General features: G+C 72.2%; 97 protein-coding genes, 2 pseudogenes and 1 riboswitch (1 of these 100 running past the window's edge). Of the genes and pseudogenes, 64 read left to right on the top strand and 35 right to left on the bottom strand.

Translation table 11 applies throughout. The features are described 5' to 3' along the window. Positions 1 to 445, top strand: a pseudogene (locus Sco07f_RS40530) (IS630 family transposase); the annotation flags it as partial. Between the two features lie 29 nt (positions 446 to 474). Here Sco07f_RS40530 and Sco07f_RS08605 read toward each other — a convergent pair. Further along, positions 475 to 828: a hypothetical protein gene (locus Sco07f_RS08605; protein WP_159106932.1), complete on the bottom strand. Its 354-nt coding sequence runs from the start codon at positions 826 to 828 to the stop codon at positions 475 to 477. Positions 829 to 1,493: 665 nt separating this feature from the next. Here Sco07f_RS08605 and Sco07f_RS08610 point away from each other — a divergent pair. Beyond that, positions 1,494 to 2,727: pseudogene (locus Sco07f_RS08610) on the top strand (IS110 family RNA-guided transposase). A gap of 41 nt (positions 2,728 to 2,768) precedes the next feature. On the opposite strand, the gene Sco07f_RS08615 reads toward Sco07f_RS08610, so the two are convergent. The 5 genes from Sco07f_RS08615 to Sco07f_RS08635 form a co-directional block, all read right to left on the bottom strand. Then, on the bottom strand, positions 2,769 to 4,397 hold the full coding sequence (locus tag Sco07f_RS08615) for an FAD-dependent monooxygenase (RefSeq protein ID WP_244942010.1): 1,629 nt from the start codon (positions 4,395 to 4,397) through the stop codon (positions 2,769 to 2,771). Positions 4,398 to 4,582: 185 nt separating this feature from the next. Next, positions 4,583 to 5,470: an amino acid ABC transporter permease gene (locus tag Sco07f_RS08620; protein ID WP_108987446.1), complete on the bottom strand. Its 888-nt coding sequence runs from the start codon at positions 5,468 to 5,470 to the stop codon at positions 4,583 to 4,585. After that, the gene (locus Sco07f_RS08625; RefSeq protein WP_108987447.1) at positions 5,467 to 6,135 is read right to left on the bottom strand and encodes an amino acid ABC transporter permease; all 669 of its coding nucleotides are present in this window, start codon (positions 6,133 to 6,135) and stop codon (positions 5,467 to 5,469) included. The genes Sco07f_RS08620 and Sco07f_RS08625 overlap by 4 nt, the downstream gene beginning before the upstream one ends. A gap of 84 nt (positions 6,136 to 6,219) precedes the next feature. Further along, complete coding sequence (locus Sco07f_RS08630) at positions 6,220 to 7,056, bottom strand: glutamate ABC transporter substrate-binding protein (protein WP_108987448.1); 837 nt, start codon at positions 7,054 to 7,056, stop codon at positions 6,220 to 6,222. A 125-nt stretch (positions 7,057 to 7,181) separates the two neighbouring features. Continuing rightward, positions 7,182 to 7,958, bottom strand: a complete 777-nt coding sequence (locus Sco07f_RS08635; RefSeq protein ID WP_108987449.1) for an amino acid ABC transporter ATP-binding protein — start codon at positions 7,956 to 7,958, stop codon at positions 7,182 to 7,184. A 302-nt stretch (positions 7,959 to 8,260) separates the two neighbouring features. On the opposite strand from Sco07f_RS08635, the gene Sco07f_RS08640 reads away from it, so the two are divergent. Together Sco07f_RS08640 and Sco07f_RS08645 are read left to right on the top strand one after the other, a co-directional pair. Continuing rightward, entirely contained in the window at positions 8,261 to 8,947 is a 687-nt protein-coding gene (locus Sco07f_RS08640) for a response regulator transcription factor (RefSeq protein ID WP_108987450.1), read from the top strand. Positions 8,948 to 8,956: 9 nt separating this feature from the next. Continuing rightward, on the top strand, positions 8,957 to 10,384 hold the full coding sequence (locus Sco07f_RS08645) for a HAMP domain-containing sensor histidine kinase (protein WP_108987451.1): 1,428 nt from the start codon (positions 8,957 to 8,959) through the stop codon (positions 10,382 to 10,384). Here Sco07f_RS08645 and Sco07f_RS08650 read toward each other — a convergent pair. The 3 genes from Sco07f_RS08650 to Sco07f_RS08660 all read right to left on the bottom strand — a co-directional run bounded on the left by Sco07f_RS08650 (position 10,381) and on the right by Sco07f_RS08660 (position 13,285). Continuing rightward, on the bottom strand, positions 10,381 to 11,376 hold the full coding sequence (locus Sco07f_RS08650) for a TAXI family TRAP transporter solute-binding subunit (RefSeq protein WP_108987452.1): 996 nt from the start codon (positions 11,374 to 11,376) through the stop codon (positions 10,381 to 10,383). The two genes, Sco07f_RS08645 and Sco07f_RS08650, sit on opposite strands and share 4 nt — an antisense overlap. A 165-nt stretch (positions 11,377 to 11,541) precedes the next feature. After that, complete coding sequence (locus tag Sco07f_RS08655) at positions 11,542 to 12,795, bottom strand: cation:proton antiporter (protein WP_108987453.1); 1,254 nt, start codon at positions 12,793 to 12,795, stop codon at positions 11,542 to 11,544. Between the two features lie 4 nt (positions 12,796 to 12,799). Next, complete coding sequence (locus tag Sco07f_RS08660) at positions 12,800 to 13,285, bottom strand: cation:proton antiporter regulatory subunit (protein WP_087789342.1); 486 nt, start codon at positions 13,283 to 13,285, stop codon at positions 12,800 to 12,802. Positions 13,286 to 13,398: 113 nt separating this feature from the next. Between Sco07f_RS08660 and Sco07f_RS08665 the strand changes: the two genes are divergently transcribed. Beyond that, positions 13,399 to 14,481 (top strand): HAMP domain-containing sensor histidine kinase, encoded by a 1,083-nt coding sequence (locus Sco07f_RS08665; protein ID WP_108987454.1) that lies wholly within the window; start codon positions 13,399 to 13,401, stop codon positions 14,479 to 14,481. Next, positions 14,481 to 15,140 (top strand): response regulator, encoded by a 660-nt coding sequence (locus tag Sco07f_RS08670; RefSeq protein ID WP_007445024.1) that lies wholly within the window; start codon positions 14,481 to 14,483, stop codon positions 15,138 to 15,140. The genes Sco07f_RS08665 and Sco07f_RS08670 overlap by 1 nt, the downstream gene beginning before the upstream one ends. Before the next feature lie 28 nt (positions 15,141 to 15,168). Here Sco07f_RS08670 and Sco07f_RS08675 read toward each other — a convergent pair whose 3' ends face one another. After that, entirely contained in the window at positions 15,169 to 16,344 is a 1,176-nt protein-coding gene (locus Sco07f_RS08675; RefSeq protein ID WP_108987455.1) for a cellulose-binding domain-containing protein, read from the bottom strand. A 158-nt stretch (positions 16,345 to 16,502) separates the two neighbouring features. Here Sco07f_RS08675 and miaB point away from each other — a divergent pair, with 158 nt between their 5' ends. Both miaB and Sco07f_RS08685 read left to right on the top strand, forming a co-directional pair. After that, complete coding sequence (miaB, locus tag Sco07f_RS08680) at positions 16,503 to 18,020, top strand: tRNA (N6-isopentenyl adenosine(37)-C2)-methylthiotransferase MiaB (protein WP_108987456.1); 1,518 nt, start codon at positions 16,503 to 16,505, stop codon at positions 18,018 to 18,020. Positions 18,021 to 18,069: 49 nt separating this feature from the next. After that, entirely contained in the window at positions 18,070 to 18,783 is a 714-nt protein-coding gene (locus Sco07f_RS08685) for a class III extradiol dioxygenase subunit B-like domain-containing protein (RefSeq protein WP_108987457.1), read from the top strand. A 150-nt stretch (positions 18,784 to 18,933) separates the two neighbouring features. Here the strand turns inward: Sco07f_RS08685 and Sco07f_RS08690 are convergent, their stop codons facing one another. Both Sco07f_RS08690 and Sco07f_RS08695 read right to left on the bottom strand, forming a co-directional pair. Continuing rightward, positions 18,934 to 19,206, bottom strand: a complete 273-nt coding sequence (locus Sco07f_RS08690; protein WP_108987458.1) for an antitoxin — start codon at positions 19,204 to 19,206, stop codon at positions 18,934 to 18,936. A gap of 24 nt (positions 19,207 to 19,230) precedes the next feature. After that, a complete protein-coding gene (locus tag Sco07f_RS08695) occupies positions 19,231 to 19,509 on the bottom strand; it encodes a hypothetical protein (RefSeq protein ID WP_087789336.1) in 279 nt (92 codons plus the stop codon). A 182-nt stretch (positions 19,510 to 19,691) separates the two neighbouring features. On the opposite strand from Sco07f_RS08695, the gene miaA reads away from it, so the two are divergent. From miaA to hflX, 6 genes are all read left to right on the top strand, one after another. Next, on the top strand, positions 19,692 to 20,630 hold the full coding sequence (miaA, locus tag Sco07f_RS08700) for a tRNA (adenosine(37)-N6)-dimethylallyltransferase MiaA (protein ID WP_007445037.1): 939 nt from the start codon (positions 19,692 to 19,694) through the stop codon (positions 20,628 to 20,630). A 107-nt stretch (positions 20,631 to 20,737) separates the two neighbouring features. Next, positions 20,738 to 21,238 (top strand): hypothetical protein, encoded by a 501-nt coding sequence (locus tag Sco07f_RS08705; protein ID WP_007445038.1) that lies wholly within the window; start codon positions 20,738 to 20,740, stop codon positions 21,236 to 21,238. A gap of 68 nt (positions 21,239 to 21,306) precedes the next feature. Continuing rightward, complete coding sequence (dapF, locus tag Sco07f_RS08710) at positions 21,307 to 22,200, top strand: diaminopimelate epimerase (protein WP_087789334.1); 894 nt, start codon at positions 21,307 to 21,309, stop codon at positions 22,198 to 22,200. Positions 22,201 to 22,446: 246 nt separating this feature from the next. Beyond that, a complete protein-coding gene (locus tag Sco07f_RS08715; protein ID WP_087792821.1) occupies positions 22,447 to 24,615 on the top strand; it encodes a RelA/SpoT family protein in 2,169 nt (722 codons plus the stop codon). Positions 24,616 to 24,724: 109 nt separating this feature from the next. After that, a complete protein-coding gene (locus Sco07f_RS08720; protein WP_108987459.1) occupies positions 24,725 to 26,263 on the top strand; it encodes a M1 family metallopeptidase in 1,539 nt (512 codons plus the stop codon). A gap of 146 nt (positions 26,264 to 26,409) precedes the next feature. Further along, on the top strand, positions 26,410 to 27,903 hold the full coding sequence (hflX, locus tag Sco07f_RS08725; protein ID WP_007445030.1) for a GTPase HflX: 1,494 nt from the start codon (positions 26,410 to 26,412) through the stop codon (positions 27,901 to 27,903). Positions 27,904 to 27,994: 91 nt separating this feature from the next. On the opposite strand, the gene Sco07f_RS08730 is transcribed toward hflX, so the two are convergent. Continuing rightward, a complete protein-coding gene (locus tag Sco07f_RS08730) occupies positions 27,995 to 29,218 on the bottom strand; it encodes a trypsin-like serine peptidase (RefSeq protein WP_007445028.1) in 1,224 nt (407 codons plus the stop codon). 360 nt (positions 29,219 to 29,578) lie between these two features. Between Sco07f_RS08730 and Sco07f_RS08735 the strand changes: the two genes are divergently transcribed. The 4 genes from Sco07f_RS08735 (at position 29,579) to Sco07f_RS08750 (ending at position 36,000) form a co-directional block, all read left to right on the top strand. Then, on the top strand, positions 29,579 to 30,979 hold the full coding sequence (locus tag Sco07f_RS08735) for an aminotransferase class III-fold pyridoxal phosphate-dependent enzyme (protein WP_108987460.1): 1,401 nt from the start codon (positions 29,579 to 29,581) through the stop codon (positions 30,977 to 30,979). Positions 30,980 to 31,018: 39 nt separating this feature from the next. Next, positions 31,019 to 33,040, top strand: a complete 2,022-nt coding sequence (locus Sco07f_RS08740; RefSeq protein ID WP_108987461.1) for an IucA/IucC family protein — start codon at positions 31,019 to 31,021, stop codon at positions 33,038 to 33,040. A gap of 28 nt (positions 33,041 to 33,068) precedes the next feature. After that, a complete protein-coding gene (locus Sco07f_RS08745) occupies positions 33,069 to 33,761 on the top strand; it encodes a GNAT family N-acetyltransferase (RefSeq protein ID WP_108987462.1) in 693 nt (230 codons plus the stop codon). 196 nt (positions 33,762 to 33,957) lie between these two features. Next, positions 33,958 to 36,000 (top strand): ATP-dependent DNA helicase, encoded by a 2,043-nt coding sequence (locus Sco07f_RS08750; RefSeq protein WP_108987463.1) that lies wholly within the window; start codon positions 33,958 to 33,960, stop codon positions 35,998 to 36,000. A 108-nt stretch (positions 36,001 to 36,108) separates the two neighbouring features. Here Sco07f_RS08750 and lexA read toward each other — a convergent pair whose 3' ends face one another. Then, the gene (gene lexA, locus Sco07f_RS08755) at positions 36,109 to 36,888 is read right to left on the bottom strand and encodes a transcriptional repressor LexA (protein WP_003973219.1); all 780 of its coding nucleotides are present in this window, start codon (positions 36,886 to 36,888) and stop codon (positions 36,109 to 36,111) included. A gap of 528 nt (positions 36,889 to 37,416) precedes the next feature. Here lexA and nrdR point away from each other — a divergent pair. Further along, on the top strand, positions 37,417 to 37,965 hold the full coding sequence (gene nrdR, locus Sco07f_RS08760; protein ID WP_087789328.1) for a transcriptional regulator NrdR: 549 nt from the start codon (positions 37,417 to 37,419) through the stop codon (positions 37,963 to 37,965). A 166-nt stretch (positions 37,966 to 38,131) separates the two neighbouring features. After that, positions 38,132 to 41,035: a vitamin B12-dependent ribonucleotide reductase gene (locus Sco07f_RS08765; RefSeq protein WP_007445050.1), complete on the top strand. Its 2,904-nt coding sequence runs from the start codon at positions 38,132 to 38,134 to the stop codon at positions 41,033 to 41,035. Positions 41,036 to 41,316: 281 nt separating this feature from the next. Here Sco07f_RS08765 and Sco07f_RS08770 read toward each other — a convergent pair whose 3' ends face one another. Further along, a complete protein-coding gene (locus Sco07f_RS08770; protein ID WP_042825329.1) occupies positions 41,317 to 41,850 on the bottom strand; it encodes a TerD family protein in 534 nt (177 codons plus the stop codon). Between the two features lie 158 nt (positions 41,851 to 42,008). On the opposite strand from Sco07f_RS08770, the gene Sco07f_RS08775 reads away from it, so the two are divergent. The 3 genes from Sco07f_RS08775 to Sco07f_RS08785 all read left to right on the top strand — a co-directional run bounded on the left by Sco07f_RS08775 (position 42,009) and on the right by Sco07f_RS08785 (position 44,317). Further along, positions 42,009 to 42,623: a YdbC family protein gene (locus Sco07f_RS08775; protein WP_108987464.1), complete on the top strand. Its 615-nt coding sequence runs from the start codon at positions 42,009 to 42,011 to the stop codon at positions 42,621 to 42,623. A gap of 116 nt (positions 42,624 to 42,739) precedes the next feature. Next, entirely contained in the window at positions 42,740 to 43,399 is a 660-nt protein-coding gene (locus tag Sco07f_RS08780) for a histidine phosphatase family protein (RefSeq protein ID WP_007445052.1), read from the top strand. A gap of 12 nt (positions 43,400 to 43,411) precedes the next feature. Beyond that, a complete protein-coding gene (locus Sco07f_RS08785) occupies positions 43,412 to 44,317 on the top strand; it encodes an ADP-ribosylglycohydrolase family protein (protein ID WP_108987465.1) in 906 nt (301 codons plus the stop codon). A 248-nt stretch (positions 44,318 to 44,565) separates the two neighbouring features. On the opposite strand, the gene Sco07f_RS08790 is transcribed toward Sco07f_RS08785, so the two are convergent. Further along, a complete protein-coding gene (locus tag Sco07f_RS08790) occupies positions 44,566 to 46,113 on the bottom strand; it encodes an MFS transporter (protein ID WP_054099823.1) in 1,548 nt (515 codons plus the stop codon). Between the two features lie 187 nt (positions 46,114 to 46,300). On the opposite strand from Sco07f_RS08790, the gene Sco07f_RS08795 reads away from it, so the two are divergent. From Sco07f_RS08795 to Sco07f_RS08805, 3 genes are all read left to right on the top strand, one after another. Beyond that, complete coding sequence (locus Sco07f_RS08795; RefSeq protein WP_007445054.1) at positions 46,301 to 46,921, top strand: TetR/AcrR family transcriptional regulator; 621 nt, start codon at positions 46,301 to 46,303, stop codon at positions 46,919 to 46,921. An 81-nt stretch (positions 46,922 to 47,002) separates the two neighbouring features. After that, positions 47,003 to 47,704: a ribonuclease HII gene (rnhB, locus tag Sco07f_RS08800; protein WP_007445055.1), complete on the top strand. Its 702-nt coding sequence runs from the start codon at positions 47,003 to 47,005 to the stop codon at positions 47,702 to 47,704. 68 nt (positions 47,705 to 47,772) lie between these two features. Further along, positions 47,773 to 48,417, top strand: a complete 645-nt coding sequence (locus Sco07f_RS08805) for a hypothetical protein (protein WP_108987466.1) — start codon at positions 47,773 to 47,775, stop codon at positions 48,415 to 48,417. 209 nt (positions 48,418 to 48,626) lie between these two features. Here the strand turns inward: Sco07f_RS08805 and Sco07f_RS08810 are convergent, their stop codons facing one another. Continuing rightward, positions 48,627 to 49,241, bottom strand: a complete 615-nt coding sequence (locus Sco07f_RS08810; RefSeq protein ID WP_108987467.1) for a hypothetical protein — start codon at positions 49,239 to 49,241, stop codon at positions 48,627 to 48,629. Between the two features lie 286 nt (positions 49,242 to 49,527). Between Sco07f_RS08810 and Sco07f_RS08815 the strand changes: the two genes are divergently transcribed. The 7 genes from Sco07f_RS08815 (at position 49,528) to Sco07f_RS08845 (ending at position 60,466) form a co-directional block, all read left to right on the top strand. Next, positions 49,528 to 51,687 carry a RecQ family ATP-dependent DNA helicase gene (locus Sco07f_RS08815; protein WP_108987468.1) on the top strand — a complete coding sequence of 720 codons (2,160 nt, stop codon included), beginning with the start codon at positions 49,528 to 49,530 and terminating at the stop codon, positions 51,685 to 51,687. A 141-nt stretch (positions 51,688 to 51,828) separates the two neighbouring features. Then, positions 51,829 to 53,409 carry a DUF4192 domain-containing protein gene (locus tag Sco07f_RS08820; RefSeq protein ID WP_108987469.1) on the top strand — a complete coding sequence of 527 codons (1,581 nt, stop codon included), beginning with the start codon at positions 51,829 to 51,831 and terminating at the stop codon, positions 53,407 to 53,409. Positions 53,410 to 53,519: 110 nt separating this feature from the next. Continuing rightward, positions 53,520 to 54,278, top strand: coding sequence for an NUDIX hydrolase (locus tag Sco07f_RS08825; protein ID WP_007445061.1), 759 nt, complete (start codon positions 53,520 to 53,522; stop codon positions 54,276 to 54,278). 123 nt (positions 54,279 to 54,401) lie between these two features. Continuing rightward, complete coding sequence (locus Sco07f_RS08830; protein ID WP_087789322.1) at positions 54,402 to 56,459, top strand: ABC transporter ATP-binding protein; 2,058 nt, start codon at positions 54,402 to 54,404, stop codon at positions 56,457 to 56,459. 161 nt (positions 56,460 to 56,620) lie between these two features. Continuing rightward, entirely contained in the window at positions 56,621 to 57,508 is an 888-nt protein-coding gene (gene whiH, locus Sco07f_RS08835) for a sporulation transcriptional regulator WhiH (RefSeq protein ID WP_063739954.1), read from the top strand. Positions 57,509 to 57,935: 427 nt separating this feature from the next. Beyond that, positions 57,936 to 59,468, top strand: a complete 1,533-nt coding sequence (locus Sco07f_RS08840) for an RNA polymerase sigma factor (protein WP_042825343.1) — start codon at positions 57,936 to 57,938, stop codon at positions 59,466 to 59,468. 140 nt (positions 59,469 to 59,608) lie between these two features. Next, the gene (locus Sco07f_RS08845; RefSeq protein ID WP_108987470.1) at positions 59,609 to 60,466 is read left to right on the top strand and encodes a S1 family peptidase; all 858 of its coding nucleotides are present in this window, start codon (positions 59,609 to 59,611) and stop codon (positions 60,464 to 60,466) included. 111 nt (positions 60,467 to 60,577) lie between these two features. Here Sco07f_RS08845 and Sco07f_RS08850 read toward each other — a convergent pair whose 3' ends face one another. After that, positions 60,578 to 60,808 (bottom strand): DUF7455 domain-containing protein, encoded by a 231-nt coding sequence (locus Sco07f_RS08850; protein WP_007445070.1) that lies wholly within the window; start codon positions 60,806 to 60,808, stop codon positions 60,578 to 60,580. A gap of 440 nt (positions 60,809 to 61,248) precedes the next feature. On the opposite strand from Sco07f_RS08850, the gene Sco07f_RS08855 reads away from it, so the two are divergent. From Sco07f_RS08855 to Sco07f_RS08865, 3 genes are all read left to right on the top strand, one after another. Further along, positions 61,249 to 63,372: a DNA gyrase/topoisomerase IV subunit B gene (locus tag Sco07f_RS08855; RefSeq protein ID WP_007445078.1), complete on the top strand. Its 2,124-nt coding sequence runs from the start codon at positions 61,249 to 61,251 to the stop codon at positions 63,370 to 63,372. Between the two features lie 143 nt (positions 63,373 to 63,515). Next, positions 63,516 to 64,094: a DUF485 domain-containing protein gene (locus Sco07f_RS08860; protein ID WP_108987471.1), complete on the top strand. Its 579-nt coding sequence runs from the start codon at positions 63,516 to 63,518 to the stop codon at positions 64,092 to 64,094. Beyond that, complete coding sequence (locus tag Sco07f_RS08865) at positions 64,091 to 65,683, top strand: monocarboxylic acid transporter (RefSeq protein WP_108987472.1); 1,593 nt, start codon at positions 64,091 to 64,093, stop codon at positions 65,681 to 65,683. Before Sco07f_RS08860 ends, Sco07f_RS08865 begins: the two co-directional genes overlap by 4 nt. A 48-nt stretch (positions 65,684 to 65,731) precedes the next feature. Here Sco07f_RS08865 and Sco07f_RS08870 read toward each other — a convergent pair whose 3' ends face one another. The 4 genes from Sco07f_RS08870 to Sco07f_RS08885 all read right to left on the bottom strand — a co-directional run bounded on the left by Sco07f_RS08870 (position 65,732) and on the right by Sco07f_RS08885 (position 70,519). Continuing rightward, positions 65,732 to 66,412: a response regulator gene (locus Sco07f_RS08870; protein ID WP_108987473.1), complete on the bottom strand. Its 681-nt coding sequence runs from the start codon at positions 66,410 to 66,412 to the stop codon at positions 65,732 to 65,734. Beyond that, a complete protein-coding gene (locus tag Sco07f_RS08875; protein ID WP_108987788.1) occupies positions 66,409 to 68,139 on the bottom strand; it encodes an ATP-binding protein in 1,731 nt (576 codons plus the stop codon). The genes Sco07f_RS08870 and Sco07f_RS08875 overlap by 4 nt, the downstream gene beginning before the upstream one ends. A gap of 112 nt (positions 68,140 to 68,251) precedes the next feature. Next, entirely contained in the window at positions 68,252 to 69,199 is a 948-nt protein-coding gene (locus tag Sco07f_RS08880) for a ferredoxin family protein (RefSeq protein WP_087789317.1), read from the bottom strand. Positions 69,200 to 69,253: 54 nt separating this feature from the next. Then, positions 69,254 to 70,519 (bottom strand): citrate synthase, encoded by a 1,266-nt coding sequence (locus tag Sco07f_RS08885; protein WP_108987474.1) that lies wholly within the window; start codon positions 70,517 to 70,519, stop codon positions 69,254 to 69,256. 124 nt (positions 70,520 to 70,643) lie between these two features. Here Sco07f_RS08885 and Sco07f_RS08890 point away from each other — a divergent pair, with 124 nt between their 5' ends. Beyond that, complete coding sequence (locus tag Sco07f_RS08890; RefSeq protein WP_108987475.1) at positions 70,644 to 71,819, top strand: citrate synthase/methylcitrate synthase; 1,176 nt, start codon at positions 70,644 to 70,646, stop codon at positions 71,817 to 71,819. A gap of 137 nt (positions 71,820 to 71,956) precedes the next feature. On the opposite strand, the gene Sco07f_RS08895 is transcribed toward Sco07f_RS08890, so the two are convergent. Both Sco07f_RS08895 and Sco07f_RS08900 read right to left on the bottom strand, forming a co-directional pair. Then, a complete protein-coding gene (locus Sco07f_RS08895) occupies positions 71,957 to 72,193 on the bottom strand; it encodes a hypothetical protein (RefSeq protein WP_007387735.1) in 237 nt (78 codons plus the stop codon). A 153-nt stretch (positions 72,194 to 72,346) separates the two neighbouring features. Next, on the bottom strand, positions 72,347 to 72,877 hold the full coding sequence (locus tag Sco07f_RS08900) for a DUF6082 family protein (RefSeq protein ID WP_007387736.1): 531 nt from the start codon (positions 72,875 to 72,877) through the stop codon (positions 72,347 to 72,349). Between the two features lie 318 nt (positions 72,878 to 73,195). On the opposite strand from Sco07f_RS08900, the gene Sco07f_RS08905 reads away from it, so the two are divergent. Continuing rightward, a complete protein-coding gene (locus Sco07f_RS08905) occupies positions 73,196 to 74,302 on the top strand; it encodes a CobW family GTP-binding protein (protein WP_108987476.1) in 1,107 nt (368 codons plus the stop codon). Here Sco07f_RS08905 and Sco07f_RS08910 read toward each other — a convergent pair. Continuing rightward, the gene (locus tag Sco07f_RS08910; RefSeq protein WP_108987477.1) at positions 74,299 to 76,755 is read right to left on the bottom strand and encodes a DNA gyrase/topoisomerase IV subunit A; all 2,457 of its coding nucleotides are present in this window, start codon (positions 76,753 to 76,755) and stop codon (positions 74,299 to 74,301) included. The genes Sco07f_RS08905 and Sco07f_RS08910 overlap by 4 nt on opposite strands. A 336-nt stretch (positions 76,756 to 77,091) precedes the next feature. Between Sco07f_RS08910 and Sco07f_RS08915 the strand changes: the two genes are divergently transcribed. The 4 genes from Sco07f_RS08915 (at position 77,092) to Sco07f_RS08930 (ending at position 81,806) form a co-directional block, all read left to right on the top strand. Further along, on the top strand, positions 77,092 to 78,465 hold the full coding sequence (locus Sco07f_RS08915; RefSeq protein ID WP_108987478.1) for a M16 family metallopeptidase: 1,374 nt from the start codon (positions 77,092 to 77,094) through the stop codon (positions 78,463 to 78,465). Continuing rightward, positions 78,462 to 79,850, top strand: a complete 1,389-nt coding sequence (locus tag Sco07f_RS08920) for a M16 family metallopeptidase (protein WP_087789312.1) — start codon at positions 78,462 to 78,464, stop codon at positions 79,848 to 79,850. The genes Sco07f_RS08915 and Sco07f_RS08920 overlap by 4 nt, the downstream gene beginning before the upstream one ends. A gap of 191 nt (positions 79,851 to 80,041) precedes the next feature. After that, positions 80,042 to 80,206: riboswitch (cyclic di-AMP (ydaO/yuaA leader) on the top strand. A gap of 11 nt (positions 80,207 to 80,217) precedes the next feature. Then, entirely contained in the window at positions 80,218 to 80,982 is a 765-nt protein-coding gene (locus Sco07f_RS08925) for a M23 family metallopeptidase (protein ID WP_108987479.1), read from the top strand. 128 nt (positions 80,983 to 81,110) lie between these two features. Continuing rightward, positions 81,111 to 81,806 carry a GntR family transcriptional regulator gene (locus Sco07f_RS08930; RefSeq protein ID WP_108987480.1) on the top strand — a complete coding sequence of 232 codons (696 nt, stop codon included), beginning with the start codon at positions 81,111 to 81,113 and terminating at the stop codon, positions 81,804 to 81,806. Between the two features lie 221 nt (positions 81,807 to 82,027). On the opposite strand, the gene Sco07f_RS08935 is transcribed toward Sco07f_RS08930, so the two are convergent. Beyond that, positions 82,028 to 82,309, bottom strand: coding sequence for an HPr family phosphocarrier protein (locus tag Sco07f_RS08935; RefSeq protein ID WP_007445064.1), 282 nt, complete (start codon positions 82,307 to 82,309; stop codon positions 82,028 to 82,030). A gap of 201 nt (positions 82,310 to 82,510) precedes the next feature. Here Sco07f_RS08935 and Sco07f_RS08945 point away from each other — a divergent pair, with 201 nt between their 5' ends. The 4 genes from Sco07f_RS08945 to Sco07f_RS08960 all read left to right on the top strand — a co-directional run bounded on the left by Sco07f_RS08945 (position 82,511) and on the right by Sco07f_RS08960 (position 88,021). Continuing rightward, positions 82,511 to 85,411 carry a bifunctional acetate--CoA ligase family protein/GNAT family N-acetyltransferase gene (locus Sco07f_RS08945; RefSeq protein WP_108987481.1) on the top strand — a complete coding sequence of 967 codons (2,901 nt, stop codon included), beginning with the start codon at positions 82,511 to 82,513 and terminating at the stop codon, positions 85,409 to 85,411. Positions 85,412 to 85,539: 128 nt separating this feature from the next. After that, positions 85,540 to 86,136: a DUF5998 family protein gene (locus Sco07f_RS08950; protein ID WP_042825364.1), complete on the top strand. Its 597-nt coding sequence runs from the start codon at positions 85,540 to 85,542 to the stop codon at positions 86,134 to 86,136. After that, positions 86,136 to 87,329, top strand: a complete 1,194-nt coding sequence (locus tag Sco07f_RS08955; RefSeq protein ID WP_108987482.1) for an alkaline phosphatase family protein — start codon at positions 86,136 to 86,138, stop codon at positions 87,327 to 87,329. The genes Sco07f_RS08950 and Sco07f_RS08955 overlap by 1 nt, the downstream gene beginning before the upstream one ends. 41 nt (positions 87,330 to 87,370) lie before the next feature. Next, the gene (locus Sco07f_RS08960; RefSeq protein WP_007445131.1) at positions 87,371 to 88,021 is read left to right on the top strand and encodes a thymidine kinase; all 651 of its coding nucleotides are present in this window, start codon (positions 87,371 to 87,373) and stop codon (positions 88,019 to 88,021) included. Between the two features lie 51 nt (positions 88,022 to 88,072). On the opposite strand, the gene Sco07f_RS08965 is transcribed toward Sco07f_RS08960, so the two are convergent. Both Sco07f_RS08965 and Sco07f_RS08970 read right to left on the bottom strand, forming a co-directional pair. Then, on the bottom strand, positions 88,073 to 88,948 hold the full coding sequence (locus Sco07f_RS08965; RefSeq protein WP_054099842.1) for a PhzF family phenazine biosynthesis protein: 876 nt from the start codon (positions 88,946 to 88,948) through the stop codon (positions 88,073 to 88,075). A gap of 60 nt (positions 88,949 to 89,008) precedes the next feature. Beyond that, positions 89,009 to 89,812, bottom strand: coding sequence for a VOC family protein (locus Sco07f_RS08970; protein ID WP_108987483.1), 804 nt, complete (start codon positions 89,810 to 89,812; stop codon positions 89,009 to 89,011). Positions 89,813 to 90,063: 251 nt separating this feature from the next. Between Sco07f_RS08970 and Sco07f_RS08975 the strand changes: the two genes are divergently transcribed. Then, positions 90,064 to 90,915 carry a sulfurtransferase gene (locus tag Sco07f_RS08975; protein ID WP_108987484.1) on the top strand — a complete coding sequence of 284 codons (852 nt, stop codon included), beginning with the start codon at positions 90,064 to 90,066 and terminating at the stop codon, positions 90,913 to 90,915. A 107-nt stretch (positions 90,916 to 91,022) separates the two neighbouring features. On the opposite strand, the gene sepH is transcribed toward Sco07f_RS08975, so the two are convergent. Then, positions 91,023 to 92,081, bottom strand: a complete 1,059-nt coding sequence (gene sepH / locus Sco07f_RS08980) for a septation protein SepH (protein ID WP_007445126.1) — start codon at positions 92,079 to 92,081, stop codon at positions 91,023 to 91,025. A 472-nt stretch (positions 92,082 to 92,553) separates the two neighbouring features. On the opposite strand from sepH, the gene Sco07f_RS08985 reads away from it, so the two are divergent. Beyond that, positions 92,554 to 93,459 carry a hypothetical protein gene (locus tag Sco07f_RS08985; RefSeq protein WP_108987485.1) on the top strand — a complete coding sequence of 302 codons (906 nt, stop codon included), beginning with the start codon at positions 92,554 to 92,556 and terminating at the stop codon, positions 93,457 to 93,459. Here the strand turns inward: Sco07f_RS08985 and Sco07f_RS08990 are convergent. Continuing rightward, the gene (locus Sco07f_RS08990) at positions 93,383 to 94,720 is read right to left on the bottom strand and encodes a D-arabinono-1,4-lactone oxidase (protein ID WP_108987486.1); all 1,338 of its coding nucleotides are present in this window, start codon (positions 94,718 to 94,720) and stop codon (positions 93,383 to 93,385) included. The genes Sco07f_RS08985 and Sco07f_RS08990 overlap by 77 nt on opposite strands. Then, positions 94,662 to 95,918, bottom strand: coding sequence for an MFS transporter (locus tag Sco07f_RS08995; protein WP_087789302.1), 1,257 nt, complete (start codon positions 95,916 to 95,918; stop codon positions 94,662 to 94,664). The genes Sco07f_RS08990 and Sco07f_RS08995 overlap by 59 nt, the downstream gene beginning before the upstream one ends. A 184-nt stretch (positions 95,919 to 96,102) precedes the next feature. Between Sco07f_RS08995 and Sco07f_RS09000 the strand changes: the two genes are divergently transcribed. Then, positions 96,103 to 97,230 carry a ferrochelatase gene (locus tag Sco07f_RS09000; RefSeq protein WP_007445143.1) on the top strand — a complete coding sequence of 376 codons (1,128 nt, stop codon included), beginning with the start codon at positions 96,103 to 96,105 and terminating at the stop codon, positions 97,228 to 97,230. An 8-nt stretch (positions 97,231 to 97,238) separates the two neighbouring features. Continuing rightward, a complete protein-coding gene (locus Sco07f_RS09005) occupies positions 97,239 to 98,057 on the top strand; it encodes an inositol monophosphatase family protein (RefSeq protein WP_007445144.1) in 819 nt (272 codons plus the stop codon). A gap of 307 nt (positions 98,058 to 98,364) precedes the next feature. Here Sco07f_RS09005 and Sco07f_RS40090 read toward each other — a convergent pair whose 3' ends face one another. Further along, positions 98,365 to 98,538 carry a hypothetical protein gene (locus Sco07f_RS40090; RefSeq protein ID WP_007387792.1) on the bottom strand — a complete coding sequence of 58 codons (174 nt, stop codon included), beginning with the start codon at positions 98,536 to 98,538 and terminating at the stop codon, positions 98,365 to 98,367. Positions 98,539 to 98,977: 439 nt separating this feature from the next. On the opposite strand from Sco07f_RS40090, the gene Sco07f_RS09015 reads away from it, so the two are divergent. The 4 genes from Sco07f_RS09015 to Sco07f_RS09030 all read left to right on the top strand — a co-directional run bounded on the left by Sco07f_RS09015 (position 98,978) and on the right by Sco07f_RS09030 (position 102,554). After that, entirely contained in the window at positions 98,978 to 99,631 is a 654-nt protein-coding gene (locus Sco07f_RS09015; protein WP_007387794.1) for a response regulator transcription factor, read from the top strand. A gap of 6 nt (positions 99,632 to 99,637) precedes the next feature. Then, the gene (locus tag Sco07f_RS09020; protein WP_108987487.1) at positions 99,638 to 100,882 is read left to right on the top strand and encodes a sensor histidine kinase; all 1,245 of its coding nucleotides are present in this window, start codon (positions 99,638 to 99,640) and stop codon (positions 100,880 to 100,882) included. A gap of 405 nt (positions 100,883 to 101,287) precedes the next feature. Further along, the gene (locus tag Sco07f_RS09025) at positions 101,288 to 101,584 is read left to right on the top strand and encodes a DUF4193 domain-containing protein (RefSeq protein ID WP_003993510.1); all 297 of its coding nucleotides are present in this window, start codon (positions 101,288 to 101,290) and stop codon (positions 101,582 to 101,584) included. Between the two features lie 13 nt (positions 101,585 to 101,597). Continuing rightward, complete coding sequence (locus Sco07f_RS09030) at positions 101,598 to 102,554, top strand: hypothetical protein (RefSeq protein ID WP_108987488.1); 957 nt, start codon at positions 101,598 to 101,600, stop codon at positions 102,552 to 102,554. 204 nt (positions 102,555 to 102,758) lie between these two features. Here the strand turns inward: Sco07f_RS09030 and Sco07f_RS09035 are convergent, their stop codons facing one another. Beyond that, positions 102,759 to 103,223, bottom strand: a complete 465-nt coding sequence (locus Sco07f_RS09035) for a DUF3093 domain-containing protein (RefSeq protein WP_007387793.1) — start codon at positions 103,221 to 103,223, stop codon at positions 102,759 to 102,761. 57 nt (positions 103,224 to 103,280) lie between these two features. Here Sco07f_RS09035 and Sco07f_RS09040 point away from each other — a divergent pair, with 57 nt between their 5' ends. The 8 genes from Sco07f_RS09040 to Sco07f_RS09075 all read left to right on the top strand — a co-directional run bounded on the left by Sco07f_RS09040 (position 103,281) and on the right by Sco07f_RS09075 (position 110,807). Further along, complete coding sequence (locus Sco07f_RS09040) at positions 103,281 to 103,865, top strand: PaaI family thioesterase (protein WP_042821824.1); 585 nt, start codon at positions 103,281 to 103,283, stop codon at positions 103,863 to 103,865. Next, a complete protein-coding gene (gene dut / locus Sco07f_RS09045; protein WP_054099850.1) occupies positions 103,862 to 104,413 on the top strand; it encodes a dUTP diphosphatase in 552 nt (183 codons plus the stop codon). The genes Sco07f_RS09040 and dut overlap by 4 nt, the downstream gene beginning before the upstream one ends. A gap of 1 nt (position 104,414) precedes the next feature. After that, the gene (locus tag Sco07f_RS09050) at positions 104,415 to 105,167 is read left to right on the top strand and encodes a DUF3710 domain-containing protein (RefSeq protein ID WP_007387799.1); all 753 of its coding nucleotides are present in this window, start codon (positions 104,415 to 104,417) and stop codon (positions 105,165 to 105,167) included. Positions 105,168 to 105,365: 198 nt separating this feature from the next. Beyond that, positions 105,366 to 106,058, top strand: a complete 693-nt coding sequence (locus Sco07f_RS09055) for an ABC transporter ATP-binding protein (protein ID WP_108987489.1) — start codon at positions 105,366 to 105,368, stop codon at positions 106,056 to 106,058. A gap of 132 nt (positions 106,059 to 106,190) precedes the next feature. Next, positions 106,191 to 108,821: an ATP-binding protein gene (locus tag Sco07f_RS09060; RefSeq protein ID WP_108987490.1), complete on the top strand. Its 2,631-nt coding sequence runs from the start codon at positions 106,191 to 106,193 to the stop codon at positions 108,819 to 108,821. After that, the gene (locus tag Sco07f_RS09065; protein ID WP_007387802.1) at positions 108,818 to 109,501 is read left to right on the top strand and encodes a response regulator; all 684 of its coding nucleotides are present in this window, start codon (positions 108,818 to 108,820) and stop codon (positions 109,499 to 109,501) included. The genes Sco07f_RS09060 and Sco07f_RS09065 overlap by 4 nt, the downstream gene beginning before the upstream one ends. Before the next feature lie 94 nt (positions 109,502 to 109,595). Then, on the top strand, positions 109,596 to 109,994 hold the full coding sequence (locus Sco07f_RS09070) for an OB-fold nucleic acid binding domain-containing protein (protein ID WP_076976707.1): 399 nt from the start codon (positions 109,596 to 109,598) through the stop codon (positions 109,992 to 109,994). 3 nt (positions 109,995 to 109,997) lie between these two features. Next, positions 109,998 to 110,807 carry a DUF3159 domain-containing protein gene (locus tag Sco07f_RS09075; protein ID WP_108987491.1) on the top strand — a complete coding sequence of 270 codons (810 nt, stop codon included), beginning with the start codon at positions 109,998 to 110,000 and terminating at the stop codon, positions 110,805 to 110,807. Positions 110,808 to 110,888: 81 nt separating this feature from the next. Here Sco07f_RS09075 and Sco07f_RS09080 read toward each other — a convergent pair whose 3' ends face one another. Beyond that, on the bottom strand, positions 110,889 to 111,569 hold the full coding sequence (locus Sco07f_RS09080) for a potassium channel family protein (RefSeq protein ID WP_042821826.1): 681 nt from the start codon (positions 111,567 to 111,569) through the stop codon (positions 110,889 to 110,891). Then, positions 111,569 to 112,240, bottom strand: a complete 672-nt coding sequence (locus Sco07f_RS09085; protein ID WP_042821828.1) for a potassium channel family protein — start codon at positions 112,238 to 112,240, stop codon at positions 111,569 to 111,571. Before Sco07f_RS09085 ends, Sco07f_RS09080 begins: the two co-directional genes overlap by 1 nt. 527 nt (positions 112,241 to 112,767) lie before the next feature. Between Sco07f_RS09085 and Sco07f_RS09090 the strand changes: the two genes are divergently transcribed. Beyond that, the gene (locus tag Sco07f_RS09090) at positions 112,768 to 113,565 is read left to right on the top strand and encodes an AfsR/SARP family transcriptional regulator (RefSeq protein ID WP_239650154.1); all 798 of its coding nucleotides are present in this window, start codon (positions 112,768 to 112,770) and stop codon (positions 113,563 to 113,565) included. A gap of 49 nt (positions 113,566 to 113,614) precedes the next feature. Continuing rightward, positions 113,615 to 115,343: the 5' portion of a beta-ketoacyl [acyl carrier protein] synthase domain-containing protein gene (locus Sco07f_RS09095; protein WP_280524561.1), read on the top strand. It continues 1,310 nt past the right edge of the window; the window shows 1,729 of its 3,039 coding nt (coding positions 1-1,729); the start codon lies at positions 113,615 to 113,617; its stop codon lies beyond the right edge, outside the window.

Consider the following 115,343-nt stretch of genomic DNA (forward strand, 5'->3'; position numbering starts at 1 on the left):
TCTGTCGGCGACGACCGGCTGTAGGGTGTCAACCGCTGCAAGAAGGGTGCGGTGAACACCCTGGCCGCGCTGAGGTCGATCAGGGCCGCGTGCCCGGACCGCGCCACGGTCTACGTCATCCTGGACAATCTGTCCGCCCAGAGGGGCGACAAGATCCGTCGCTGGGCGAAGAAGAACCGCGTCGAGCTGTGCTTCACCCCGACCAACGTCTCCTGGGCCAGCCCCCGGTCGAAGCCCATTTCGGGCCTCTGGGGCAGTTCACGATCGCCGACTCCCACCACCGCAACCACAGCGTGCAGACCCGGGCCATGCCCGCCTATCTGCGCTGGCCCAACGCCAACGCCCGCCACCTGGGCGTCCTAGCCGCCGAACGCAAGGAACGCGCCCGCATCCGCAGAGAGCAGGGCATCGCTGGGGCGGACGCTCTCTCGCCGCTGCGGCCTGAACGACCCGGCGAAGCATGCACTCACAGCACTAGCCAGCCGAACTGACCAAGGTCTCGAAGCCTGAGTTGTCGCAGTAGGACACTGCACGACCCTCAGCCCCGATATCGCCGCCGACCGCGTTGACGGTGTCATCGACAATGTCGGTACCACCGTGTTCCGGGCTTGCCCGGTCAAGCCTTTTCGAGGCCTCGATGACCGCATGCCCTGCCGATTCGGTGGTGTCGAACTCGGGCGACTGGGCACCCGGTCCGTCACCGGCATCGGCGTCCGGCTCGCCGGCTGTCGTGGCGTGCGCCGTGTCCTGCCAGGTCCCCAGCTTGGTGCAGTAGTCCCGTTGTCGCTCCTTGGCCTGCGCTGGATCGTCCGACGAACAACTGCTCATCAGGACAGCGACAGCGACAACGACCGCTGCTCGCCCGACTGCTCGTGTCATCCCACTGCTGTGCTGCAAGGACATGCCCTCCCCGACGCTGCCGCCACAGAGTATGGATCAGGAAGGTGTCACCTTGCACCGATCTCCACGCATCATCAGCACCGGATCGGCGAGGAGTTGAGCAGTACACGGCCAACCCGGCGAACCTAATTCGTTCTCAGCGGCCCATACAGAGCAGTTGTCGCTCCAACGGGCTGTTCGAGTATGGGACTGCGACGCCTCCGGCGAACCGGGTTCATTGAGACCTCCGCATAGAGCGGCGTGCAGTCCCCGTGCTCGTGGTGGTGGTCGCGCGGGCGTCGGACGGATTCCTACACGCAGCCTGGCTTGAGAAGCCTTGAGCGAAGAGCGAAGCGCTCGTGCCTGCGTGACCGCCGCCACCCCAGGCCGTGCTTGCCCGTTGACGTTGGTGGTGCGAGCCCGCTGCATGGTGACCTCTCGATATGCCCGAGCTGCGAGCTCCCGTCGAGACCGAGGCCCGTGTGACGCGCTGGTGCCACGAACGGCTAGTGAGGTGGCGGACCGGCCTTGTCGCCGAGTCCTGGAGTTAGGTCGCTGCGTGGCCCTCATGCGCTCGTGACCAGCGCAAACACCCACGCCATGGGGAGGATTCCTTGATCTACTGCGGAATCGACTGGGCCGAGAGGACGCACGACGTCGCCCTGGTCGACGACTCGGGTCAGCTGCTGGCCAAACGCCACATCACCGATTACGCGGCCGGCTACAAGATCCTTTTGGAGCTGCTCGCCGAGTACGGCGACGCCGAGGTACACCCGATCCCGGTGGCGATCGAGACCTCCCGCGGTCTGCTGGTCGCCGTGCTGCGGCAGGGCAAGCGGAAGGTCTTCGCGATCAACCCGATGGCCGCCGCCCGCTACCGCGACCGGCACAGCGTCTCGCGCAAGAAGTCCGACCCGGGCGACGCCCTGGTGCTCGCGAACATCTTGCGCACCGACATGCACGCCCACCGGGTCTTGCCCGACGACAGCGACCTGGCCCGCGCCATCGCTGTCCTCGCCCGCGCCCAGCAGGACGCCACCTGGAACCGCCAGCAGATTTCCAACCAGCTCCGTTCCCTGCTGCGCGAGTACTACCCAGCCGCCCTGACGGCGATCGAGTCCTGGAAGAACGGCCTCTGCCGCTCTGAAGCCCACGAAGTCCTCAAGCTGGCTCCAACTCCCACGCGAGCTGCTCGACTGACTCGGGCCCAGCTCCAAGCCGCTCTCAAGCGAGCTGGCCGTCAGCGCGGCATCGAAGCCGAGGCTGAACGCTTCGTGAGATCTTCCGCGACGACTACAGCCACCAACCTGCCCTCGTCGAGGACGCGCTCGGCAAGCAAATGCTCGCCCTCCTGGTCCAGCTCCAGGCCGCCTGCACGGCTGCCGACGACCTCGCCCAGGCGGTGGAGGAAGCTTTCCCTCAGCATCCAGACGCTGAGATCATCCTCAGCCTTTCCGGCCTCGGCGTCCAGTTCGGCCCCCGGGTGCTCGCTGAGATCGGGGACGACCGCAGCCGTTTCACCGACGCCCGCGGCCTGAAGGCATACGCCGGCGCCTTGCCCATCACCCGTGCCTCCGGCAAGAAGACCAGCATCACCCCCCCCGCTGGGTCAAGAACGACCGCCTCAACCACGCCGGCTACCGCTGGGCCTTCTCCGCCCTCCGGGCCTCGCCTGGAGCCATGGCCCACCACTACCGTCGCCGCCGCGACGAGCACGACGACTGGCATGCTGCCGCCCAGCGCAACCTCTTCAACCGCATGCCCGGACAGATGTTCCACTGCCTCCAGCGACGCAGACTGTTCGATGGGAACACCGCATTCCCACCTGCTTTGACGGCTGCGGCTTGACGGCTTGGGGTCGTGAGGTGTCTATGCGGTCACAGCACTAGCTACTCCCGCTCCAAGCAGCTTGATACACCGAAGTGCCTTCTGCAGGTCTGTGTCCTGCACGTGGCGCCACCCAGCGCGCTCTCCGCGGCCGCGTAGAGGTCGGCCGGGCGCACCCCGTTCAGCGCCGTGACCACGTGACCGTCCGGCCGCACCAGCAGCACGGTGTGCGCCGCGGCGCCCGGGTAGCTCTCGGCGACCAGCAGCTCGGCGTGGTGGGGCAGCGCCGTCACCGCGGCCGCCAACCGGGGCATGATCCCGGCGGTCACCCAGTGCTTGCGGTCCCACACCCCGGTGCCCGGCGCGATTAGTACCACCAGCAGCGCCCCGCGCCCCAGCCGGTCGCGCAGCTGTACGAACGTGCCGTCCTCCGCCGTGACCCGCACATCGGTGACGGGTGTCCCCGGCGGTGTGCCCACGGAAACCTCCCCGCCGAGGCCCTCGGGCGCGAGCGGCGAGTCGGCGTACGTCCCCTGCGCGCCCAGCGCGCCGTGGCCGAGGTGACCGTCCGTCAGCAGTGCGTCGTTGCCGCGGGCGGAGCCGGGCACGTAGGAGCGCAGTCCGCCGCCGCCGCGCACCAGCGGGAGCAACTGGTCGGCGGCGCGCAGCCGCGCGGAGATCGCCGCCCGCCGTTCCTGCTGGTAGCTGTCGAGCAGCGCCTCGCGGGGCCCGTGGTGCCAGGCCAGGGCCAGTTTCCAGGCGAGGTTGTCGGCGTCCAGCAGCCCCTCCTCCAGGCCCTGCGTGCCCAGCGCGCCCAGCAGGTGCGCCGCGTCCCCGGCCAGCAGCACGCGGCCCACCCGCCAGCGGCGGGCGAGGCGGTGGTGGACCGTGTGGACGCCGGTGTCGAGGAGCTCGTATGCCGGGGTCGGACCGTCGGCCGCCCATCCGGTGAGGGTCTCGCGGACCCGGCTCACCAGCAGTTCGGGCGTGACCAGGTCCTTGCCGGGCGGCAGCAGCCAGTCCAGGCGCCACACGCCGTCCGGCAGCGGGCGGCCGACCACCTCGCCGGCCGGCGGCCCGGTCGTCCGCCACGGCGGCATGCGGTGGAGCAGCGCCTCGTCCGGCCACGGGAGTTCGGTGCGCAGTGCGGCGACGGCGTATCGTTCCACCGCCGTACGGCCGGGGAAGCGGATGTCCTGGAGCTTGCGGACGGTGGAGCGGGGGCCGTCGCAGCCGACCAGGTAACTGCCGCGCCACCACGTGTCGGCCGGGCCCCGGGTGTGGGCCGTGACACCCGACTTCTCCTGCTCGATGCCGTCCAGTCGGCTGTCCACAGCGATCCTGACCAGGCGCTCGCGGGTGAGGGCCGTGCGCAGGGCCCCGGCCAGCTCGTGCTGGGCGATGTGCAGGGGGGCCGGTTCGGCGTCGCCGAACACGACCTCGCGCGTCACCTGCTTGCGCCGCATCGACCGCCATCCGGCCCAACGCGAACCCAGCCCCGTCAGCGGTGCGCCGGTCAGCCGCTCGACGAGTGCGACGGCCTCCTCGCGCAGTACGGCGGTGCGCGCGGGACGCGGTTCGTCCTTGCCCGGTCCCTCGTCGAGGACGACACAGGGCACCTCCTGCCGCGCCAGCGCCAGGGCGAGCGTGAGCCCGACGGGCCCCGCTCCGGTGATGATCACCGGGTCCACGGTGCGGCGCCCCCTGGCCGTGGCGGTGTCCCGGGGGACGTGGGTGAACAGGACATTGGAGCAGGGTGCACGGTCACAGAACGTATGCAACCTATTGCCGCTGCTTGCGTCAAGCGACGGAGGCCGTGGCGATCATGCCACGGCCTCCGTTGATGGTCATACGAGATGACCGAGTGTCAGGTGTGCTAGACCTTGCCGACGTTTCCGGCGTCGGCGGTCTCCACGTCGTCCGCGCTGAGCACCGCACCGGTCGACTTCTTCGCCCGCCGCAGCCGGCGCTCCAGCCAGCTCGCGAAGCTCGTGAGGGCGAAGTTGAGCGCGATGTAGATCACCGCGACCACGGTGTAGCTGGCGATCACGTTGGCGCCGTAGTAGCCGCTCATGGTGTTGGCCGACGCGAGAAGTTCGGGGAAGGTCAGGATCGCGCCACCGAGCGCGGTGTCCTTGAGGATCACGACGAGCTGGCTGACGATGGCCGGGAGCATCGCCGTGACCGCCTGCGGCAGCAGAATCAGCCGCATGACCTGGCCCTTGCGAAGGCCGATCGCCATCGCGCCCTCGGCCTGGCCCTTGGGGAGGGCAAGGATGCCGGACCGGACGATCTCGGCGAGGACGGAGGCGTTGTACAGCACCAGGCCGGTGACGACGGCGTAGAGCGGGCGGTCGTCCGGGCCGACGTTCGTGTACTCCGCGAACAGAGCCAGGCCGAAGATCATCAGGACCAGCACGGGGATGGACCGGAAGAACTCGACCACCACCGCGGCCGGTACCCGGACCCACCTGTGGTCGGAGAGCCGGGCGATGCCCAGTGCGGCGCCGAGCGGCAGGGCGATGACCACCGCGAGAGCCGCGGCCTTCAGGGTGTTCTGCAGACCCGGCCAGATGTACGTCGACCAGGCCTCGGTGCCGGTGAAGAAGGGCTTCCACAGGGCCCACTCCAGCTGCCCCTTGTCGTTGAGGGTGCTGAACACCCACCACAGGAGAGCGGCGAAGGCGACCAGGAAGACGGCCGTGAAGACAACGTTGCGACGCTTGGCGCGCGGGCCCTGGGCGTCGTAGAGGACCGAGCTCATCGCTTCACCGCCACCTTCTTGCCCACCCAGCCGAGGATCAGGCCGGTCGGCAGCGTCAACACCACGAACACGAGAGCGATGACCGCGGAGATGAGCAGCAGCTGTGCCTCGTTCTCGATCATCTCCTTCATCAACAGCGCCGTCTCCGCCACACCGATGGCGGCGGCGACCGTGGTGTTCTTGATCAGGGCGATCAGCACGTTCGCCAGCGGTACGACGGACGAGCGGAACGCCTGTGGAAGGACCACCAGCCGAAGCACCTGACCGAAGCTCAGGCCGAGGGCCCGAGCCGCCTCCGCCTGGCCGACCGGCACCGTGTTGATGCCGGAGCGCAGCGCCTCGCACACGAACGACGATGTGTAGAGGATCAGGCCCAGGACGGCGAGCCGGAAGTTGATCGTCTCGAAGTCACCCCCTCCGCCGAGGGTGATGCCCAGTGTCTGGTTCAGTCCCAGCGACGCGAACAGAATGATCACGGTCAGCGGGATGTTCCGCACGATGTTCACGTACGCGTTTCCGAAACCGCGCATCAACGGCACCGGGCCGACCCGCATGGCGGCCAGCAGGGTGCCCCAGATCAGGGAGCCGACGGCCGAGAGCACAGCGAGCTGCACTGTCGTCCAGATGGCTCCCGCCAGGTCGTAATCCTGAAGAAAGTCGAACACGATCTCCCGCGCTTCCGGGTGTAGGGATGCCCGCCCCGGTGCGCCGCCCCTGCCGTAGGGCGGCGCACCTCGTCAGGCCCGGCCTCAGCTCTTGATGTCGCCGATCTTCGGCGCCGGCTCGTTCTTGTAGTTGGCCGGGCCGAAGTTGTCCTTGACGGCCTTGTCCCAGGCGCCGTCGGCGACCATGGCCTCGAGCGCGTCGTTGATCTTGTTCTTGAGGTCGCTGCCCTTCTTGACGCCGATGCCGTAGTTCTCGTTCGTCAGCTTGAAGCCGCCGAGCTTGAACTTGCCCTTGAACTGCGACTGGGAGGCATAACCCGCGAGGATCGAGTCGTCCGTGGTCAGCGCGTCGATGGCGCCGTTCTGCAGGCCGGGCAGGCAGGCCGAGTACGTCGGGTACGGCTGCAGCTGGGCCTTGGGGGCCAGCTTCTCCTTGATGTTCTGCGCCGAGGTCGAACCGGTGACCGAGCAGAGCTTCGCGTCGTTCAGGTCCTCCGGCGACTTGATCTTGTCGTCGTCGGCACGGATCAGCACGTCCTGGTGGGCCAGCAGGTACGGGCCGGCGAAGTCGACCTTCTCCGAGCGCTCGGGAGTGATCGAGTACGTGGCGGCGATGAAGTCGACGTCACCGCGCTGCAGCATGGTCTCGCGGTCGGCGCTCTTCGACTCCTTCCACTCGATCTGGTCCTCGGTGTAGCCGAGCTTCTTGGCGACGTACGTGGCGACGTCCACGTCGAAGCCCGCGTAGCCGTCCGGGGTCTTCTGGCCGAGGCCGGGCTGGTCGAACTTGATGCCGATGGTGATCTTCTTGCCGTCACCACCGGACGAGCCGCTGTCCTTGTCGTCGCCGCCGCACGCGGTGGCGGTCAGGGCGAGGGCGAGCACGGCGGCCGAGGCGGCGGAGACCTTGCGAAGCTTCATGGTGAACATCCTTTGGCTGTGATCGAGCTGCGATCGGACGATCAGAGGATCAGGCGATCAGGTGCGGCTCCCGGGAACGGGCCGCCGGTGCGGTCGGCGCGGGGCGCCGGAGCCGCACCGAAATCTCAGTGGTGCAGGATCTTCGACAGGAAGTCCTTGGCACGGTCGCTGCGCGGATTGCTGAAGAACTGGTCCGGCGTGGCCTCTTCGACGATGCGGCCGTCCGCCATGAACACCACGCGGTTGGCGGCGGAGCGGGCGAAGCCCATCTCGTGGGTGACCACGATCATGGTCATCCCGTCCTCGGCGAGCTGCTTCATGACCTCGAGGACCTCGTTGATCATCTCCGGGTCGAGGGCCGACGTCGGCTCGTCGAAGAGCATGACCTTCGGGTCCATGGCCAGCGCACGCGCGATGGCGACACGCTGCTGCTGGCCGCCGGAGAGCTGCGCGGGGTACTTGTCGGCCTGGGCGCCCACGCCGACCCGGTCGAGCAGGGCGCGGGCCTTCTCCTCGGCCTTCTTGGCCTCGACCTTGCGGACCTTGACCTGGCCCAGCGTCACGTTCTCGAGCACCGTCTTGTGCGCGAAGAGGTTGAACGACTGGAAGACCATGCCGACGTCGGCCCGCAGCCTGGCCAGCTCCTTGCCCTCGGCGGGCAGCGGCTTGCCGTCGATCGTGATCGAACCGTCGTCGATGGTCTCCAGACGGTTGATGGTGCGGCACAGGGTGGACTTGCCGGACCCGGAGGGTCCGATGACCACGACGACCTCGCCGCGCTGAATCGTCAGGTCGATGTCCTGGAGCACGTGCAACGCGCCGAAGTGCTTGTTGACACTCTTCAGGACGACCAGTTCGCCGGTCGCAGCCTTGTCTTCCTTGGCCACCGATACTTCGGTCATCGCTCTCGGGCTCCGTCCTCCTGGGTTTCGCAGGACAGTAGTGACCCGGGCCACGTCGCGTCTCTACATCTGAGCGAGATCTGAGCATCACGATCCGATAGCAATCGGACACGAGTCGTAGCACTTGTGAGCTGGGCGCATCTCGGCCGGATAACTTCGAGCGGCCGCAACCGGAAGCCCCTTGACGCCGTCCCCCTCCATCGGCGTCACTGCACAGGACGCACGCGCGCGTGCCCGTCCATGAGCCCGTCCCGATTTCTACCCGCCCCGAGCGTACGGCCGATGAACCGAAGGGAGCCCGGATGAGACTGCTGCTCGTCGAGGACGACAACCACGTGGCCGCCGCCCTGTCCGCGATCCTGGCACGGCACGGCTTCGACGTCACCCACGCGCGCAGCGGCGAGGAGGCGCTCCAGGCGCTCGTCCCGGAGGCCGACGGCTTCGGCGTCGTCCTGCTCGACCTGGGTCTGCCCGACCAGGACGGCTACGAGGTCTGCGGAAAGATCCGCAAGCGCACCGGCACCCCGGTCATCATGGTCACCGCGCGGGCCGACGTGCGCTCCCGCATCCACGGTCTCAATCTCGGCGCCGACGACTACGTGGTCAAGCCGTACGACACCGGGGAACTGCTGGCCCGGATCCACGCCGTCAGCCGGCGCACCGCCCATGAGGACGCCACCGGGAGCACCGAGACCGTGGTCCGCCTCGGCGCGGTGCGCATCGAGCTGCCGACACGCCAGGTGAGCGTGGACGGTTCGGTTGTCCAACTCACCCGCAAGGAGTTCGATCTGCTCGCCCTGCTCGCCCAGCGCCCCGGTGTGGTCTTCCGCCGTGAGCAGATCATCAGCGAGGTGTGGCGCACCAGCTGGGAGGGGACCGGGCGCACCCTGGAGGTGCACGTCGCGTCCCTGCGCTCCAAGCTGCACATGCCCGCGCTGATCGAGACCGTCCGCGGCGTCGGCTACCGCCTCGTCGCCCCCACCGCCTAGCGGGTCCGGGTGAGCACCCGCCTGCTCCCGCTGCTCATCGTCCTGATGGCGGCCGTCCTGCTCGCGCTCGGCGTGCCTCTCGGCGTCAGCGTCGCCCGCGCGGAGCAGCAGAAGGTCGTCATCGACCGCATCGACGACACGGCGCGCTTCGCCGCGCTCGCCCAGTTCGTCACGGAGGACGGCTCGGGCGGCTCACGCCGGACGGACACGGACGAACGCCTGGAAACCCTGCAGACCGAGCTGACCAGCTACTACGAGGTCTACGGCATCAAGGCCGGGGTCTTCTACCGCAACCACATCCCGATGGCCAACGCGCCCACGACCTGGTTCCTGCCGCAGACCGGCGAGGTCCGCGACTCCTTCGACGAGGCGCTGCTCAGCCGCCGCAGCCACGACCCCGAGCAGGTGTGGCCCTGGCAGGACGGACGGCTCGTGGTGGCCTCGCCGGTCATCCGGGACGGCGACGTGGTCGCGGTCGTGGTCACCGAGTCGCCGACCGACTCGATGCGTTCGAGTATCCTGCGCGGCTGGCTCGTCATCGGCGCCGGGGAGTTCGCCGCGATGCTGCTCGCCGTCGGTGCGGCGCTGCGGCTGACCGGCTGGGTGCTCAGGCCGGTACGGGTACTCGACGCCACCACCCACGACATCGCCACCGGAAGGCTGAAGTCCCGGGTCGCGCCGTCCGGGGGACCGCCGGAGCTCAGACGCCTGGCCCGGTCGTTCAACGAGATGGCCGACCACGTGGAGGACGTTCTGGAGCAGCAGCGGGCCTTCGTCGCCGACGCCTCCCACCAGCTGCGCAACCCGCTCGCCGCCCTCCTGCTGCGCATTGAGCTGCTCGCCCTCGAACTGCCCGAGGACAACGAGGAGATCGCCTCCGTCCAGACCGAGGGCAAACGCCTGGCCCGGGTCCTGGACGACCTGCTCGACCTGGCGCTGGCCGAGCACAGCCAGGCCGACCTGAAGGTCACCGACGTCGGCGCGCTGGCCGCCGAGCGGGTGGCCGCCTGGTCACCGACGGCCGACGCCAAGGGCGTACGGCTGGTCGGATACTGCCCGCCGACCACGGGCTGGGCGGACCCGGTGACGCTGTCGAGCGCCCTGGACGCGGTCATCGACAACGCGGTGAAGTTCACGCCGCGCGGCGAGAGTGTCCGGGTCGAGGTCGCCTCCACCGGGGACGCCGCCACCGTCGTCGTCACCGACAACGGTCCCGGACTCACAGACGAGGAGCTCACCCGCGTGGGGGACCGTTTCTGGCGCAGCGGCCGGCACCAGAACATCAACGGCTCCGGCCTCGGCCTGTCCATCTGCCGGGCGCTGCTCGCGGCGGGCGACGGCTCGATCTCCTTCGGCCACCAGGAGCCGCACGGGCTTCGGGTCACGGTCACGGTGCCCAGGACCGGCACGGCGCCCAAGGAGCCCGAGCGGGTCTAGGGCTTGACCGACCGGTAGTAGCGCCGGGCGCCCTCGTGCAGTTCGAGCGGGTCGGTGTAGATCGCGGTACGCAGGTCCACCAGCTGCGCGGAGTGCACGTGCGCACCGATGCCGTCGCGGCTGTCGAGGACGGTCCGGGTCAGCCACTCGGTGAGCCGCGGATCGACGTCCGCGCGGGTCACCAGCAGGTTGGACACCGCCATCGTCGGCACCACGGCGCCGTTCTGGACCGTGGGGTAGGCCGACTCCGGCATGTTGGTGGTGCGGTAGTAGCGGGTCGCGCCGCCCGACCGGTGCAGCTTGGTGACCAGGTCGTCGCCGATCGGCACGAACCGGAAGGCGGAACTCTCCGCGATCTTCTTGAGGCCGTCCGTCGGCACCCCGCCGGACCAGAAGAACGCGTCCAGCTCGTCGCCCAGCCGTCCGGGGCCGGTGTCGATCCCGTCCGCGCTGGGGGTGATGTCCGTCTCCGGGTCGATGCCCACCGCCTTCAGCAGCCGGGTGGCGATCAGCCGTACCCCCGAGTTGGGCAGCCCGATGGCCACCCGCTTGCCCCGCAGGTCCCGCACCGACTGGATGTCCGAGTCGGTCGGCACGACGAGCTGCACGTAGTCGTCGTAGAGCCGGGTGACCCCGCGCAGCCCTTCGGCACCCGGGCGGCCGGCCAGTTTGTACGTTTCGACCGCGTCGGCCGCGGCGATCGTGAAGTCGGCCTCCCCGGACGCCACCCGCTCGACGTTCTCCTGCGAGCCCGCGCTGGTCATCAGCCGCACGTCCAGGTCCGGCATGTCCTTGCGCAGCTCGGTGCGCAGCAGCTCGCCGTACTTCTGGTACACACCCGCGCGGGTTCCGGTGCTGAACGTGATCGTCCCGCTCGGCGGTTTCTCCCCCAGCGGCAGCAGCCACCACAGCAGCAGCCCGAGCGCGACGGCACCGGCGACCGTGGCCTGGACGGCCCGGCGCCTGCCGATACGGGAGAGCAGCGTGGACATGGGGGCGATCCTGCCAGCCCGCACCCGCACTGACCAGGGCCGGGCTCACACGGCCGCACCCGTCCCGCCGACCGCTCCGTGCCCGGGGCCCGTGCGCGAGAACCCCGGCACACGGGTGCCGGGGTTCTCGTGAGTGGGCCGGGCGGGGCCCGGGACGCCTCGACGTCAGTCGCCCACCGAGGCCTCCGCCCCCGTCTCCGCCCCCGTCGCCCGGGGTGCCCCTTCCGCGGGGCCGGCGGGACCGGCGGGGCGGTCGGGGTTTTCGCGGCGCCGGAAGAGGCGCATCGCAAGCGGCTCGGTGAAGCGCGCGGTGAGGGGGCCCAGGACGACCAGGATGAGGACGTACGCCGTGGCCAGTGGGCCCAGGGACGGCTCGATACCGGCGGAGACCGCGAGGCCCGCGATCACGATGGAGAACTCGCCGCGCGCCACCAGCGCACCGCCCGCCCGCCATCGGCCCTTGACGGAGATCCCGGCGCGCCGCGCCGCCCAGTACCCCGTGGCGATCTTCGTCACGGCGGTCAGCAGCGCCAGCGCCAGGGCGGGCAGCAGGACCGGCGGAATGCTGGCCGGGTCCGTGTGCAGCCCGAAGAAGACGAAGAAGACCGCCGCGAACAGGTCCCGCAGCGGACTCAGCAGCGTGTGCGCGCCCTCCGCGACCTCCCCGGACAGCGCGATGCCCACCAGGAAGGCGCCCACCGCCGCCGACACCTGGAGTTGCTGCGCGACACCGGCGACGAGGATCGTCAGGCCCAGCACCACCAGGAGCAGCTTCTCGGGGTCGTCGCTGGAGACGAAGCGGGAGATGAGACGCCCGTAGCGCAGCGCGACGAAGAGCACGAGGCCCGCCGCGGCCAGCGCGATCGCCAGCGTGATGCTCCCGGTCATCAGACCGGCGCCGGCGACCAGGGCGGTGACGATCGGCAGGTACACCGCCATCGCCAGGTCCTCCAGGACCAGCACGCTCAGGATCACCGGCGTCTCGCGGTTGCCGACCCGGCCCAGGTCGCCGAGGACCTTCGCGATCACGCCGGACGACGAGATCCACGTCACGCCAGCCAGGACCACGGCGGCCACCGGGCCCCAGCCCATCAGCAGCGCGGCCACCGCGCCCGGCACGGCGTTGAGCGCACAGTCGACGAGACCCGCCGGATAGTGGGACTTGAGGTTGGTGACCAGGTCGCTGGCCGAGTACTCCAGGCCCAGCATCAGCAGCAGGAGGATGACACCGATCTCGGCGCCGGTCGCGACGAACTCCTCGCTCGCGCCGAGCGGAAGCAGGCCGCCCTCGCCGAAGGCCAGACCGGCGAGGAGGTACAGCGGGATGGGGGAGAGGCGGTAACGGCCGGCGAACCGGCCGAGGAGCCCGAGCCCCAGGATGATGGAACCGAACTCGATCAGCAGTACCGCGGAGTGCACCGGCTCACTCCTGCCCGAGTATCGCCGCGGCGGCGTCGACGCCCTCACGGGTGCCGATGACGATCAAGGTGTCACCACCCACGAGCCGGAAGTCCGGCGCCGGCGAGGGAATCGCCTCGGCCCGCCGCAGCACCGCCACGATCGAGGCTCCCGTGTCGGTCCGCATCCGGGTGTCGCCCAGCAGCCGCCCGTTCCACCGGGAGGCGGCGGCCACCTCGATCCGTTCGGCGACCAGGCCCAGATCGGTCGTGTAGAGCAGGCTCGCGCTGTGGTGGGAGGGCTTCAGCGCGTCTATCAGCGCGCCCGCCTCGGGCCCCGTCAGCCGCAGCGAGTGGGCGCAGGAGTCGGGGTCGTCGGTCCGGTACACGTTCACCGTGCGGGCGCCGTCGCGGTGGGCCACCACCGACAGGTGGCGGTGCTCGCGGGTCACCAGGTCGTACTGGACCCCGATACCCGGGAGCGGCGTCGCCCTCAGGCGTGGAGCTGACACGTGCTTTCCCCTCATTCGTCCTGCGTTGCCTGCCGCGTCTCAGCTGCGCTTTCCGCACGTGGGTGCCGTGCCCGCGACCTCGCCATGCTGCCATCCGCACGTACGGTGGCGATATGGGTGTCGTGACGGATATACGCAGCCGGTCGCGGTCGGCGAAGCTGGCTGCGGGGGTGTCGTGCGAGAAGGCCGGGAGGAGCGGGAAGAGGAACGTGTCGCTGTTCTGGCGGATCTTCTCGCTCAACGCCGCCGGCCTGGTCGTCGCCACCGCACTGCTGCTGGGACCGGTCACCGTGTCGACCCCCGTGCTGGCCGGAGAGGCCCTGGTCCTGCTGGCCGGCCTCGCGACGCTGCTGGCCGGCAACGCGGTCGTCCTGCGCATCGGACTCACCCCGCTGCACCGGCTGGGCCGGGCCATGTCGACCGCCGACCTGCTGGTGCCCGGCACCCGTCCCGAGGTCTCCGGACCGGCCGAGGCGGCGCAGCTGATCGAGACCTACAACACGATGCTGGACCGGCTCCAGGCCGAACGCGCCGCCGGCGCCGGCCGCGCGTTGCAGGCCCAGGAGCGCGAACGCCACCGCATCGCCCGCGAGCTCCACGACGAGGTGGGCCAGACCCTCACCGCCGTCCTCCTCCAGCTCAAGCGCGTCGCCGACCGGGTCCCCGGGGAGCTGCGCGAGGAGGTGACCCTGGCGCAGGAGGCCACCCGGGCCGGCCTCGACGAGATCCGCCGCATCGCCCGCCGGCTGCGCCCCGGCGTCCTGGAGGAACTCGGCCTGGCCAGCGCCCTGCGCTCGCTCGCCGCCGAGTTCACCCACCACGGGCTCACCGTCCAGCACCACATCCCCGGTGACCTGCCCCCGCTCGCCCCGGAGGCCGAACTCGTGCTCTACCGGGTCGCCCAGGAGGGCCTGACCAACACCGCCCGCCACGCCGGCGCCGACCGCGCCCACCTCACCCTGCGCCCGCTGCCGCCGCCCGAGGGCGGGGGCGTGGAACTGCTCGTCCGCGACAACGGCACCGGCCTCGGCGCGGCCACCGAGGGCGCCGGGATCCGCGGGATGCGGGAGCGGGCCCTGCTGATAGGAGCCGAGATCCACTTCGAACCCGCCCCCGGAGGGGGCACCGACGTACGCCTGCGCGTCCCCGCGCCGCCGGGGGACCGATCCGCAGACCGAACCGGAGACAGCCCCTGATGCCAGCACGGCCCCCGATCCGCGTCCTGCTCGCCGACGACCACACCCTCGTACGCCGCGGGGTCCGCCTCATCCTGGACGGCGAACCCGATCTGACGGTGGTGGCGGAGGCCGGTGACGGTGCCGAGGCGGTCGCGGCCGCGCGCGCCACCGAGGTCGACCTGGCCGTACTGGACGTCGCGATGCCCCGCATGACCGGCCTCCAGGCGGCCCGCGAACTCTCCCGGCGCCTGCCCGAGCTGCGCATCCTGATCCTGACCATGTACGACAACGAGCAGTACTTCTTCGAGGCACTCAAGGCGGGCGCCTGCGGATACGTCCTCAAGTCCGTCGCCGACCGCGACCTGGTGGAGGCGTGCCGGGCCGCGGTGCGCGACGAGCCGTTCATCTATCCCGGGGCCGAACGGGCCCTCGTCCGTTCCTACCTGGAGCGCGTGCAGGGCGGTGGCGGCCTCCCCGAGCGGCCGATCACGGAACGCGAGGAGGAGATCCTCAAGCTCGTCGCCGAGGGCCACACCTCCAAGGAGATCGGCGAGCTGCTGTTCATCAGCGCCAAGACCGTCGAACGCCACCGCGCGAACCTCTTGCAGAAACTGGGCGTGCGCGACCGTCTGGAACTCACCCGGTACGCGATCCGCGCGGGACTCATCGAGCCCTGAGCCGCGCACCCGGCGCCGGTACGGGCGGTCAGCAGCCGATCGGCGCGGAGCCCACGGCCACGTCGTCGAACCAGACCGTGTCGTCGCCCGTCGCGTAGCTCTCCCAGCCCAGTCGCAGCGCGGTCGGCCGGGGCGCGGTGCCGCGGGCGAGCCACTGCTGGTCGACGTCCTGTGTCGGCACCCCGTCGGCGTGCAGCCCGGGAATCCGCTCGTCGCCGAGCCAGGTGTCCAGGTGGCCGGCCGAGGTGTCGACCGCGAACCGCAGGCACTGCCAGCCGTCCGTCGGCAGCGGGCTGCTCAGCGCGACCCCGGCCGGGCTCTGCGCGGGCAGGGTGGCGTCGTCGCTCTCCCGGTTCCACTGAAGCGCGCCGTTCTGGCCGCCCACGCGCAGTGCCCGGCCGCCCTGGGCCGAGTCCGGCATCGACACGAAGGTGACGTGCGAGACGGGCAGCGCGGTGGTGTGCCGTACCCACATGCGTACGTACATCACCGGGCCGACCGCCGACAGGTCCGCGGCATGGGTGACGAAGGCGTGGTTGCAGTAGCCGGCCCGGCCGTCCACCCGGAGCGACGTGCCGCCCTCGTGCGCCACCGCGGAGTCGACGGTGGCCGTGCCCGTGCCCCGGCAGTCGGGCGCGGTGAACCGCCAGTCGCCGGACGGCTCGGAACCGGTCTGGTCCTCGAAGCCGGAGCAGATCACGGCGTCACCGCACTCCGCGGCCGGCGGTTCGGTCGTCGGAGGAGGCGTGGTGGGCGGCGGCGTGGTGGGCGGTGTGCCGCCGTCCTCGCCGCAGGAGAGACCGTTGAGCGCGAAGTCCTCCGGCGCGGGGTCCGCGGACCGCCAGGTGCCCTGGAGCCCGAACTCGGCGGTGCCGCCCGTGGACAGCGCGCCGTTCCAGCCGGCGTCGACGGCGACGACGGACGCGCCGGTCTGCGTGACGGTCGCGTTCCACGCCGACGTCACCTGCTGATCGCCGGTGTAGGTCCAGGTCAGACGCCAGTCGGTCACGGCGGGACCGAGGTTGGTGATCTCGACCTGGGCGGTGTAGCCGCCCGCCCACGCGTCGACGGTGTAGTCGACGCGGCACGCGGCCGCCGCCGCACCGCTCGCGGGCATCGCCATCAGGACCGGCACCACCAGCGCGACGGCGGCCAGGACCGCGGTCCAGGGCCGGCGCGTTAATCGCAGAACTCGGGTGAGCACAGGGTGCCTCCAGCGGGAGAAGGGATGCATGACAGCGCGCGAGGTGTCTATGGGAGCGCTCCCACACGCGCGCCGTACGCATCACACCGAGCCTGACGGTGTACTGTCAAGACGTGCGACGGCCTTCACTGCCGTCGCGACCGCCTACCCTTGTGGCCATGAGCAGCATCGACCGGAGCCAGTCAGCGGGCGGCACGCGCACCTACGAAGTACGCACCTACGGGTGCCAGATGAACGTCCACGACTCCGAGCGATTGTCCGGTCTGCTGGAGGACGCGGGCTACGTCCGCGCGCCGGAAAGCGCCGACGGCGACGCCGACGTCGTCGTCTTCAACACCTGCGCCGTACGGGAGAACGCCGACAACAAGCTGTACGGCAACCTCGGCCACCTCGCCCCCAAGAAGGCGAGCCGCCCCGGCATGCAGATCGCCGTCGGGGGCTGCCTGGCGCAGAAGGACCGCGACACCATCGTGAAGCGGGCCCCCTGGGTGGACGTCGTCTTCGGCACCCACAACATCGGCAAGCTCCCGGTGCTGCTCGAGCGCGCCCGCGTGCAGGAGGAGGCGCAGGTCGAGATCGCCGAGTCCCTGGAGGCGTTCCCGTCCACGCTGCCCACCCGGCGCGAGAGCGCGTACGCGGCCTGGGTCTCCATCTCCGTCGGCTGCAACAACACCTGCACCTTCTGCATCGTCCCCGCGTTGCGCGGCAAGGAGAAGGACCGCCGGCCCGGCGACATCCTCGCCGAGGTCGAGGCCCTGGTCGCCGAGGGCGTCAGCGAGATCACCCTCCTCGGGCAGAACGTCAACGCCTACGGCTCCGACATCGGCGACCGTGAGGCGTTCAGCAAGCTGCTGCGCGCCTGCGGGAACATCGAGGGCCTGGAGCGTGTCCGCTTCACCTCCCCGCACCCGCGCGACTTCACCGACGACGTCATCACCGCCATGGCCGAGACGCCGAACGCGATGCCGCAGCTGCACATGCCGCTCCAGTCCGGTTCCGACCCGGTGCTCAAGGCGATGCGCCGCTCCTACCGCCAGGAGCGCTACCTGGGGATCATCGAGAAGGTGCGCGCCGCCATCCCGCACGCCGCGATCACCACCGACATCATCGTGGGCTTCCCCGGCGAGACCGAGGAGGACTTCGAGCAGACCCTGCACGTGGTCCGCGAGGCCCGCTTCGCCCAGGCCTTCACCTTCCAGTACTCCAAGCGCCCCGGCACCCCGGCCGCCGAGATGGCGGACCAGATCCCCAAGGCGGTCGTCCAGGAGCGCTACGAGCGCCTGGTCGCCCTCCAGGAGGAGATCTCCTGGGACGAGAACAAGAAGCAGGTCGGCCGCACCCTGGAGCTGATGGTCGCCGAGGGCGAGGGCCGCAAGGACGGCGCCACCCACCGCCTCTCCGGCCGGGCCCCCGACAACCGCCTGGTGCACTTCACCAAGCCGGAGCAGGAGGTCCGCCCCGGTGACGTGGTGACCGTCGAGATCACCTACGCCGCCCCGCACCACCTCCTCGCCGAGGGCGCGGTCCTCGACGTGCGCCGCACGCGCGCGGGCGACGCCTGGGAGAAGCGCAACACGGCCGAGCAGGCCAAGCCGGCCGGTGTGCTCCTCGGCCTGCCGAAGATCGGCGTCCCCGAGCCCCAGCCGGCCGTGGCGAGCGGCTGCGGCTGCGACTGACCGCAGGGGGTGCCGCCGGGGGCGGCGGTACGGGGATACGCTGCCGATCATGCTTGTCGCCGCCGCCGTCTGCCCCTGCCCGCCGCTCCTCGTACCGGAGGTCGCCGCGGGTGCCGCACCCGAGCTGGACGCCGCACGCGCCGCGTGCACGGACGCGCTGGGCGTGCTCGCCGCGTCCCGGCCCGACCGGCTGGTGCTCGTCGGGCCCGCGGACGCGGCAGGCCCCGTGGTCCACCCGCAGGGCGCGCGGGGCTCGTTCCGCGGCTTCGGCGTGGACGTGGACGTGTACCTGGGGGCCGACAGCGGCGACGCGGGCGGCACCGACCTGCCCCACGGTCTGGCCGTGGGCGCCTGGCTGCTCGGGCGGACCGGCTGGACCGACGCCCCGGTCGAAGCCGTCGGCGTGGGGGAGGAACTGCCGGCCGGGCGCTGCGCCGCCGTGGGCCGGGACATCGCCGCCGCGTCCGGGCGGACCGCACTGCTGGTGCTGGGCGACGCCAGCGCCTGCCGCACGCTCAAGGCGCCCGGTTACCTCGACGAGCGGGCGGCGCCCTTCGACGCGGAGGTGGGGCGCGCCCTGGGCGCGGCCGACCCGGCCGCCCTCGCGGCCCTGGACGTCGCACTGGCCCGCGAACTCAAGGTGTCCGGCCGGGCACCCTGGCAGGTCCTCGCGGGTGCGGCCGAGGGCACGGACCTCGCCGGCACCCTGCTGTACGAGGACGCGCCGTACGGGGTGGGCTACGTCGCGGCCACCTGGTCGTAGCGGCTGAGCGAGCCGTCGCCGCCGGAGCCCCCGTGCGGACCCGGCGGGCCCACGCGCCCGCGGACCCCGCGGCCCGGGCGCCCGCGGGGCACCCGCGGACGGCCCGGAGCAGGGCATTCGGCTCCGCGGCCGTCCGAGGACGCAGGGGAGTCAGGAGGCCGGCGGCGGTCCGGCCGGAGGCGTTCCGCCGCCTGTGTCCCCGCCCCCGTCGTCCTCCTTGTGGGCGAGGCGGTCCATGGCGCCCTTGGCCTTGCCCGTGCCCGTCTGGATGCGGTCGCTGTACTTGCCCTTCGTCCGTTCGTCGACGGTCCGAGCCATCTTGTCCAGACCGCGGTCGATCTTGTCGCCGTGCTGCTGGGCGAGGTCGGAGACCTTGCCCTTCGCCGGTTCCAGTCTGGCCTTCAAGTTGTCCAGGAGACCCATGGTTCGCCTTCCCTCACGGGGCAGTCAGGTGCGGGCGCCCTTGTCGGCCTCGTTGTCGACGGCCTCCCCGGCCGACTGCTGCTTGGGGATGCCGACGCTCTCCGAGTCGCCGCCCTCGGCGGTGGCCCCGGCGGCTTCGTCGGCCTCCGCCGTGTTCCGGGGACCGGCGTCGGCCGTCTCCGCGGCCTCGGCCGTAGTCACGTCCGCGGTGCTCCCGGCGTCCGGGGTGTCGGTCCGCGTCTCGGCGACCGACGTCTCCTCGGTGCCCTTCGACCTCCGAAAAAGCCGTGCAAAAACGCCCATATCAACTCCATACGTTACTCGTGCGGGCGAAATCCCGCGGCATCCGGTGCGTCCGTTTGCGTGGCCGGGGCCATGACCCGGTGGTCCGGGGAGCGGGAACCTCGCAACGGGCAACGACCCCGGCCGCGGACCGTCACGTAACTCGTTCGAGGGCCGGCCGGGAGGTTTGCGAGACTGGTCCGGTGAGCAGCGCACCCCCCGCCCCCCGCGTCATCGCCGTAGTCGGACCCACCGCGGCCGGAAAGTCCGATCTGGGCGTCTTCCTGGCCGACCGGCTCGGCGGCGAGGTCGTCAACGCCGACTCCATGCAGCTCTACCGTGGGATGGACATCGGCACCGCCAAGCTGACGCCCGAGGAACGCGGTGGCGTCCCGCATCATCTGCTGGACATCTGGGACGTGACGGTCGCGGCGTCCGTCGCCGAGTACCAGCGCCTCGCGCGGCAGCGGATCGACGCGCTGCTCGCCGAAGGGCGCTGGCCGGTCCTCGTCGGCGGTTCCGGCCTCTACGTCCGGGGGGCCGTCGACAACCTGGAGTTCCCCGGCACCGACCCCGAGGTCAGGGCCCGCCTCGAGGAGGAACTCGAGCGGCACGGGCCGGGTGCGCTGCACTCCCGTCTGGCCGCCGCCGATCCGGAGGCGGCACGGGCCATCCTGCCCAGCAACGGGCGCCGCATCGTGCGCGCCCTCGAGGTGATCGAGATCACCGGCAGGCCCTTCACGGCCAACCTCCCCGGCCACGACTCCGTCTACGACACCGTGCAGATCGGCGTCGACGTGGCGCGCCCCGAACTGGGCGAGCGCATCGCCGTGCGCGTCGACCGGATGTGGGAGGCCGGTCTGGTCGACGAGGTGCGGGCACTGGAGGCGCAGGGGTTGCGCGAGGGGCGTACGGCGTCGCGCGCGCTCGGCTACCAGCAGGTCCTCGCGGCGCTCGCCGGCGAGTGCACGCTGGACGAGGCGCGTGCCGAGACCGTCCGTGCCACCAAGCGCTTCGCGCGCCGTCAGGACGCGTGGTTCAGGCGCGACCCGCGGGTGCACTGGCTGAGTGGCGGTGTGGCGGATCGCACGGAACTTCCGCGGCTCGCCCTGTCGTTGGTCGAACGACCGGTTACAGCCTGATCACGTGATGGCATCGGGACGCTCGGGCCGTCATCCGGGCCTTCGGCGGCGTGCCATCATCGAGCTTCGATCGACCGAGTGAGTCCTAGTTGGGAGGGCGCGTGGCGATGGAGGCCGGCCCTCGCGACACCGCACAGAGCACCGAGCACGGCACCCCCGACCACGGTGGACCGGGGCCGGACGGCGGCGCCCTGAGCCCCGACGGACCCGACGAGACGCCCGAGGGCGTCGCGGCGGACGGTCCCGAGCCCGACGAGATGTACGGGGACGAGGTCGAGGTCGAGCTGCGTCCCCAGCGCCGGCTGCGGATCTGGCAGCTCGCGCCCATCGTCTGCCTGGCCGCGCTCGGCTCCCTGATGTTCGCCTTCCCCCTCGCCTTCGACTTCGGCGACAGCGGCGCCGTGATCGCGATGCTGGGGCTGCTGATCTGCTCCTGTGCGGCCGGCTGGGGCATGATGGCCGCCCGCCGGGTCGGTTACACGTGGCCGGGCCTCCCGCAGCGGGGCTCGGAGCGCCGTGCCGACTGGCGCACGATCCTCGTCTACGCCCTGGCGGTCGCCGCGGTCGTCGTCCTGGCCGTGTGGCGGGTCGCCCGCCTGCGGAGCTGACGGAGCGCCCCGTCCCGGGCCCGGCCGCCCCTCGTCGCCGCGGCGTGCCCACCCCGTACGATCGAGGAATGAGCACGCGGATCGCCTTCCTCAAGGGGCACGGCACCGAGAACGACTTCGTGATCGTTCCCGACCCGGAGAACGCCCTCGACCTGCCCGCCGCCGCCGTCGCCGCCCTGTGCGACCGCCGCGCGGGACTCGGCGGGGACGGACTGCTGCACGTGGTGCGGTCCGCGGCGCACCCCGAGGCCAAGGGCATGGCCGCCGAGGCCGAGTGGTTCATGGACTACCGCAACGGCGACGGCTCGGTCGCGGAGATGTGCGGCAACGGCGTGCGGGTCTTCGCGCGCTACCTCCAGCGCGCCGGGCATGCCGCCGAGGGCGACCTCGCCATCGCGACCCGCGGGGGCGTCAAGCGCGTGCACATCGCCAAGGCCGGGTCCGGCAGCGGCTCCGCCGAGGGTGACGTCACCGTCGGCATGGGGCGCGCGCGGCTCCCCGAAGGCGACGTCGAGGTGAGCGTCGGCGAGCGCAGCTGGCCCGCGCGGAACGTCAGCATGGGCAACCCGCACGCCGTCGCCTTCGTCGCCGACCTCGCCCACGCCGGCGACCTGTACGCCGCGCCCTCCCACGCGCCGGCCGGTGCCTATCCGGACGGGGTCAACGTCGAGTTCGTGGTCGACCGGGGCCCCGGTCACGTCGCGATGCGCGTGCACGAGCGCGGTTCCGGGGAGACCCGCTCCTGCGGCACCGGCGCCTGCGCCGTCGCCGTCGCCACCGCCCGCCGGGACGGCGCCGACCCGGCGGTCACCGGCACCCCGGCCACGTACACCGTCGACGTGCCCGGCGGCACCCTGGTGATCACCGAGCGCCCGGACGGCGAGATCGAGATGACCGGGCCCGCGGTGATCGTCGCGGAGGGTGAGTTCGACTCCGCCTGGCTGGAAGGGGTACTCGCCTGAACCACGACCCGGTGACCACGGCCGAGGTGAACCACAGCCCGGTCCATGACACTCAGTGCGAAAACGTAAACCCTCGGACCATCGCTCGAATGGGTGATCCGTTTCACGCTCGGCGAGAGGCGGTCGGCCGCACGTGATGGGCTCGATAGCATCAAGCACCGGCCCGGACGGGGGACCGACACCATCCCCTGAGCCGTGTCCGCCCTGGGATTCCCCGTCCGCCGGTCCGTGCAGCCGGAGGTGCCCATGAACGCGGAGGCCGTGAATCCAACGAGTCCGGGTCCTGTGCCGCCCGCGGCCACCGGTGCCGTCGCGCCGGCGCCCCGCAGGAAGTCCCGCCCCCGGATCGACCTGCGCCGCCTCGGCCGCGCCGCCCTGCTCGGCTCCACCACCCGAAGCCGGGGCCTGCCCGACGCCATCGGCCACGTCGTCGAGGCCCACCGCGCCCACCACCCCGACGCCGACCTCGACCCGCTGCGCCGCGCCTACGTCCTCGCCGAGTCCTCGCACCGCGGACAGATGCGCAAGAGCGGCGAGCCCTACATCACCCACCCCCTCGCCGTCACCCTGATCCTCGCCGAACTCGGCGCCGAGACCACCACCCTGACCGCCTCCCTCCTGCACGACACCGTCGAGGACACCGAGGTGACGCTCGACCAGGTCGGCGAGCAGTTCGGCGCCGAGGTCCGCTACCTCGTCGACGGCGTCACCAAACTGGAGAAGGTCGACTACGGCGCCGCCGCCGAACCCGAGACCTTCCGCAAGATGCTCCTCGCCACCGGCAACGACGTCCGCGTGATGTCGATCAAACTCGCCGACCGGCTGCACAACATGCGCACCCTCGGCGTCATGCGCCGCGAGAAGCAGGAACGCATCGCCAAGGTCACCCGCGACGTCCTCATCCCGCTCGCCGAACGGCTCGGCGTCCAGGCGCTCAAGTCCGAGCTGGAGGACCTGGTCTTCGCGGTCATGCACCCCGAGGAGTACGCGCACACGCGGGAGCTGGTCCAGGAGAACGCCGCCCGCGCGGACGACCCGCTGGCCGCCGTCGCCGACGAGGTGCGGGGCGTGCTGCGCGAGGCCGACATCCAGGCCGAGATCCTCATCCGCCCGCGCCACTTCGTCTCCCTGCACCGCGTCTCCCGCAAGCGCGGCACGCTCCGGGGCGCGGACTTCGGCCGCCTCCTGGTGCTCGTCCAGGAGGACGCCGACTGCTACGCCGTCCTCGGCGAGCTCCACACCTGTATGACGCCCGTCGTCTCGGAGTTCAAGGACTTCATCGCCGTCCCCAAGTTCAACCTCTACCAGTCGCTGCACACGGCGGTGGCCCGGGCGCAGGACGGCCAGGTCGTCGAGGTCCTCATCCGCACCCACCAGATGCACAAGGTCGCCGAGGCGGGTGTGGTCGCGCTCGGCAACCCGTACGCCCAGCCGTCCGACGACCAGAGCGCGGGCGACGGCGAGCGCGCCGACCCCACCCGCCCCGGCTGGCTCTCCCGGCTGCTCGACTGGCAGCGCGGAGCCCCCGACCCCGACACCTTCTGGTCCACCCTCCGCGAGGACCTCGCCCAGGACCGCGAAATCACCGTCTTCCGGCCCGACGGCGGCACCCTCGGCCTCCCCGACGGCGCGACCTGCGTCGACGCCGCCTACGCCCAGTACGGGGAGGACGCCCACGCGACCATCGGCGCCCGGGTCAACGGCCGCCTGGCGACCATGAGCACGGTGCTGCGGGACGGCGACACCGTGCAGCTCCTGATGGGCCAGGACCCGGCCTCCGAGCCCTCCAGGGAGTGGCTCGAGCACGCCCGCACGCCCGTCGCGCGGATCGCCATCCAGCGCCGGCTCGCCGCCCACCCCGAGCACGCGCCGGAGACGGACGAGCCGACCCGCGGCCCCGCCGCACCCGGCGCCCACCCCGCCGCCCCGCGCCCGGCAGCGGACGCACCGCCCGCCCGCACCGCCGCCGACGTCCTCGTCGACCCGCCGGGCGCCACCGTACGGCTGGCGGGCTGCTGCACACCCGTACCCCCGGACGAGATCACCGGCTTCGCCGTGCGCGGGGGAGTGGTGACCGTGCACCGCGCGGAGTGCGCCGTGGTGGCGCGCATGAAGAGCGCCGGCCGCGCGGAGGTCGGGGTGCGCTGGGGGGAGAGCACCGGCTGCCGGGTGACCCTGCTCGCCGAATCGTTCGGCCGCCCCCACCTCCTGGCCGACCTCACCGAGGCCATGGCCGTCGAGGGCGCCGAAATCGTCTCCGCGACCGTCGAACCCCCGGACAACCAGCGGGTCCGGCACAGCTACACCGTCCTGCTCCCGGACGCGGCCCGGCTGCCCGCCCTGATGCGCGCCATGCGCGACGTGGCCGGCGTGTACGACGTCAGCCGGGCCCAGCCGCAGCCGACCGGCGCCTGATCCGGCGCGCCGTGCCGGAGCCGGGGCGGGACACCCGGGGCGTACCCGTTCGGGTGCTCCGGGCGCGCGCCGTCGCCGCGGGGCGCGCGTGCGCTGGTAGCCGTGAGGGATGCTGCACACCCCTCACCCCCCGACTCCGCGACCCCGCGCACGCTCCCGGCGCCGGCTCGGGGCCGGGGCGCTCCTCGCCTCCGCCGTCTCCGTCTGCCTGGTCGCCGCGAGCGCACCGCCGGCCCCGTTGGGCGTCGGCGACCGCCTCTTCCCGCAGCTGGGCAACCCCGGCTACGACGTGACGGCGTACGACCTCGCCTTCACCTACTCCGGCGACAACAGCAAGCCCCTGAAGGCCGTCACCACCATCGACGCCCGGACGACTGCCGACCTGGACCGGATCAACCTCGACTTCGCCCACGGAAAGGTCGACTCCGTCGAGGTCGACGGGGAGCCCGCAGGCTTCGTTACCGCCGGTGAGGACCTCGTCGTCACGCCCGAGGACGAGCTGGACGAGGGTGAACGCACCCGGATCACCGTGCGGCACAGCAGCGACCCCGTGTACTCCGAGGACCGCCCGGGCGGCTGGGTGCGCACCGCCGACGGACTCGCCATGGCCAACCAGGCGGACGTCGCCCACCTGGTGTTCCCCTGCAACGACCACCCCTCCGACAAGGCACGGTTCACCTTCCGCATCACCGCCCCCGACGGGCTCACGGCCGTCGCCAGCGGCCTGCCGGCCGGCGTGGACCGCACCGGCGGCTCGACCACCTGGACCTACCGCGGCGAACACCCCATGGCCACCGAGCTGGCCCAGGTGTCCATCGGCCGCTCCACGGTGCTGCACCGGACCGGCCCGCACGGACTGCCCGTCCGGGACGTCGTGCCGACGAAGCACCGCGCGGCGCTCGAACCGTGGCTGGCGAAGACCCCCGGTCAGATCGCGTGGATGGAGGAGAAGGTCGGGCGCTACCCCTTCGAGACCTACGGCCTGCTGATGGCCGACGCCACCACCGGCTTCGAACTCGAGACCCAGACGCTCACCCTCTTCGAGCGGGAGCTGTTCACCGAGCCGGCCTACCCGAAGTGGTACGTCGAGTCGATCATGGTGCACGAGCTGGCCCACTCGTGGTTCGGCAACAGCGTCAGCCCGGCCACCTGGTCCGACCTGTGGCTCAACGAGGGACACGCCACCTGGTACGAGGCCCTGTACGCCGAGGAGACCGCCGGCAAACCCATGGCCGAGCGCATGAAGGCCGCCTACGGGGCCTCCGACCGCTGGCGCACCGCGGGCGGACCGCCCGCCGCGCCGAAGCCGCCGAAGAACGGCAGCAAGACCGGGATCTTCCGCTCCAACGTGTACGACGGCGCCGCGCTCGTGCTCTACGCCCTGCGCCAGGAGATCGGCGAAGCCGCCTTCGCGCGCCTCGAGCGCACGTGGGTCGCCCGCAACCAGGACGGCACCGCGACGACCGCCGACTTCGTCCGGCTCGCCGCCGAGATCTCCGGCCGCGACCTCGGCGCCTTCTTCCAGGCCTGGCTGTACGGGGAGAAGACCCCGCCGATGCCCGGCCACCCGGACTGGAAGCAGACCCCCGTCGGGAAGGCCGCCGGGAAGACACCCGCCCAGGCGTCGGGGAAGGCACACGGGGAATAAGCCGGTGACGAGACGGCCCGTGCCGTGCGACCATCTTCGGGACGGCGCGGTACGGGCCGCGGGAATCTCCCCGGCGGTCCGCACGTTGTACACCATGTCGCGGCGAATGTGCCGCGCCCACCGTTTCCCTGCTGCGTAAGGATCCAATGACCTCCTCTTCTTCCCCCTCCCAGGACACCAAGCGTCTCGAGCAGACCTATCCCGAGGGCCTCCGGGCCGATGCCCTGATGGAAGAGGACGTCGCCTGGAGCCACGGAAACGACTCGCAGTGGGACGGCGAGCAGTTCGACCGCTCCGACCGCGCGGCCCTGCGCCGTGTGGCGGGCCTCTCCACCGAGCTCGAGGACGTCACCGAGGTCGAGTACCGCCAGCTCCGCCTGGAGCGGGTCGTCCTCGTCGGCGTGTGGACCTCGGGCACCGTGCAGGACGCGGAGAACTCGCTGGCCGAGCTGGCCGCCCTCGCGGAGACGGCGGGCGCCCTCGTGCTCGACGGCGTCGTCCAGCGCCGCGACAAGCCCGACGCGGCCACCTACATCGGCTCCGGCAAGGCCGAGGAGCTGCGGGACGTCGTCCTCGACACCGGCGCGGACACCGTCATCTGCGACGGTGAGCTGAGCCCGGGGCAGCTGATCCACCTCGAGGACGTCGTCAAGGTCAAGGTCATCGACCGTACGGCCCTGATCCTGGACATCTTCGCCCAGCACGCCAAGTCCCGGGAGGGCAAGGCGCAGGTCGCGCTCGCGCAGATGCAGTACATGCTGCCGCGACTGCGCGGCTGGGGTCAGTCGCTGTCCCGGCAGATGGGCGGCGGCAAGGGCGGCGGCCTCGCCACCCGCGGTCCCGGTGAGACCAAGATCGAGACGGACCGGCGGCGGATCCGCGAGAAGATGGCGAAGATGCGCCGTGAGATCGCGGAGATGAAGACCGGCCGCGAGATCAAGCGCCAGGAGCGCAAGCGCCACAAGGTGCCCTCCGTCGCCATCGCGGGCTACACCAACGCCGGCAAGTCCTCGCTGCTCAACCGCCTCACCGGCGCGGGCGTGCTGGTGGAGAACGCGCTGTTCGCCACCCTCGACCCGACCGTGCGCCGCGCGGAGACGCCGAGCGGCCGCCTGTACACCCTGGCGGACACCGTCGGCTTCGTCCGGCACCTGCCGCACCACCTGGTCGAGGCGTTCCGCTCCACGATGGAGGAGGTCGGCGACTCCGACCTGATCCTGCACGTGGTCGACGGTTCGCACCCCGCCCCGGAGGAGCAGCTGGCCGCCGTGCGCGAGGTGATCAGGGACGTCGGTGCCACCGGCGTGCCCGAGATCGTCGTGGTCAACAAGGCCGACATGGCCGACCCGCTGGTGCTCCAGCGGCTGCTGCGGGTCGAGAAGCGGGCCATCGCCGTCTCGGCGCGCACCGGCCGGAACATCGACCAGCTGCTCGCGCTCATCGACAACGAGCTGCCGCGTCCCTCGGTCGAGATCGAGGCACTCGTGCCGTACACCCACGGCAAGCTGGTGGCCCGCGCCCACGACGAGGGCGAGGTGCTCTCCGAGGAGCACACCCCGGAGGGCACCCTGCTCAAGGTGCGGGTGCACGAGGAACTGGCGGCGGAGCTGACGCCGTACGTTCCGGCGCCGCTCGCCTGAGCACGTACCGCGACGGCCGAGGGCCCGCTCCCCATGTCGGGGGGCGGGCCCTCGGCCGTCGCCGCTCCTGGTGCCGTGACGCGTCAGGCCGCTACTTGGCGAACTTGCCGCTCACCGCGTCGAACACGCCCTTGGCCTCCTCGCCCAGGCGCGGACCGGCCAGCCAGCCGGCCGTCACCGGGCCGATCGAGGTGTTGGAGACCAGCGCGGGCTTGCCGTCGGAGCCGGCCGCGACCCAGCCGCCGCCGGACGAACCGCCGGTCATGGTGCAGCCGATGCGGTACATCGTCGGGTCGGAGGCGTTGATCGACAGCCGACCGGGCTTGTCCTGGCACTGGTACAGCTTCTGACCGTCGTACGGCGGCGCGGCCGGGTAGCCGATCGCCTTCATGCTCTCGATCTCCGGCACCGCGGGCGCGTCGAAGTCCACCGGCAGCGCGGCGCCGACCGTCTCCTCCAGCGACTTGCCGCCGCTGCCCTTCTCCGGCGTCACATGGATCACCGCGAAGTCGTACGAGGCGCCCTGACCGCCGGTCGCACCGCCCTGCTCGATCCACTGGTCCGAGGTCTGCGCCCAGTCGCCCCACCAGACGCCGTAGGGAGCGACCTCTTCCTTGGTGGCGTTCTGCAGCTCCTCGACCGACATGTCCGCGTCGTTGTACGACGGCACGAAGGCGATGTTGCGGTACCAGCCGCCGCTCTTGCCCGCGTGCACGCAGTGACCCGCCGTCCAGACCATGTTGGACTTGCCGGGATGGGCGGGGTCCTTCACGACCGTCGCCGAGCACACCATCGAGCCCTTGGGGGAGTCGAAGAGCAGCTTGCCGGCCGTGGCGGCGTTGTCGTGGTACTTGGCCGGTACGGCCTCCGCCTCGACGGGGGCGGGCTCCGGGTCGGTGACGCCCTGGTCGCCGGAGATGTCGTTCTCGTCGACCTCCTGGTCCGGCTCCTCGGCGTCCCGCATCCGGTCCGGGTCCCACAGGTCCTCGATGATCGGGTTGACGAAGTCCTGCGCCTCGCGCAGCCAGTCGTCCTTGTTCCAGTTCTTCCAGGCGCCGTTCTTCCAGTCGTCGACGTCGATCCCGTGCTCTTTGAGCTTGTCCTTGATGTGGTCCGGGATCCGGATGCCGCCGTTGGCGTCGTCGGCGGACGCGGAGGCCGAGGCGTCGCCGGCCGCCTCGGGGTCGCCGTCCTCGCACGCCGTGGCGGTGAGTGCGAGCGCCGAGACGAGCGCCACGGCGGCGGCCGCCGACGAGGTTCCGCGCCTCCCGCGCCGGTGCCCGCGCATGGTGAACGACGGCCGTATGGATCGCATGGTGTTGACTCCCCCTGCTGTGAACGAACGTGGTGCTGCCGCGGCCGAACCGCCGAGCGACGGCGACCGGGAACGGCATCACACACTATGCGGTGGCTGTGGGGGAGTTCCGACAGAACGGCAACGGTTCGGACACAGCCGTCTGACCTGGCACACGTCGTCCCGCCGGACCGTGAGGCCGGTCCGCGCCGCCGGGGCGGACCGCGAAGTCCCCGGCCCGGCAACGATCTTCGGGCAGGCCGTAACCCCGTGAGCGGTCCCGGGTTGGTAGCGGTGGGGGGCCTGCTGTCCGGACGCGGTCCCCCTGGCCGGGAGCGCCCGGCACGCCGCCGCGTCCGGACAGCAGGAGGTCGACAGGACGTGGCGGGTACCGGGGTCGGGGCCGGGGGAATCGTGCGGGAGAGTGCCGTGCAGGGGGGCGCTTCGAGGCGACAGCCGGCGCGTGAACCGGCCGCGCGCACCTACGCGCGCGCACTGCCGGTCGTACCGGTGCGGGCCCGGGGACTCACCATCGAGGGCGCCGACGGCCGCCGTTACCTGGACTGCGTCTCCGGCGCGGGGACCCTGGCCCTCGGCCACAACCACCCCGTCGTCCTGGAGGCGATCCGCGCGGTCCTCGACTCCGGCGCCCCCTTGCACGTCATGGACCTCACCACGCCGGTCGAGGACGCCTTCGTCACCGAACTGCTGCGCACCCTGCCGCCCGGACTCGCCGCCCGCGCGCGCGTGCGGTTCTGCGGCCCGACCGGAACCGATCCGGTCGCCACCGCCGCCTCGCTGGTCCGCGCCGCCACCGGACGGTCACGGGTGATCGCCGTCTCCGACGCCCCCGAGCCGCTCCCCGAGGACGGCGGGGCGGAGCGGGACCGGCCCGCCGCACTCCTCCTGGAGCCGGTCCGGAGCGAGGCCGGGGTGCTCCCGGTGGCGGACGCCCTGGTCCGGCGCCTGCGCTCCCGCACGGCCGGACAGGGCGTCCCGCTCGTCGTCGACGAGACCGAGACGGGCGTGGGCCGGACCGGCGCCTACTGGGCGTTCGAGCACAGCGGGGTCACACCCGACGTGCTGATCCTCGCCAAGGCGGTCGGCGGCAGCCTGCCGCTGGCCGCGGTGGTTCACCGCGACGACCTGGGCGACTCGGGCGACTCGGGAGGCAAGGACACCGTGGGCCGCCCGGCCGCGGCGCACACCGGCGCGACCAGGGCCGGCGCCTTCCGCGGCAACCAACTCGCCCTGGCCGCGGGCGCCGCCACCCTCGCCCACGTCCGCGAACAGCGCCTCGCCGAACACGCCGCCGCTCTGGGCGAGCGGATGCTGACCCGACTGCGCACCCTGGCCGGGGAGTTCGCATGCGTCGGCGACGTACGCGGGCGGGGTCTGATGGCGGGTGTCGAACTGGTGTCACCGGACGGGACGGCCCACGGCCCCGGCGACGGCGTGCGCCGCCCGGGCACAGGCGTGGGCACAGGCATGGGCTCAAGCGTGGGCACAGGCATCGGCACAGGCGTGGGCGCGGGCACACCCGGCACACCCGGCACGCCCGCCGAACTCGCCGCCGCCGTCCGCCGGGAGTGCCTGCACCGCGGCCTGATCGTGGACGTCACGGGGCCCTGCGCGAACGTCGTGCGCCTGCTGCCCCCGCTCATCGTCACCGAGGAGCAGATGTCGGCGGTCCTGGACCGGCTCTTCGACGCCGTACGGGCGGTGGACCGCCACCGCGTGGGCGGTCCCGCCGCGTTAGGCGGGCAGCACGCCCCGCGATGAGTCGCACCGCCCGGACACAGCACGCCAGGAGGACCCGCGTTGCACCCCGACCCCGCACCAGAACCGGCCCCCGCGGCCCTCTCCGCACCCGGGGACCCGACCGGCCCGGCGCGCCCGGTCACCGCGGAGCCCGCCCCCGCTCCGGCCTCCGGGCACGGACCGGCCCCAGGGGCGGGCACCGTCCCGGACGCCCCACTCCTGTCTCCGCCCGCGCCCCCACCGCTGCTCGTGCTGTCCGTGGCGCCCTCGGCGGCCGACCCGCTCGACCGTCTCGGTCCCTACGCCGCCGCCCAGGCCGAGGCCACGGAGAACCTGATCCGCTGCTGGGCCCGCGAGACCGACGCTCCCGCCCCCGACGACGGCCTCCTCCGGGTCCCGCTCCCGGCCAGCGGTACGGCCCTGGCCGTTCCCGTCCTCTACTGGTCCCCGACCGGACGGCACCGCTTCGGTCCCCCACGGCTGGCCGGCGCGCCCGCCTCGGCGCCGCCCGTGGACGCGGTCACGCTCGCCGCACTGCTCGTACGCGAGGGCGCCGGCGCCCCCGGGCCCGACGGTCCCGACCTCGTCGCGCGCGTCGCCGACTCCGTCCGCCGCACCGCCGTATTCCTCCGGGACCGCGCGGAACGTCCCGCGGACGGACCGGGCGGTCGGCACGCCGCTTCCGGGGACCCCGGCGCCCCCGACCTCTTCCTCGACGCCGAACAGGCGCTTCTCCTCGGCCACCCGCTGCACCCCACCCCGAAGAGCCGTGAGGGCCTCACCGAGGCGGAGACCCACCGGTACTCACCGGAGCTGCGCGGCTCCTTCCCGCTGCACTGGCTGGCCGTCGCCCCCTCGGTCCTCGCCACCGACTCGGCCTGGACCGAGCGCGGCCGCCCGCTGCCGGCGACCGAACTCACCGCCCGCCTCGGCGCGGACGGGCCGGCGCCCCCGGACGGGCACGCCCTCCTGCCCCTGCACCCCTGGCAGTTCCGCGCGCTGCTGCACCGGCCGGACCTGACCGCACTGCTCGACAGCGGTCTGGTCAGGGACCTCGGCGCGCGGGGCCCGGCCTGGCATCCCACGTCCTCCGTGCGCACCGTCCACCGGACGGGCGCCCCCGCCATGCTCAAGCTCTCGCTGGCTCTGCACATCACCAACTCCCGGCGGGAGAACCTCCGCAAGGAACTCCACCGCGGCGTCGAGGTCCACCGCCTGCTGCGCCGCGGCCTGTCCGGCCGGTGGCGGGCGGCCCACCCGGACTTCGACATCGTCCGCGACCCGGCCTGGCTCGCCGTCGACCGACCGGACGGCACACCCGCGCGAGGGCTCGACGTCGTCGTCCGGCACAACCCCTTCCGGCCCTCGGACGACGTGTCCTGCGTGGCCGCTCTGGTCGCCCCGCGGCCGCACACCCGGGCGACGGAAGGCGCCACCGGGCAGGACGGGTCCGGGCCCGCCGCGCGCTCCCGGCTGGCGGACCTCGTCACCCGGCTCGCCGGGCGGACCGGCCGGCCGCGCGCAGCCGTCGCCGTCGAGTGGTTCCTGCGCTACCTCCACCACGTCGTGCGTCCCGTCCTGTGGCTGGACGCCCGCGCGGGGATCGCCCTGGAGGCGCACCAGCAGAACACGCTCGTCCTGCTGGACGCCGACGGCTGGCCCTCGGGCGGCCGCTACCGGGACAACCAGGGCTACTACTTCCGCGAGTCCCGGCGCACGGAACTCGACGCCCGGCTGCCCGGGATCGGTGCGCACAGCGACACGTTCGTGGCCGACGACGTCACCGACGAGCGCTTCGCTTACTACCTCGCCGTCAACAACGTCTTCGGTCTCGTCGGCGCCTTTGGTTCCCAGGGGCTGGCCGACGAGCGGCCGCTGCTGGCGGCCTTCCGCCGGTTCCTCAGCCGGCTGGTCTCGGGCCCCGCCCCGCTGGGCGGTCCGCTCCCCGCCTACCTCCTCGACTCGCCGTCACTGCGCTGCAAGGCGAACCTGCTGACCCGGCTGCACGGCCTCGACGAACTCGTCGGCCCGGTGGACACCCAGTCCGTCTACGTCACCATCGCCAATCCCCTGCGTGCCTGAGCGGGCCGCCCTTCCGAAGGACGACACTGTGAATTCCACCGACGCGAGCGCCGACGACACCCTGGACCTGCACCTGCCGGAGGAATTCGTCGCCCGCTTCCGCGGCGCGGGGAACGACCGGGCGCGGGCGGCCGGGGCACACGCGCGCGAGGACCTCCTCGACCGCATCGCCGACTGGGGGCCGAGCGCCACGCCCGTCGGCGTGTTCCACCTGGTGCCCGTCGACGTCGAACGGGACGCCCCGCTCGTCGCCCGCTGGATGAACGACCCCGCCGTCGCCGCGTACTGGGAGCTGACCGGACCCCGGAGCGTCACCGTGGATCATCTGGGCGCCCAGCTGGCCGGGGACGGACGCAGCATCCCGTGCGTCGGGATGCTGGACGGAGTGCCGATGAGCTACTGGGAGATCTACCGGGCCGACCTCGACCCGCTGGCCCGGTACTGCCCCGTCCGGCCGCACGACACCGGCGTCCACCTGCTGATCGGCGACGAGGCCGACCGCGGGCGGGGCCTCGGAACCGCACTGATCCGGACCGTCGCCGACCTCGTCCTCGCGGGGCGCCCGGCCTGCACGCGCGTGCTCGCCGAGCCCGACGTCCGCAACAGGCCGTCCGTCGCGGCGTTCCTCGGCGCCGGGTTCCGGCCGGTGGCGGAGGTGGAGCTGCCCGGCAAGCGCGCCGCCCTCATGGTCCGCGATCGGGCGGCGCGGGAGCCGCGATGACGCCGGTGTCCGCCGCCTGCGCCGTCCGCCTGTCGCCCCTCCGCCTGCGCCGTCCGCCCGTCGCCCCTTCCGTCCCGTTTCGCCGGTCAGCCGCCCAGGAGCCACCTTTGCGCCCGCTGCCTCCACCGTCACTCCCGCCCCTGGCGCCCGCCTTGCCGACCCGTTTGTCAGTCCCGGGCCGTAGGGTGGTCGCGCTATGACGAAGCCCTCACTCCCCGAACTCCTGCACGCCGCCGTCACCGCCGTCGGCGGTACGGAGCGTCCCGGCCAGGTGGCCATGGCCGAAGCCGTCGAGGAAGCCATCGACGGCGGCTCCCATCTGCTGGTCCAGGCCGGCACCGGCACCGGAAAGTCGCTCGGCTACCTGGTGCCCGCGCTCGCTCACGGGGAGCGCGTGGTCGTGGCCACGGCGACCCTGGCCCTGCAACGCCAGCTGGTCGAGCGGGACCTGCCCCGCACGGTTGACGTGCTTCACCCGCAGCTGCGCCGCCGCCCCGAGTTCGCGATGCTCAAGGGCAGGTCGAACTACCTGTGCCTGCACCGGCTGCACGAGGGCGTTCCGCAGGACGAGGAGGAGGGCCTCTTCGACCAGTTCGAGGCCGCCGCCCCCACCAGCAGGCTGGGCCAGGACCTGCTGCGGATGCGCGACTGGGCGGACGAGACCGAGACCGGCGACCGCGACGACCTCACGCCGGGCGTCTCCGACCGCGCCTGGTCGCAGGTGTCGGTGTCCTCCCGGGAGTGCCTGGGCGCCTCGAAGTGCGCCTACGGCGCCGAGTGCTTCGCCGAGACGGCCCGGGAGCGGGCCAAGCTCTCCGAGGTCGTCGTGACCAACCACGCACTGCTCGCGATCGACGCCATCGAGGGCGCGCCCGTCCTGCCGCAGCACGAGGTGCTGATCGTCGACGAGGCGCACGAGCTGGTCTCCCGGGTCACCGGCGTCGCCACCGGCGAGCTGACCCCCGGCCAGGTCAACCGCGCGGTCCGCCGCGCCGCGAAGCTGGTCAACGAGAAGGCCGCCGACCAGCTCCAGACCGCCGCCGAGGGCTTCGAGCGGCTGATGGAGCTGGCGCTGCCGGGCCGCCTGGAGGAGATCCCGGAGGATCTGGGCTACGCGCTGATGGCACTGCGGGACGCCTGCCGTACGGTCATCTCGGCCATCGGCACCACCCGCGACAAGTCCGTGCAGGACGAGGACGCGGTCCGCAAGCAGGCGCTGGCCTCCGTGGAGTCCGTGCACGACGTGGCAGAGCGGATCACGAACGGCTCCGAGTGGGACGTCGTCTGGTACGAGCGGCACGAGCCCCGCGGCGGAGTCGCGTACCGGCCCAGTGGGGCCTCGCTGCGGGTCGCCCCGATGTCCGTCTCGGGGCTGCTGCGGGAGAAGCTCTTCACCGACCGCTCCGTGGTCCTGACCTCCGCGACCCTGAAGCTGGGCGGCGACTTCAACGGTGTCGGGGCGTCGCTCGGCCTCGCCGCCGAGGGCACCGAGGGCGACGACGTGCCCCAGTGGAAGGGCGTCGACGTCGGCTCGCCCTTCGACTACCGCAAGCAGGGCATCCTCTACGTGGCCAAGCACCTGGCCCGCCCCGCCCGGGACGGCGACCGCGGCGACATGCTCGACGAGCTGACCGAGCTGATCCAAGCCGCGGGCGGCCGCACACTGGGGCTGTTCTCCTCGATGCGCGCGGCCCAGCTGGCCGCCGAGGAACTGCGTTCGCGGATCCCGGAGTACCCGATCCTGCTCCAGGGCGAGGAGACCCTCGGCGAGCTGATCAAGAACTTCGCCGCCGACCCGCGGACCTGCCTCTTCGGCACGTTGTCGCTGTGGCAGGGCGTCGACGTCCCCGGGCCGAGCTGTCAGCTGGTCGTCATGGACAAGATCCCGTTCCCGCGTCCGGACGACCCTCTGATGAGCGCCCGCCAGAAGGCGGTGGAGGAGGCCGGGGGCAACGGCTTCATGGCGGTGGCGGCAACCCACGCCGCGCTGCTGATGGCGCAGGGCGCGGGCCGGCTCGTCCGCGCGTCGGGCGACCGCGGGGTGGTCGCCGTACTGGATCAGCGGCTGGCGACGGCCCGGTACGGGAGCTATCTGAAGGCGTCGCTGCCCGACTTCTGGTTCACCACGGACCGCAACCAGGTCCGCAAGTCCCTCGCCGCGATCGACGCGAAGGCGAAGCAGACCGAGGACGCCGCCGCCGGGGCGGGCGAGGGCACGGAGCAGACCCAGGGCGACTGAGCGCGCCGGCCCGTCCCGCACAGCGCTGGGCCCCGGAACCGGCGCAGAGGTTCCGGGGCCCGGTCTGGTCGGCGGGGCGATGTCGCGCGTACCCGCCCGCCGTGGCGCTCAGACGCGACGCAGTACGGCCACCACCTTGCCGAGGATGGTCGCGTCGTCACCGGGGATCGGCTCGTAGGCCGAGTTGTGCGGGAGGAGCCAGACGTGGCCGTCCTCGCGCTTGAAGCGCTTGACGGTGGCCTCGCCGTCGAGCATGGCAGCCACGATGTCGCCGTTCTCGGCGACCGGCTGGCGACGGACCGTGACCCAGTCGCCGTCGCAGATCGCGGCCTCGATCATCGAGTCGCCGACGACCTTCAGGACGAACAGCTCACCGTCGCCGACCAGCTGCCGGGGGAGCGGGAAGACGTCCTCGACGGACTCCTCGGCGAGGATCGGACCACCGGCGGCGATGCGCCCGACCAGCGGCACGTACGACGCGGCCGGCTTCCCGGCGGTGTCCGTGGGCTGCACCGAGGCGGCCTGGTCGGAGCCGCGCACCTCGTAGGCGCGCGGACGGTGCGGGTCCCGGCGGAGGAAGCCCTTGCGCTCCAGCGCCATCAGCTGGTGCGCCACGGACGAGGTGCTGGAGAGCCCGACGGCCTGGCCGATCTCCCGCATCGACGGCGGGTACCCGCGCCGCTGCACCGAGTCGCGGATGACCTCGATCACCCGGCGCTGGCGGTCGGTGAGTCCCGAGCTGTCCGCCCGGATGCCGGGAGGTCGCCCCGGCAGGGAGCGCTTGTGCCCCTCGGGATTCGCGGCGTCGCTCATCGCGTGTACCGGCTCAGGACGGCCCTGGGGGCGTTCCTGGGCAGTGATGGTGGCACTGTCGGCGGTGGTGGTCACGTCGGCCCCTCTCGATGGTCTCCCTGCTGCACAACGGTAGTAGCTTTCGAAAGGTTGCGCCAAACACACGTTCGAGTGAAAAACCGTGAATCTGTCGTCCGTATTGCATGTCTGGGTGTATAGCTACCGTGGTGCCTGGCGGACAAAAGGGCCTATTGCTGTACTCTTCACCGCCGTGGTGACAACCTGCGGGATGTCGCCCCAGTCTGCCATCCGGCGTTCCGTTCGACGGGGCGGGTCTCCCATCTGTTGCGGTAGTCCCACGTCCCCTCCCCGCGGCGCTCACGGTATCTCCGCATGCGCGTCCTTCGCGTGCCCGGGGCGCGTACGCGCAGGCGCGACACGCGTGCAGGGCGTGTATGTATGAGCCAATCCCCACATCTAGTGGTTGGATTGCATCAGCAGCCCACAAGTTGTGGTCCCCCGGGTCTTGGAGCCCGCCGCGATCGCCTATGCTGGGGGCTGCTTCGAGGGGCCCGAAGGCCCTTCCGAGGCTGTTGAGTCTGCTGCGAGGAGGGTTCGGAGACCATGCACTGCCCCTTCTGCAGGCACCCCGACAGCCGTGTCGTCGACAGTCGTACGACCGACGACGGCACGTCGATCCGCAGGCGCCGCCAGTGCCCCGACTGCTCCCGCCGGTTCACGACCGTGGAGACGTGTTCGCTCATGGTGGTGAAGCGGTCCGGGGTCACCGAACCGTTCAGCCGTACCAAGGTGATCAACGGGGTGCGCAAGGCCTGTCAGGGCCGGCCCGTCACCGAGGACGCGCTCGCGCAGCTCGGCCAGCGGGTCGAGGAGGCGGTGCGGGCCACCGGAAGCGCCGAGCTGACCACCCACGACGTGGGGCTGGCCATCCTCGGACCCTTGCAGGAACTCGACCTCGTCGCCTATCTGCGATTCGCCTCGGTCTACCGGGCGTTCGGCTCGCTCGAGGACTTCGAGGCCGCGATCGCGGAACTGAGGGAGACGACGGGGCGCCCCGCCCCGGGCGACGACGCCGGCGCGGGGAGCCAGGAGAACGACCGCGGGTCCACGGGGGCAGGACAGGTCCCCGAGCCCGCGGGCGCCGCCGACTGACCGGCGGGCCGGACCCGGACTTCGGCGCCCGGGGCCCGGCCGGACGGCGGCGAGCAGAGACCTGTTGCGGGCGCGGCGAGAGATGCCCGCAACACCAGACAGAACACCGTGCCCACGGGAACAATCGGGGCACTTCAGGGCGTTTTCGCCCGTACAGGGAGGCGGCATGACAGAGACGGCGAGCGGTCCGGCACGGAGTTCCCGCGCCAAGGGCACCAAGGCGGGCAAGGGACTCCGCGTCGAGCGCGTCCACACCACTCCCGGCGTCCACCCCTACGACGAGGTGGCCTGGGAGCGTCGTGACGTCGTCATGACCAACTGGCGCGACGGCTCGGTCAACTTCGAGCAGCGTGGCGTCGAGTTCCCCGAGTTCTGGTCGGTGAACGCGGTCAACATCGTCACCAGCAAGTACTTCCGGGGCGCCGTGGGCACCCCGCAGCGCGAGGTGAGCCTCAAGCAGCTCATCGACCGCATCGTGAAGACGTACCGGAAGGCCGGCGAGGACCACAAGTACTTCGCCTCGCCCGCCGACGCCGAGATCTTCGAGCACGAGCTGGCCTACGCCCTCCTGCACCAGATCTTCAGCTTCAACAGCCCGGTGTGGTTCAACGTCGGCACGCCCCAGCCGCAGCAGGTCTCCGCCTGCTTCATCCTGTCCGTCGACGACTCCATGGAGTCGATCCTCGACTGGTACAAGGAAGAGGGCATGATCTTCAAGGGCGGCTCCGGCGCCGGCCTGAACCTCTCCCGGATCCGCTCCTCCAAGGAACTGCTCTCCTCCGGCGGCAACGCCTCGGGACCGGTCTCCTTCATGCGCGGCGCCGACGCCTCCGCCGGCACCATCAAGTCCGGTGGCGCCACCCGCCGCGCGGCCAAGATGGTCATCCTCGACGTCGACCACCCCGACATCGAGGGGTTCATCGAGACCAAGGTCAAGGAAGAGGAGAAGATCCGCGCCCTGCGCGACGCGGGCTTCGACATGGACCTGGGCGGCGACGACATCACGTCCGTCCAGTACCAGAACGCCAACAACTCGGTCCGCGTGAACGACACGTTCATGAAGGCCGTGCAGGACGGCGGCAAGTTCGGTCTGACGTCCCGCATGACCGGCGAGGTCATCGAGGAGGTCGACGCCAAGGCGCTCTTCCGCAAGATGGCCGAGGCCGCGTGGGCGTGTGCCGACCCGGGCATCCAGTACGACGACACCATCAACGCCTGGCACACCTGCCCGGAGTCCGGCCGCATCAACGGCTCGAACCCGTGCAGCGAGTACATGCACCTGGACAACACGTCCTGCAACCTCGCCTCGCTGAACCTGATGAAGTTCCTGAAGGACGACGGCAAGGGCAACCAGTCCTTCGACGCCGAGCGCTTCTCCAAGGTCGTCGAGCTCGTCATCACCGCGATGGACATCTCCATCTGCTTCGCGGACTTCCCGACCCAGAAGATCGGCGAGAACACCCGCGCCTTCCGCCAGCTCGGCATCGGCTACGCCAACCTCGGCGCCCTGCTGATGGCGACCGGCCACGCCTACGACTCCGACGGCGGCCGCGCCCTGGCCGGCGCCATCACCTCCCTGATGACCGGCACGTCCTACCGGCGTTCCGCCGAGCTCGCCGCGATCGTCGGCCCGTACGACGGCTACGCCCGCAACGCCAAGCCGCACCTGCGGGTCATGAAGCAGCACTCCGACGAGAACGCCAAGGCCGTCCGCATGGACGACCTGGACACGCCGGTCTGGGCCGCCGCCACCGAGGCCTGGCAGGACGTGCTCCGCCTCGGCGAGAAGAACGGCTTCCGCAACTCCCAGGCGTCCGTCATCGCCCCGACCGGCACCATCGGTCTCGCGATGTCCTGCGACACCACCGGCCTCGAGCCCGACCTCGCCCTGGTCAAGTTCAAGAAGCTGGTCGGCGGCGGCTCGATGCAGATCGTCAACGGCACCGTCCCGCAGGCCCTGCGCCGCCTGGGCTACCAGGAGGAGCAGATCGAGGCGATCGTCGCCCACATCGCCGAGAACGGCAACGTGGTCGACGCCCCCGGTCTCGCGCACGAGCACTACGAGGTGTTCGACTGCGCGATGGGCGAGCGCTCCATCTCCGCGATGGGTCACGTCCGCATGATGGCCGCCATCCAGCCGTGGATCTCCGGCGCCCTGTCCAAGACGGTCAACCTGCCGGAGTCGGCGACCGTCGAGGACGTCGAGGAGGTCTACTTCGAGGCCTGGAAGATGGGCGTCAAGGCGCTCGCGATCTACCGCGACAACTGCAAGGTCGGCCAGCCCCTCTCCGCCAAGACCAAGTCGGTCAAGGACACGGAGAAGGCGGAGATCACCGAGAAGACCGAGGCGGCCATCCGCGAGACGGTCGAGAAGGTCGTCGAGTACCGCCCGGTCCGCAAGCGCCTCCCGAAGGGACGTCCCGGCATCACCACGTCCTTCACCGTCGGCGGCGCCGAGGGCTACATGACCGCCAACTCCTACCCGGACGACGGTCTCGGCGAGGTCTTCCTCAAGATGTCCAAGCAGGGCTCGACCCTCGCGGGCATGATGGACGCCTTCTCCATCGCGGTCTCCGTCGGCCTCCAGTACGGCGTGCCGCTGGAGACGTACGTCTCGAAGTTCACCAACATGCGCTTCGAGCCGGCCGGTATGACGGACGACCCGGACGTGCGGATGGCGCAGTCGATCGTCGACTACATCTTCCGCCGCCTGGCGCTGGACTTCCTGCCCTTCGAGACGCGCTCCGCGCTCGGCATCCACTCCGCCGAGGAGCGTCAGCGCCACCTGGAGACCGGCTCGTACGAGCCGTCCGACGACGAGCTGGACGTCGAGGGCCTGGCCCAGTCCGCGCCCCGCGCCCAGGAACTGGTCGCCGTCGCCACACCGAAGGCCGAGGCCGAGGCCGCCAAGCCCGCTCCGCAGCAGGCGCACACCAGCGCCGAACTGGTGGAGATGCAGCTGGGCATCCAGGCCGACGCCCCGCTGTGCTTCTCCTGCGGTACGAAGATGCAGCGCGCCGGATCCTGCTACATCTGCGAGGGCTGCGGCTCGACCAGCGGTTGCAGCTGAAGCCGGGCCCGCCCGCTGAAACGCGGGCGGTACCGCGGCTGACGCGTCCCTGAGCACCAGCCGAAGAGGGCGCCGACCACGGGTCGGCGCCCTCTTCGGCACGTGTGCCGGAAACCGGCGTACCAGGGGTGTCCGCCGACGGCGCCCATGACAGGCTCCGGACCATGATCGAGCGAAGCGAGTCCGCCGTCGGCCGGCCGCGTTCGCCGACCGGCCGTCCCCCCCCCAGTAGCAGGGAGCGCCCGCACCCGGGCGGGCGCCCCCTCCGCCTCAGTGCGCCGTCAGGGGCGGTGTGCCGCGCCCATCACACGCGTGAACGTCGCGGGCTCCCCCTCGAAGCCGTGCACCGAGGCCCGGAACTCCCACGCCCCCGTCTCGTCCCGGACGAACTCCGCCACCGTCGCCGCTGTGGAGCTCCGGACGCCCGCGAAATCCTCCGAGGCCAGATCCGTGTATCCCTCACGGATGCGCAGGCCCGGATTGGCCACGTCGCCGAAGGTCCGGTCCTCGGCACGCTGCTGTATGGCGACGCCCACCACCACGCGCGTGTACCGGGCGTCCAGGCGCTCCAGCTCCAGCGTCATGACCTCGTCGAACCCGAAGCCCTTGCCGTCCTTGCTGTCCCGGTTGAGATAGATCGTGCCGTCGGGCGAGCGGCTGTCGAAGTGCACCACGTAGGCCGGAGCGCCGTACGGATCGTCCGCCGTATAGGTCCCGGCGACGAGATCCAGGTCGGCGGCCGGCTGCCCGGCCGGACTGGGGTCCCACCGCAGCGCGACCTCGACCTTGCGCACGCCCTTGCTGAGGCCGTTCACAGACTTCCCCTTCCCAGGTCCCCCGCCCTGCCCGGCCATCCGAACCGCCGGACGGTGACGGCCGGTTGTCCATCCTGCCACGCACCGGGACCGGGGTGCGGGAAAGCGGTCCTCCGGAGAGTGACCGGTGCCACGTTCCCTGGCCTTACCATGGCGCGGTGCTGGTCAAGTGGATTCGCTGCACCGTGGTGGACCGCCGCGGTTTCGAACGGGGGCAGCGGAAGTGGGCGGGGCTTCCGGGGGAGCCGGGTTTTCGGGGACAGGGGGGTGGCTGGAGCCGGGGGCGGCCGGACGTGGCGCACGTCTTCGCCTTCTGGGAGAGCCGTGCCTTCTACGACTCCTTCATGGCCCGCTCCCACGACCGCCTGGCCTCGGCCCAGGTGGGCACCTTCAAGGACGCCCAGGTCAGGCTCTTCGACTACCGGTTCGACGTGAAGACCGGCTTCGAGCCGCGCTTCACCGACGCCGACCTGCTGCGGGTGGCACTGTGCCGCGTCCACGAGGAGCGGGCCGAGCACTACGTCCTCATGCAGGAGAAGGTCTGGAACCCGGCGATGGCCGGCTCGCCGGGAATGATCCGCGGGCTGTTCGGCGAGGCGCCGGGAGACGCCTACAACGAGTACCTCGTGCTGTCCATGTGGCTGTCGGCCGCCGAGCACGGAAAGTACCGCACCGAGCGGGTGGAGCGGCTCGCCCTGCGTGCCCAGACGGAGGCCGACGTCGCGGCCCTGACGGGCGACATCGTGCAGCTGGAACCCTCCTGGACCGTCTGAGATCCCGGGCCCGCACACCCTCGCCCCCCCTCCTCCCGGTGTGGAAACTGTGTGACGTACGCCGTACGGGGCCGTACGAGTGCCTGGTTCCGGCCGTCTCGATCTAGGGTTCTGGCATGGCACGACCACGGCGCATCGTTCTTGTCCGGCACGGCGAGTCGACCGGCAACGTCGATGACACCGTGTACGAGCGCGAACCCGACCACGCGCTGGCCCTCACCGACCGGGGCCGGACGCAGGCCGGGGAGACCGGCAAGAGGCTGCGCGAGGTCTTCGGCCACGAGCGGATCAGCGTGTACGTCTCCCCGTACCGCCGCACCCACGAGACACTCCGCGCCTTCCACCTCGATCCGGAGCTCATACGGATACGCGAGGAGCCCCGGCTGCGCGAGCAGGACTGGGGCAACTGGCAGGACCGCGACGACGTGCGGCTGCAGAAGGCCTACCGCGACGCCTACGGGCACTTCTTCTACCGCTTCGCCCAGGGCGAGTCCGGCGCCGACGTGTACGACCGCGTCGGGAACTTCCTGGAGAGCCTGTTCCGCAGTTTCGAGGACCCCGACCACCCGCCGAACGTCCTCCTGGTGACCCACGGGCTCGCCATGCGGCTGTTCTGCATGAGGTGGTTCCACTGGACGGTCGCGGAGTTCGAGTCGCTGTCCAACCCGGGGAACGCCGAGATGCGGATGCTCGTTCTCGGTGCGGACGGCAAGTACGCACTCGACCGGCCCTTCGAACGCTGGCGAGATCCGGAACCGTACGGGATCACCGGATAGAGTGGCGGGGCGATGACCCTTCATTCAGCTTCTGACGGGCGCCTGGACCGCGCCCTTTCCAGCCTGCGCGGACTTTCGGTGGGGGACGCGCTGGGCTCGCAGTTCTTCGTTCCCGCGAACTACCCGCTGCTGGGGCGCCGCGAGCTGCCGCCCGGCATCTGGCAGTGGACGGACGACACGGAGATGGCCTGTTCCGTGGTCTCCGTCCTGGCCGGCCACCACCGCATCGACCAGGACGCGCTGGCGCTCTCCTTCGCCCGGCACCACGACTTCGACCGGGGCTACGGTCCCGCCGTCAACCGGCTGCTGCGGCTGGTCCGGGAGGGCGGCGACTGGCGTGAGCTGGCCGCCGCGCTGTTCAACGGCCAGGGCTCCTGGGGCAACGGAGCCGCCATGCGCATCGCGCCGCTGGGCGCCTGGTACGCGGACGATCCTGAACAGGCGACCCACCAGGCGGAGATCTCGGCCTACCCCACGCATCAGCACCGTGAGGCGGTGGTGGGCGCCATGGCCGTCGCGGCGGCCGCGGCGCTGGCCGCGGATCCGTCCGGCCCACCCCGTGCTCACGCGCTCCTCGACGGGGTGATCGCGCTGGTGCCGAAGAGCGCGGTGGGCGCCGGACTGCGCCGCGCCCGGGACATGCTCGACTACGGTGACGCGGCCACGGTCGCCGCGGTCCTGGGCTGCGGCCGGCGTACGACCGCGCACGACACGGTTCCCTTCGCCCTCTGGTCCGCTGCCCGAGCCCTCGGGGAGTACGAGACCGCGTTCTGGACGACGGCACAGGTCGGCGGTGACGTGGACACAACCTGCGCCATCGTGGGCGGGGTGGTCGCGGCCGGCAGGGCGGGGGCGCCCCCGGCCGAGTGGACGGCACGGGTCGAGGCGCTGCCCGCCTGGATGACCACGTCCGCCTGACCGGCTCCGTACGGAAACTCTCCGTATGCGGCGGGAACTCTCCGTGACCGCTTGCGCGTTGTCATGACAGTCGCTGTGCGGGGCATCGGCCCCGGGCGGGCCGAGAGGTCATGAGGGGGTGGGTCGTGGAGGCGCTGTCGGCATGCGTCGCGCTGCTGTCCCTGGTGCTGTCCGTCCTCCGGCGGGGCGGGCTGCGGTGGGCGTGCGGGACGCCCGTCGCAGCCCGCCCGGGCCGCGGTGCCGTGTGGTCAGCCCACCCCGGGGCCGGCAGAGCCGGACAGGGCCTCCAGGTCGCTCTTGCGTACCCGGATCACCAGCCACGCCGTGGCCAGGGCGAGTACGGCCATGGCGGCGGCCGGGATGAAGGCGGCCGAGATCCCCTGCGCCAGCACGTCGTGCGACCAGGGCGCGGGCAGCTGGTGCGTCTGGGCGAACTGCGCCTTCTGCTCGGGCGAAGCGTTGGTGAGGAAGTCCGTCACCTGCTTCTCCGCCTCGTCCTTGCTGGCCGTACCGAAGACCGTGGTCAGGATGGCGAGACCGATCGATCCGCCCACCTGCTGCATCGCGTTGAGCAGCCCCGACGCCGCACCCGCCTCGTGCTGGGCGACCCCGGAGACCGCGGTCAGCGTCAGCGTCACGAAGTTCAGCCCCATGCCGAAGCCGAAGATCAGCATCGGTCCCAGGATGCCGCCGACATAGGAGCTGTCGGAGCTGATGAGGGCCTGCCAGCCGAGTCCGACGGCGGCGAGCGTCGAACCCGCGATCATGAACGGCTTCGGGCCGAAGACGGGAAGGAACCGCTGCGACAGTCCGGCGCCGAGCGCGATCACGACCGTGACCGGAAGGAAGGCCAGGCCCGCCTCGATGGGGGTGTAGCCGAGCACGTTCTGCACGAACAGCACGATGTAGAAGAACATGCCGAACATCGCCGCGGCCAGGCTCAGCATGATCACGTACGTGCCGGAGCGGTTGCGGTCGGCGAACATCTTCAGCGGTGTGATCGGTTCCTTGGCCCGCTGCTCGATGAGGACGAAGGCCAGCAGCAGGACCGCGGCGGCCGCGAAGGAGCCGATGGTCAGGTTGTCCCGCCAGCCCTCGTCCGCGGCCCGGATGAAGCCGTAGACGAGAGAGGCCATACCGGCGGTGGACGTCACGGCGCCGGCTATGTCGAAGCGGCCGGAGTGCCGTTCGGACTCGCTGATGTAGAGCGGCGCCAGTACGGCGATCAGCACACCGATCGGCACGTTGACGAAGAGCACCCAGCGCCAGTCGAGCCACTCGGTGAGCATGCCGCCCGCCAGCAGGCCGATGGCCCCGCCGCCCGCGGAGACGGCGGCGAAGACGCCGAAGGCCCGGTTGCGCTCCGGACCCTCGGGGAAGGTGGTGGTGATGAGGGCCAGCGACGTGGGCGACGCGATCGCGCCTCCCATGCCCTGAAGCACGCGAGCGGCCAGCAGCTGCCAGGGCTCCTGGGCGAAGCCGCCGAGCAGCGAGGCGAAGGTGAACAGCAGGATGCCGGTCATGAAGACCCGGCGCCTGCCGAGGATGTCACCGGCTCGACCGCCGAGCAGGAGCAGGCCGCCGAAGGTGAGCGTGTAGGCGCTGACCACCCAGGTGAGGTCGGTGGTGCTGAACTCGAGCGCGTTTTGAATGTGCGGGAGCGCGATGTTCACAATCGTCGCGTCGAGTACGACCATGAGTTGGCAGGCCGCGATGACGGCGAGTGCGATGCCGGGATGCCCCTCCCGGCGGGCCGCTCCCGGCTTCTGGTCTTTGATCAGAGAAGAGGTTGTCACTATGTGTCCCCCACGAATCACTTAGTGAACGCTCGCGTTCACTGTTGCTCCCACGTTAGTGACCGAGAGACAGTGAACGCAACCGTTCACTTATCGAGGCGTCGCGTGTCCGGTCCCCCGTCGCGGCCGCGCGATGTGCACCTCATCCCCGAATACCCGTTTTCACCGCTTTTTGGAGATCCTCGACATGGTTGCTTCGCACTGGGCGGCCGCCTCCGCCCAGACGCCCTCCCGCCGGCGCGGTGCGGTCCTGGAGCGCGCCATCCTCGAGGCCGCGCTGGATCAACTCGGCACCGTCGGCTGGAACGGGCTGACGATGGAGGGCGTGGCCGCCGGCGCGCAGACCGGCAAGGCGGCCGTCTACCGGCGCTGGCCGTCCAAGGAGGATCTCGTCGCCGACGCGCTGCGCTCCGGACTGCCGGACTTCGACGAGGTTCCCGACCTCGGAAGCGTTCGCGAGGACCTGCTCGAACTGTGCCGCAGGGCGCGCGACGCGATGTTCTCCCGGCCCGGATTCGCGCTGCGATCGGTCATTCACGAATGCGACAACATGCAGGCCGAACGCTTCCACGCGGTGATCATCAAGGGCGTGGTGGAGCCGACCCTCGCGATGATCCGCGAGGTCGTCAACCGTGGAATGGAGCGGGGAGAGGTCCGTCCCGACGCGGCCAACGGATACGTCTTCGACGCCATCCCGGCGATGATGATGTATCGCTCCAAGATTTGTGCGAGTGAATGGCCGGACCGCGAGCTCGAGGAACTGATCGACCAGTTGATGGTCCCGCTGCTGCGGCCCGGCGGTCCCTGAACCCGGCCGCCGGAGAGGCCGGCCCCGTTCGGGGAACCGGGGTGTCGCCCGCGGATCGCGGCGGCGTAGGCTGGGGGCGCCATGCCGTACGAACCACCCACTCACACCGTCGAGCGCTCCCTTCGCGCCACGACCGGAGCGAAGGTCATTGCCGGTGTCGACGAGGTGGGGCGCGGCGCGTGGGCCGGCCCGGTCACCGTCTGTGCCGCGATCACCGGACTGCGCCGGCCCCCGGCCGGCCTGACCGACTCCAAGCTGCTCACCCTCAAGCGACGCACCGAACTCGAGGTGGAGTTGCGGGCCTGGGTCACGTCCTACGCCCTGGGGCACGCCTCCCCGGAGGAGATCGACACGCTGGGGATGACCGCCGCGCTGCGACTGGCGGCGGTGCGGGCCCTGGAGGCCCTTCCGGTCCGCCCCGAAGCCGTCATCCTCGACGGCAAGCACGACTATCTCGGGACCCCGTGGCGGGTTCGCACGGTGATCAAGGGCGATCAGTCCTGCGTCGCCGTCGCGGCGGCCTCGGTGCTCGCCAAGGTCCAGCGCGACAAAATGATGGCCGAACTGGGTGTCGACCATGCAGACTTCGGCTTTGCGGACAACGCCGGGTATCCGTCGCCCGTGCACAAGGCCGCACTGGCGGAGCGGGGCCCCACCCCGCACCACCGGTTGTCGTGGGCGTATCTTGATGCGCTGCCCCAGTGGCGGCACCTCAAGAAGGTCCGCAGTTGGGTGGACGGAAGCGCTCCGGAAATCGAGGGTCAGCTCGGCTTCGATTTCTGACGGTTCGGCTCGCAGGCATGTGCCACCCGCCGACGCGAGCCGCACCAGTGTTTGATAAAAATCAGCTCATGCCTCTCATTCCCGAGGAGCCTCAGATTCACGAGAAGGCCCAGGGTCCCCGCGCCACTCCGGCCAGTGGCCGCACCGCGCCGACCCCCCGCCCCGTACCCGGCCCCCGTCCCGCTGCTCCGCCGCGCCCCGGCCGACCCGGCCCGGTGCGGCCGGCGCCGCCGGCGCAACGCGCGTCGCGCGACAACACGGCCGCGGCCAAACCCGGACCCGCGGGTCCGGCTGCCCCGGCCACCGCGGCCACCGCCCCGGCCACTCCGCAGATCCAGCTGATCCCGGCCACGCCCGACGGTGCGCTCGACGCCGCCGAAGAGGCCGTGGACCTGCTGCTGGACTCGGGGCGCACCCCCGGTGACGTGCTGGTGATCACCACCGGCGACGCCCACCCGTGGGCGGCCCACGAACTGTCCTTCGGCGACACCGCCTACTGGGCGCAGCACGACGCGGGCGACGACGTCTTCTACGCCGACGCCGCCGTCGCGGACCGTGCGGCGTCGCGGGCCGTGGTCGTGGTCGCGCTCAACGGCGGCCCCGAGGCCGCCGCCGTCACGGCCCTGGCCGTGGCCCATTCCCGGGCCGGCGCCCTGCTGATCGTCTGCGGTGACCCGCAGCGGATCAACTCGGTGCTGGGCGCGAGCGTCTGAGCCCGTTCCGCCGAGCGGCACAGCCGGCGGGGACAGCCTCCGGCTGTGCCCGCCGCCGGGGCGTGGACGACCGTACGGGTCCTGTCGGGTTCCGGCCAGGGCCGGACCGGCCGGACCCCACTGGCCGCACGCCGACCGGGTCATGCGCGGGCCGTGTCACGGCCCGGGCGGGCCCGTAGCGGTGCGCGGGCCCGCCGCCGCTGTGGCGCTCAGCGGGCCGCGGCGCGGCGCAGTACGTCCGAGGCGACACCGCCGGTGCGATGCGGCGGGGGCGGTGCCTCCGCCGTGGCGAAGGGCTCCGGTGCCGACGCCGCGTTGGGCCGGCGTCCGCCGCGGTCCTCGCCCAGCACCTGCCAGCCGTCCCGGGTCAGCGTGATGTACGCCCCGCAGCGCAACCCGTGCAGCGTGCACGCGTCCCGCAGCCCCCACATCCACGCGCCGTCCTCCTGCGTCCAACGCGCGTCGCCCTCACGGCAGTAGAGCAGTACGGCGGTGCGCACCGGGGTGCGGCGCCGCAGATCGTGCGGGATGACCCGGCGCAGCTGGGAAAGCAGCGCGTTGCGGAACATCCAGCCGTCGGCGGGGGAGCGGCGGCTGGTGAACGAGGCGCTGGCACGCAGTCGTTCGTCCGGGTCGAGCACGGCCACGACCGCCGTCGCCGGTCCGAGCGGGTGCCGCGCGTGCAGCCCGCTGACGACCTCACGAGGATTGCGCAGCAGCGGGATTCCGGCGGCGGCCCACTCCGCCGGTTCGAGCATGCGGGTTGCGGAAGCGGCGGACGACGAAAACGAGGCCGCCGAGGACGGAGCGAATCCGAAGGTCACGTTCCTCCCTTCGGCTACGCGCCCACACTGCGGGCAGGGTCGGATTCGGGGAGCGCGCACCGCAGCGAAGCCCTGCCGGATCACGGAAGGCCGTGCGGGGAGCGGACTTCAATTCTTCCTGTCGAACTGGGATGCGGCAACGAGCAATTGAGACCGAGGCCCCATATCGGCTGATGTGCGTTCTATATCCCTACCCGGAGCACCCCCGCGCGACGCATGGGACGCGGCACCCGCTCCGGCAGCTCCCGATTCGCCGATTGTCGGTGCCATCGGGTTGCATGGAGGAATGGACCACGTGGAACTCCGTACCGAAGCCGACGCCGTCCTCGCCGAGCTCGTCGGCGACCGTCAGGGATCGGCACGGCTGCGGGAGGATCAGTGGCAGGCGGTGTCGGCCCTGGTGGAGGAGCACCGGCGGGCCCTGGTGGTGCAGCGCACCGGCTGGGGCAAGTCGGCCGTGTACTTCGTCGCCACCGCCCTGCTGCGCCGGCGCGGCGCGGGCCCCACGGTGATCGTCTCGCCCCTGCTGGCGCTGATGCGCAACCAGGTCGAGTCGGCCGCGCGGGCGGGAATCCGCGCCCGCACGATCAACTCGGCCAACCCGGAGGAGTGGGAGACGATCTACGGCGAGGTCGAGCGGGGTGAGACGGACGTCCTCCTGGTGAGCCCGGAGCGCCTCAATTCCGTGGACTTCCGGGATCAGGTTCTGCCGAAGCTCGCGGCCACGACCGGCCTGCTCGTGGTGGACGAGGCACACTGCATCTCCGACTGGGGCCACGACTTCCGCCCGGACTACCGCCGGCTGCGCACGATGCTGGCCGAGCTGCCGGCCGGGGTGCCGGTGCTGGCCACCACGGCGACCGCCAACGCGCGGGTCACGGCCGACGTGGCGGAGCAACTGGGCACGGGCGGCGGGGACGCGCTGGTGCTGCGGGGGCCGCTCGACCGGGAGAGCCTGCGGCTGGGCGTGCTCCGGCTGCCGGACGCGGCGCACCGGCTGGCTTGGCTGGGGGAGCGGCTGGGGGACCTGCCCGGTTCCGGGATCATCTACACGCTGACCGTGGCGGCGGCGGAGGAGGTCGCGGCGTTCCTGCGACAGCGCGGGTATCCGGTCGCCTCCTACACGGGCAAGACGGAGAACGCCGACCGGTTGCAGGCGGAGGAGGACCTGCTGGCGAACCGGGTCAAGGCGCTCGTGGCCACCTCGGCGCTGGGCATGGGCTTCGACAAGCCCGACCTGGGGTTCGTCGTGCACCTCGGGTCGCCCTCGTCGCCCATCGCGTACTACCAGCAGGTGGGGCGTGCGGGGCGCGGTGTGGACCATGCGGACGTCCTGCTGCTGCCGGGGCGGGAGGACGAGGCGATCTGGGCGTACTTCGCCTCGGTGGGCTTCCCGCCGGAGGAGCAGGTGCGGCGCACTCTGGCGGTGCTGGAGGAGGCCGGGCGGCCGATGTCGCTTCCGGCGCTCGAGCCGCTGGTGGACCTCCGCCGGTCCCGTCTGGAGACCATGCTCAAGGTCCTGGACGTGGACGGCGCGGTCAGGCGGGTGAAGGGCGGCTGGACCGCCACGGGGCAGCCGTGGGCGTACGACGCGGAGCGGTACGCGTGGGTGGCCCGGCAGCGTCAGGCGGAGCAGCAGGCCATGCGGGACTACGTGGCCACCACGGGGTGCCGGATGGAGTTCCTGCAGCGGCAGCTGGACGACGAGAAGGCCGCCCCGTGCGGTCGCTGCGACACCTGCGCCGGCCCCTGGCTCGACCCCGCCGTCACCTCCGCGGCCCTCGCGGCGGCGACGGGCGAGCTGGACCGTCCGGGCGTGGAGGTGGAGCCGCGCAAGATGTGGCCGACCGGGCTCGCGGCCGTGGGCATGGACCTCAAGGGCCGCATCCCCGTGGGCCAGCAGGCCCTCACCGGGCGGGCACTGGGGAGGCTCTCGGACATCGGCTGGGGCAACCGTCTGCGCCCGCTCCTGTCGGCGCAGGCGGCGGACGGGTCGGTCCCGGACGACGTGCTCGCCGCCGTCGTGACGGTGCTGGCCGACTGGGCCCGCTCGCCGGGCGGCTGGGCCGACGGCTCTCCCGACGCGGTGGCGAGGCCCGTGGGCGTCGTCGCCATGCCCTCCCGCACCCGCCCCCAGCTGGTCGCCTCACTGGCCGGGGGAGTGGCACGCGTCGGCAGGCTCCCGTTGCTGGGCAGCCTCGCCCACACCCCGCACGCCGACGACCACGCCGCCCACCGCAGCAACTCGGCCCAGCGGTTGCGTGCCCTGGCGGAGTCGTTCACGGTGCCCGGTGAGCTCGCCGCGGCACTGTCCGCCACTCCCGGCCCGGTCCTGCTCGTCGACGACTACACCGACTCCGGCTGGACCCTGGCCGTGGGCGCGCGCCTCCTGCGCCAGGCCGGCGCCGACCGGGTGCTGCCGCTCGTCCTCGCCCTGGCCGGATAGGGCGCGGGCGCGGGGGCTGCACCCCGAAGCCGGGGAACGACGGACCACTCCGTGGCCGGGACCGGGTGAGGGGGACATGCCCGCTGCGGAGAGTTATCCACAGGGCAAGCGGGACTTGCCGATCCGCGAGATCGTCGAGCCATGACGAACCACAGCGAAACGACTGGATCCTTCGAAAACGGCGACATCCCGGACGCCGCGAAGCCGGGACGGGCGGACGGCACCCCGTGCGAGAGCCCCGGAGACGAACACCAGGTCACCCTGCGCACCCCCGCGGAGCTCGCCGACGCCCTGCCGTACCTGCTCGGTTACCGCCCCGAGGACAGCATCGTCCTGGCCGCCCTGCGCGACAGGGACGGGCGGGGCCGCTTCGGCGGTCGAGCGCGACTGGGCATCCCCGAGAACCCGGACGACTGGGAGGGCGCGGCCGGGCAGCTGGTCCACGGCCTGGTGCACGGAAGCGAGCGGCGAGGGGCGCGAGCCGAGCAGATGGTCGCCTACCTCTGCCAGGAGCCGGGGCCGGGCGAGACCGGACGCGACGTGATGGAGCGACTGCGGCCGCTGGCCCAGAAGCTGCGCGTCGAGTGCGGCACCCTCGACGTTCCCGTCGTCGAGGCGCTGTGCATCTCGGCCGGGCGTTTCTGGTCGTACTGCTGCGACGAAGAGGCCTGCTGTCCGGCAGCGGGCCTCCCCATGGGGCTGCCGGGTACGTCGGTACTGGCCGCGGCGGCCACCTACGCCGGTATCCAGGTGCGCGGCTCGCTCCGTGAGCTGAGGGCCAGGATGCTCCCCCGGGAAACCGCGGCGGTGGACGGACAGGCGGCCGCCCTGGACGCGGCCGCCACGACGCTGGTCTCCCGGATCCTGGACGTCGACGGCCGCTCGGAGGTGGCCGGGGAGACGCTGGAGACGGCGCAGCGGGTCATGCGACGCCTCGCCGAGGCCCCGCCCGTCTCCGGCGTGCCGGCCGAGGACCTGCGCGACGACCAGCTCCTCGGGGACGAGGAGGCGGCGGCGTTGATCCTGGGACTCCAGGACCGTACGACACGCGACCGCGCGGCCGCCTGGATGGAGGGCGACGAGGCGGCACCGGCGATGCGTCTCTGGCGGGCCCTGGCCCGTCGCTGCGTCGTGCCGTACGGCGAACACGCCGCCGCGCCCCTCACCCTCGCGGGCTGGGTCGCCTGGTCCACCGGTGACGAACTGGAGGCGCGGGAGGCGCTGGCCATGGCCCTCGGCGCGGACCCCGACTACCTCTTCGCCCGGCTCCTGCACCAGGCGTGCAACGAGGGCCTCGACCCCGAGTCGATCCGCCGCTGCCTGCGTGAAGGTCGGAAGGGCGACGCGCACACGGAAGGCGGCGCTTCGAACGACGAAGGACACGGCGGTGCGCCCGAGGAACGGGCGCCGGCCGAGCCCTCCTCCGCCGAGCCCTCGTCTGCCGGGTCCCCGTCCGCCGCGCAGCCCGGTCGCCGGCGCCGCTCGCGCGCTCTCGCCTCGGCACATGGCGTCCGACGCCGCACGAGGGCGCGGGCCCACGAGCCGAGCGCCGGGATCGTGCGTCCCCGCACGCCTTCCGAGGGCGGCCGGCCCGGGAGCACCCGACCCGGCCGGGCCCGCCCCGACGCCTCGGGGGCGGCGGTCACGGGCAGGCAGGAGCCACGCCCCGAAGGGACACGCACGGGAGAGCGCGGGACCGCCGGGGACGGTGAGCGCCCCTGAAACGGATGGCCGGCACGGGCGGTGGGACGCAGGTGGGGAGGGAGTGGATCACTGCTCGAAGCGTGGGCGAAGGGAGTGTTTATCGTCAGGCAGACGACTATGATCGCCGCATGCCCTACGACCCGTCAGCCTTTCCGCCCTTCGCCGTCACCGTGGACCTGGTCGTGCTGACCGTGCGCCGCCACTCCCTGTGCGCGCTGGCGGTGCGCAGGGGCGAGTCGCCGTTCCAGGGGCGCTGGGCTCTGCCCGGCGGGTTCGTACGGGACGGCGAGGACCTGGCGCAGGCGGCGGCACGGGAGCTGGCGGAGGAGACCGGGCTGTGCGTCCACGACCCTGCCGCACCGACCCAGGACAACGGTGCTCATCTGGAGCAGCTCGCGACCTACGGCGACCCCGGGCGCGACCCCCGGATGCGCGTGGTCAGCGTCGCCCACCTCGCACTCGCCCCCGACCTGCCCGCACCGCGCGCGGGGGGCGACGCCAGCAACGCCCGTTGGGCACCGGTCGAGGAGCTGCTGGCACAGAGCGGCTACGGTCACGCCGGAGAGGCGGTGGCACCGCTCGCCTTCGACCACGCCCAGATCCTGGCGGACGGGGTGGAGCGAGCCCGCTCCAAGATCGAGTACTCGTCGCTGGCCACGGCCTTCTGTCCGCCCGAGTTCACCGTCGGCGAGCTGCGCCGCGTCTACGAAGCGGTGTGGAGCGTGGCGCTCGACCCCCGCAACTTCCACCGCAAGGTGACGGGTACGCCGGGATTCCTCGTGCCCACCGGCGGGACGACCACCCGGCAGGGAGGCCGGCCGGCCCAGCTCTTCCGGGCGGGCGGCGCGACCCTCCTCAACCCCCCGATGCTGCGTCCCGAGGTCTGACGCCGAGGCCGGAGCGGCCCCGGCACGCGCGGTGGGGGAGGGATCGTGGAAGCGGTGCCGCCCCCGTGCCGACAGGCCGCGCGATGCCCGAAAAACCGGATATCACACGCTATCTTGCTACGGGTGATCCAGGCCTTCGGACTGACCAGCAACCCCCGCAAGGAGCTTCCGCCCGCCGTCGACGACGTCTCGTTCGAGGCGCGCGCGGGCCGCGTCACCGCACTGCTCGGAGCATCGGGCGCCGGCAAGACGACGGCGCTCAGACTCATGCTCGAGCTCCAACACGGCCGTGGTCTGACGTACTTCAGAGGCCGCCCCCTGCACCGCATCGCCCACCCCTCCCGCGAGGTCGGCGTGCTGCTGGGCGATGTCCCGGGGCACCCCGCCCGTACGGTGCGCGGCCATCTCCGCATGCTGTGCGCGGCAGCGGGGGTTCCCGTCCGCAGGGCCGACGAGGTCCTGGAGTCGGCCGGTCTCGAGAGCCTGCGCGACGAACGCCTCGGCACCCTCTCCCGGGGGATGGACCGGCGACTCGGCCTGGCCTGCGCGCTCGTGCCCGATCCGCACACCCTGGTCCTCGACGACCCCGCCGGTGCCCTCTCCGTCCACGACGCCCGGCGGCTGCACGGCGCACTGCGCGCCCACGCCGCCCAGGGCGGCACGGTCCTGTTCAGCACGGCGGATCCCAAGGAGGCCGCGCGCAGCGCCGACCACGTCGTCACGCTGGAGCGGGGCAGAGTCGTCGCCGACCAGGAGGCGGCGGAGTTCTCCCGTACCCGGTTGCGCCCCCGCGTCGCCGTCCGCAGCCCGCACGCGGCCCGCCTCGCCGTCCTGGTGGCCAAGGAGGCGCGGACGGCACGCCGTTCCGTCGAGGTGGTGCGCGAGGGCGGCAACCGGCTCGCGGTGTACGGCAGTACGTGTGCCGACATCGGTGAGACGGCCTTCCGGCACGGCATCCTCGTCCACCAACTCGCCGACGAGGTGGGCGACATGGGCGCCGGGGCCGGGGCGGTTCCCGCAGCCCGGCACGAAGAGCGGCGGGAGGCGGACGCCGACCGTGCGCAGGGCGCCGGGACACCGGGCACGCACCGTCCCCCGCCCACCGGCTCCTCGCCCCCGCCCGCCGCCGCTTCGCAGCCGAGCCCCGGCGACGCCCGACCTGCTGCCGGCCTCCGGCGGACGCCCGCCACGGACGGAGAGGTGGACGTGCCCGCGTCCGGGACCGCCCGCTGCGAGACCCCTGGACCGCACCCCGCCCCGGCCCCCGGCAGCGCTTCCGAAGCCCTCGGGCCCTCCGCGCCCCAGGCCGGCCCGCACCGCACACCGCGCCCGTCCAGCGCCCTCACGCCCGGCACCCCGGGGGCCCGGGACGCGGCCGGCATGCTTCCGCCGCCCGTTTCCGTCCGTTCCGCCCCCAGCCCCCTACGGCCCCTGCGCTACGAACTCCGTCGTGCGCTGGGTGTCGGCACGGGCTTCGTCACCGGAGCGGTCGTGCTCCTCGTGTCCGCCGTCACCGCCGTGGTCCTCGCCCGGGTCGGACACACCCCGCAGGAGCGGCTCCTGGCCGCGTGGCCGCGGGAGCTGCCACTGCCGCCCGCCGCGCTCGGCGCCGGGCTGCTCGGCGCGCTCGCCTTCGGCGACGAGTTCCGCCATCCCGCCCTCGCGGCGGACCGGGGCACCGTGCCCCGCCGCATGGGGCTGCTGACCGCCAAGCTCCTCGTCTCCGCGGCCGCCGCACTGCTGCTGGCCGTCCTGACGGTGGGCTGCGACGCCCAGGTGCTGCGTCTCTTCTACGGGTCCGAGCTCACGGGGCTCCCCGCCGACTGGCCCGCGCTGAGCGCCGGTTGGCTCGGACTCGTCGTCGGCTGCGCGTGGTCCGGAGTGCTGGCCGCGGGTGTCTTCCGGTCCACCACCGCCGGGCTGGCGGCGGTGGTCGCCGTTCCGGTCGCCGTCGTACCGCTCGTACAGAAGGTCTGGGACGGCCCGTCCGTGCGGACCGCCGCCGGTCTCCCGATGCGGACGCGCGAGGTCCTCCTGACCCAGTGGCCGTTCGGGGGCGAGCGGTACGTGGCGGAGCTGCTGCGCCTCGTCGCCCAACCCGTGGGCGGGGCCATGACGTTGTCGCTGACCGCCCTGCTCTGCGCATATCTGCTCATGACCCTGCGCAGCAGGGCTCGATGACGGCTGTCCCACCCTTCCGTTCCGACCGTGTGCGCAACTCCCCGGGGAAAGCCCATTTCTTTCCGATAAGGCGTCAATTGCGACGGGGTGAGCGATCACCCTTTCGTGTGCTTTTCACCAAAGACCTCAAGGGAGTTGGGGTCAGCGCCGACAAAGGATGCGTGAGTACCCTTGCGCACACCATGATGACCGCCGCCCGCTCCGCCGACTCCGGCCTCGCGAACCCGGGCGAACTCGACCGCTACCCGTACGCCGAGACGCCCGCCGTCGACCGCGTCGGGGTGCCCTCCTGGGAAGGAGTGGAGCCCGAGCTGGGCCGCGTGGGCCGGCGCACCGCGGGCAACCGTGGCCGCGGGCTGCACGGGCAACTCGTCCAGCAGCTGGGCCAGATGATCGTTTCGGGCGACCTGGGAGCCGACCGCCCGCTGGTGCCCGAGGAGATCGGCCAGCGCTTCGAGGTCTCCCGCACCGTGGTGCGCGAGTCCCTTCGCGTGCTGGAGGCGAAGGGCCTGGTCAGCGCCCGGCCGAACGTCGGCACGCGCGTGCGTCCGGTCAGTGACTGGAACCTCCTCGATCCCGACATCATCGAATGGCGCGCCTTCGGGCCGCAGCGCGACGACCAGCGCCGCGAGCTGGGCGAGCTGCGCTGGACGATCGAGCCGCTCGCCGCGCGCCTGGCCGCCGGACACGGGCGTGAGGACGTCCAGCAGCGGCTGTCCGACATGGTCGGGATCATGGGGCACGCCATGGGGCAGGGCGACGCGCTCACCTTCTCGCGTGCCGATGCCGAGTTCCACACCCTGCTCATCCAGGTCGCGGGCAACCGGATGCTCGACCACCTCTCCGGGATCGTCTCCGCCGCCCTCCATGTCTCCGGAGGTCCGGTCACCGGCTGTGACCGGCCGAACGACGCGTCGCTCGCGCAGCACGGCAGGATCGTCGACGCCCTCGCCACCGGCGACGGCGCGGCGGCCGAGGCGGCCATGCGCCAGCTTCTGACCGTTCACCCCGAGGTGGAGCGCGTCGTGCCCGCCCCGCGCGAGCACTGACCGTCCTCCGCCGCGGCGGCGCGGTCCGGGCACGCCATACCCCTCCTGTGGCAGTGGCCGGCACGCCGCCCCCGTCGTCGGACCCCGCGGAGCCGTTCGTGGCTCCCCGGGGTCCGACGGTGTGATGAGAGGCTGAGCCGTCCCGGCAAGGTCGGGACGGACAAGTTGATGACCTTGTTTATCCGCATCTGCGCAGTTTTGATCGCTTACGGGGTGTGACTCGGGCCACGCGGATTGGGCGTAACGCTCTTGGGAACAACACGATGACCTAAGAGGTGACAGCCGCGGAGGGAATACGGCCGCCGTTCACGGCGCTGTGTATCTCCCCGGCCCGCCCGCACCGTCGGCCCATCCCAAGCCGGTGGTCGGCCCCTGTCCGCCGTGGACGGGGCCGGAAGCCGTTTTTCAACGTTCCGAGAGGTTGTTCGTGTCGGCCAGCACATCCCGTACGCTCCCGCCGGAGATCGCCGAGTCCGTCTCTGTCATGGCGCTCATTGAGCGGGGAAAGGCTGAGGGGCAGATCGCCGGCGATGACGTGCGTCGGGCCTTCGAAGCTGACCAGATTCCGGCCACTCAGTGGAAGAACGTACTGCGCAGCCTCAACCAGATCCTCGAGGAAGAGGGTGTGACGCTGATGGTCAGTGCCGCAGAGCCCAAGCGCACCCGAAAGAGCGTCGCAGCGAAGAGTCCCGCCAAGCGCACCGCCACGAAGACGGTCGCGGCGAAGACGGTGACCAGCAGGAAGGCGACCGCTCCCGCCACCCCGGCGGCGCCCGCCGCCGAGCCCGCCGTCGAGGAGGAGGCCCCCGCCAAGAAGGCGGCGGCCAAGAAGACGACCGCCAAGAAGGCGACGGCGAAGAAGGCGACCGCCAAGAAGACGGCGGCCAAGAAGACGGCCGCCAAGAAGGAAGACGGCGAGCTTCTCGAGGACGAGACGACCGAGGAGCCGAAGGCCGCGACGGAGGAGCCCGAGGGCACCGAGAACGCCGGCTTCGTTCTCTCCGACGAGGACGAGGACGACGCCCCGGCCCAGCAGGTCGCCGCCGCCGGTGCCACCGCCGACCCGGTCAAGGACTACCTCAAGCAGATCGGCAAGGTCCCCCTGCTCAACGCCGAGCAGGAGGTCGAACTCGCCAAGCGCATCGAGGCCGGTCTGTTCGCCGAGGACAAGCTGGCGAACTCCGACAAGCTCGCGCCCAAGCTCAAGCGCGAACTGGAGATCATCGCCGAGGACGGCCGCCGCGCCAAGAACCACCTGCTGGAGGCCAACCTCCGCCTGGTGGTCTCCCTGGCCAAGCGCTACACCGGTCGCGGCATGCTCTTCCTGGACCTCATCCAGGAGGGCAACCTCGGTCTGATCCGCGCGGTGGAGAAGTTCGACTACACCAAGGGCTACAAGTTCTCCACGTACGCCACCTGGTGGATCCGTCAGGCGATCACCCGCGCGATGGCCGACCAGGCCCGCACCATCCGTATCCCGGTGCACATGGTCGAGGTCATCAACAAGCTCGCGCGCGTGCAGCGCCAGATGCTCCAGGACCTGGGCCGCGAGCCCACCCCGGAGGAGCTGGCCAAGGAACTCGACATGACCCCGGAGAAGGTCATCGAGGTCCAGAAGTACGGTCGTGAGCCCATCTCCCTGCACACCCCGCTGGGCGAGGACGGCGACAGCGAGTTCGGTGACCTCATCGAGGACTCCGAGGCGGTCGTCCCGGCCGACGCGGTCAGCTTCACCCTGCTGCAGGAGCAGCTGCACTCCGTGCTCGACACCCTGTCCGAGCGCGAGGCGGGCGTCGTCTCCATGCGCTTCGGTCTCACCGACGGTCAGCCGAAGACCCTCGACGAGATCGGCAAGGTGTACGGCGTCACGCGTGAGCGCATCCGCCAGATCGAGTCGAAGACCATGTCGAAGCTGCGTCACCCGTCGCGCTCCCAGGTGCTGCGCGACTACCTCGACTAGGTCGCGGTAGACGGTACGAGCGAACGAGGCCCGGTCCCGCCAGGTGCGGAACCGGGCCTCCGTGCTGGGCAGCGGGTGCGCGACACCGCGTACTGGATCACTCTGGGTGTCCCATGACCACCTAGGAGTGAGGAGCCCGCATGCGTCGTCTCTTGGCCCGGACACTGGCCCGGCCGCTGGTGCTGGCGGCCGCCGCGACCGCGATACCGCTGGGGTCGGCCGCCCCGGCGGCCGCCGACAGCATCGTCGTCGGGGGCTTTCCGGTCGAAGTGTCCGACAGTCCGTGGACCGTCGCCCTGTCCAGCCGTGACCGGTTCGGGGGTACCCGGGCGGGGCAGTTCTGCGGGGGAGTGGCCGTCGGCCGGACCACCGTCCTCACGGCGGCCCACTGCCTGGGGGAGGAGGTACTCGGATCGCCACCGGAACAGGTGGACGACCTGCGGGTCATCGCCGGCCGGACCGATCTGCTGTCCGACCAGGGGCAGGAGATCCCCATCCGCTCCGTCTGGGTGAACCCGGAGCACGACGACGGCAGCAATGCGGGGGACTTCGCGGTGCTCACTCTCTCCGAAGCGCTTCCCGCCGGCTCGGTCATAGGGATGGCCGCGGAGGGCGATCCCGCGTACACGCCCGACACGGAGGCTCTCGTCTACGGCTGGGGCGACACCTCGGGCGCCGGTGACTACGCGAACGGCCTGCACGCGTCCCGTGTACGGGTGCTCCCCGACGCGTCCTGCGAGCGGGCGTACCCGGGCAACGACGACGGGCGCTACCTCTCGAAGACCATGCTCTGCGCCGGACAGGAGGCCGGGGGCCGCGACGCCTGTCAGGGCGACAGCGGGGGCCCGCTGGTCGGCCGGGGCAGACTCATCGGCCTGGTGTCCTGGGGGAGTGGCTGCGGGCGCCCCGGCAGCCCCGGGGTGTACACGCGCGTCTCCTCCGTACTCCAGACGCTCGGCTGGGACGGTACGGCCACGAAGCAGCGCGAGGGCGCCTGACGGCCGCTGAGGGCCTGTCGGGCACGAGTACGGGCGGCCGCCTCCGGGAAACGGAGGCGGCCGCCCGTTCATCGGCCTGTGCCGATTCGGCTCGTCGACGGGCGCGTCGGGTCAGCGCTCTTCCTCGGCTGAGGATGCCGGAACGGCCGTCAGCCGCTCCGTCTCGTCCTGTATCTCAGCGGCGATCTTCTTGAGTTCCGGCTCGAACTTGCGACCGTGGTGGGCGCAGAAGAGCAGTTCTCCGCCGCTCAGCAGGACGACGCGCAGGTATGCCTGGGCGCCGCAGCGGTCGCAGCGATCAGCGGCCGTCAGCGGGCTTGCGGAAGTCAGAACAGTAGTCACGTCGCCTCTTCTCTAGCTCGACGAGCTGTCGTACCAGGGTCAACATCCAACCAGCCCCAAAACGTTCCCGCTCGTGGCTTTTCCTCGAAAAAAATTTCCGAGGGGCCGGCTGTTGCCGATTGGCGGCGAATGTGCCGTATTGCGTGTCTGTGTGTCGTACGGGTTCGCGCAGTCGGTCAGTGTCGGTCCCGCCGGCTGGGTTGCCGGTTTGTTCATGAGGACGTGCCCGGAGCCTAAATGGTTCATGCCTCGAAGGGAACGTGATGTGTACTTCACCCCATCGAGGGATCGAACACGCATGCGACCGTGGACTAGGGTGAGTCAGTGACGAGGGTGGCGTTACAACGGCTCTACCAGGCCTCGGTACCCTCTCATCGGTGAACCGAGCCGCGCCCTTACCCAGCGGGGCCCCATCTGAAATTCAGCGAGGAGCGAACCGCGTGACCGCCGAGACATCCGTGCCGTCCACTGCGCTGCTGGCAGGAGCAGACCGGGACGGATCCAACTACACCGCGCGGCACCTGCTCGTCCTCGAGGGGCTCGAGGCCGTGCGCAAGCGTCCGGGCATGTACATCGGATCCACCGACAGCCGCGGTCTGATGCACTGCCTGTGGGAGATCATCGACAACTCGGTCGACGAGGCCCTGGGTGGTTACTGCGACCACATCGAGGTGATCCTCCACGACGACGCCTCGGTGGAGGTCCGGGACAACGGCCGGGGCATCCCGGTCGACGTCGAGCCCAAGACCGGCCTCTCCGGCGTCGAGGTCGTCATGACCAAGCTGCACGCCGGCGGCAAGTTCGGAGGCGGCTCCTACGCCGCCTCCGGCGGTCTGCACGGCGTCGGCGCCTCCGTGGTGAACGCCCTGTCCGCCCGCCTGGACATCGAGGTGGACCGTGGCGGGCACACCCACGCGATCAGTTTCCGCCGCGGGGTCCCGGGCGCGTTCGCGAAGACGGGCCCGGACGCCAGGTTCGACGCGGGGAACGGACTGCGCAAGACCAAGAAGGTCCCCAAGAGCCGCAGCGGCACACGCGTGCGGTACTGGGCGGACCGGCAGATCTTCCTCAAGGACGCGAAGCTCTCCCTGGACACGCTGCACCAGCGGGCCCGCCAGACGGCGTTCCTGGTGCCCGGGCTGACCATCGTGGTGCGGGACGAGTTCGGTCTCGGCGACGGCGGCAGCAAGGGCGAGGAGTCGTTCCGCTTCGACGGCGGCATCAGCGAGTTCTGTGAGTTCCTGGCCAGTGACCGGCCCGTCTGCGACACCCTCCGCTTCAGCGGCCAGGGCTCCTTCAAGGAGACGGTCCCGGTGCTGGACGAGGAGGGGCAGATGACGCCCACCGAGGTCACCCGCGACCTCGGTGTCGACGTCGCGATGCGCTGGGGCACCGGTTACGACACGACGCTCAGGTCGTTCGTCAACATCATCGCCACGCCGAAGGGCGGCACCCACGTCGCCGGCTTCGAACAGGCGGTGGCGAAGACGATGAACGAGGTGCTGCGCACGAAGAAGATGCTCCGCGTCGCCGAGGACGACATCGTCAAGGACGACGCCCTGGAGGGGCTGACGGCGGTCGTCACCGTCCGGCTCGCCGAGCCGCAGTTCGAGGGCCAGACCAAGGAGGTCCTCGGCACCTCGGCGGCCCGCCGGATCGTGCACAACGTGATCAGCAAGGAACTGAAGGCGTTCCTGACCTCGACCAAGCGTGACGCGGCCCAGCAGGCCCGGGTGGTGATGGAGAAGGCCGTCGCCGCGGCCCGTACCCGTATCGCCGCCCGCCAGCACAAGGACGCCCAGCGCCGCAAGACGGCCCTGGAGTCCTCGTCGCTGCCGGCGAAGCTCGCGGACTGCCGCAGCGACGACGTCGACCGCAGCGAGCTGTTCATCGTCGAGGGCGACTCCGCGCTGGGCACGGCCAAGCTCGCGAGGAACTCCGAGTTCCAGGCGCTGCTGCCGATCCGGGGCAAGATCCTCAACGTTCAGAAGTCCTCCGTGACGGACATGCTGAAGAACGCCGAGTGCGGGGCGATCATCCAGGTCATAGGAGCCGGGTCGGGCCGTACCTTCGACATCGACGCGGCCCGCTACGGCAAGATCATCATGATGACCGACGCCGATGTGGACGGCTCCCACATCCGCACCCTGCTGCTGACCCTCTTCCACCGCTACATGCGGCCCATGGTCGAGGCGGGCCGGGTGTTCGCCGCGGTGCCGCCGCTGCACCGCATCGAGCTGATCCAGCCGAAGAAGGGCCAGGACAAGTACGTCTACACGTACTCGGACCGCGAACTGCGCGACAAGCTCATGGAGTTCCAGAGCAAGAACATCCGCTACAAGGACTCCATCCAGCGGTACAAGGGCCTGGGCGAGATGGACGCCGACCAGCTGGCGGAGACGACCATGGACCCCCGGCGCCGCACCCTGCGCCGGATCAACCTCACCGACCTGGACTCCGCCGAGCAGGTCTTCGACCTGCTGATGGGCAACGACGTCGCCCCTCGCAAGGAGTTCATCTCCAGTTCGGCGGCGACGCTGGACCGGTCGCGCATCGACGCGTGACCACGCTCGGTCACCGACCGGCCCCCGGGAGCGATACCCGGGGCCGGTCCGGCCAGAGGGGACCCTCAGGGGGAATCACCTGATGGGGTGAAGTGCCGGGGGAAGAAGAGTCGGGGATCTTCCCGTTCTGTCCATCCTTGGGCATGCAGTCAAGCAACGATCGGTCCCGCCGCGCCGGGGGTGGTCCCGACGGCGGGACCGACCACGGCGCAGTGCCGGGCAGGGCCTACGTCGAGACGGCCCCCGGCCCGCGGTACGACGGCCCGCGGTACGACGACCCGTGGTACGACGCGCTCGCCTCCGGCTGGGGCGAGTCGGACGGCCCCGGGGCCACCGTGCCGGCCCCGTCGCCGGTGCGCCGGGAGACGGCGGGGGAGCCGTCCCGGGCCGCGGCCGACGTGTACCTGGAGGTCCAGCGGAGCGCGGCCTTCCAGGAAGTCCGCCGCCGGTACCGGAGGTTCGTCGTCCCGGCGGTCGCCGCCTTCCTCCTGTGGTACGTCGCCTACGTGGTGGCCGCCACGACGGCCCCCGCCCTGATGGCCCGGCCGGTGGCCGGCGCGGTGAACGTGGCGATGGTCGCCGGGCTCGGCCAGTTCCTCACCACGTTCCTGCTCACCTGGGCCTACGCGCGGCACGCCCGGCTGCGCAGGGACCGCGCCGCGCTGGAACTGCGCTGGGACACCCAGGAGCTGACGCGCGGCGTGAGAGGCGGTGCGTCGTGACGGGCGACCACCAGACGCTGGCCCTGCTGCTGTTCAGCACGTTCGTCGCCGTCACACTCGGCATCACCACATGGGTGGGCCGCCACCGGCACGGCTCGGCGGAGGAGTTCTACGCGGGCGGCCGCCTCTTCTCGCCGATGGAGAATGGTTTTGCCATCTCGGGCGACTACATGTCGGCCGCGTCGTTCCTCGGCATCTCGGGGCTCATCGCCCTCTACGGCTACGACGGCATGCTCTACTCGGTGGGCTTCCTGGTGGCCTGGCTCGTCGTCCTGTTCCTCGTCGCCGAACTCGTGCGCAACTGCGGGCGGTTCACCCTCGCCGACGTCGTGGCCGCCCGGATGCGGGAGCGGCCGGTGCGGATCGCGGCCGGGATCTCCTCGGTCACCGTCTCCGTCCTGTACCTGGTGGCGCAGATGGTGGGCGCGGGCAGCCTGGTCGCGCTGCTGCTGGGCGGGACGAGCGAGGCGGCGCGGACGTGGACCGTCATCGGCGTCGGCGCCCTCATGGTGATCTACGTGTCGCTGGGCGGGATGCGCGCCACCACCTGGATCCAGATCGTCAAGGCGGTCCTGCTGCTCGGCGGCACCGTGGCGCTGACCGCGCTCGTCCTGGTGCGCTTCCACGGCGACGTCGACCGGCTGCTGCGCACGGCGGCGGAGCGCAGCGGCCACGGTGAGGCGTTTCTCGCGCCCGGTCTGGCCTACGGCGGGGACTGGGTCTCCCGCTTCGACTTCATCAGTCTGGGGCTCGCCCTGGTGCTGGGCACGGCCGGACTGCCGCACATCCTGTCCCGCTTCTACACGGTGCCCACCGCCCGGGCGGCCCGGCGGTCCGTGGTCTGGTCGATCGGTCTCATCGGCGGCTTCTACCTGATGACCATCGTGCTGGGATTCGGTGCCGCCGCCCTGGTCGGCCCGGACACCGTACGCGCGTCCAACGCCGCCGGGAACACGGCGGTGCCGCTGCTCGCCCTGGACCTCGGCGGCGGCGCGCAGTCCACCGGCGGGACGGTCCTGTTCGCGGTCGTCGCCGCCGTCGCGTTCGCCACCATCCTCGCGGTGGTGGCCGGCATCACCCTGGCCTCCTCGGCGTCCGTGGCCCACGACCTGTACGCCTCCCTGCGGCGTCGCCACTCCAAGCCGCGCAGCGAGGTCGCCGTGGCGCGGGTCGCCTCCGTCGGCATCGGCGCGGTCGCCATCGGGCTGGGTCTCCTCGCCCGCGACCTCAACGTCGCCTTCCTGGTGGGCCTCGCCTTCGCCGTGGCCGCCTCCGCAAACCTGCCCGTGCTGCTCTACTCGCTGTTCTGGCGCGGCTTCACCACCCGGGGCGCGGTGTGGGCGGTCTACGGCGGTCTGGTGCCGTCCGTGGTGCTCGTGCTGCTGTCCCCGGTGGTCTCCGGCAGTCCGCAGTCGCTCTTTCCCGGCCTCGACCTCCAGTACTTCCCGCTTCAGAACCCCGGCCTCGTCTCGATCCCGCTGGGCTTCCTCGCGGGCTGGCTGGGCACCGTCACCTCCCCGGAGCCCCCGGACGAGGCCAAGCACGCCGAGACCGAGGTGCGGTCGCTGACCGGGGCGGGGGCCGTGTAGGAGCGGCGACGCCCCCGGAGCCTCGGAGCCCCGGTGCCGGGCTGTCGCTCAGGTGCGGGTCGCCCACGCGTAACGGTGCTCGGGGCGGCCCGCCTCGCCGTACTTCAGTGTCAGTACGGCGCGTCCGGTGCGTTCCAGGAGCTTCAGATAGCGCTGCGCGGTCTGGCGGCTCACCCCGGTCCGTTCGGCGATCTCCTGGGCGGAGAGCGGCCCGTCGGCCTTCAGCAGGCACTGGCGCACCAGTTCGGCGGTGGTGGGGGAGTGCCCCTTGGGCAGCCCGGGCTCGGACGGTGCAGACAGGGCGCCGAAGATCCGGTCGACCTCGGCCTGTTCCGCCTCGCCGCCCCCGTCGAGCGTGCGGCGCAGCTCCGCGTACGCCTCCAGCTTGGCGCGCAGACCGGCGAAGGCGAACGGTTTCACCAGGTACTGGAGAGCGCCCTGCCGCATCGCCGCCTGCACGGTCGACACGTCGCGGGCGGCCGTCACCATGATCACGTCGGTCTGGAGTCCACGCCGCCGCATCTCCTGGACGACCTCCAGACCGGTCCGGTCGGGCAGATGGTGGTCCAGCAGGATCAGGTCCACGCGGGGCAGTCTCTGCGCGGCATCCAGTGCCTCCAGCGCGCTGTGCGCCTGACCGGCGACGTGGAAGCCCGGCACCTTCTCGACGTAGGCGGCGTTGACGCGCGCGACCCGCGTGTCGTCGTCCACGACCAGGACCTCGATCATCGGGACTCCTTCTCGGCAGCGGTGGTCACGGGGGCGGCGGGGGCGGACTCGGGGGCCAGTGCCCGTTCCGGTGCCTGTTCGGGTGCCGGTCCCGGTTCCGTTTCCGGCTCCGCTTCCGGCTCAGTGAGGGCCTCCGGCAGGGCCACGACGAACTCCGCGCCCCCGCCGTACGCCTCCCCGACGGTCGCCGTGCCGCCCTGCCGCTCGGCCAGGCGTCGCACCAGCGGGAGTCCGATGCCCCGCTCGCGGTGGGCCGGCGGCTCCTTGGTGGACCAGCCCGTCGTGAAGACCAGCTCACGGTGGTCCGCGGGAATGCCGGGGCCCGTGTCGCGCACCGTGAGCGTGGCGGCGCGCCCTTCGGCCCGCAGCTCGACCTCCACGCGCGCGTGCGGCGTCCCGGCGGTGGCGTCGAGGGCGTTGTCGACCAGGTTGCCGACGATCGTGACGAGGCCACCGGGATCGATCAGGCGGTCCGGCAGCAGCGTCCGGTCCGAGACCCAAAGGACGACGCCGCGTTCGGCCGCGACGGTCGCCTTGCCGACCAGCAGGGCGGCGACCAGGGGGTCCCGGATCCGCTCGGTGATCTGTTCCGCGGTGACCCGGTGGTCGCCGACCACCTCGCCGACGAACTCCACGGCGTCGTCGTACATCTCCAGTTCCAGCAGACCCAGCAGGGTGTGCATGCGGTTCGCGTGCTCGTGGTCCTGTGCGCGGAGCGCGTCGATCAGGCCGCGCGTGGAGTCCAGTTCCCGGCCGAGCTGCTCCAGCTCGGTGCGGTCGCGCAGCGTGGCCACGGCACCGCCGTCGTCGGTGGGCATCCGGTTGGTGACCAGTACCCGCTGGCCGCGCACGGTCAGCAGGTCGGTGCCGGTCACCCTGCCCGCCAGGACGTCGGCCGTGCGCCCCGCGCCGAGCACCTCGTCGGGGAAGCCGCCGACGGCTTCGCCGCCGATGCCCAGCAGGCGCTGCGCCTCGTCGTTGAGCAGGCGCACCCGGCCCCCGCGGTCGAGGGCGACGACCCCCTCCCGGATGCCGTGCAGCATGGCCTCGCGCTCCGCCAGCAGCCCCGCGATGTCCGAGAAGGCCAGGTCCCGGGTCTGCCGCTGCACCCGGCGCGAGATGATCCAGGACGCCAGGGCGCCGACGGCGAGCGCGCCGCCGGCGTACGCGAACAGGCCGGGGATGGCGTGGATCAGCCGGGCCCGCACGCTGTCGTACGCGATGCCTACCGAGACCGCCCCCACGATCTCGCCGTCGTCGTCGCGGAGGGGCACCTTGCCGCGGGCGGAGCGGCCCAGCGTGCCGTTGTCGATCTCCATGACCTCGCGTCCGGCCAGGGCCTGACCCGGGTCGGTCGAGACGACCTGGCCGATCCGCTCCGGGTCGGTGTGCGACCAGCGGACGCCGTCGCGGTCCATCACGACGACGTACTCCGCCTTGGTGGCCCTGCGGACCCGCTCCGCCTCCTCCTGCACCGGCCCGTCCGCCGCCGGCCGGGTGGTCCGCAGGTCCCTCACGACCTGCGGTTGCTGCGCGGTGGTCTGCGCGATCGCCAGGGCACGGCGCATCGCCTGGTCGTCCAGCTGGTCGCCGAGCGGCGCCAGGAACAGCCCGGTCGCGAGCACGGTGACGCCCGCGGCGATCGCCACCTGCATCAGCAGCACCTGCGAGAACACCCGTCGCGGCAGGCCCAGGCGCAGTCGGCGTGCGGAGGGAGTGGAGCTCATGGCCACGACGGTACGTGGGCCCGCCGGCCGGCCGTAGCGGGGTGTGGTGTGTATCTCCCCGGCGACGGCGACGGCGGGCACCGCGCCGGGCGGACCGGTGGATCTCCCGGCGTCAGCTCGCCAGCGCCGCCGCGGGTGCCGGCAGCGCGCGCACCGCCGTGACCTCCATCCGCGCGGGCGAGCCCAGTACCGCCGCTCCGCAGCTCTCCGGGCGCGGTGGCGCCGAGGCCCCCTGCACGACGGTGACCCGCCAGCGCCGGCCGTCCGAGTGGGCCAGGGTCACCTCCCAGCGCGGTGCGGCGCCGTCCGTCCGTACGACCGTCAGTGCCTGGGCCGCGTCCTCGGCGACGGCCGACCGCAGGGCCAGCTCGGCCGCCTGGCCGGGGCGCTCCCAGGCGGAGTTCCCACGACAGCCCTCCACGACGATCCGGTCCTCCCGCGCCCGGTGCAGGATCTCCTTGACGGCGTGCGCCTGGACCCGGCCGTAGACGTAGCCGTGCGGCAGTACGAGCACGGTCGGCGAGAAGCGGTGGCCTCCCAGGTGCGTGACCTCCCAGACGCCGTCGGTTCCGGAGGCGGCGACTTCGGCCGCGAGCGGCCTGCCGAGGAGCGCGCAGCACCGGTCGCGCTTGCCGTTGGTGCAGACGAGTGCGAGCGGATCGCCCCGGTGGGGGCCGCCGCCCAGCACGGAGTCGAAGGCGTGGCGGTCGCCCCGGCCGAGTGCCGCGAGATCGAGGTCGAGCAGTCGGCGTGGGTCCTCGACCGTGGCGCCGTGCAGCCAGACGTTCCCCGGTACGGTGTGGGCCGCGTACACCCTGCGTTCGGCGGACGTGCCCCGGTCCGCGTGGCGTCCGGGGCGGCGGATGAGCGCGACGCGTACGCCCGTCCCCTTCGCCGCCGCGTCGAGGGCGCGCCCCAGTGCGGGGTCCAGGTGGCTCGCGGTGAGCGCCTTGGCGCCCCACGGGCCGGGCTGTTCGAGCAGCAACCAGGTCCTCGCGACGGGTGCGGTGCCCGAAAGGGGCTCGTCGAGGTCCCAGGAGACGGTTGAGCACGTACTCACAGAGGTGAGCCTAACCTGACTTGGGCCACGGCGACTTTCCACCGCGCCTGGACGCTACTCCGGTAGGGGGCGTGGCGGCCTGGGACCGGAGTACAGCCCGCTCGGCCGCATCCGCAGGGGGCGCTCCCCGTACTCCTCCAGGGCATGGGCGATCCAGCCCGCCGTACGGGCCACGGCGAAGATCGTCTCGGCCGCGGTGGATGCCATGCCGGACGACGCGGTGAGCACGGCGAGCGCGAGGTCGACGTTGGCGTGCAACGGGGTGTGGCGGGCGGCGGTGGCCTGGACGTCCCTGGCCGCCGCGAGCGCGGGCGCCGCCCGGGGGATGTCCTCCAGGAGCGCGAACAGGGCACGCGCGCGTGGGTCCTCACCGGGATAGAGCCGGTGGCCGAGCCCCGGGACACGCCGGCCTGCCCGCAGCTCCTCCGCGACCACCGGGGCCGCGCTGCCCAGGTCGAGAACCTCCAGCAGCATCCGGTGGGCGAGGCCCCCGGCGGCGCCGTGCAGCGGTCCCTCGATCACCCCGAGCCCGGCGGACACGGCGGCATAGGCGTGGGCCCGCGCCGACGCGGCGACGCGCACCGCGAGCGTGGAGGCCGCCAGATCGTGGTCGGCGAGGAGGCAGAGCGCCGCGTCGAGGGCGCGCAGCGTCGGTGCGTCGGCCTCCAGCCCGCTGAGCCGGGTCCACAGGCGGTGGGCGATCGGGGCCCGGTCGTCTCCGTCGCGCAGTACGGGGGGCAGCGCCGCGACGAGGGTGGGGATGAGGGTGCGCGCCGTGCCCAGCACCGCGTCCTCGGCCAGGTCGAAGCGGAGCGGGTCCGTGACCGCCGCGGCGATCGCCGCCACCCGGAGGCGGTCGGCGGGGCCGGCGTGCTCGGGCAGGGCGTCGACGGCCCGGCGTGCGGCGGCCGTGGAGGACTCCGGGGCCGAGAAGGCGGCGCCGCGACGCAACTGCCCGGTCCAGAGCCACTCGGCCACCTCCTCGTAGGTGTGGCGGGCGGACAGTTCGACCGCGTCGACGCCCCGGTAGTAGTACCGGTCGCTCTCGATGAGTGTGAGACGCGTGCGCACCGTCAGCTCCTGGCCGGCCGCCGACGCCGCGGAGGTGCCGGCGTCGCGCCGGTTGCGCCGGGCGAGGGCCCGGACCTCGTCGGCGTCGAAGGTGCTGCCCCGGCCGCCGGGTGTGCGCCGGCTGCCGAGCTGGCCCCGGCTGACGTACGCGTACACGGTCTCGGGCTTCACCCCGAGCAGTTCGGCCGCCTCCCGGGTGGTCAGACGCCGTTCGGCGGCGGCGGGGTGGCCGGGCTCTTGATCATGCATGAGGTCACCGTAGCGATCGGAGGTGGTGGTTGTTGAGCCGTGACGGAATCACGTGTTGATTCAATCAATATTGACAGAGTATCCATCAAGTATGGACAGTGAAGTCAAGTTCGAGGAGGTAATCATGTCCGTCAACAGAACTGCGGCATCCGCACCGCCGCCCGTCGAGGTGCCGCGCGGGCTCGCCGGTGTCGTGGTGGCCGACACCGAGGTCGGCGACGTGCGAGGGATCGAGGGCTTCTACCACTACCGCCAGTACTCCGCCGTCGAGCTCGCACAGAGCCGCTGCTTCGAGGACGTATGGCATCTCCTGGTCCACGGGGAACTCCCGGACGCCCGGCGCGGTGCCGCCTTCGCCGCCGGGACCGCGGCGCTGCGGCGACTCCCCGACGCGGTGCGGGCCGCCCTGCCCGCCATCGCCGCGGCCGGTGGACGCTCCGGTCCGCTCGCCGGGATGCGCACGGGCCTGTCCCTGCTGGGCGCGGCCCAGGGCTTCGGGCCCGTGTACGACCTGTCGGCCGACCAGCGACGGGAGGACACCCTGGTGGCCGCCGCGGCCGTGCCGACCCTGCTCACCGCGCTGTACCGGTTGGGGCAGGGCCTGGAGCCGGTCGAGCCGCGCGAGGACCTGTCGTACGCCGCGAACTACCTCTACATGGTGACCGGTGAGGAGCCCGACGAGGGGCGCACGCGCGCGGTCGAGCAGTACCTGATCTCCACCATCGATCACGGGTTCAACGCGTCGACGTTCACCGCGCGGGTCATCGCGTCGACGGGCGCGGATGTCGCGGCCTGCCTGGCCGGTGCGGTGTCGGCCCTGTCCGGCCCGCTGCACGGCGGCGCGCCCAGCCGGGCGCTGGACACCCTGGACGCGATCGGCACGCCCGACCGGATCGACGGGTGGATCCGCGAGCGGGTGCTCGCCGGGGACCGCATCATGGGTTTCGGCCACGCGGTCTACCGCACGGAGGATCCGCGCTCGCGGATGCTGCGGGAGGTGGCGCAGCGGTTCGGCGGTCCGCGGGTGGAGTTCGCCGTCGAGGTGGAGCGGCAGGTCGAGGCGATCCTCGCCGAGCTGAAGCCGGGACGCGAACTGCACACCAACGTCGAGTTCTACGCGGGCGTGGTCATGGAACTGTGCGGTCTGCCCCGCGAGATGTTCACCCCCACGTTCGCGGCCGCGCGGGTGGTGGGCTGGAGCGCGAACATCCTGGAGCAGGCGTCCGACTCGAAGATCATCCGGCCGGCGGCCCGGTACGTGGGGCCGGGAGCGCCGGTCGGCGTACCGGCGGTGGCCTGAGGAACACGAGAGGCCCGGTGCCGTTCGGGCGCCAGGCCTGGTCGGGGGAGCGTCGAGCAAGGACGGGGTGCCGGGTTGCTCGCCGGTGGTGGGTCCGTGCGCGGCCGGTGGTGGGTACGGCCGAGGGCACGGTGACGTCAGGCGTCGGGGATGTCCGCCTTGGCCCGGATGAGGGTCTCCCGGCTGATGACCACGATGCGCTCGTAGTCGGCCCGGGCGGCGTCGGCGGGCAGCTCGCGCTCCAGTGCCTCGGTGGCCTCGGTGCCGATGACGGCGAAGTTGCCGTCGCTCAGTTCGAACAGGTCGGGGCAGGTGGATCCCGAGTTACTGCCCCGGGCGCTGGGAGGCACACCGATGCGGCGCACGATCTTCAAAGGTACCGGTCCTTATGAGTCTCCAGAGTGATGGCGAGCACACCGTACTGGGGTTCATGAGGCAGACGTGACGAGATGGCCGAAACTCACTCCGTCGTGTCGCGCGGGATCCGGACGCGTTGACCTGCTCGGCCCAGCCTGCGGCCCGCGCCGTCAGTCCGTCGGCGGGGTCCCCACGACCCACCATTCGTCGGTATCGGCCTCGTCGAGGTCCTGGACGAGGCCGTCGACCATGCGCCCCAGCCGGGCTTCCTCGGACGCCTCGTTGAGGGAGGCGCGCATGTGCTCGGACGCGTCCCAGTACTCCCGGAAGACGGGGCTCTGGAAGAACTCGCGCAGGATCCGGTACAGCTCCTCCCGGTCCAGCAGGCCTGCTCGGTGGCAGTGGTACAGGTAGGTGTACCAGGCGTTGGCATAGAGGAACTGACGGCGCCGGGCGGCCGGAATGCTCTTGTCGTACGTGTCGATGACCTCGGCCAGGGAAGGGTCGTCGATCGCCCTGGTCAGCAACTCCCAGTGCATGCGCTGCTGGTGCCGCAGCGCCTCGCGCCGCATCGCCGACTCCTCCAGCAGCAGTCGCCGCTCGGTCGGACGGGCCCTGTCCGGTCGCCGCTGCCGCGCGGCCGCCAGCATTCCGGCCGCGACGGAGCCGAACCTCCCCGTGATGCTTTTCCGTGTGACCATGTCAACCCCCGAATCAGGCGACCGCTCACCGGTCGTCGAGTGCGGGTCGGCTGACGGGGACCGGCGAGCGATGCGTGGTGCTGCCGCCTCCAGGGTGCCGAGCGGCGCTGATCGGCGGGGAGGCGGAGAGGAGGCGCACGGAGGGAAGCGAGGGTCGCACGGTCCGGCGCCATGCAAAACGTCTGCCCACCAAGTGCTGCTAACAATCGTTCACTCCGCGGGTACTCCGCCGGCTCGTATCCTGAGCAGGCAATTCCGTACGTGGACGTACGCCCTGCCGCGGGCCGGCGTACGCGTGGGTGAGAGAGAGGTCGCACGGTGGGGCAGCGCCCGACTCCGCAGCAGATCCCGGTGGTCGTACTCGCCGGATTCCTCGGCTCCGGAAAAACCACCCTCCTCAACCATCTCCTCCATCGCAGCGGGGGCAGCCGTATCGGCGCCGTCGTCAACGACTTCGGCTCGATCGAGATCGACGCCATGGCCGTCGCGGGCGCCCTCGGCGATTCCACCGTGTCGCTGGGCAACGGATGCCTGTGCTGTGCCGTCGACGCGAGTGAACTGGACGGGTATCTGGAGCGGCTGGCCCGGCCCGAGGCCGGGATCGACGTCATCGTCATCGAGGCCAGCGGCCTCGCCGAACCGCAGGAACTGGTGCGCATGCTGCTCGCCAGCGAGCAGTCGCGAGTCGTCTACGGCGGGCTCGTCGAGGTCGTCGACGCCGCCGAGTTCGACGACACCCGCGCCAAGCACCCCGAGATCGACCGGCACCTGGCCCTCGCCGACCTGGTCGTGGTCAACAAGACCGACCGGGCCCCCGACACCGAGCGCGTGCTCGCACTGGTGGACTCGCTCGCCGACGGCGCCGCCGTCGTGCCCGCGACCTACGGCCGGATCGACCCCGAGTTCCTCTACGACTGCCGGCCCGGCGAGGAGCGGGTGGGGCAGCTGTCCTTCGACGACCTGCACGACCATTCCGCGGGCGGCGCGCACTCCGGGCACCTGCACGCCGCCTACGACACCCTGTCGTTCGTCTCCGACCGTCCGCTCGACCCGCGCCGGCTCATGCGCTTCCTGGACAGCCGGCCCGAGGGCCTCTACCGGATCAAGGGGTACGTCGACTTCGGCCCGTACGACACGCGGAACCGGTACGCCGTCCACGCCGTCGGGCGCTTCCTGCGCTTCTACCCGGAGCCCTGGACGTCCGCCGCGGCCACCGACACCGCCGCGGCCACCGACGGCGCCGCCGTCCGCCGCACCCAGCTCGTCCTCATCGGCACCGGCATCGACGCGGCGGTCCTCGGCGAGGAACTCGACGCGTGCCGCCGGGACACCGACGCCCCACCCGCCGACGAGCACGGCATGTGGGGCGTCCTGCGCTACGTGCCGGACCCCGACGGCGAGGAACCGTCCTCCGGCGCGCCCTAGACCGGGCCCGCCACCACCGACACCGTCTTCGGCAGCGACACGCCCGAGCCGTCACGGCGCGGGTCGATTTCCGGGAGCTGGGCCGGTGTGCCGTTCTTCTGCGCGGCGAGGGCCGGGACGGCACCCGCCCAGGCGAAGGCCAGGCAGTCCTCGCCCTTCAGGAACCGCTGGCAGCGCACACCGCCCGTGGCGCGGCCCTTGCGCGGATACTGGTCGAACGGCGTCAGCTTGGCCGTGGTCTGCACGGAGTCGTCCAGCGTGCCGCGCGATCCGGCCACCGTGAAGACCACCGCGTCCGCCGCCGGATCCACCGCCGTGAACGAGATGACCTTGGCGCCGTCGGCGAGCTTGACGCCCGCCACCCCGCCCGCCGGACGGCCCTGCGGCCGGACCTGCGAGGCCTGGTAGCGCAGCAGCTGGGCGTCGTCCGTGATGAAGACCAGGTCCTCGTCACCGGTGCGCAACTCGACCCCGCCGACGATGCGGTCGCCCTCCCTGAGGGAGATGACCTCCAGCTCGTCCTTGTGGGACGGGTAGTCGGGCACCACCCGCTTGACGACGCCCTGTTCCGTGCCGAGCGCGAGCCCCGGCGAGGACTCGTCCAGCGTGGTGAGGCAGACGACGTCCTCGTCGTCGTCCAGGGACACGAACTCCGCCAGCGGCGCGCCGCCCGCGAGGTTCGGCGTCGGCATGGCCTCCGGGAGCTGGGGGAGGTCCACCACGTTCACCCGCAGCAGGCGGCCGGCGGTCGTCACCACGCCCACCTCGCCGCGTGCGGTGGCCGGCACCGCGGAGACGATCAGGTCGTGCTTGACCCGCTTGGCCCCCGCCTCCGTGACCAGGGGCTCACCGTTCGCCGTGCGGGCCAGCAGCCCCGTCGACGACAGCAGCACCCGGCACGGGTCGTCCGCCACCTGGAGCGGCACGGCGGCGACCGGGGCGCCGCCCGACTCCAGCAGCGTCGTGCGGCGGTCGGTGCCGAACTTCTTCGCCACCGCCGCCAGTTCGGCCGAGACCAGCTTGCGCAGCTCCGCGTCCGAGTCGAGGATCCGGGTCAGCTCCTCGATCTCCGCGTTCAGCCGGTCCTTCTCGGACTCCAGCTCGATGCGGTCGTACTTGGTGAGCCGGCGCAGCGGCGTGTCCAGGATGTACTGCGTCTGGACGTCGCTCAGCGCGAAGCGCTCCATCAGCCGCTGCTTGGCCTGCGCGGAGTTCTCGCTGGAGCGGATGAGACGGATGACCTCGTCGATGTCGACCAGGGCGGTGAGCAGGCCCTCCACCAGGTGCAGCCGGTCGCGCTTCTTGCTGCGGCGGAACTCGCTGCGGCGCCTGACGACGGTGAACCGGTGGTCGAGATAGACCTCCAGCAGTTCCTTGAGGCCCAGGGTGAGCGGCTGGCCGTCCACCAGGGCGACGTTGTTGATGCCGAAGGACTCCTCCATGGCCGTCAGCTTGTAGAGCTGCTCCAGGACCGCCTCCGGCACGAAGCCGTTCTTGATCTCGATGACCAGGCGCAGCCCGTGAGCGCGGTCGGTGAGGTCCTTGACGTCCGCGATCCCCTGGAGCTTCTTCGAGCCGACCAGGTCCTTGATCTTCGAGATGACCTTCTCGGGGCCGACCGCGAAGGGCAGCTCGGTGACGACGAGGCCCTTGCGGCGGGCCGTCACCGTCTCCACGGACACCGTCGCGCGGATCTTGAACGTGCCGCGGCCCGTCTCGTACGCGTCCCGGATGCCGGGCAGGCCGACGATGCGTCCGCCGGTCGGCAGGTCGGGACCCGGCACGTGCTTCATCAGCGCGTCCAGGTCGGCGTTCGGGTTCCGGATCAGGTGCCGGGCCGCCGCGATCACCTCGCGCAGGTTGTGCGGCGGCATGTTGGTGGCCATGCCGACCGCGATGCCCGAGGCGCCGTTGACCAGCAGGTTCGGGAAAGCGGCGGGCAGCGCCACCGGTTCCTGCTCCTGGCCGTCGTAGTTGGGGGCGAAGTCGACGGTGTCCTCGTCGATGGACTCCGTCATCAGGCCGGCGGCCTCGGCCATCCGGCACTCGGTGTACCGCATGGCGGCCGGCGGGTCGTCGTTGCCCAGCGAGCCGAAGTTGCCGTGGCCGTCCACCAGGGGCACGCGCATCGAGAACGGCTGGGCCATGCGCACCAGCGCGTCGTAGATCGACGCGTCGCCGTGCGGGTGCAGCTTGCCCATGACCTCGCCGACGACGCGGGCGCACTTCACGTAACCGCGCTCGGGCCGCAGACCCATCTCGTTCATCTGGTAGACGATGCGCCGGTGCACCGGCTTGAGGCCGTCGCGGGCGTCCGGCAGCGCACGGGAGTAGATGACCGAGTACGCGTACTCGAGGAAGGAGCCCTGCATCTCGTCGACGACGTCGATGTCGAGGATCTTCTCCTCGTACGTGTCGTCGGGCGGCGGGGTCTTCGTACTACGGCGGGCCATCGCTGCCGGCTCCTTGCTGAAGCGTGAACGGTGATCTGACGCCGTCCATTGTGGACTGCGGCACTGACAGCGACCGACCAGGACCCGTCACGGGCTGCCGGCCCGGCGCTGCCCGCAGGGTACGCCCTCGTCCCGCGGCACCGTCCGCGCAGCCGTCCCCGGCGGCCCGTCAACCGCGTTCTCGCTCTCGGCGTACGAGGTCCGGGAACCGAGCCGGTGGCCCGCACGCTTGCATACAGTGGCAGGATCGGCGGAATTCCGCAGTTCCGCCCACTGATTCCACCCGGTGGTTCACCCAGTGATCCCACCAGACATCTCGCGATCGAAGGGACGTACATGCCCATGGGTCACACGGCCACAGCCCAGGCAGACTCCGGCGGCCTGACAGCGACCGAGCACCGCCTGGCCAACGGCCTGCGCGTGGTGCTCTCCGAGGACCACCTGACCCCGGTCGCGGCGGTGTGCCTCTGGTACGACGTCGGCTCGCGCCACGAGGTCAAGGGACGCACCGGCCTGGCTCACCTTTTCGAGCACCTCATGTTCCAGGGCTCCGCTCAGGTCAAGGGCAACGGCCACTTCGAGCTGGTGCAGGGCGCCGGCGGCTCGCTCAACGGCACCACCAGCTTCGAGCGGACCAACTACTTCGAGACCATGCCCGCCCACCAGCTGGAGCTCGCCCTCTGGCTGGAGGCCGACCGCATGGGTTCCTTGTTGGCAGCCCTGGACGAGGAGTCCATGGAGAACCAGCGGGACGTCGTCAAGAACGAACGCCGCCAGCGCTACGACAACGTCCCCTACGGCACGGCCTTCGAGAAGCTGACCGCCCTCGCCTACCCGGAGGGCCACCCCTACCACCACACCCCGATCGGCTCGATGGCCGACCTGGACGCGGCGACCCTGGAGGACGCGCGCGCGTTCTTCCGCACCTACTACGCGCCGAACAACGCGGTGCTGTCGGTCGTCGGCGACATCGACCCCGAGCAGACGCTCGCCTGGGTCGAGAAGTACTTCGGCTCCATCGCCTCGCACGACGGCAAGCAGCCGCCCCGGGACGGCACGCTGCCGGACGTCATGGGCGGGCAGTTGCGCGAGGTCGTCGAGGAGGAGGTCCCCGCGCGTGCGCTGATGGCGGCGTACCGCCTGCCGGAGGACGGCACGCGCGCGTGCGACGCGGCCGACCTGGCCCTGACCGTGCTGGGCGGCGGCGAGTCGTCCCGCCTCTACAACCGGCTGGTGCGCCGCGACCGCACGGCCGTCGCCGCCGGATTCGGCCTGCTGCGGCTCGCGGGGGCGCCCTCGCTGGGGTGGCTGGACGTGAAGACGTCCGGTGACGTCGAGGTGCCGGTCATCGAGACCGCCGTCGACGAGGAGCTGGCCCGCTTCGCCGACGAGGGCCCCACGGCCGAGGAGATGGAGCGCGCCCAGGCCCAGCTGGAGCGCGAGTGGCTGGACCGCCTGGGCACGGTCGCCGGCCGCGCCGACGAACTGTGCCGGTACGCCGTCCTGTTCGGCGACCCGCAGCTCGCCCTCACCGCCGTGCGGCGGGTGCTCGAGGTGACCGCGGAGGAGGTCCAGGAGGTCGCCAAGGCCCGCCTGCGCCCCGACAACCGCGCGGTGCTCGTCTACGAGCCCACCGCACCCGCCGACGAGACCGACGCCGGGACGACCGACGCCGGCGCCACCGACGAGAACGAGGAGGCGGCCAAGTGACCGAGCTCGCCACCATGGACTTCCACGCGCAGCCGCAGGCCGGCGAGCCCAAGCCCTGGGCGTTCCCGGCCCCCGAGCGCGGCAGCCTCGCCAACGGCCTCACCGTGCTGCGCTGCCACCGCCCCGGCCAGCAGGTCGTCGCCGTCGAGGTGCTCCTCGACGCGCCCCTGGACGCCGAACCGGCCGGTCTCGACGGCGTCGCCACCATCATGGCGCGCGCCTTCTCCGAGGGCACCGACAAGCACTCCGCCGAGGACTTCGCCGCCGAGCTGGAGCGCTGCGGCGCCACCCTGGACGCGCACGCCGACCACCCCGGTGTCCGGCTGAGCCTGGAGGTGCCCGCCTCGCGCCTCGCCAAGGCCCTCGGCCTGCTCGCCGACGCCCTCAGGGCGCCCGCCTTCGCCGACGGCGAGGTCGAACGGCTGGTGCGCAACCGGCTCGACGAGATCCCGCACGAGCTGGCCAACCCCGCCCGCCGCGCCGCCAAGGAGCTCTCCAAGGAGCTGTTCCCGGCCGACGCGCGCATGTCCCGCCCGCGCCAGGGCACCGAGGAGACGGTCGCGGCCGTCGACGCGGCGGCCGTACGGGCCTTCTACGAACGGCACGTACGCCCCGCCACGGCCACCGCCGTGGTCGTCGGCGACCTCACCGGTGTCGACCTCGACGCCCTGCTCGGCGACACCCTCGGCGCGTGGACCGGTTCGACGGCCGAGCCGCGCCCCGTGCCCCCGGTGACCGCCGACGACCGTGGCCGGGTCGTCATCGTCGACCGCCCCGGCGCCGTCCAGACGCAGCTGCTGATCGGCCGCACCGGCGCCGACCGGCACGACCGCGTGTGGCCCGCGCAGGTGCTCGGCACCTACTGCCTCGGCGGCACCCTCACCTCGCGCCTGGACCGCGTCCTGCGCGAGGAGAAGGGCTACACCTACGGCGTCCGGGCGTTCGGCCAGGTCCTGCGCTCCGCGCCGGACGGCACGGGCGCCGCGATGCTCGCCATCAGCGGCTCCGTCGACACGCCCAACACGGGTCCCGCGCTCGACGACCTGTGGACGGTGCTGCGCAAGCTCGCCGCCGAGGGGCTCACCGACGCCGAGCGCGACGTGGCCGTGCAGAACCTGGTGGGCGTGGCACCGCTGAAGTACGAGACGGCGGCGGCCGTGGCGGACACGCTCGCCGACCAGGTCGAGCAGCACCTGCCCGACGACTTCCAGGCGACGCTCTACCGTCAACTGGCCGCCACGGGCACCGTGGAGGCCACGGCCGCGGTCGTGAACGCCTTCCCGGTGGACCGCCTCGTGACGGTCCTCGTCGGCGACGCGGCGCAGATCAAGGCGCCCGTCGAGGCCCTCGGCATCGGTGAAGTCACCGTGGTGGCCGCCGAGTAGCGGCACGCGCGCGCGGCAGCCCTGGTGACCGGAGTGTCACCAGGGCTGCCGTATGTCCGGATTGGGGCAGTGGTTGCCCGTCTGCCCTGTGGCGTGCGCTACAAAAAGCCTGTTGCGTTTGAGGATTGATCGCAGCCGCGTTTAGCGTCTTCCGGGCTGTTCGTCAGGCAGTGCGCCGCATCCGCGGCACCGGACAGTCATCGCCGAGTCCCCGTACGGCGCGAGCCAGGGGAGCCGGGGACCCATCGCAGTCCCTGGGGTGAATCGGACGCCCGCGCGCACCGCGAGGGGGTCCGTAGGAGACCTTCCACCTCCGAACCCGTCAGCTAACCCGGTAGGCGAGAGGGAAGGAAAGGACAAGCCCTACATGGCGTTCACGCGCGCCACCGGGAAGCACCGCCGTACCGGCCGGGTGCACCGCACCACCGCCCGCGCGGCGGGAGTCGCGGCCCTCGCCACCACCGGCGTCGTCGGCACCCTCGCGGCTCCGGCGCTCGCCGCCGAGGCCGAGGTGGAGCAGAGCGGGATCACCCCGGTCGTCACCATCGGCGACGCCATAGCCGACGAGATCGACGCCCAGGCCGTCGCCCAGCAGCAGGCGGCCGTGGACGCCGCCGCCCGCGAGGCGGCCCGGGAAGCGGCCCGCGAGCGGGCGGCCGAGGCGGCCAAGGAGGCGCGCGAGGCCAAGGAGCGCGCCGCGCGGGAGGCGGAGCGCGAGCGCCTCAACACCTTCGTCGCGCCGATCACCGCCTCCTACGTCTCCACCGCGTACCGGGCCGGCAGCTCCCTGTGGTCCTCCGGCAGTCACACCGGCATCGACTTCCACGCCTCCAGCGGCACGTCCGTGCACTCCGTCGGCGTCGGCACCGTCGTCGAGGCCGGCTGGGGCGGCGCGTACGGCAACCAGGTGGTGATCCGGATGCACGACGGCACGTACACGCAGTACGGGCACCTGTCGTCGATCGGTGTCTCGGTCGGCCAGTCGGTCGATCCCGGCCAGCAGATCGGCGTCTCGGGTGCCACCGGCAACGTCACCGGACCGCACCTGCACTTCGAGGCCCGTACGAGCCCCGAGTACGGCTCGGACATGGACCCCGTCGCCTACCTCCGCTCCCACGGCGTGAACATCTGACAGCCGCACCAGAAAAGCCCCGACTCCTTGATTCGGGGCTTTTCGCATTCCCTATTCGCTTGATTGGCCTAGAGTCACTGAAAAAGCGTCCATCGTCGACGTTTCAGGGATCAAGGCGGAGGTCGGTCATGCGTATTCCGGCGCATTCTGTGTGCACGGCGATCCGGGACGACATCGTCGCCGGCGTCCACGGTCGCGGGAGCCGGCTCACCGAGGAAATCCTCGCCCGCCGTTACGGCGTCTCGCGCGTCCCCGTCCGCGAGGCCCTGCGCACGCTGGAGGCGGAGGGTTTCGTGGTGACCCGGCGGCACGCGGGCGCGTGCGTCGCGGAACCGACCGAACGGGAGGCCGCCGACCTGCTGGAGACCCGCGCACTCCTGGAACCGCTCGGTGCCTCCCGGGCCGCCCGGCGGCGCACCGAGGCCCACCTCAGGGTGTTGCGCGGCCTGGTCAGGCTGGGGCGGGAGCGGGCCGGGCAGGGGACCGGCGAGGACCTGCGCCCGCTGGACGGCTGGTTCCACGAGACCCTCGCCCGGGCGGCCGGCAGCCCCTCCCTGGCGGCGCTGCTGACCCAGCTGCGCCAGAAGATCGCCTGGATGTACGTCCAGGAGGCCCCGGCCGGGCCAGTGGAGCACTGGGCGGAGCACGGCGCGATCGTCGACGCGGTGGCCCGGGGCGACAGTGACCGCGCGCGGGCGCTCATGACCCTCCACACCGAACGGTCGGCGTCGGCGTACCGGCTGCGATTCGTCTCCGGCGGCGGGCGGACGGAGCGTGTGAGGAATGCGCAACATTCCGTAAACACGGCGGGGCTGCCGAAGTAACACGCGTGCCGTACAAAAGGACGGGGAATTCCGGACCGCTATTTCTGTCGCCCGGAAGAGGGTGTCCGGAAGAGAGTGTCTGAAACGCAGCACCCGGAAGGGGTCGCCCGAAAAGGAACGCCCTGAAGGGATCCTCCGGAAGGGAAAAGGAGAAAGGCCCGCCCGGTGGTACCGGCGGGCCTTTCGGTGGTGCTGTGGTGCTGTGGTGCTGTCCGTCGGGATCAGACCGTCTCGGGAAGCTCCTCGAGCCCCTCGGCGACCAGCTTCGCCAGCCGGTCCAGGGCTGCCTCCGCGCCCTCGGCGTCGGAGGCGAGGACGATCTCCTCGCCGCCCTGGGCGCCGAGGCCGAGGACGGCCAGCATGGAGGCCGCGTTGACGGGGGACCCGTCGGCCTTGGCGATCGTCACCGGGACGCCTGTGGCCGTGGCGGCTCGGACGAAGATGGAGGCGGGGCGGGCGTGGAGACCCTCGGCCCAGCCGACGTTGACGCGGCGCTCAGCCATGTGATGCTGCCCTTCAGGTGTTCAGAGGGGTTGAGGTTGTCTAGACCAGGTTGTCTAGACCAGTTTCCCACATCGTGAAGCGAGCCGGGACGGCCGTGCGCGCCGTCCCGCGTGGCAGTCGGACCGCGGCCTCGGTCCGAGCTCCCGTCCTCCACAGACTGCCCCGCGCCGTTGTCGTACGCGAGCCGTAGTCTGGGGCCCATGCAGACCTCGTCGGACCGGCACGAGTACCCCGCCCACTGGGAAGCCGACGTGGTGCTGCGCGACGGCGGCACCGCGCGCGTCCGCCCCATCACCGTTGATGACGCCGAGCGCCTGGTCAGCTTCTACGAGCAGGTCTCCGACGAGTCGAAGTACTACCGCTTCTTCGCGCCGTACCCTCGCCTGTCCGCCAAGGACGTCCACCGCTTCACGCACCACGACTTTGTGGACCGGGTGGGACTCGCGGCCACCGTCGGCGGCGAGTTCATCGCCACCGTACGCTACGACCGGATCGGCGCCGGCGGAACACCCGCCACCTCCCCGGCCGACGAGGCCGAGGTCGCCTTCCTCGTCCAGGACGCCCACCAGGGGCGCGGCGTCGCCTCCGCGCTCCTCGAGCACATCGCCGCCGTCGCCCGAGAGCGGGGCATCCGCCGCTTCGCCGCCGAGGTGCTGCCCGCCAACACCAAGATGATCAAGGTCTTCATGGACGCCGGGTACACCCAGAAGCGGAGCTTCGAGGACGGCGTGGTCCGCCTGGAGTTCGGTCTCGAGCCCACCGACCGCTCGCTCGCCGTGCAGTACGCGCGCGAGCACCGCGCGGAGGCCCGCTCCGTCCAGCGGCTGCTCCAGCCCGGCTCGGTCGCGGTCGTCGGCACCGGCCGCACACCAGGCGGTGTGGGCCGCAGCATCCTCGGCAACATCCGGGACGCGGGCTACACGGGCCGCCTGTACGCCGTGAACAGCGCCTTCCCCGAGGAGCGGAAGGAACTCGACGGGGTCCCCGCGTGCCGCTCCGTGCGCGACATCGACGGGCCCGTCGACCTGGCCGTCGTCACCGTGCCCGCCGCGCACGTCCCGGACGTCGTCGCCGAGTGCGGCGAGCACGGCGTCCAGGGACTCGTGGTGGTCTCCGCCGGGTACGCCGACAGCGGTCCCGAGGGTCGCGAACGCCAGCGTGCCCTCGTGCGGCAGGCCCGCTCGTACGGCATGCGGATCATCGGGCCCAACGCCTTCGGGATCATCAACACCTCCCCGGAGGTGCGGCTCAACGCCTCCCTCGCCCCCGAGATGCCGCGCCCCGGCCGGATCGGCCTGTTCGCCCAGTCCGGTGCCATCGGCATCGCCCTGCTCTCCCGGCTGCACCGGCGCGGCGGCGGGGTCACCGGCGTCACCGGCGTGTCCACCTTCGTCTCCTCCGGCAACCGCGCCGACGTCTCCGGCAACGACGTCCTCCAGTACTGGTACGACGACCCGGAGACCGACGTCGCGCTGATGTACCTGGAGTCCATCGGCAACCCGCGCAAGTTCACCCGGCTGGCCCGGCGGACCGCGGCCGCCAAGCCCCTGGTCGTGGTGCAGGGCGCCCGGCACGGCGGCGTGGCACCCCAGGGGCACGCCGTACGGGCGACCCGGCTGCCGCACGCGACGGTCTCCGCGCTGCTGCGGCAGGCCGGCGTGATCCGGGTCGACACGATCACCGACTTGGTCGACGCCGGACTGCTGCTCGCCCGCCAGCCGCTGCCCGCCGGACCGAGGGTGGCCATCCTGGGCAACTCGGAGTCCCTGGGCCTGCTCACCTACGACGCGTGCCTGTCCGAGGGCCTGCGCCCGCAGCCCCCGCTGGACCTGACGACGGCCGCCTCGGCCGACGACTTCCACGCGGCCCTGTCCCGCGCCCTGGCCGACGACACGTGCGACGCGGTCGTCGTCACCGCCATTCCGACGGTGGGGGAGGGGGCCGCCGGGGACGCCGCGCTGGCGGAGGCCCTGCGCTCGGCGGCGGCCGCGGTCCCCACCAAACCGGTCCTCGTGGTCCACGTGGAGCTGGGCGGCCTGGCACAAGCCCTGTCGGCGGCGGCGAGCACCGCCCCCCAGGCCGGTCCGGGCACCGGCGCCCCCCAGGCCGGGCCGGGTTCCGGAGTCTCCCAGGCCGGTCCGGGTCCCGGAGTCTCCCACGCCGGTCCCCGCCCCGCCGAGGGGGCCGCGCCCGCCGTCCCGGCCCAGCAGCCGCCCGCCGTCCGGGCGCCGGAAGGGGCCCGCCTGATCCCCGCCTACCCCGCCGCCGAGCGTGCCGTCCGTGCCCTCGGCGAGGCCGTCGCCTACGCCCAGTGGAGGCGCGACGCCGCCGACCCCGGCAAGGTGCCCGAGTACGAGGACATCGACGAGAAGGGCGCCGCCGAGCAGATAGCGGGGTACCTCGCGCGCGGGCAGGGGCTCACCCTCGGCACCCAGGAGACCTGCGAGCTGCTCGGCAGGTACGGCGTCCACGTCCACCGCGCCCTGCCCGCCCCCACCCCCGACGACGCCGCGGCCGCCGCGCGGGCCCTCGGCTACCCCGTGGCCCTGAAGGCCACCGCGCCCCACCTGCGTCACCGCGCCGACCTGGGCGGGGTCCGGCTCGACCTCGCGGACGAGGAGCAACTGCGGCGGGCCTACGCCGAATTGACCGAGCTGTTCGGGAAGCCCGCGGAGCTGCGCCCGGTGGTGCAGGGCATGGCCCCGCGCGGCGTCGACACGGTCGTACGGGCGGTCATCGACCCGGCGGCGGGCGCGGTGCTCTCCTTCGGTCTCGCCGGCGCCGCCACGCAGCTGCTCGGCGACATGGCGCACCGGCTGATCCCGGTCACCGACCGCGACGCGACCTCGCTCATCCGTTCGATTCGTACGGCGCCGCTCCTCTTCGGCTGGCGCGGCTCGGCCCCCGTCGACGCCGCCGCCCTGGAGGAGCTGCTGCTGCGGGTCTCGCGGCTGGTCGACGACCATCCGGAGGTCGTCGCGGTCACCCTGGAACCGGTCGTGGTCGCCCCGCACGGCCTGAGCGTCCTCGGTGCCTCCGTCCGCCTCGCACCCCCGCCCGCCCGCGACGACCTGGGCCCGCGGACCCTGCCGGCGTACTGACCCGCCGCGGCCCGCGGACGGTTCGGGCACGGCACCGGCACGGCCGGGCGAGGGCCGAACGCGTCCCGCGCACCGTCCCGGACGGGTACCCGCAGGAGCGTCCCTCGCAGTCAGTGGGTCCCCGTAGGATGGACGGCATGGCCAAGACCAGTACGACGACCCAGGGGCTGCGAGCGGCGATCGAGCGCAGCGGCTACTACCCGGCCCTCGTGGCCGAGGCGGTGGAGGCCGCCGTGGGCGGCGAGCCCGTGCGGTCGTACCTGGTCCACCAGGAGACGACGTTCGACCAGAACGAGGTGCGCCGGCACGTGACCGTGCTCGTCCTCACCGGCAACCGCTTCATCGTCAGCCACACCGACGAGCAGGCCGCCGACGACACCTCCCCGACGCCGTACGCCACGACGTCCACGGAGTCCGTCAAGCTCGGCCGGATCTCGTCCATCGTCGTCAGCCGCGTCGTCGCCAACCCCGAGCAGTACAAGCCGGGCACGCTGCCCCGCGAGATCGTGCTGACCATCGGCTGGGGCGCCGTCTCCCGCCTCGACCTGGAGCCCGCCGCCTGCGGTGACCCCAACTGCGAGGCGGACCACGGCTACACGGGCAGCTCCACGGCCGACGACCTCAGCCTGCGCGTCAGCGAGGCCGGCGACGGCCCCGAGACGGTGCGCCAGGCGCTCGCCTTCGCCCAGGCCCTCTCCGAGGCGACCGCGGACTCCGCCCGCTGATGGCGCAGCACACCGCCTGGGACACCTACCCGGAACCGCTCCCCGTCGACTCCGCCCCCGTACCCGAGTACGGCCGGGGCTCCCTCGCCGACCTGCTGCCCACCCTGGCCGCCGGCCTCGGCGTCCCCGGCATGACCGCGGGGATCACCGAACTGACCCCCGCCGACCGCAACTGCGTCTTCCTCATCGACGGCCTCGGCTGGGAGCAGCTGCGCGCGCACCCCGAGGACGCCCCCTTCCTGAGTTCCCTCCTGGGCAGCTCGCGCGGCGGCACCGGACGCCCGATCACGGCCGGCTACCCGGCGACCACGGCGACCTCCCTGGCCTCCGTCGGCACCGGACTGCCGCCGGGCGCCCACGGCCTGCCCGGCTACACCGTGCGCAATCCCGACACCGGCGCGCTGATGAACCAGCTGCGCTGGCAGCCGTGGACCGCGCCGGGCCCCTGGCAGCCGTATCCCACCGTCTTCGGCCTCGCCCACGAGGCGGGCGTGCACGCCGCGCAGGTCTCCTCGCCCACCTTCGCCAACACCCCGCTGACCAAGGTCGCGCTCAGCGGCGGCGAGTTCCACGGACGCCTGTCCGGCGAGGACCGGATGGACTGCGCCGCCGAGCAGCTGGCCCGCGCCGACCGCGCCCTCGTGTACACGTACTACGCCGAGGTCGACGGCGCCGGCCACCGCTTCGGCGTCGACTCCGACACCTGGCGCGGTCAGCTCGGCCACGTCGACCGGCTCGTCCAGCGCCTCGCCGAGCAGCTCCCGCCGCGCAGCGCCCTGTACGTCACCGCCGACCACGGTATGGTCGACGTGCCCTTCGACGAGGAGCACCGCATCGACTTCGACGAGGACTGGGAGCTGAAGGCGGGCGTCGCCCTCCTCGGCGGCGAGGGCCGCGCCCGCCACGTCTACGCCGTCCCCGGCGCGCACAACGACGTGCTGTTCTGCTGGCGCGAGGTGCTCGGCGAGCAGTTCTGGGTGGCCTCCCGGGACGAGGCGATCGCGGCGGGCTGGTTCGGCCCCCGCATCGACGACCGCGTGTACGACCGCATCGGCGACGTGGTCGCCGCGGCCCGCGACGACGTCCTGCTCATCGCCTCCGAGCGCGAGCCCAAGGAATCGGCGATGGTCGGCAACCACGGCTCCATGACCCCCGCCGAGCAGCTCGTCCCGCTGCTCGAAGTACGCTCCTGACCGCTCACGCCCCGTCCCTGCCGAAAGGTGCCCAACCCCTCATGCCCGAGCTGGTGTTCTTCTCCGGAACGATGGACTGCGGGAAGTCGACACTGGCTCTCCAGATCGAGCACAACCGCTCGGCGCGCGGACTGGCCGGCATGATCTTCACCCGTGACGACCGCGCGGGCGAGGGCAAGCTCTCCTCCCGCCTCGGCCTGGTCACCGACGCGGTGGAGGTCGGGGACGGCCAGGACCTGTACGCCCACGTCGTCGACCACCTCTCGCAGGGCGGCCGGGTCGACTATGTGATCGCGGACGAGGCGCAGTTCCTCGCGCCGGACCAGATCGACCAGCTCGCGCGGGTGGTCGACGACCTCGACGTCGACGTGTACGCCTTCGGCATCACCACCGACTTCCGCTCCAAGCTCTTCCCCGGCTCCCAGCGCCTGGTGGAGCTGGCCGACCGGGTCGAGGTCCTCCAGGTCGAGGCCCTGTGCTGGTGCGGCGCCCGCGCCACGCACAACGCCCGCACCGTCGGCGGCGTCATGGTCGTCGAGGGCGCCCAGGTGGTCGTCGGGGACGTCGCCCAGTCCCCGGACGAGATCGGCTACGAGGTGCTGTGCCGCCGCCACCACCGACGCCGTACGACGGCCGCGACGGCCCGGGCGGCGGCACTGTCGCCGGATGTGCTGCCCGTCTCCTCGGCCTGACGCGTCCGGAGGGGCACGCTCGGACGCGTGAGGGCGTGGAGGAGCAGGCGCTCAGCCGATGCGGGTGCCCGAGCCGCCGACCCGGACCCGGGGGTCGTCCGCGCGCAGCGTGACCGTCAGCTCGCCGGGCCGGCCCAGGTCCTCGCCCTGATGCAGGGTGAGGACGGCGTCCGCGGGGACCAGGCCCAGGTCACGGGCGTACGCGCCGAACGCGGCGGCCGCGGCGCCGGTCGCCGGGTCCTCGACGACGCCGCCGACGGGGAACGGGTCACGGACGTGGAAGACGGTGTCCGACTCCCGCCACACCAACTGCACCGTGGTGAGGTCCAGTCGGTGCATCAGCGCTTCGAGGCGGGCGAAGTCGTACGCCAGCTCCGCGAGGCGGGCGCGGGTCGCCGCCGCGAGTACGAGGTGACGCGCGCCGGCGAACGCGATCCGGGGCGGAAAGGCCGGGTCGAGATCGGCGGCCGGCCAGTCGAGCGCGGCGAGCGCCTCCCCGAGGTCGGCGTCGGTGACCTCCTCGACGTGCGGCTCGACGCTGGTGAGCGTGGCCCTGAGCGTCCCGTCCTCCTCGGACACCGTCACCGGCACGGTACCGGCGCGGGTCGCGAACACCAGCTCCCCGGGACCGGTCCGCTCGGCGAGCGCGACGGCCGCCGCGACGGTGGCGTGCCCGCAGAACGGCACCTCGGCCTTGGGGCTGAAGTAGCGGATGCTGTACGCCCGCCCCTCCCCGCCGCCCAGACCCTCCGGGGGAGCGGTCAGGAACGCGGACTCGGAGTACCCGAGCCCGGCGGCGACGGCCAGCATCTCCGCGTCGTCCATGCCGGAGGCGTCCAGCACGACACCGGCGGGGTTTCCGCCGTCGGGGGTGCTGGAGAAGGCGGTGTAGCGCAGTACCTCGGGTTCCGCGGCATTCGTCGTCATGATCGCGGCAACACGGGGTGGGGCAGGCGTATTCCGGCGTCGCCGGAGGCGCCCGCCGCGTCAGCGCGGACGCTGCAGCAGCGAGAACCGCGCCCCCTCCGGATCGGCCACCGTCGCCACCCGCCCGTGGGCCGTGTCCCGGGCCGGCGTGAGGACGTGCCCGCCCAGGCCGGCCAGCAGCTCCACGGACGCGTCCGCGTCGGCCACCTCGAAGTACGTCATCCAGTGCGGGCCCCGGTCGCGCGGCAGGGCGTCGCCGACGCCGTGGAGGGCGGCGACGGGGTGGCCGTCGAGGAGCAGGGTGACGTGGTCGCGGCCGGGGGCGGCGTCCGGGGCCGGTTCGAAGCCGAAGACCGTCTCGTAGAACTTGGCGACGCCCCTCGTCTCGTACGTCAGCAGCTCGTTCCACACCGGTGTGCCGGGTACCCCGGCGACGGCCGTGCCCAGGTGCGCGGCCGCCTGCCAGATGCCGAAGACGGCGCCCGACGGGTCGGAACCGATGGCCAGGCGGCCCGCCTCGCCCGCGTCCAGGGGACCGACGCCGACCGTGCCGCCGCACAGGCGCACCGTTTCGGCCGTCCGGTTGACGTCGTCGGAGGCGAAGTAGGGCGTCCAGGCGGTGGGCAGTTGCCGGTCCGGCGGCAACTGCCCGATACCGGCCACCTCCCGCCCGTCGAGCAGGGCCCGCACGTACGGGCCCAGTTGCTGGGGCCCCGGCCGGAACTCCCAGCCGAACAGGGCTCCGTAGAAGTCGTGGGTGGCGGCCGGTCCGTGCACCATCAGGCTCACCCAGCAGGGCGTGCCGGGCGCGCGCCGGGCGTTCGTCTCGCCGATCCGGCTGTCCGATCCCCGTGCGTCGGTCATCGTCACCCTCTTCTCGGCCCTCCGCGGGCCGTGCGTCCGCTTCCGCTCCGACGGGCCTTCGCGGCCTTCGCGCCGAAGCCGGCACCGGATCCGGTGCGGCGCTTCGGGCCTGCTCGCGCTCTCGGGGCAGCCCGCCCTGCCCGGGCAGTACAGCATGTGCCCGAACCCGTACGCCTCGTGATCGGTACTGTCCGGCGGGCAGAGTAGCCCGACATCGACGCCTCGGCCACTCGGTACGTCAGGATGGGGCCATGAACGCCATCATCACCGCATCCGAACTGGCCGGCGAACTGGCGGGCGCCCACCCGCCCGTCCTCCTCGACGTCCGCTGGCAGCTGAGCACGGCGAAGGCGGCCGGGGCCCCGCCGTTCGACGGCCGGGCCGCGTACGGGGCCGGGCACCTGCCGGGTGCCGTCTACGTCGACCTGGACGGGGAACTCGCCTCCGCGCCCGGCGCGAACGGCCGTCACCCGCTGCCCGACGTGGCGGAGTTCGGCGCGGCGATGCGCCGGGCGGGCGTGTCGTCGGGGCGGCCGGTCGTCGCCTACGACGGCGGACAGGGGTGGGCGGCGGCCCGAGCCTGGTGGCTGCTGCGGTGGGCGGGTCATCCGAACGTGCGGGTCCTCGACGGCGGGTTGACGGCGTGGGAGGGACCGCTGTCGACGGACGTCCCGACGCCCGCGGAGGGCGACTTCGCGCCGGCGCCGGGCGCGGCGGGGCTCCTGGACGCGGACGGAGCCGCCGCGCTGGCGCGGTCCGGGGTGCTGTTCGACGCCCGCGCGGGGGAGCGCTACCGGGGCGAGGTCGAGCCGATCGACCGGGTCGGCGGGCACATCCCCGGCGCCGTGTCCGCGCCCACGACCGCCAACGTGGCCGCCGACGGGCGCTTCCTGCCGGCCGGGGAACTCCGGGCGCGCTTCAAGAGCCTGGGGGCCACGGAGGACGGCGCGGTCGGCGTGTACTGCGGCTCGGGTGTGTCGGGCGCCCACGAGGTGCTCGCGCTGGCGGTGGCGGGCATCCCGGCGGCGCTGTACGTGGGGTCGTGGTCCGAGTGGTCGTCGGACCCGGACCGCCCGGTCGCGGTGGGGCCGGACCCGCAGTAGGGCCGTGCGCGGGTGCGACTGCCCGCGGTGAGACGGTGAAAGGGGGCGGGGCCGCACCCACGCGGTGCGGCCCCGCCCCCTTTCGTCTGCTCCGGGCAGGAGGCGGGCTACTCCTGCTTCTTGCGCCGTGTTCCGAACACGATCTCGTCCCAGCTCGGCACCGCCGCACGGCGGCCCGGCCGGACACCGTCTGCCTCGGCCTGGCGGTCGGTGGAACCGGTGAGGCGGTCGCGGTGGCTGGCCACCGAGCGCGGCATGAGCACGTCCGCGTAGGCGGAACCGGCCGACGCCGCGGGCGCGGGCGGCTCCTCCACCTCGGGTTCCTCGACGGGCTCCTCCACCGGTTCCGGAGCACGCTCGGGCACCACCAGGTCGCCCCGGAAGCTCGGTACGGCCTCCAGCAGGCTGGTGAGCGAGTCGCGTTCGCGTTCGGCCGAGGCGGTGGCCGCGGTGTCCTCGGCCGGCTCGGACGGCGGCGGTGGCAGGCTCGGCCGCTCCCGCTGCTCCCGGTCGAGGGTGCGGTCCAGCGGCCGGTCGCGCGGCAGCCGGGCGATGCGCGGTACGAACGGGAAGCTGGGCTCGGGCGCGGCGAGGTCGTCGGACTCCCCGATCAGCGCGCGCGCCTCCGCGTCGACGGCCTGGACGAGCCGCCGGGGCGGGTCGTACGTCCAGCTCGCCGAGTGGGGTTCGCCCGCGACCAGGTAGACCAGCAGGACTTCCCAGGTGCCGTCGTCCCGGCGCCAGGAGTCCCACTGGACGGTGTCCTTGTCCGCGCCGCGCAGCAGCAGCCGCTCCTGGACGGCCTCACCGAGGGGCGGTCCGGAGTTCTCGCCGGGGCGGCGGACGGGGGTCTTGCGGGCCCGCTCGGCCATGAAGGCGCGCTCGGCGAGCACGGGGCCCTCGAAGCGCCGTACGCGGTCGACGGGGATGCCGGCCATCTGCGCGACCTCTTCGGCGGTCGCGCCGGCTCGTATACGTGCCTGGATGTCGCGGGGGCGGAGATGGCTCTCCACCTCGATCTCGATCTGGCCGAGGCGGGGACGGTCGCCGCGCACGGCGGCCCGGAGCCGCTCATCGATCGGAAGCGTGTACTCCGTGCTGTCCGCAGCCTTCAGCACCAGCCGTGTGCCGTCATTCGAGACGGCCACGACACGCAGTTCGGGCATGGGGACCTCCCGGGTGGTGCCTGCCGACGTCACGTGCGTCGCTGCTTCCGCTCTGTCGAGTGTGACCTGCCCGGGTGCAGCCTGCCACAACCTTGCCGAGTTGCCCGGCGTGTCGGGCACGGGCCCTGGATCGCCGTTATGGCACGGTTACTTGTTCGCAACGCTAAGTGACCAACTCGGTCACCCTGTGCAAGTAGCCCCCTCCCGGCGGTCCTTCGAGGTGCCGGACCCCCTGTCGGGAGACCGGCTCCAGGGCTCGCAACAGTACTCCATTCGGACCACGTGCGTGGATTGGCGCGCCGCCCAACTTCTCGCAAGAGGTGGTGTCCGGCCGCATCCGGTGCGGCTGCCGCGATCTTGGACGTGGCGTACTTCACGCAATCACCAGAAACGGAACTAATGGTTTCGGTCGCACGTCCCTTTCTCGTGCAGTTGATCGCTCCCGTGCCGGAAAGGAAGGCAAGGTCCGAGGATGCGTGAAAGGTCCGATGACGCGGAGGCCGACGTGAGTTCGAAGGGGGAGCCCAGGCGGATCGACCTGAGTGTGCCCCAGGTCGCCGGCAGCGCCCTGGCCGCGGTGGTGGCCGCCAAACTCGCCTCCTCCTTCGGCGTCTACGGCACGATCGCCGGCGCCGGCCTGATCAGTGTCGTCGCCACCTGCGGGGGCTCGGTGCTCCAGCACTTCTTCCGGCGCACCGGGGAGCAGATCCGGGTGAAGCGCACCGTCACCGCCGTGCGGATCGGCGGGCGGCCCGTGTCGGTTCCGGTCACGGTGCCGGATGCGGGGCCGGTTTCCGCCGCGGGACCGGCCTCGGCCCCGGGCGATTTCACCGAGGGGACCATCTATCGCGCGCGGACCCGGGGCTGGCGGCGCCCGCTGGTCGCGGCGGCACTCGTCTTCGGCGTCACCATGGCCGGGATCACCGCGTACGAGGTCGCCTCCGGCCAGAGCCTGAGCGGCGGCCGCAGCACCACCGTGGGCAGCGCCTTCACCGGACACCACGAGTCCGCGCCGGGTTCCGGGGAGTCGGGCGGCTCCGGCGACTCCGAGGACGCGCAGGACGGCCGGGACCCGGGTGATTCCGGTGTCCCGGGCGACTCGGAGGACGCGGGCGGCTCGAAGGGCTCCGGTTCCGGCGGCGACACCCCCGCCGCCACCCCTTCCGGGAGCCCGGAAGGCGGTGCCGCGGAGGGCGGCGGTACGGAGGACGGTGGCACGCCGTCCAGCCCGGCGCCCACCCCGGACGCCACCGGCGAGGAGGGCACCGGCGGCACCGGGGCCCCCGACCCGGGTGCCTCGGCTACGGCCCCAGAACCCGGCGCAAGTAGTCGTTCAGGAACAGACGGTCCGGGTCAAGACGGTCCCGCAGCGCCGTGAACTCGCCGAAGCGCGGGTACACCTGGGAGAAGTACTCGGCGTCCCGGGTATGGATCTTGCCCCAGTGCGGCCGCCCCTCGTGCGCGGTGAAGATCCGCTCGGCGGCAGTGAAGTACGCCTGGTAGGGCGTGCCCCGGAACATGTGGACGGCGACGTACGCGCTGTCGCGTCCCGAGGCGGTGGACAGCGTGATGTCGTCGGCCGGGGCCGTGCGCACCTCGACCGGGAAGCTGATCCGCAGCCGCGAACGGTCGACCATCGTCCTCAGTTCGCGCAGTACCCCGACGACGGCCTCGCGCGGAACGGCGTACTCCATCTCCACGAACCGCACCCGGCGGGGTGATGTGAAGACCTTGTAGGGAGTGTCCGTGTACGTCCGCGCGGAGAGCGCCCTGCTGGAGATCCGGGCGATCGCCGGGACGGCGGCGGGGGCCGCGCGGCCGACCCAGTTCGCCGCCTGGAAGACGCCGTTGGAGAGGAACTCGTCGTCCAGCCAGCCCTGGAACCGCCCCACCGGCCGCTCCGGACCGGCGCTGCGGTTGTTGCGCTTGGTGTTGGTGCTGCCGGTGTGCGGGAACCAGTAGAACTCGAAGTGCTCGTTCTCCGACCACAGTTCGTCGAAGTCGGACAGGACCCGGTCGAACGGCATCGGCTCCTCGCGGGCCGTGAGCAGGAAGACCGGCTCCACGGCGAAGGTGATCGCGGTGACGACGCCCAGCGCGCCGAGGCCGATCCGCGCCGCGGCGAACACCTCGGGGTTCTCGTCCGCGGAGCAGGTCAGCACCGAGCCGTCCGCCGTGACCAGCTCCAGGGCCCGGATCTGCGCGGCGATCGAGGCGGAGTCGCGGCCCGTGCCGTGGGTGCCGGTGCTGGTGGCCCCCGCGACGGTCTGCTCCATGATGTCGCCCATGTTGGTCAGCGACAGGCCCTCACGCGCGAGCGCCATGTTGAGCCTCTTGAGCGGGGTGCCGGCCTCGACCGTGACCGTCATCGCGTCGCGATCGATGTCGCGGATGCCCGTCAACAGTTGAGGGCGGATCAACACACCGTCCGTCGCGGCTATCGACGTGAACGAGTGCCCGGTGCCGACCGCCTTGACCCGCAGCCCGTCCTCGGCCGCCTTGCGAACGGCGGCGGCCAGTTCGTCGACGGAGGCGGGAGCGGCCTCCCGCGCGGGGCGCGCCGAGACGTTGCCGCCCCAGTTACGCCATGTGCCGTTCCGGCCGCTCGTCCTGCCGCTCGCCGTGCGTGTGCTGCTCAACGGTCCCTCCCCGACGCGGTGCCGGCCGCTTGAGCCGGCGGTACCCGAGGAAACCGACCGCGACCGCGACGGCCCCGGCCACCGCCGGAACCCCGTACCCGGCACGCGCCCCGGAGGCGTCGATCACCCAGCCGCCCGCGGAGGAGCCGAGCGCGACCCCGACCGCGAGTCCGGTGCTCACCCAGGTCATGCCCTCGGTGAGCTGCGTGCGCGGCACGTGCTCTTCGATGAGGGACATCGTCGTGATCATCGTGGGAGCGATGGACAGACCCGCAACGAACAGCGCCGCGGCCAGAAACGGCAAGTTTCCGACCAGTAGGAGGGGGATCATACTCACGGCCATCGCACACACGCCCAGGAGCCAGCGGCGTTCCGGCGGCCCGGCGAAGCGCAGCAGCCCGAAAATCATGGCCGCCGTGCACGATCCCGCCGCGTAGAGGGCGAGGACGAGACTGGCGGCGGCCTTGTGCCCCTCCTCCTCGGCGAACGCCACGGTGACCACGTCGATGGCCCCGAAGATCGTCCCCGTGGCCGCGAAGGTGCCGACCAGCACCTGGAGGCCCCGGGAGCGCAGTGCGGTGCCGCCGCCCGTGTGCTCGCGCGGGTGCGGTTCCGGCTCGGTGGCGCGCTGCGAGGTCAGCCAGAAGACGCCCGTCGCCAGGAAGCAGGCGGCGAGCAGCGGCCCGGCCTCCGGGAACCAGGCCGTGGACAGGCCGATGGAGACGATCGGGCCGAAGATGAAGCAGACCTCGTCCACCACGGACTCGAAGGAGTACGCGGTGTGCAGTTGCGGCGTGCCCCGGTACAGGGCCGCCCAGCGGGCCCGGACCATCGCGCCGAGACTCGGCACGCAGCCGATGCCCACACAGGCCACGAACAGCACCCAGTCCGGCCACCCGTAGTGCGCGGCGAGCAGCAGAAGCGCCGCCGCGGCCAGTGACACCAGGGTCGCTGGGCGCAGCACCCGGCGCTGCCCGTACCGATCCACCAGGCGCGAGACCTGCGGGCCGGCCACGGCTGCGGCGAGCGCGATGGTGGCCGACAGGGCCCCGGCCAGTCCGTACCGCCCGGTGAGCTGGGAGATCATCGTCACCACGCCGATGCCCATCATCGACAGCGGCATCCGGCCGAGGAAGCCCGCGGCGGAGAAGCCCTTGGTGCCGGGGGCGGCGAACAGGGCGCGGTAGGGACTGGCCAACGAGGTCTCCGAAGCGGCTCAGTGACGGCAGGGCGACGGCAGGGCGACGGCTTCGTAAGGTGCGAACGCAGTCGATACAGCTTACTCGTCACCGCGCCCGAAGACACCCCCTCGGACCTGGTGACACGCACGGTCGGTGCCCCGCCGTTTCCCCGCTGTCAGTGCCGGGTGGCAGGATCGGGGCATGCCAGACGTGCTCGATGCCAGCCCCTACGACGCCCTGCTCCTGCTCTCGTTCGGCGGCCCGGAGGGCCCGGACGACGTGGTCCCGTTCCTGGAGAACGTGACGCGGGGGCGCGGCATCCCCAAGGAACGCCTCAAGGAAGTCGGACAGCACTACTTCCTCTTCGGCGGGGTCAGCCCCATCAACGACCAGAACCGCGCCCTGCTGGACGCCCTCCGCAAGGACTTCGCCGAGCACGGTCTGGACCTGCCGGTCTACTGGGGCAACCGCAACTGGGCGCCGTACCTGACGGACACCCTGCGCGAGATGGTCCGCGACGGCCGCCGCCGCATCCTGGTGCTCGCCACCAGCGCGTACGCCTCGTACTCGGGCTGCCGCCAGTACCGCGAGAACCTCGCGGACGCGCTGGCCGCCCTGGAGGCCGAGGGCCTGGAGCTGCCGGAGATCGACAAGCTCCGGCACTACTTCAACCACCCCGGCTTCGTCGAGCCCATGGTCGACGGGGTCGTCCGCTCCCTCGCCGAGCTGCCCGAGGAGGTCCGGGAGGGCGCGCAGATCGCGTTCTGCACCCACTCGATCCCGAATTCCGCCGCCGACACCTCCGGACCGGTCGAGGAGCACGGTGACGGCGGGGCGTACGTGCGCCAGCACCTGGACGTGGCGCGGCTGATCGCCGACGCCGTACGCGAGCGCACCGGCGTCGACCACCCCTGGCAGCTCGTGTACCAGTCGCGCTCGGGCGCGCCGCACATCCCCTGGCTGGAGCCCGACATCTGCGACCACCTGGAAGAGCGGCACGCGGCCGGTGTCCCCGCCGTGGTCATGGCGCCCATCGGGTTCGTCTCCGACCACATGGAGGTCCTGTACGACCTCGACACGGAGGCCACCGCCAAGGCCGGTGAGCTGGGGCTGCCGGTGCGCCGCTCGGCCACCGTGGGCGCCGACCCCCGTTTCGCGGCGGCCGTCCGCGACCTCGTCCTGGAGCGGGCGGGTGACGAGCGCGGGCAGGAGGTCACGCCCTGCGCCCTCGGCACGCTCGGTGCGAGCCACAACCTGTGCCCGGTCGGCTGCTGTCCCGCCCGTGCCCCCCGGCCCGCGGCGGCCGGTGCCGACAGTCCCTACGCCTGAGGAGCCCCGTGACCGACGTGACGCCCGACCCGCTCCACGCCGACCTGCTGAAGATCGCCCAGGAGGCGGCCCACCGCGCCGGCGAGCTGCTGCGGGACGGCCGCCCGGCCGACCTCGCGGTCGCCGCCACCAAGTCCAGCCCGATCGACGTCGTGACCGAGATGGACATCGCGGCGGAGAAACTGATCACCGGGCTGATCGCCGACCGCCGCCCCGACGACGGCTTCCTCGGCGAGGAGGGCTCCGCCACGGAGGGCACCAGCGGTGTCCGCTGGGTCATCGACCCGCTCGACGGCACGGTGAACTACCTCTACGGGCTTCCCACCTGGGCGGTCTCCATCGCCGCCGAGCAGGACGGCGAGCGGGTGGCCGGCGTGGTCGTGGCCCCGATGCGGGGCGAGACGTACCACGCGCTGCTGGGCGGCGGCGCCTGGGCCACGGGTGCCTGGGAGGGCGAACGCAGGCTCGCCTGCCGGTCCGCGGCCCCGCTGGACCAGGCGCTGGTCTCCACCGGTTTCAACTACGTCGCCGACGTCCGCGCGGAGCAGGCCGAGATCGCGCGTCGGCTCATTCCGCTGGTGCGGGACATCCGGCGCGGCGGCTCGGCCGCGATCGACCTGTGCGACGTGGCCGCGGGACGCCTCGACGGCTACTACGAGCGCGGACTGCATCCCTGGGACCTCGCGGCGGGCGACCTGATCGCCCGGGAGGCGGGCGCGGTGACGGGTGGACGCCCCGGTGAGCGTCCCGGCGCCGACCTGACCATCGCCGCCACCCCGGCCGTCTTCGAACCGCTCCAGAGCCTCCTGGCGGACTTCGGCGCGTAGGCCTCCGGCGGTCGGGCGGAAGCCGGGTGCCGGCCGGCGCGGGGGAGTGCCGGGGGCGCGGCCCTCCGGCGCCTCGGGCCGGGCCTCCCCGGCCGTGTGCAGCCTGCCGGGCCGAGGGTCCAGCGCGAGGTGGGGCCCTCGGCGCGGGGAAGTGGCGTTCCGTCGGCGGCGTGGCCGGTGGTGACAACCCCGTGCGGGGCCCGGCGACCGCCTCCTGCCCGGCCGCCGGACGGCACCGCGCACGAGCACCGCGCACGACGAGGCCCCGGCGCTGGATCTCGCCGGGGCCTCGTCCTTCGCGGGCCGATCAGGCGTTGGTCGCGCTGACCTCCACACCGTGCTCGGCAGCGAGACGGCGCAGATCGTCGAGCTCGCCCAGCTCCACCTCGACAAGGAACTCGTCGCCCTCGTCGCGGGCCCGGGAGAGGTCGGACTCGGTCGTCTTTATGCGCTGCAGAAGTCCTGCGGTGAAAGCGTCCATGCTGCGCCCCCTCGTCCTGGGTCGTGGGTCGTTGGCACGGGGGTGTGCCGATCGGAAGGGACGATCACGTCTCCGGTGGAGTGCCCAGCGCAGCCCCACCGGGCGGCGACGGTGCCGGACACCCACGCCCGCTCTGCGGAAGCGGACCGCGGCGTACCGCGCGGTAACGCGGTACAGGCAGAGCGTGATCGCGGGGTGTAAAGCCGTCCTCCCCCGGCTCCCCTTCGCGGAAACCTCAACCGCGCGAGAAAATCCCGCATTCCCGCTTCCGCAGTCTTTCCGCACGCTTCTTCGTCACCGGCCTCGGTACCGGCCCCTCACCCGTCTTACAGCCGACTTATGGCCGAAAAGGGCAGGATGGAGGCAACACACCCACCAGCCCCCTGCCCTCGTGCGTCCGAGAAGCGCTACGCGGGTGGACACAGGAAGGACAAGCGACGTGCGCGTACTCGTCGTCGAGGACGAGCAGCTGCTCGCCGATGCGGTGGCCACCGGACTGCGCCGGGAGGCCATGGCCGTCGACGTCGTGTACGACGGTGCGGCCGCCCTGGAGCGCATCGGCGTCAACGACTACGACGTGGTCGTCCTCGACCGCGACCTCCCCCTCGTGCACGGCGACGACGTGTGCCGCAGGATCGTCGAGCTGGGCATGCCCACGCGCGTGCTCATGCTCACGGCCTCCGGCGACGTCAGCGACCGGGTCGAGGGCCTGGAGATCGGCGCCGACGACTACCTGCCCAAGCCCTTCGCGTTCAGCGAGCTGATCGCCCGCGTGCGCGCCCTGGGCCGGCGCACCAGCGTGCCCCTGCCGCCCGTCCTCGAGCGCGCCGGGATCAAGCTCGACCCGAACCGCCGCGAGGTCTTCCGCGACGGCAAGGAGGTGCAGCTCGCCCCGAAGGAGTTCGCCGTGCTCGAGGTCCTGATGCGCAGCGAGGGCGCCGTGGTCTCCGCCGAGCAGCTGCTCGAGAAGGCCTGGGACGAGAACACCGACCCGTTCACCAACGTCGTGCGCGTGACCGTCATGACCCTGCGCCGCAAGCTGGGCGAGCCGCCCGTCATCGTCACCGTCCCCGGCTCCGGATACCGGATCTGACCGGCCGTGGCGACGACACCCGCGCCCCCCGGGGCGCCCCCCAAGCCCACGTGGGACCCGCGCTCGGTCACACCGCTGCCGTGGCTGCGCCCCACCATCCGGATAAGGCTCACGCTGCTGTACGGCGGCATGTTCCTGATCGCCGGCATTCTGCTGCTGTCGATCATCTACCTGCTCGCCGCCCAGGCGGTGCGCACCGGCAACGAACCGCTGTACAAGATCGTCGACTTCACCGACCTCAAGGTCTCCAGCAGCACCTGTCCGGTCGTCGACAACGGCGGCCTGTCGCTGTCCGACTTCAACGCGGCCATCAGCGACTGCATGGACCACCAGCGCAAGGTCGCCCTGGACAACCTGCTCAGCCGCTCCCTGCTGGCGCTCCTCGGCCTCGCCGTGATCGCCTTCGCCTTCGGCTACGCCATGGCCGGGCGCGTCCTGTCCCCGCTGGGCCGGATCACCCGCACCGCGCGCGCGGTGGCGGGCTCCGACCTCTCCCGCCGGATCGAGCTGGACGGCCCGGACGACGAGCTGAAGGAGCTGGCCGACACCTTCGACGACATGCTGGAGCGGCTCCAGCGGGCCTTCACCGCCCAGCAGCGCTTCGTGGGCAACGCCTCCCACGAGCTGCGCACGCCGCTGGCGATCAACCGCACCCTCCTGGAGGTGCACCTGTCCGACCCTGGCGCACCGGTGGAGCTCCAGCAGCTCGGCAAGACGCTGCTGGCCACCAACGAACGCAGCGAGCAGCTGGTCGAGGGCCTGCTGCTGCTCGCACGCAGCGACAACCAGATCGTCGAGCGCAAACCGGTGGACCTCGCCGAGGTGGCCGGCCAGGCCATCGACCAGGTGCACGCCGAGGCCGACACCAAGGGCGTGGAGCTGCGCGGCACCCGCGAGGCCGCGGTGGTCCAGGGCAACGGCGTCCTGCTGGAGCGGATCGCCCTGAACCTCGTCCAGAACGCCGTGCGCTACAACGTGGCGGAACAGGGCTGGGTGGAGGTCACCACGGCCGTGGAGGGCGGACAGGCGGTCCTGGTGGTCACCAACACGGGCCCGGTCGTCCCGGCGTACGAGGTGGACAACCTCTTCGAGCCGTTCCGGCGGCTGCGCACCGAGCGGACGGGCAGCGACAAGGGCGTCGGGCTCGGGCTCTCCATCGCGAGGTCCGTGGCCCGGGCCCACGGCGGGCACATCTACGCCCAGCCGCGTGAGGGCGGAGGGCTCGTGATGCGCGTGACGCTGCCCGTCTGAGATCATGACCCCGACATCTCACCGAGACCCGAGGATGTTCGCTTTGAGCGGAATTTCCAGGCCACCGGCCCAGGAGTCGCGTGTGTGATCGATCACAACGAAGACTTTCCCGCCGTCTACTCTCCGTGATCATGCACCCTGTCGGAAAGCCGGGAAAATCCCGGTTTTCAGGGGTCCAGATCACGGGAAGTACACGGTGAGACGCCTTTGAAGTGCGGCATTCGGACCGTGTACGGTCCCCATCGCCATCCAAGCCGATCACTCGAGAGAGGTCCGGTTGGGTGTCGATTGAGTAACAGACCTTGATGTGAGGCAAAATCTCCGCCTCGGGTCGGGCACAAGTCCGGCCTCTCACGCGTTACGTGCGCTGAAGACACCGCAGACACCCAGAGGGGGAGAGTGACCATGGCAACCGATTACGACACTCCACGCAAGACCGACGACGACGTCGACTCGGACAGCCTCGAAGAGCTGAAGGCGAGGCGGAACGACAAGTCCGCCTCGGCCGTCGACGTCGACGAGTTCGAGGCCGCGGAAGGCCTCGAGCTTCCCGGCGCCGACCTCTCGAACGAGGAACTGGCCGTCCGTGTACTTCCGAAGCAGCAGGACGAGTTCACCTGCATGAGCTGCTTCCTGGTGCACCACCGCAGCCAGCTGGCCCGGGAGAAGAACGGCCAGCCCATCTGCCGCGACTGCGACTGAGGCGGGGTCGGCCGTGACCACCGGCTCGACCCCTCCCTGGAAGCGCCGTTTCTCCCGACGAGGAGCGGACCAAGGGCCGTCCGACGGTCCCTACAGCGCGCGTGACGACGAGCGGGGCCCGACCGATACAGGTAAGGCCCCGCTCGAGCCAGTGGCCGACCGGAGTGACCTCCCGGCGACCACGCGGCCTCCGGCACCCGCTGCCCGGCGCCGGGCAGCGGCGTTCCGGGAGAAGGCCGGACAGGGCGTGCGCAACGGCGGCGCCCGCGCCAGAGCGGCCCTGGGGCACCTCGCCGACCGGATCATCGACCTGGCACCCCGCGTGCCCGTCCGGGACCTGGCGACGCTGCGCGGGCAGTTCCCCGGCCTCGGCCCCGAAGAGCTCGCCGACCGGCTCGTGGCCGGCGCGGCCAAGGGCACGGCCACCGTGGGAGCGGGCATCGGAGCGGCGGCGATGCTGCCCGTACCGCCCGCGATGCCCACCGAACTGGCCGCCGAGATCACCGGCGTCGCGACGATCGAGCTCAAGCTGATCGCCGAACTCCACGAGGTCTACGGCGTACGCCCGCCCGGCGGCCTCGCCCAGCGCAGCACCGCGTACCTGAACTCCTGGTCCGACGAACGCGGCGTCGACGTGTCCAAGCCGTCGACCCTCGGCTCGGCGATGAACAGCCACATGAAGCGCCAGCTGCGCCAGCAGATCATGAAGCGGATGGTGCGCGACCTGCCGAACCTGATGCCCTTCATGGTGGGCGCGGCCGTGGGCGCCGTCATGAACCGCCGCGACACCAGAAAGCTGGCCGCGAGAATCCGCACCGACCTGCGCAGGCACCAGGTCGCCTGGAGCGCCCTGGAGGACCTCCCGGCGCTGGAACGGCCGCAGGACGCCTTGGACATGGGTGAGATCGCCAAGGGGATCGGACCCGGCCGGCCCGGCCGCGGGGAAAGCTTCGGCAAAGACGAGCGCTGACCACTCCCGCCCCCGCCCGCCCGCCGGCCCGTCCCGGACGAGCGACGGCTCCGGCCGGACGGATCCTGCCGCGCACCGGGGCCCTGTCGCCCCCACCGACCGCGCCAACACCCTTCGACCGCCCTGCGGGCCGCACGGACCGGACCGCTTCGGCGCCCCACGCGGTGCCGCGCCCCGTCCCGACCGGGACCGCCGGGCAAGGTGCTACGCGGCAGCCGCCTTCGCCGCCGTCAGGGCCTCGATCAGCCGCTCCGGCTCGCGCGTCGACAGGTACAGGTACGGAGTCGGGTCCTCCGGGTCCGTGACCAGCACCCGCACCGCCCGCGGAATGTAGGCGCGCAGCAGCAGGAACGCCCGGGCGTCGGCCTTGTACGTGCGCCAGGCGCGGGCCTCCTCCGGATCGAGGATCTCCGCCTCGCCCAGCGCCGAGACCGGCACCCTCGCCTCGCCCGCGATCAGCGAGTCCCCCACGACCCGGATGCGGACCGCGCCGTACGAACTGGCCGCCACCGCCGCCACCGCCGTGCCGCCCGCCAGGCCGCCCAGCATCGGCAGCGTGCCGAAGGGCAGCAGGATCAGCGCGAACGCCAGCCCCACCAGGAAGGAGACCAGCCACCAGGAGCGGGGTGCGGTGAGGCGTTCTTCGTACGGGGCCGTGGAGAGCTGCATGAACCAAGCTTGGCACGGGGTCGGTGTTCGGCCGACGCACGGGTAAGGTCTGCGCCTGTGAGTGGTACTTCCCCAGGTCTTCAGCCCCCCGCCGACGCCGTGAAACCCGTACGGCACCCCGACGCGCCCGCCCCCGGCGAGCTGCTCGGCGCCCACTACGGCCAGTGCTTCGGCTGCGGCGGCGACCAGCCCCACGGACTGCACCTCCAGGCGCGGGCGGGCGAAGGCGTGTCGATCACCGCCGAGTTCGTCGTCCGCCCCGCCCACCAGGGCGCCCCCGGCCTGGCCCACGGCGGCGTGCTGGCCACCGCCCTGGACGAGACGCTGGGCTCGCTGAACTGGCTGCTGCGCACCATCGCGGTGACCGGACGGCTCGAGACCGACTTCCGCCGGCCGGTGCCCGTCGACACGACGCTGTACCTCGAGGCCGAGGTGACCGCGGTGGCCGGCCGCAAGATCTACTCCACCGCCACCGGCCGGATCGGCGGGCCCGACGGCCCGGTGGCCGTCCGCGCCGACGCCCTCTTCATCGAGGTCAAGGTCGAGCACTTCGTCCAGAACGGCCGCGAGGAGGAGATCCGCGCCGCCATGGACGACCCCGACCAGCTCCGCCGCGCCCGCGCCTTCGAGGTGAACCCGTGAGCGGCGCGGGGCTCGAGGTGCTGATCCGCCGTGTCGACCCCGACGTGCCGCTTCCGGAGTACGCGCAGCCCGGCGACGCGGGCGCCGACCTGCGCACCACCGCCGACTGCGAGCTGGCGCCCGGCGAACGCGCCGTTCTGCCCACGGGCGTGTCTGTGGCGCTCCCCGAGGGGTACGCGGCCTTCGTGCACCCACGTTCCGGACTGGCCGCCCGCTGCGGTGTCGCCCTCGTGAATGCCCCGGGGACGATTGATGCCGGGTACCGTGGGGAGATCAAGGTGATCGTGGTGAATCTCGACCCGCGCGAAAGCGTGCGGTTCGAGCGCTTCGACCGGATTGCCCAACTGGTCGTCCAGCAGGTCGAGAGGGTCCGCTTCCGTCAGGTCGCGGAGCTTCCCGGCTCGGCGCGGGCCGAGGGGGGCTTCGGATCCACCGGCGGCCACGCCGGATTGGACCCTGCAAGCGGCACAAGCGGTCAGGTCGCCGAAGGCGGCCCGACGGGTGGGAATCGATACGCTTCGGTCGTATCCGACCGGGAAGGACAGTGACGTGTTCGGACGTCGCAAGAAGAACGACGCCGCCGAGGACGCGGCCGGCGAGACCGAGCAGGTCGTCGACAGCGTCGACACCGAGGCGGACGAAGAGCGCGAACGCGTGCGGCTCGAGCCCGAGCCGCGCCCCGACGGGCCCTGGGACAGCACCGAGGTCCGCGACCCGGGCGAGGGCCGGGTCGACCTCGGCGGCCTGTTCATCCCCGGGGTCGACGGCATGGAACTGCGGGTGGAGGTCGCGGGCGACGCGATCGTCGCCGCGACCGTCGTGCTGCGCGACAGCGCCATCCAGCTCCAGGGCTTCGCCGCCCCCAAGCGCGAGGGCATCTGGGGCGAGGTGCGCGAGGAGATCGGCTCCGGCATCACCCAGCAGGGCGGCATCATCGACGAGGTCGAGGGTCCGCTGGGCTGGGAGCTGCGGGCCCAGGTCCCGGTGCAGCTGCCGGACGGCACGGGCGGCTTCCAGGTCGTGCGGTTCGTCGGTGTGGACGGGCCCCGCTGGTTCCTGCGCGGCGTGATCTCGGGCCAGGGCGCGGTGCAGCCGCAGGCCGCCGGTCTGCTGGAGCAGATCTTCCGGGACACGGTCGTCGTCCGCGGCGACGGCCCGATGGCCCCCCGGGACCCCATCGTCCTGAAGCTGCCTAACGACGCGCAGATGGTCCCCGAGGGTGTCCAGCAGGAGGAGGGCTCCCGCTTCGCCGGCGGCATGGGCCAGCTCCAGCGCGGACCGGAGATCACCGAGGTGCGCTAGCGCACACCTGGTACGGCTTTCCGCCGTACGCGAGCCACGACGCCGACGGCCGCGCCCCTTCGAGGGCGCGGCCGTCGGCGTCGTGGCGGACGTGTGCTCGTACGGGCCCGGGTGATCCGGTCCCGGCCGTTGAACCCGCCGCCCGCGCCGGTGATACTGGCGCCCGGTTCCACGGCGTACGACGGGGGAGGTTGCGACATGAGCCAGGTGGCCACCGGGACCATGGTGCGCGTATCGGACGTGCGGAAGTCGTACGGCCGCGACGGCGCCGCCGTGCACGCCCTGCGCGGCGTCTCCTTCGACGTGCCGCGCGGTGAGCTGGTCGCCCTCAAGGGCCGGTCGGGATCCGGGAAGACCACGCTGCTCAACATCGTCGGCGGCCTCGACACCCCCGACACCGGGCGGGTCGAGGTCGACGGCCGGGACCTCGCGGAGCTGGACGAGGACGGACTGCTCGCCCTGCGCCGGGACCGGGTCGGCTTCGTCTTCCAGTCCTTCGGTCTCATCCCGATCCTCACCGCCGCCGAGAACGTCGGCGTCCCGATGCGCCTGCGCCGGGCCGCGCCCCGGGAACGCGAGGAGCGCGTCGAGCTGCTGCTCGCCCTCGTCGGCCTCGCCGACCACGCCGCCCAGCGCCCCGGTGAGCTGTCCGGCGGCCAGCAGCAGCGGGTCGCCGTCGCCCGCGCCCTCGCCAACAACCCCGCGCTGCTGATCGCCGACGAACCCACCGGCCAGCTGGACGCCGAGACCGGGCACTCGGTGATGGAGCTGCTGCGGGCCGTCGTACGCAGCGAGCGGGTCACCGCCCTGGTCGCCACCCACGACACCACCCTGCTCGACCTCGCCGACCGGGTGCTGGAGCTGCGGGACGGCGAGGTCGCCGAGGAGTGACACCGCCCGGGGCGGTGGCCGTCAGAGTTCCGTCAAGGACGACCGGCATCCGCACCCCCGCCCCTTTTGCCGCGATTGCGGGTCGTAGGGTCGACGCTGCGCACTCGGCGCCGACCGGAAGACAATGAGGCCATGGGACGCGGCAAGCTTCGGATCTACCTCGGCGCGGCACCGGGCGTCGGCAAGACGTACGCCATGCTGTCCGAGGCCCACCGTCGCGTGGAACGGGGCACCGACTGCGTGGTGGCCTTCGTCGAGCACCACGGCAGGGCGCGCACCGAGGTGATGCTCCGCGGCCTGGAACAGATACCGCGCCGGGAGGTCGAGTACCGGGGCGGGGTCTTCACCGAGCTGGACCTGGACGCGGTCCTCGCCCGCGCCCCCCGGGTGGCGCTGGTGGACGAGCTGGCCCACACCAACGTCCCCGGCGTGCGCAACGCCAAGCGCTGGCAGGACGTCGAGGAACTCCTCGCCGCCGGGATCGACGTCGTCTCGACCGTCAACATCCAGCACCTGGAGTCCCTCGGCGACGTCGTGGAGTCGATCACCGGCGTACGGCAGCGGGAGACCGTGCCGGACGAGGTGGTGCGCCGCGCGGACCAGATCGAACTGGTCGACATGTCGCCCCAGGCGCTGCGCCGGCGCATGGCCCACGGCAACATCTACCAGCCGGACAAGGTCGACGCCGCCCTGTCCAACTACTTCCGCCCCGGCAACCTCACCGCCCTGCGCGAGCTGGCGCTGCTGTGGGTGGCGGACCGGGTCGACGAGTACCTCCAGCAGTACCGCAGCGAGCACCGCGTCTCGAAGATCTGGGGCTCGCGCGAACGCATCGTGGTCGGCCTGACCGGCGGCCCCGAGGGCCGGACGCTGATACGCCGGGCCGCGCGCCTGGCCGAGAAGGGTGCCGGCGGCGAGGTGCTGGCCGTGTACATAGCCCGCAGCGACGGGCTGACCTCCGCCTCCCCGAAGGAGCTGGCGGTGCAGCGCACCCTGGTGGAGGACCTCGGCGGCACCTTCCACCACGTGCTCGGCGAGGACATACCGGCCGCCCTGCTCGACTTCGCCCGCGGTGTCAACGCCACCCAGATCATCCTCGGCTCCTCGCGCCGCAAGGCCTGGCAGTACGTCTTCGGACCCGGCGTCGGCGCCACCGTCGCCCGCGAGTCCGGCCCCGACCTGGACGTCCACATCGTCACCCACGAGGAGGTCGCCAAGGGGCGCGGACTGCCGGTGGCCCGGGGTGCGCGGCTCGGCCGGTCCCGGATCGTCTGGGGCTGGTTCGCCGGCCTGGGCGGTCCTGTGCTGCTGACGCTGCTGCTCAACACCGTCCACCTCGGGCTCGCCAACGACGTCCTGCTCTACCTGGCGCTGACCGTGGCGGCCGCCCTGCTCGGCGGGCTGTATCCGGCGCTGGCCTCGGCCGCGGTCGGGTCACTGCTGCTGAACTGGTTCTTCACGCCGCCGGTCAACCGGATCACCATCGCCGACCCGAGGAACATGCTTGCGCTCGCCATATTCGTGGGCGTCGCGCTCTCCGTGGCCTCGGTCGTCGACCTCGCGGCCCGCCGCACCCACCAGGCCGCCCGGCTGCGCGCCGAGTCGGAGATCCTGTCCTTCCTCGCCGGGGACGTGCTGCGCGGCGAGACGAGTCTGGAGACGCTCCTGGAGCGGGTGCGCGAGACGTTCGGCATGGAGTCGGCCGCCCTCCTGGAACGGGAGGACGACGTGGCGCCCTGGACCTGCGCGGGGCGCGCCGGGTCGGGGCCCCCGGTCGACCGCCCGGAGGACGCGGACGTGGACATGCCCGTCGGCGACCACATGGCACTCGCGCTGACCGGCCGCGTCCTGCCCGCCGAGGACCGCCGGGTACTGGCCGCCTTCGCCGCGCAGGCCGCCGTCGTCCTGGACCGGCGCCGCCTGCGCGAGGAGGCCGACCGGGCCCGCGCGCTGGCCGAGGGCAACCGCATCCGCACCGCGCTGCTGGCCGCCGTCAGCCACGACCTGCGCACCCCGCTGGCCGGGATCAAGGCGGCGGTGACCAGCCTCAGGTCCGACGACGTGGCCTGGTCCGAGGAGGACCGGGCGGCGCTCCTCGAGGGCATCGAGGAGGGCGCCGACCGGCTCGACCACCTGGTGGGCAACCTGCTCGACATGTCCCGCCTCCAGACGGGCACCGTCACCCCGCTGATCCGCGAGATCGACGTGGACGAGGTGGCGCCGATGGCGCTCGGCGGGGTCCCCGAGGGCAGCACGGAGCTGGACATCCCGGAGACGCTGCCCATGGTCGCCGTGGACGCCGGGCTCCTGGAGCGGGCGCTGGCCAACCTGGTGGAGAACGCCGTCAAGTACAGTCCGGACGACCGGAGCGTCCTGGTCGCCGCCAGCGCCCTCGCCGACCGCGTCGAGGTGCGCGTCGTCGACCGGGGGCCGGGAGTGCCGGACGAGGCCAAGGACCGCATCTTCGAGCCCTTCCAGCGCCACGGCGACGCCCCGCGCGGGGCCGGGGTGGGGCTCGGCCTGGCCGTGGCCCGGGGCTTCGCCGAGGCGATGGGCGGCACCCTGAACGCGGAGGACACCCCCGGCGGCGGACTCACCATGGTCCTGACCCTGCGCGCGGTGGGAGCCGCCGGCGCCTCCACGACGGCCCCCCGGCCCACGACCGCAGAACGTGCGACCGCGCCGGACACGACCGTGCAAGGCGCGACCGCGGAAGACGCGACCGCAGAAAGCGCGACCGCAGAAAGGCAGGCCGCCGGATGACCCGCGTCCTCGTGATCGACGACGAACCCCAGATCGTGCGCGCCCTCGTGATCAACCTCAAGGCGCGCCACTACGAGGTCGACGCCGCCCACGACGGTGCCACCGCCCTCCAGCTCGCCGCCGCCCGCCACCCCGACGTGGTGGTGCTCGACCTGGGCCTGCCCGACATGGACGGCGTCGAGGTGATCAAGGGACTGCGCGGCTGGACCCGGGTGCCGATCCTGGTGCTGTCCGCCCGGCACTCCTCGGACGAGAAGGTCGAGGCGCTGGACGCGGGCGCCGACGACTACGTCACCAAGCCCTTCGGCATGGACGAGCTGCTGGCCCGGCTGCGGGCCGCCGTCCGCCGGGCCGAACCCGTCCCCGGTGGCGAGGACGAGGTCGTCGTGGACACCGCGGAGTTCACCGTCGACCTGGCCGCGAAGAAGGTCCACCGGGGCGGGAAGGACGTACGCCTGACGCCCACCGAGTGGCATCTGCTGGAGGTGCTGGTGCGCAACACCGGGCGCCTGGTGAGCCAGAAGCAGCTGCTCCAGGAGGTGTGGGGTCCCTCGTACGGGACGGAGACGAACTACCTGCGGGTCTACATGGCCCAGCTGCGCCGCAAGCTGGAGGCGGACCCCGCGCACCCGCGGCACTTCATCACCGAGCCGGGCATGGGGTACCGCTTCGAGAAGTGAGAGGGAGTGCACGGGACGTGAGGGCGACGTGAGTCTCGCCATCCCGTCCCCAGAGGGGTGCATGGCCGTCGGCGGGCCCCGGTACGCTTCAGATATGAGTGCTGCTCCGCGTTCCGACAAGCCGGTGGGCCGGTTCCGGCGCATGTTCGACCGGCTCTCCTCGTCGCAGGAGGACCTGGAGTCGGAGGAACTGCGCGAGGACGCCGACACCGCCGGGTGCACGCGCATCGGAGACTGCCAGGACCGACAGGTCGTGTCGGTAACTGGTACCTTGCGCACGGTCACCCTGCGACCGCGTGCGGGCGTCCCGGCCCTGGAGGCCGAGCTGTTCGACGGGTCCGCCGCCCTGGACGTGGTGTGGCTGGGCAGACGCTCCATCGTGGGCATAGAGCCGGGGCGCAAGCTCATCGCATCGGGCCGGATCTCCATGAGCCACGGCCGCCGGGTGCTCTTCAACCCGAAATACGAACTGAGACCCCTCGGACGGGAGTAGCCGGTGACGTCGCTCGACAAGCCGACCGAAGACACGACAGAGGCCGACGACGCCCGGGCGGTGACGGAGGCCGCGCTGTTCGAGGCGTTCGGCGGCGTGCGCGGCATGGTCGAGACGGTGCTGCCGGGCCTGCTCTTCGTCACCATCTTCACGCTCAACAACGACCTGCACATGTCGGCGATCGCGGCCCTGGCCGTGTCCGTGGTGCTGGTCGTGGTCCGGCTGGCGATGAAGGACACCGTCAAGCACGCCTTCAGCGGCGTCTTCGGGGTCGCCTTCGGCGTGGTCTTCGCGATGATGACCGACAACGCCAAGAACTTCTATCTGCCGGGCATGCTCTACACCCTCGGCCTGGCGCTGGCGTACATCGTCACCTCGCTGGCGGGGGTGCCGCTGATCGGCCTGATCCTCGGCCCGGTCTTCAAGGAGAACCTCTCCTGGCGCACCCGCAACCCGGGCCGCAAGAAGGCCTACACCAAGGCCAGCTACGCGTGGGGCCTGATCCTGCTCGCCAAGAGCGCGATCCTCTTCCCGCTGTACTGGTGGGCGGACACCGAGCAGCTCGGCTGGGTCCTGGTCACCCTGAAGATCCCGCCCTTCCTGCTCGCCGTCTGGCTGACCTGGGTCTTCCTGGCCAAGGCGCCGGCTCCCATCGACGTGTTCGCGGAGATGGAGGCGGCGGAGGAGGCCGAGAAGGCGGAGAAGGCCGAGCGGGAACGGCGCCAGCAGGAGGCCGACGCAGCCCTCCCGGGACCGCCCGGGGCCGACGGGGAGGCAGCCGACCCGCGCGGCGGCAGGCACCGCAGGGCCTGACGCGCAGGACGACCCGATACGGCGGTGGGGCGCCCGGACAACTCCGGGCGCCCCACCGCCGTACCGCGTCGTACCGCCCGCTCAGACCGTGCCCTCCGGTCGCCTGCGGGCCGACAGGAGGTCCTCCAGCTGCTCCTCGCGGGCCTGCGCGGCCACGAAGAGCAGCTCGTCGCCCGCCTCCAGGGAGTCCTCCCGGGACGGCGTCAGCACCCGGGTGCCGCGGATGATCGTCACCAGCGAGGTGTCCTCGGGCCACTGGACGTCGCCGACCTGGGTGCCGGCCAGGGCCGACTCCTCCGGCAGCGTCAGCTCGACGAGGTTGGCGTCGCCGTGGCTGAAACGCAGCAGCCGGACCAGGTCGCCGACGCTCACCGCCTCCTCCACCAGGGCCGACATCAGCCGCGGGGTGGAGACGGCGACGTCCACGCCCCAGGACTCGTTGAACAGCCACTCGTTCTTCGGGTTGTTCACCCGGGCGACGACGCGCGGAACGCCGTACTCCGTCTTGGCCAGCAGGGAGACGACCAGGTTGACCTTGTCGTCGCCCGTGGCGGCGATGACGACGTTGCAGCGCTGGAGCGCCGCCTCGTCCAGGGACGTGATCTCGCACGCGTCGGCGAGCAGCCACTCCGCCATCGGCACCCGCTCGACCGAGATGGCGGTCGGCGCCTTGTCGATGAGCAGGACCTCGTGGCCGTTCTCCAGCAGCTCGCCCGCGATCGAACGGCCGACCGCGCCGGCTCCGGCAATGGCGACCCTCATCAGTGACCGCCCTCCTCTTCGGGACCCTTGGCGAACGCCGCCTCGACCTTGTGGACCTCGTCGGTGCGCATCATCACGTGCACGAGGTCACCCTCCTGAAGGACGGTCTGCGAGGAGGGCAGGATCGCCTCCCCGAGCCGGGTGACGAAAGCCACCCGCACGCCCGTCTCCTCCTGAAGGCGGCTGATCTTGTGACCGACCCAGGCCGAGGAGGTGTGCACCTCGGCCAGCTGGACACCGCCGGTGGGGTCGCGCCACAGCGGCTCGGCACCCGAGGGCAGCAGCCGGCGCAGCATCTGGTCGGCCGTCCAGCGGACGGTGGCCACGGTGGGGATGCCCAGGCGCTGGTAGACCTCGGCACGGCGCGGGTCGTAGATGCGGGCGGCGACGTTCTCCACGCCGAACATCTCGCGCGCCACGCGGGCGGCGATGATGTTCGAGTTGTCCCCGCTGGAGACGGCGGCGAAGGCACCGGCCTCCTCCACACCCGCCTCACGCAGGGTGTCCTGGTCGAAGCCGATCCCGGTGACCCGCCGGCCGCCGAACGAGGAACCGAGGCGTCGGAAGGCGGTGGGGTCCCGGTCGATCACGGCGACCGTGTGCCCCTGCTGCTCCAGGGTCTGGGCGAGCGCTGAGCCCACCCGCCCGCAGCCCATGATGACAATGTGCACGGCTCACACCACTCTTCTTCTCAGCCCTCTTACCGGGGTGAACATCCCGTTCATCTTCCTCTTTCGGCTCGACGGGCAAACACCTGCGGCCCCGCTGAGGGCCGCAGGCCACCATCATGCCGGTCCGCCGCCGCCGGACCCCGCCGGGGTGGTTCGTTCGCGTCGTTCAGTTCCGTTGAACCGGAGCGCGGTCGCGCCTCAACACTTTGACGGTGGCGTCCCCCTCCACGGGGCGTGTGTTGAGGCCGGAATCCGATCGTTCGGTGGATGACGGGTGGGTGAGGGCTTGCCACGATGGACCCCGGTTCGAAAACTGGCTGCGAGCCAGCCAAAAACCGGGCGGCGGCCCTCCGGGGGCCGGTCAGGACCGCCCGGACCCGGCACCCCGTCCGCTCACGGGAGTGCGGGGAGCACGCGCGGCGACCCGGCCCCACCGGGCCGTCCGGCGCCGCGCGGCCGACCCCTCGGACCGAGGACACAGCCTGTACAACTTCGGGGGATGTGTGGAAATCAACATATTGGGTCCCGTGTCGATCAACACGTCGCACAGCGGCGGCGGGATACGGGCCGGCAAGGTCCGCACGCTGGTGGCGACGCTCGCCGTCGACGCCGGCCGCGCCGTGTCGCTCGCGGATCTGGTGGACGAACTCTGGGGCGCGACCCCGCCCGACAACGTCCTCAACGCCCTCCAGGCGCATGCCGCGCGGGCCCGGAAAGTGATCAACGAGCGGGCCTGCCCCGAGCGGGCCGGCGGCTTCCTGCGCTCCGTGCTCGGCGGCTACCTCCTCGAGATCGACCCGCGATGCGTGGACGGCAACCGTTTCCTGCGGCTCGCCTCCCAGGGCGCGTCCCTGCTCCCCGCCGACCCCGCGCGCGCCGCCGAACTGCTGGAGACCGGTCTGCGGCTGTGGCGCGGCCCCGCCCTCATCGACGCGGGAGAGGGAAGGCGCTGCCGGGGTGCCGCGGCCCTGTTCGAGGAACGCCGGCTCACGGCCCTGGAGGACCTGGTGAGCGCGATGCTCCTGCTCGGCGGAGAGGCCCAGGCGATCGCGATGCTCCAGCAGCTGGTGGCGCAGTACCCGCTGCGCGAGCGGTTCTGCGAGCTGCTGATGGTCGCCCTCTACCGGGTCGGACGCCAGGGCGACGCCCTGGAGTCCTACCACCTGGCCAGGAAACGGCTCGACGAGGAACTGGGCGTCCAGCCGGGCGCGCTGCTGCGCCGGCGGCACGCCGAGATCCTCGCGCAGGATCCGGTCCTGAAGGTGCCGTCCGCGCTGTGGCGGGAGCCCTACTCCCCGGCGGGCACCAGCCTGCTCACCGCCTGACGGCCCCGCCCCGGCCGCGGCCGACGCCCTCGTGAACAGGAACGAGACGTTGTCAGACAACGAAACACCCAACGAAAGGGACACGGTGCCGGCGACACCGGCGGCGCCGGGCCCCGCGGAACCGATCGCCATCGTCGGAATGTCCGCCCTCTACCCCCGGGCCCGCGGCCTCGAGGAGCTGTGGCGGCTGCTGGTCGCCGGCGCGCCGCCGTCCGGCACCGGCGCGGGACCGGCACCGGCCGGTCTCGGTGACATCGAGGTCGACGTCGCACGGTTCGGCATCCCGCCGGCCCAGGCGGCCTCCATGGCCCGCCTGCAACTGCTCATGGTGGAGGCGGCCCGCCAGTGCCTCGACGACGCCACGGGCCCCGGCGGCCTCCCGGGCCGCACGGACGTCGTCGTCGGCACCTGCCTCGGACTGGACCGGCAGTACGCCAACGCGCTGCGCGTCGACGGCGCCCGCTACGCCCGGGACCTGGCGGAGACCCTCGCCGAAGGTCCCTGGCGGCACACCGGCACCGACCCGCGGGACGCCGAGCGGGAACTCAACGACGTACTGGCGCGCCGGCTCGGTGCCTCACCGCACGACCGGGTGGGGGAGATGGCCAGTACGATCCCGGCGCGCATCGCGTCCGCCTTCAAGCTGCGCGGACGCACCCTCGCCGTCGAGTCGGCGGACGCCACCTCGTACTGGGCCCTCGCGCACGCCGTGGACAGCCTGCGTGCCGGGCTGACCGACGCCGCCCTGGTCGTGGTCGGGCAGCGCGACGAGGGCCGCTTCGCGCGGCGGGCGCTCGCGGCGAAGGGGATCGCGGCCGGGCCGGACGAGGCGGGGGACGGCCCCGCACTCGCCGAAGGGCTCGGGGCGCTGCTGCTCAAGCGCCGTTCGACCGCGCGGCGGGACGGCGACCGCGTGTACGCGTCGGTACTGGACTGCGCGCTGCGGCACGAGGCGCGGCCGGGCACCTTCCGCTACTCGCTGTCGGCCGGGCACCGCCGGGCCGCCGCCGAGGCCGCACACCGGACCGCGGGCGTCACGCCGGGATCGGTGGGCCTCGTCGAATGCGCGGGGCACGGCACCGCCGCCGTGGGGCGCGCCGAACAGGACGCGATCGCCGCGATCCACACCGGCGCGGCGCGCGACTCGGTCGCCCTCGGCAGCGTGCGCGACCGGCTCGGCCACACCTTCGCCAACGCCGGGCTCGCCGGTGTCACGAAGGCGGCACTGGCCCTGCACCACCGCACCGTCCCCCCGGCACGGTCCGGCACGTCCGCCGGTCCGGCGGACGGCAGCCCGTTTCGCGTGCCGCGCGCGGCGGAGCCGTGGCGGCCGTCCGCGGACGGCACGCCCCGGCGGGCGGCGGTGCTGGGCGCCTCGCTGACCGGAACGGTCTGTCACGTGCTGCTCGAAGAGCACGTACCGGCCGCCGCCGGGGCTTCGGAGCCGCCCGTCGACCCGGCGGACGGCCTCTCGGCGGGTGCCTCGGCCGGTGCCACGACGGGTGCCCCGGTCGCCGAGAGCCCCACGGGCGAGGGCGAGGGCGAGCGGGAGGACGAGCGAGAGGGCGAGGGGGAGGACGAGGGCAGGGGCGCGGCCGTCGGGCGCGGCGGCGCCGGTTCGTCGGTGGGCGGCGGCGCCGGCCGGTCCGTACACGGCGGCGCCGGTGCGGCGTCGTCGGTGCGCGGTGCCGGGGAGCCCGTCGCGATCGTCGGTTTCGGCGGGCGCTTCGCCGACTCGCCCGACGCGGACGGCTTCTGGCGGACCATGCTCTCCGGGC

Source organism: Streptomyces coelicoflavus (assembly GCF_003112555.1).
In the GTDB taxonomy this organism is placed as follows: Bacteria; Actinomycetota; Actinomycetes; order Streptomycetales; family Streptomycetaceae; genus Streptomyces; species Streptomyces coelicoflavus.

Bases quoted from the DNA above. Each gene is read 5' to 3' on its own strand.
- Sco07f_RS08605 (WP_159106932.1), bottom strand. From the start codon at position 828: ATGAGCAGTTGTTCGTCGGACGATCCAGCGCAGGCCAAGGAGCGACAA.
- Sco07f_RS08620 (WP_108987446.1), bottom strand. From the start codon at position 5,470: ATGAGCTCGGTCCTCTACGACGCCCAGGGCCCGCGCGCCAAGCGTCGC.
- Sco07f_RS08630 (WP_108987448.1), bottom strand. From the start codon at position 7,056: ATGAAGCTTCGCAAGGTCTCCGCCGCCTCGGCCGCCGTGCTCGCCCTC.
- Sco07f_RS08635 (WP_108987449.1), bottom strand. From the start codon at position 7,958: ATGACCGAAGTATCGGTGGCCAAGGAAGACAAGGCTGCGACCGGCGAA.
- Sco07f_RS08640 (WP_108987450.1), top strand. From the start codon at position 8,261: ATGAGACTGCTGCTCGTCGAGGACGACAACCACGTGGCCGCCGCCCTG.
- Sco07f_RS08650 (WP_108987452.1), bottom strand. From the start codon at position 11,376: ATGTCCACGCTGCTCTCCCGTATCGGCAGGCGCCGGGCCGTCCAGGCC.
- Sco07f_RS08665 (WP_108987454.1), top strand. From the start codon at position 13,399: ATGGGTGTCGTGACGGATATACGCAGCCGGTCGCGGTCGGCGAAGCTG.
- Sco07f_RS08670 (WP_007445024.1), top strand. From the start codon at position 14,481: ATGCCAGCACGGCCCCCGATCCGCGTCCTGCTCGCCGACGACCACACC.
- miaB (WP_108987456.1), top strand. From the start codon at position 16,503: ATGAGCAGCATCGACCGGAGCCAGTCAGCGGGCGGCACGCGCACCTAC.
- Sco07f_RS08685 (WP_108987457.1), top strand. From the start codon at position 18,070: ATGCTTGTCGCCGCCGCCGTCTGCCCCTGCCCGCCGCTCCTCGTACCG.
- Sco07f_RS08690 (WP_108987458.1), bottom strand. From the start codon at position 19,206: ATGGGTCTCCTGGACAACTTGAAGGCCAGACTGGAACCGGCGAAGGGC.
- Sco07f_RS08695 (WP_087789336.1), bottom strand. From the start codon at position 19,509: ATGGGCGTTTTTGCACGGCTTTTTCGGAGGTCGAAGGGCACCGAGGAG.
- Sco07f_RS08705 (WP_007445038.1), top strand. From the start codon at position 20,738: ATGGAGGCCGGCCCTCGCGACACCGCACAGAGCACCGAGCACGGCACC.
- dapF (WP_087789334.1), top strand. From the start codon at position 21,307: ATGAGCACGCGGATCGCCTTCCTCAAGGGGCACGGCACCGAGAACGAC.
- Sco07f_RS08715 (WP_087792821.1), top strand. From the start codon at position 22,447: ATGAACGCGGAGGCCGTGAATCCAACGAGTCCGGGTCCTGTGCCGCCC.
- Sco07f_RS08720 (WP_108987459.1), top strand. From the start codon at position 24,725: ATGCTGCACACCCCTCACCCCCCGACTCCGCGACCCCGCGCACGCTCC.
- hflX (WP_007445030.1), top strand. From the start codon at position 26,410: ATGACCTCCTCTTCTTCCCCCTCCCAGGACACCAAGCGTCTCGAGCAG.
- Sco07f_RS08730 (WP_007445028.1), bottom strand. From the start codon at position 29,218: ATGCGATCCATACGGCCGTCGTTCACCATGCGCGGGCACCGGCGCGGG.
- Sco07f_RS08750 (WP_108987463.1), top strand. From the start codon at position 33,958: ATGACGAAGCCCTCACTCCCCGAACTCCTGCACGCCGCCGTCACCGCC.
- nrdR (WP_087789328.1), top strand. From the start codon at position 37,417: ATGCACTGCCCCTTCTGCAGGCACCCCGACAGCCGTGTCGTCGACAGT.
- Sco07f_RS08765 (WP_007445050.1), top strand. From the start codon at position 38,132: ATGACAGAGACGGCGAGCGGTCCGGCACGGAGTTCCCGCGCCAAGGGC.
- Sco07f_RS08780 (WP_007445052.1), top strand. From the start codon at position 42,740: ATGGCACGACCACGGCGCATCGTTCTTGTCCGGCACGGCGAGTCGACC.
- Sco07f_RS08785 (WP_108987465.1), top strand. From the start codon at position 43,412: ATGACCCTTCATTCAGCTTCTGACGGGCGCCTGGACCGCGCCCTTTCC.
- Sco07f_RS08795 (WP_007445054.1), top strand. From the start codon at position 46,301: ATGGTTGCTTCGCACTGGGCGGCCGCCTCCGCCCAGACGCCCTCCCGC.
- rnhB (WP_007445055.1), top strand. From the start codon at position 47,003: ATGCCGTACGAACCACCCACTCACACCGTCGAGCGCTCCCTTCGCGCC.
- Sco07f_RS08805 (WP_108987466.1), top strand. From the start codon at position 47,773: ATGCCTCTCATTCCCGAGGAGCCTCAGATTCACGAGAAGGCCCAGGGT.
- Sco07f_RS08815 (WP_108987468.1), top strand. From the start codon at position 49,528: ATGGACCACGTGGAACTCCGTACCGAAGCCGACGCCGTCCTCGCCGAG.
- Sco07f_RS08820 (WP_108987469.1), top strand. From the start codon at position 51,829: ATGACGAACCACAGCGAAACGACTGGATCCTTCGAAAACGGCGACATC.
- Sco07f_RS08825 (WP_007445061.1), top strand. From the start codon at position 53,520: ATGCCCTACGACCCGTCAGCCTTTCCGCCCTTCGCCGTCACCGTGGAC.
- Sco07f_RS08845 (WP_108987470.1), top strand. From the start codon at position 59,609: ATGCGTCGTCTCTTGGCCCGGACACTGGCCCGGCCGCTGGTGCTGGCG.
- Sco07f_RS08860 (WP_108987471.1), top strand. From the start codon at position 63,516: ATGCAGTCAAGCAACGATCGGTCCCGCCGCGCCGGGGGTGGTCCCGAC.
- Sco07f_RS08870 (WP_108987473.1), bottom strand. From the start codon at position 66,412: ATGATCGAGGTCCTGGTCGTGGACGACGACACGCGGGTCGCGCGCGTC.
- Sco07f_RS08875 (WP_108987788.1), bottom strand. From the start codon at position 68,139: ATGAGCTCCACTCCCTCCGCACGCCGACTGCGCCTGGGCCTGCCGCGA.
- Sco07f_RS08885 (WP_108987474.1), bottom strand. From the start codon at position 70,519: ATGCATGATCAAGAGCCCGGCCACCCCGCCGCCGCCGAACGGCGTCTG.
- Sco07f_RS08890 (WP_108987475.1), top strand. From the start codon at position 70,644: ATGTCCGTCAACAGAACTGCGGCATCCGCACCGCCGCCCGTCGAGGTG.
- Sco07f_RS08900 (WP_007387736.1), bottom strand. From the start codon at position 72,877: ATGGTCACACGGAAAAGCATCACGGGGAGGTTCGGCTCCGTCGCGGCC.
- Sco07f_RS08910 (WP_108987477.1), bottom strand. From the start codon at position 76,755: ATGGCCCGCCGTAGTACGAAGACCCCGCCGCCCGACGACACGTACGAG.
- Sco07f_RS08915 (WP_108987478.1), top strand. From the start codon at position 77,092: ATGCCCATGGGTCACACGGCCACAGCCCAGGCAGACTCCGGCGGCCTG.
- Sco07f_RS08925 (WP_108987479.1), top strand. From the start codon at position 80,218: ATGGCGTTCACGCGCGCCACCGGGAAGCACCGCCGTACCGGCCGGGTG.
- Sco07f_RS08930 (WP_108987480.1), top strand. From the start codon at position 81,111: ATGCGTATTCCGGCGCATTCTGTGTGCACGGCGATCCGGGACGACATC.
- Sco07f_RS08935 (WP_007445064.1), bottom strand. From the start codon at position 82,309: ATGGCTGAGCGCCGCGTCAACGTCGGCTGGGCCGAGGGTCTCCACGCC.
- Sco07f_RS08945 (WP_108987481.1), top strand. From the start codon at position 82,511: ATGCAGACCTCGTCGGACCGGCACGAGTACCCCGCCCACTGGGAAGCC.
- Sco07f_RS08950 (WP_042825364.1), top strand. From the start codon at position 85,540: ATGGACGGCATGGCCAAGACCAGTACGACGACCCAGGGGCTGCGAGCG.
- Sco07f_RS08955 (WP_108987482.1), top strand. From the start codon at position 86,136: ATGGCGCAGCACACCGCCTGGGACACCTACCCGGAACCGCTCCCCGTC.
- Sco07f_RS08960 (WP_007445131.1), top strand. From the start codon at position 87,371: ATGCCCGAGCTGGTGTTCTTCTCCGGAACGATGGACTGCGGGAAGTCG.
- Sco07f_RS08965 (WP_054099842.1), bottom strand. From the start codon at position 88,948: ATGACGACGAATGCCGCGGAACCCGAGGTACTGCGCTACACCGCCTTC.
- Sco07f_RS08970 (WP_108987483.1), bottom strand. From the start codon at position 89,812: ATGACCGACGCACGGGGATCGGACAGCCGGATCGGCGAGACGAACGCC.
- Sco07f_RS08975 (WP_108987484.1), top strand. From the start codon at position 90,064: ATGAACGCCATCATCACCGCATCCGAACTGGCCGGCGAACTGGCGGGC.
- sepH (WP_007445126.1), bottom strand. From the start codon at position 92,081: ATGCCCGAACTGCGTGTCGTGGCCGTCTCGAATGACGGCACACGGCTG.
- Sco07f_RS08985 (WP_108987485.1), top strand. From the start codon at position 92,554: ATGCGTGAAAGGTCCGATGACGCGGAGGCCGACGTGAGTTCGAAGGGG.
- Sco07f_RS09000 (WP_007445143.1), top strand. From the start codon at position 96,103: ATGCCAGACGTGCTCGATGCCAGCCCCTACGACGCCCTGCTCCTGCTC.
- Sco07f_RS40090 (WP_007387792.1), bottom strand. From the start codon at position 98,538: ATGGACGCTTTCACCGCAGGACTTCTGCAGCGCATAAAGACGACCGAG.
- Sco07f_RS09025 (WP_003993510.1), top strand. From the start codon at position 101,288: ATGGCAACCGATTACGACACTCCACGCAAGACCGACGACGACGTCGAC.
- Sco07f_RS09035 (WP_007387793.1), bottom strand. From the start codon at position 103,223: ATGCAGCTCTCCACGGCCCCGTACGAAGAACGCCTCACCGCACCCCGC.
- Sco07f_RS09055 (WP_108987489.1), top strand. From the start codon at position 105,366: ATGAGCCAGGTGGCCACCGGGACCATGGTGCGCGTATCGGACGTGCGG.
- Sco07f_RS09060 (WP_108987490.1), top strand. From the start codon at position 106,191: ATGGGACGCGGCAAGCTTCGGATCTACCTCGGCGCGGCACCGGGCGTC.
- Sco07f_RS09065 (WP_007387802.1), top strand. From the start codon at position 108,818: ATGACCCGCGTCCTCGTGATCGACGACGAACCCCAGATCGTGCGCGCC.
- Sco07f_RS09070 (WP_076976707.1), top strand. From the start codon at position 109,596: ATGAGTGCTGCTCCGCGTTCCGACAAGCCGGTGGGCCGGTTCCGGCGC.
- Sco07f_RS09080 (WP_042821826.1), bottom strand. From the start codon at position 111,569: ATGAGGGTCGCCATTGCCGGAGCCGGCGCGGTCGGCCGTTCGATCGCG.